We start from the raw sequence: 114,989 nt of genomic DNA, 5'->3' as shown, positions 1-114,989 counted from the left end.
GTGAGGTTTTGCGCACATTGGAAAGCCAAAGCCAGTGGGTGAAGGTGCAGCGCGATGGAGGAACCAAGGGCTGGATCTCTCGTGGGCTGGTTTGGGGCTGGTAGGTCAACCTCGCAGGTTGATTTTCACGCAGCGCATGAGGGCCGCAGGCTCGCGTGGATTAGGTTCTCAAGCAGGCGGCGGTGTAGCAGGCGTATTTGATGCCGTGAATGGCGTCACTATGGCTGCGGGTCAGTTGCCAGGAGATGTGGAAGGGGCAATCCAGGCACCCGCTGCCGTTCAGGGCAAGAGGCTGGTGCACTGATCAGCTTGCTGGAAAACGGGATTCAGTGCGGCGCTACAGGCATGAGTGATTGGCTTGGCGACAAAAAGCAGGAAGACGGCGTAAAGCCGTAGCGCGTTGCTATGCCGCAGCCCAGAACACCGCAAACCACTGCTGTGGATCGGTCCAGTGGCGTACCTGGCTAAATCCGGCCTGCTTCAGCAAGTCAGTCATCGATTCGACCGTGTATTTGTACGAGCTTTCGGTGTGAATCCGCTCGCCCGCAACGAAATGACGCGAATGGCCAGGCCAGGTGACCCTCAGGTCGCTCAGGGCCTCCAGGTGCATTTCAATGCGCGAATGTTCAGCGTTGAACACCGCAACATGCTTCCACTGGCGCACATCGAAGTCTGCAGCCAGCAGTTCGTTCACGTTGCGCAGCAGGTTTTTATTGAAAGCCGCTGTCACCCCAAGCGCATCGTCGTATGCCGCTTCCAGTGTGGCGGTGTCCTTGACCAGGTCGATGCCGAGCAGCAGGCCGCGCGCCTTGCCTTGCGCCTTGTCGGCAATGTTGCGTAAGAATGCCAGTGCCTGTGCCGGCTGAAAGTTTCCCAGGCTGGAGCCGGGGTAAAAATACACACGGTCATGCAGTTGCACTTCATCGGGCAGGCGCAAACCGGCTGAAAAATCCATGCCAACGCCAACAATGTCGAGCGCCGGAAAACTGTTTTGCACCTGGCCAGCCGCATCCCGCAAAAAATCTGCCGAAATATCGACTGGCACATACTGACGCGGCGTGATCACCGGCATCAATGCCAGCGCCTTGGCGCAGTTGCCCGCACCCAAGTCGATCAGGCACGGATCATTCAGGCCGGTTTGTGCCAGTGCGCTTGCGATCTGTGTCGAAGCGGCCTGGAAAATGCCGGCTTCTGTGCGCGTCGGGTAGTACTCGTCCAGGACCGTGATGGCTTCAAACAGTTTGGAGCCCAGGGTGTTGTAAAAAAATTTCGGCGACAGCGCAGCCGATTGCGCGGTCAAGCCTTGCGTCAATTCACTGGCGATGCTGCCGGTTTGAAGCTCGCTGGATTCGCTTTCGCGCAGATTGATGAAGCGGGGCGTTGGCACGGACGATGCCGCAGACGGCAGTTTGAAAAGCAGGTCGTTAATTTTCACGGGGGGCCTTGGCGTGTAATGCAAACAGCGTTTGATTGGAAAACGTTTTCAGCTTGCGCTCTGTAGGACTGTGTCGTTTAGGGGCAGTGGGCGAACAAGCCACCACGTTCAGTCTCTCACCATACCGCTTTTACACGGGCGTGTGGATGGCACAATACCATTCAAACGTTTCAGGAGCGGCCCAAGCCCCGAATCGAAATCGCTCACCACGGGAGCGCTCCATGTTTTGAGCCGTATCTGTCAACAGGCTCACGCTTTGCAGGCGTACAAAATGCATGGGGCGGTATTTCGGTCCCATAGACCCATTGAAACTGGATAAGATAATTCCATGTCGCGTTACAACACCCCTTTTGAAATTCACGTCCACGGCGAAGTGCCCCTGCGCGCCGATGTTACCTTCGAGCAAATTCAGGAAGCACTCAAGCCTTTGTGGAAATATTCCGGTTCCAAGTCGCTGGCTGCAGGCGCTGCCAGCGTTTACGAGGAAGAGCCAGGTATCCGGTTTGACGCTGCCAAGCATTTATTGCAAATGTGCTGGACAGTTCCTGGCGGCGACGATTTCCGCCAGTCCCTCGACGAAATGTGCATGGGGCTGAACGAACTGGCTGAAGTTGGCGCGCCGATTGAAGTCACTTTCTACGATGCCGACTTCGACGAGGAAGAAGAGGGCAGTGAGGAAGAAGAGGCGCGCGATGACTTCGTCATCTTCTTTGTCGGCCCGACACCGGCGGCCATCATGCAGGTCCAGCGAGACCTGCTGGTGCAAGACCTGATCGGCCTGATGGAGCGGCATTTCGACGGCTCCGAACTAGGCGAGGTCGTCGAGGCCGTCGACAAGCTGTTCGGCCGCCGTTTTGACGACCTGGTCAATTCCATGCAGTTGGGACGGCCGCCCCGCGGCTCAGGCGGCTCGCAGGGCGGCTCCGGCCATGGTAACGGTGGGCGCAAACCGCGCCATCTTCACTGAACCGGTTTATCGGCTCAGCACCAGTTGCGCAATGATGCCGGTGGCGATCGCAATCAATACATAGTCGGAGCCGACCTGCACCCATTGCTGGCCACGCGGTGGCGCATTCAGGTGATGGTCACGCCAGTTGGTCACGACATACTGGCGGTTGCGGTATTCCCGTGGGATATAGCCGCCACGATGGTAGTGTGGACCCCGGGCACCGTAGTTCCGCTCGCCGCGCGCATCATGACGCTTGTGGCCGCCGTGGTTGCCGTAATAGTTGGCGTTGCCATGGCGCTGATCATGCCGGTCAATATTCCGGTGACTCGAATCATGCCCTTTCTTCCCCGGGCCGCGCCGGTCGTCGTTGTCTGCTAAAGACAGCGAAGCAAAGCTGAAGGATGCGGCAGCAATGGCGCAAATGATAGTTTTAGATGTCATGGAGTCACTCCAGTGGTTGGTGAAACCTCATCTTGACCTGTCCATATATCGCCCGCGCAAATATTCAGACTCGTTTTGTAAAGATCAGCCCAGCCCCAGCGCCTGGTAAACGCGCAGCGCCGCATAAGCATCGTTGGCCGCATAGATCAGCTGGGATTCCTGCAAATGGACATTGGCCCAGTTCGAGGTGGTGGCCTTGCGAGACTTGATGAAACGCTGGTTGAACATCACGGCCACCGCGCCGCGCACGCCCATGTCCTTGCGATAGCCGCGTTCCCTGAAAACGGTGTTCAGGTCAAGCACGCCCTGTGGGTCGACGCCGAGCTTGTGGATGATGCGGCGGCGGTCGTCGCCCAGCCCGAAGCCGGCCTTGACGACCTCTTGCGCCTCCAGCAGCAAGGCGACGGCTCGCCGGCATTCAGCGTCTTCCAGCTGAAAGATATAGGCCCGGTCCAGTGTGGAAAGCTGGACGATGTGCGGCCCGGTAGAGGCTTCGTTCTTGGCAAACGTCGGTTTCGACTCGGTGTCAAATCCCAGCGCCGTGACGCCGTCAAGTTCTTTCAGCGCACGCGTAGCCTGCTGCGCCGTTGCCACCAGATGAATCTGGCCCAATTCAAGGCGCTCGAAAGGCGCCAGCAGCGCGATCTGGTCCTTGTCCGGGGTGGGGTGCAATTCAGTCATGAAATCCAATGCGTGAAAATAAGGGTAGAGCTTACCGCCCCCGTTTGCAAATCCATCAACTCCAGCATTGACCCAACCATGGCCACAGCCAAAAGCATCACCACCGAACACTACAAGCTTTTCCCGTCGCCGAGAAACCGGCACCGGGCGTTGTTCCAGTACGAGGTGTTCGTGCCTTATCCCTACATGCTCATCGACCTGGAAAGCTATAACTTTCAAGGCAAGTACAGCCTGTTTGCCGCCTACCGGCTGAGCGACCAGAAAATGGGTCAGCTGGTCACTGTTGACCTGCCCGAAGACGAAGCCCGGTTCAACACCCGGTTTGTGCCGGATTGAGTCCGAACATTCAAGCCCAGCTGGTGGCGTTGCTCTAAAAAAAATAGCTGGAAACGCCCGCTGGACGGGCGCTAACCAGCTATTTCTTTGTAGATTTGACAGCGCGTAACGCCGTGCTATCGGTTTACAGCGTGTCGATAAAGCTGCGCAGCTTGTCGCTGCGGCTTGGGTGCTTGAGCTTGCGCAGTGCCTTCGCTTCGATCTGGCGAATGCGCTCGCGTGTCACGTCGAACTGCTTGCCGACCTCTTCCAGCGTATGGTCGGTGGACATTTCGATGCCGAAGCGCATGCGCAACACTTTGGCTTCGCGCGGCGTCAGGCTGTCGAGGATGTCTTTCACCACATCGCGCAAGCCGGCCTGCATCGCCGCTTCAAGCGGCGCGGTGTTGGCGCCGTCCTCGATGAAGTCGCCCAGGTGGCTGTCATCGTCATCGCCAATGGGCGTTTCCATCGAGATCGGCTCTTTGGCGATCTTCATGATCTTGCGGATTTTTTCTTCCGGAATCTCCATCTTCTCGGCCAGGATGCTGGCGTCGGGCTCAAAGCCGAACTCCTGCAAGTGCTGGCGGCTCAGGCGGTTCATCTTGTTGATGGTCTCGATCATGTGCACCGGAATGCGGATGGTGCGCGCCTGGTCGGCAATCGAGCGGGTGATGGCCTGGCGAATCCACCAGGTTGCATAGGTCGAGAACTTGTAGCCCCGGCGGTATTCGAACTTGTCCACCGCCTTCATCAGGCCAATGTTGCCTTCCTGGATCAGGTCGAGGAATTGCAGGCCACGGTTGGTGTATTTTTTGGCAATCGAAATCACCAGCCGCAAATTGGCCTCGATCATTTCCTTCTTGGCATCGCGCGAGTTCGATTCGCCCTCGTTCATGCGCTTGTTGATGTCCTTCAAGTGCAGCAATGGCACCACGACGCGCGCCTGCAATTCGCCAAGCTTGGTCTGCAGTTCCTGAATCGGCGGAATGTTGCGCGCCATCACGGTGGACCAGGGCTTGGCCGAAGCCACCTGTTTTTCAACCCATTTCAGGTTCAACAGGTTGGGCGGAAAATCCTTGATAAAGGTTTCCTGCGGCATGCCGCACTTTTCAACAATGATCTTGCGCAGCTCACGTTCCTTCTTGCGCACATCGAGCACCTGGCCGCGCAGCAGATCGCACAGCTTTTCAATCGTCTTGGCGGTAAACCGCACTGTCATCAACTCGTCGCTGAGGGCTTTTTGCGTTTTCAGGTAAACCGGCGTGCCGTAGCCTTCTTTTTCGTAGGTTTTCTGGACTTTTTCGGCATACGCGCCAACTTTCTCAAAGCGGCTGAGCGCTTCCTTTTTCAGCTCTTCGAGCTTTTTGGTCAGCGCCTTGGAGCCACCCTTGCCGTCGTCGTCGTCGTCTTCGTCGAATTCGTCGAAGTCTTCCTCGGCCACATAGTCGTCGGCCTCGTTGGCCACAGTAAAGCCGTCGACGACCGTCGAAATGACAACCTTGCCTTCGCGGATCTCTTCGGCCAGCCGCATGATTTCGGCAATCGTTGCCGGGCTTTCCGAGATGGCTTCCATCATGCGCATCAGGCCGCCCTCGATGCGCTTGGCAATCTCGATCTCGCCTTCTCGCGTCAGCAGCTCGACTGTGCCCATTTCACGCATGTACATGCGGACCGGGTCGGTGGTGCGGCCAAATTCGCTGTCCACGGTGGACAGGGCGGCTTCGGCTTCTTCCTCAGCCTCTTCTTCGGTCGCCACGGTGGCGCCGGTATTGTTCAGCAACAGCGTTTCGGCGTCCGGCGCCTGCTCGTACACCGCCACGCCCATGTCGTTGAGCATGTTGATGACGACTTCCAGCGTTTCGGCATCGACCAACTTGTCGGGAAGGTGGTCGGAGATTTCACCGTGTGTCAGGTAGCCGCGGGTCTTGCCGAGCTTGATCAGGGTTTTCAGGCGCACGCGGCGTTTGAGGATGTCTTCTTCGGACAGCACGGTTTCGTCCAGGCCGAATTCCTTCATCAAGGCGCGCTCTTTGGCCTTGCTGATCTTCATGCGCAGAGGCTTGACCTTCTCGACTGTGGCCGTTACTTCGACCGCTGCCGGCTCTTCGGCAAATTCGGCTTCGATGTCCGACATGTCTTCGTCACCATCCAGCCCGGATTCATTTATTTTCCGGCCACGCTTCGGTACGGCTGCGGCTGTCGGTGGCACGCCTTCGGTGGCAGCCGCCTTGGGTGGACGACCGGCTTTCTTTTTGGCAGGTGCAGCGCCTTTGAGCAGGGCGTCTGCAGCGGCGAGAAGTTGGGCTTGGGTGGATTTTGGCTGCACGGCAGGAACTTTCTTCAAGGGCGTATCGGTTTTTGCAGAATTCAAGGATTTTTTGGCCAGCAGGGCTGACTAAAAACAGGCTGTAATGGATATGGCGTTTTTTTTGGCTTTTTCAACCTTTAAATCCGCAGGCCATTCACGCACTGTTGCACTGACCACGGTCAGGACGCACGAGGCAAAAAATCAGGATTCAAATCGGATGCAGTAATAAATCAGGACAGCTTGTGCTTTTGCACAAGAACGCTAATAGTTTTAGGCAAGCTGTTTGGGCGAACATTTGGAATGCAGTCCTTGCGATGCGTTGGCCGTCTCCTGTGGAGTTTCCCTTGACTGAAAGGGGGCCGGTGCCGGAGGTGTTGCTGTCGCGCTTACCGGAAAAAATCGGATTATACCATCAATTTCGAATTAATTCAATGTTCATGCGGGTTTGGAGGGGACGCTTCGGTTGCGTGATTGGGCCAGAAGCTCACGCAATCGTTCAAGAACGGCTGGGTCATTCGGCGCGCGCGCGGCTAAATCGGCAATTTCAGTGTCGAGCCTGATTTGCTGAAGTTGCGCCAATATCCGCCGGGTTTCGCCCCAGTCGTAGTCCACGCCTTCGAGCACTTCGGCAAACTGCGCCACGGCATGGTGTTCATGGGCATGGCCGCGCAGGCCTTCGCGCAGCACGGCCCAGGATTGCGGGCCGTGCTCATGCAACTGGCTTTCCAGCCAGGCAAACAGCGCGCCGTGCGGCGCTGGCAGCCCCAACAGCAACTGGTGCTCTTCGGTGCTGAGCCGGTCCCAGCTTTGCGGCTCGGTCAGCAACCGTCTAAGCACCCGATCCTCGCGGCTGGTCGGCAGGATACGGCCTGTCACCCGTCGCGGCGCGCTGCGGGTGGAGAAAGGCTTGCGGCCGAATTTTCCCGGCTTGTCCGAAGGGGCTGCCGGTGACGCCGCATAAGAAGACGGCTGTGAAAAGTAAGGCTCCGACGCGCCGTAATCGGCGTCGTCATGCCGATCCACCGGCAGGTAATCTCCGAACTCGGGCATTCCGTGGTCCAGGTCGGGCACTGCCTTGGCAACGAAGCCCGCGCCGGACGAAGACGACCCGCCGGATTTTTTGTATGGGGCCTTGCGTCCGCCCTGTGCCGGTTGCCAAAGATGCAACAGTTCGCGGCTGTCAATCATCACCTGGTCGGCAATTTCTGCCAGCAACTGCGGCTTGAGCGCGCCTTCAGGCAGCGCGGTCCAAAGCGGCCGGGCATTGCTGGCCATGTGCGCGCGCCCCTCGGCAGTGTCCAGGTCGCAGCCTTCGCCCGCGGCTTCCAGCAGAAAACGGCTCAGCGGCACCGCCTTGCCCACATAGGCGGCAAAGCCTTCCTGGCCGTGTTCGCGGATAAAGCTGTCCGGGTCGTGTTCGGCTGGCAAAAACAGGAACTTGACGGTTCGCACGTCGCTGGCAAAGGGCAGGGCAGCGCCAAGCGCCTTGTGTGCTGCGCGCCGGCCGGCGCTGTCGCCATCAAAGCTGAACACCACAGAATCGGTGAAGCGGAACAGCTTTTGCACATGCTCCGAGGTGCAGGCGGTGCCCAGCGTGGCCACCGCATTGGGAAAGCCCAGCTGCGCCAGCGCCACCACATCCATATAGCCTTCGGTGACCAGCGCGTAGCCGTGCTGGCGCAGGGCGGTGCGTGCCTCGAACAGGCCGTACAGTTCGCGGCCCTTGCTGAACACTGGCGTTTCGGGCGAATTGAGGTATTTGGGCTTGTCGTCGCCCAGCACCCGGCCGCCAAAGCCGATGCATTCACCCTTGACATTGCGGATCGGAAACATGATCCGGTCCCGGAAACGATCGTAGCGCTTGGCTTCGCCAGCGGTGTTTTCTTCACCGGGCTCGCCGGTGATGACCAGTCCGCTTTCAACCAGCAACGGGTCGTTGTAGTCAGGGAACACGCTGGCCAGGCTGCGCCAGCCTTCCGGGGCATAGCCGAGTCCGAAGGTTTTGGCAATTTCGCCCGACACGCCGCGCCGCTTGAAATACTGGATGGCACGGTCGGACGTGCGCAGGCTCCTGATGTAGGCGAGTCCGGCCTTTTCGAGCACGCTGGTCAGCGTCGCCTGCTGCTCGCGCACCTGCGCTGCCCGTGCGCGGTCCTGGGGTGAAACGTCGTCTTCGGGTACCTGCAGGCCGTATTGCTGGGCCAGGTCTTTCACCGCTTCGATAAAGGTCATGCCGGCATGGTCCATCAGGAAACTGATGGCGTTGCCGTTCTTGCCGCAGCCAAAGCAGTGGTAGAACTGCTTGGACGGGCTGACGCTGAAGGAGGGCGATTTTTCGCCGTGGAACGGGCACAGGCCCATGAAGTTGGCGCCGCCTTTTTTGAGCTGCACGTAACGGCCGACGATGTCGACCACGTCGGTGCGTGACAGCAGTTCCTGAATGAATGATTGGGGGATGGCCATGGGGGAAAGAAGTTGAAAGCCAATTTAAGCACAGCTCGCTGCCTACAACCGATTGGGCCGAAGGCGTCGTCCGGCTTGCTGCGTGCCCCACATAATGGATTCTTTTTTTACCTGTGCTCCATCGCAGGACCGCTTCATGAAGCTTGAACCGCAGGCCGCCTACGTGATGCGCCACCCAGGCGCCTTTGCCTGGCAGATCCTCAAGGGCTTTCGCGCCAACCAGGGTCTGCTGCTGGCCGGTGCGGTGGCCTACTACGCCTTGCTCTCCATTGTTCCGCTGCTGATCCTGATTGCGATTGCGCTTTCGCATGTAATTGACCAGTCGGCCTTGCTGGCGTCGCTGAGCCGTTACATCGGCTGGCTGGCACCGGGCGAATCGAGTTTCATCGTCAATGAACTGACCAATTTCCTGGAGCACCGTGACGTCATGGGCTGGGTGCTGCTGTGCACGATGCTGTTTTTCAGTTCGCTCGCCTTTACCGTGCTGGAAAACGCCATGTCGGTGATTTTCTTGCACCGGGTGGCGATCCGGCGACGGCATTTCCTGGTGTCGGCCGTGCTGCCGTATTGCTATATTTTTTGCCTTGGTCTGGGTTTCTTGCTGATGACGATGGTGGCTGGAAGTTTTCAGGCGCTGGGCGACAAGAGTATTGAATTTCTGGGCGCGAGCTGGTCGCTGAGCGGCTTTTCAGGCATTTTGCTTTACCTCTTGGGCCTGACCGGCGAGATCTTTGTGCTGACCTCGGTCTACATGGTGATGCCGGTGGGCCATCTGTCGCTGCGCAAGGCGCTGCTGGGCGGTGTGACGGCCGCGCTGCTGTGGGAAGTCACCCGCCATGTGCTGGTCTGGTACTTCGCCACGCTGTCACAGGTCGGTCTGGTGTACGGCTCACTGACCACTGCCATCGTGGTCTTGCTGAGCCTTGAAATTGCCGCGACGCTGCTGCTGCTGGGCGCGCAGGTGATTTCAGAATATGAACGTATTGGCACCGAAGGGCCGAAAACGCCGCCTCAGTCCCTGCGTACGAACTAGCCGCTTGTATAGCCTGCCCAATGGTTTTGGGCGACCGGCCAATAAGCCCGGCCGGTAAACTCCTGTGGTTCGAATCCGAAAAACGGTTTTGACTGTATGAATCGATAACAGGACTTTGCTATGAATTTAATAGCTACTTGCGATTCACTTACATGCGCAAAAGTCACTTTTCATTGATTTTTAACGCTGCAGCAGCCCCGCACCGTTACTTTTGAATCAAGCGCATTCTTGCCGGTCTGACCGGCTCACCAACACAACGACGAGCCCGCATTGAATCTTACGTATTTCATCAAACTGGAACCCTGGCTGCAGGCCTTTGCGGGGCTGGCAGTCCTGCTGGCACTGGCCGTGGTGGTGCGCTTTGTTGTGGTGCTGGTGTTCATGCCGGTGCTGCGGCGCATCCGCAGCCGGGCTGATTCGCCCCTGACCGATGTGGTTCTGGCCGATGCCGCGATACGCCGCATGGCGCAGGTCTTGCCGCTGGTGGTGATTCTGATGGGCATCGAGGAAGTGCCGCACCTGAGTTTGAAGTTGGCCACGGTGATGGGCAATGTGGCCATGGCCTTCATGGTCATTCAAGTGGTGCGCTCGCTGCTCGCCATGCTCGATGCGCTGCTGCTGGCGCAACACCAGGGCGTGTCAGGTGACGGCCAGACGGTCGCCATGAAAGTGCGATCCATCAAGAGTTATGTGCAACTGGGAAAATTGATTTTGATGGTGGCCGCCGCCATTATTGCGGCGGCCACGCTGTTCAACCGCTCGCCTTTTATCGTTCTGTCCGGGTTGGGTGCCATGTCAGCCGTCCTGATGCTGGTGTTCAAGGACACCATCTTGTCTTTCACCGCCGGCGTGCTGCTCTCGTCAAACGACATGCTGCGACTGGGCGACTGGATCGAAATGCCGCAGGTCGGGGCAGACGGCGATGTCATCGACATTGCGCTGCACACGGTCAAGGTGCAGAACTGGGACAAGACCATCACCACCATTCCCACCTGGCGGCTGATGTCGGAAAGTTATCGCAACTGGCGCGGCATGAGCGAGTCGGGTGGCCGGCGCATCAAGCGCACCTTGCGGCTGGATGCAAGTTCCGTGCGCTTTCTGGAGGAAATCGACCTGGTTTACCTGAGCAACATTGCGTTGTTGCGTCCTTATCTGCAAGGCAAACGCGCATCGCTGACCCAGCGCAACAGCCAGGCCAGGGTTCAGCTTGGTGAAAAAGGAGAGTTTCCGGCCAACCAGTACCGCCTGACCAATATTGGCACTTTTAGAGCCTACGCTGAGGTTTACCTGCGCGGCAACCCAGCTGTTCACCAGGCCATGATGTTGATGGTGCGGACCATGGAGCCCACGCCTGAGGGTGTGCCGATCGAGGTGTATTGTTTTACAGCCAGCACCGACTGGACCGTGTATGAAGGCACGCAGGGCGACATCTTTGACCACCTGCTGGCCATCCTCCCCGAGTTCGGCCTGCGCCTCTACCAAAGCCCCACCGGCAACGACTTGCGGCTTGGCATGGCGCAGCGGACCCAAACCGGACAGGTCTTAGAGAACGCCTGAACTTTCTGCCATGTACAAGGTAGCCGCGCCCGCCAGTGCTGAAATTGTCATCAAGAAAAGCCGCTTCATCGGCATGCTGTTCGCTGCTGGCAGCCGTGCTGAAGCGCAACGGCTGCTGGCCGGGCAACGCCAGCAGCATCCCGGTGCCTGCCATGTGTGCTGGGCGCTGGTCTGCGACGGTGATTCGGGGCTGGACGATGACGGCGAGCCTTCAGGCACAGCAGCCAGGCCCATGTACAACGTGCTGATTCACAAGGACTTGATGAACGTGCTGGCCGTGGTCGTGCGCTACTGGGGCGGCATCAAGCTGGGTGCCGGTGGCCTGTCGCGCGCCTACGGACAGGCTATTTCAGAGGCGGTCAAGAATGCTGAACTGCAGCCGGTCGAGCCCGAGTGCGAGCGGCGCTGCGTGCTGCAGTTTGCCGATGAATCCAGTTTGCGCCGGCTGTGCGAACAGCAGCAGGTCACGGTGCTGGATGCCGCGTATGCCGAAGTCGTCACCCTCGTGCTGCGCATGAAGGCCAGTCAGGCCGAGGCGTTTGAAGAGGCGGCGTGCAACCTGCTGCGAGGCGCGCTGAAGTTCAGCCAGGCCGCCTGAGGCCGCCTGCAACCCAAGGATGTGCAACATGCAAACCGGCCAATTACTTCACGCCCTCCCGGCCAGCCTGCCGGACGAAATCAGCGATTGCCTGCTGCAATCAAGCCACGTCAGGATTGAGCGCATCGTGTCCAATGGCCAGCATTCACCGCCCGGCTTCTGGTACGACCAGAGCGAGGCTGAATGGGTGCTGCTGGTCAAGGGCGAAGCCACGCTGCGTTTCGAGCAAGGCAACAAGACCCTCCACCTGACGCCCGGCAGCTACGTCAACATCGCCGCACATGAAAAGCACCGGGTCGAGTGGACCACGGCCAATGAGGAAACGGTTTGGCTGGCGGTGTTTTATTGAAGGGCAGACTTCTGGTCTCGACCCGTAGTGCACGCAGGCGCTGGAGAGAAGGCAAATCCGACGGGACGGATAGGGGCTGGAATAGCTTTCCCGTACAGCGCTTCAAGTGCATTGACATCGAGCGAGGTCAATTCTCCCGTCGTCTCCAATAAGTGCGATGACGCTGGTGGTGCTGAAAATTCGCCGGCAAGGATACCGAACTGCAGCCGTCGTTTTCCAGGTCTGGAAGGCCAGATGCCAAGGGTCTGACGAATGACCCTCCGCGCCAGGAGCAGGGGGCCGTGTCGAACATGACAAATTGGGTGAGCGCCGTCCTGGTTGACAACCTGACGATCCTCCCTTTGGGAGAGCATTTTGGGCAAGTGACGCAGGCCCTCCAGGGAACTCTACCGAAGCGACCGAGGAAAGGATGGTTTTAGAGACCAATGAAAATGAGCACGCTTGCATAGACTGCCAGCGTGCTCTTTTTTTGGTAGCTATCAGCGCCCGTCCATCAAGCGCTGGGACACTATTTATCTGATATTCCCCTCGCTCCGCTCAATCTCCCATCACCAGGCCTTCGCGCCTAGGATCGGCGCCGCCCAGCCACATCGGCTTGCCGTGGATCACGCTGCGCGTGATGGCTTGCAGGCCGCTGGTCATGGCCAGTTCACGCACTTCGGCGCCGCGTGTGCGCAGCGCTTCGACAGTGGTGGGCGCAAAGCGCTTTTCTTCCAGCAGCGTCGGCCCGTTCAGCGACCCAAAGTTGGGCAGGTCGATAGCCTGCTGGGGCAGCATGCCCCAGTTCAGCACGCCATACAGCGTCTTGGCGGTGAAGTGGATGATCAGCGCGCCGCCGGGGCTGCCGCCGCTCATGACCAGCTGGCCAGTCGCCTTGTCGAACACCAGCGTGGGTGCCATGGACGAGCGTGGACGTTTGTTGGCCTGTACGCGGTTGGCAACCGGCTTGCCTTCGGCGTCGGTGGGCGCAAAGCTGAAGTCGGTCAGTTCGTTGTTCAGCAAAAAGCCGCCCGCCTTGCCGGTGCCGCCGTCGGTCATCAGGCGCGAGCCAAACTGGTCCTCGATCGTGGTAGTCATGGCAAGCGCATTGCCAAAACTGTCCACGATGCTGATGTGCGAGGTGCCGTGCTCAATCTGGTCCGGCATGGGCGCGTAAGCGGTCTTGACCATGCCGGGCACGCCCGGTTTGGCCACTTTCATGCTCGGGCCGCTGGGCTGGATCAGGCTGGCACGCGACTTGAGGTAGGCAGGGTCGAGCAGGCTCATCCAGCTGCCGCCGGGCGGTTGTACGAAATCCGGGTCGCCCAGGTATTGAGCGCGGTCGGCAAAGGCCAGGCGCGAGGCTTCGGTGTACAGGTGCAGCCAGTCGGCTGAAGGCGTGGGACCGGTGGTACCGGGCACGCCGCCCATGCCGGTGACGAGGCCGAGCGTGGACGCTGGCGTGTTGTCCAGCATGCCCAGGATTTGCCCGACGGCAATGGCGCCTGAACTGGGCGGCGGCATGCCGCACAGCACGTAAGCCTTGCCGCGTGCGCTGTAATCGGAGCAAATCGGCTCGCGCTTTTTAGCTTGGTAGCCGGCCAGGTCGCCCATAGACAGCTTGCCGGGGTTGCTGGTGTGGCCTTGCACCTTGGCCACGATCGATTGCGCCACCGCACCGGTCAACAGTGCGCTGGAACCCTTGCTGGCAATTTGCCGAAGCACGTCAGCCAGCGCCGGGTTGCGCAGCGTGGTGCCAATGTCGACCGGCGAGCCGTCAGGCTTGTAAAAGTAGGCGGCCGCGGTGCGGTCGTTCTTCAGGTATTTTTCGTCCTTGAGCAAGGTGCCCAGCCGGGCGCTGACCTTGAAGCCGTTGTCGGCCAGTGCGATGGCCGGCTCGAATAATTTAGCCCACGGCAGCTTGCCGTATTGCTTGTGGGCCATCTCCAGCATGCGCACTGTGCCCGGCGTGCCCACCGAACGTCCGCCGACCACGCCGTCGTAAAACGGCATAGGCTTGCCGTCAGCGCCCATGAACAGGTTTTCATTGGCCGATGCGGGCGCGGTCTCGCGGCCATCAAAGGCTTCAACCTTGGTGCCGCTGGAATGCAACAGAAAAGCGCCGCCACCAATGCCGCTGGACTGGGGCTCGACCAGCGTCAGCACCATTTGCACGGCAATGGCCGCATCAATCGCCGAGCCGCCCGCCTTGAGCACCTGGTAGCCTGCCTCGGTGGCCAGCGGATTAGCCGCTGCAACAGCGAATTTGCTGGTGGCCCAGCCGGGCTTGGGCGTGAAGCCGGTCGCGCTTTCAGGCTGCTGTACGGTCGCGCCTGGGGCTGGGGGGCTGGACGGTGCAGTGGCGGACGGCGGACCGATAGGGGGTGAACTGGCGCAGGCAGCCAGCAGGCTGGCAAAAGCAACGGTACTCAACAGACGTTTCATGCGATCTCCTCCGGGTTGGGTGAGTCTTCATGCTACGGCAACGCGTTGCGTTTGTGTGGTTTGCAGTATCCGTGCTATGGTTTTAGTGTTTTCTTTTGCACTTTTCGCAAGCACAGCGTGCACTTTCAGCTATCAAAAACAGAGCATGCGAAACTGGAGCTGGCCGCGCATGCCAATGGCTTTTTAGCGCGGTGCCAGACGGATCGCGCCATCAAGGCGGATCACTTCGCCGTTGAGCATGTCATTTTCAATGATGTGCTTGGCCAACTTGGCGTAGTCCTGCGGTGTTCCAAGGCGTGAAGGGAAGGGCACAGAGGCAGCCAGCGAATCCTGTACTTCCTGCGGCATGCCGAACATCATCGGCGTACCGAAAATGCCGGGGGCAATCGTCATGTTGCGAATGCCGTTACGCGCCAGGTCACGGGCAATGGGCAGCGTCATGCCGACCACGCCGCCTTTGGAAGCGCTGTAGGCGGCCTGGCCCATCTGGCCGTCATACGCCGCCACTGACGCGGTGGAAATCAGCACGCCGCGCTCGCCGGTGGCATCGGGTTCGTTCTTGGACATGGCTTCGGACGCCAGGCGAATCATGTTGAAGCTGCCGATCAGGTTGACCGTGATGGTCTTGCTGAACACGGCCAGGCTGTGCGCGCCGTTCTTGCCGACGGTCTTTTCTGCCGGTGCAATGCCGGCGCAGTTGACCAGGCCCATCAGCTTTCCCATGGACACGGCCTTGGCCACCACGGCCTGGCCGTCGGCTTCCTGGCTCACGTCGCACTTGACGAATGCAGCAACGCCTTCGCCCAGCTCTTTGGCAATGGCTTCGCCTTTTTCAGCCTGCATGTCGGCAATCACGACCTTGCCGCCGTTGGCGACCAGCATGCGTGCCGTGCCTTCGCCCAGTCCGGATGCGCCACCAGTGACGATAAATACCTTGCCTGCGATGTCCATGGGATGTTCCTTGAAATTGAAAGGTTGAAAAAAGGGGATACGAAAGTCGGTCAAGCGGTTTGAAGCTTACGTTGACGTTAACGTCAATCCAGCCGCCAATTATCGCGCATGAAAAAGCCCGGCGGTCTTTCAACGGCCGGGCTTTTGCTCAGGCATGAACCATTGGTTCGATTATTTGTAACCCACGCGGTCCAGCATCTGCTGCACCTTTACCTGGTTGTAGCCGATGGCGCTGACGGGAATGGTTTCTGACTTGAAACTGCCGCCGGTCATGGCTTGCAGCGCCGGGTTGCTCACCTTCACACTGGGTACGGCGGGCCACTCGTTGTTGCCGTTGGCAAAGTAGTTTTGCGCCTCAGGGGTGGCCAGGTATTCCATGAACTTGATGGCATTCGCCTCATGCTTGGCATTTTTCGCCACGGCTGCCCCGGCAATATTCACATGTGTGCCCCAGGTTTCCTGGTTGGGAAACACCACGCCAATACGCTCGGCCACCAGTTTGTCCTCGGGTGCGCTGGAGCGCATGATGCGCGCCAGGTAATACGAGTTGGTCAGTGCCACGCCGCATTCACCGCTGGCCACAGCCTTGATCTGGTCGGTGTCGCCGCCCTTGGGGTCGCGTGCCATGTTGGCGACCAGACCCTTGAGCCACTGCTCGGTTTTGGCTTCGCCCAGATGCTCGGTGACGGCTGAAAACAATGACAGGTTGTACGGATGCGCACCGGAACGGGTGCACAGCAGGCCTTTGTTCTTCGGGTCGGCCAGTTCTTCGTAGGTGTCGACATCGGCTTTCTTGACCTTCAGCTTGTCATACACCACGATACGGGCGCGTGTGGAAAAACCGAACCAGGTCGTGCCTTCAGTGCTTGCCTTGGCGCGCAGATTGACCGGAATATTCGCTTCAAGCGTGGGAGACTTGATTGGCTTGAACAACCCCTCTTCATCGCCTTTCCACAGGCGGGCGGCATCGACCAGCAGGATCACGTCGGCTGGTGACGCCGTGCCTTCAGCCTTCAGGCGCGCCAGGATGCCGGCATCGTCGGCATCGACCCGATTCACCTTGATGCCGGTTGCCTTTGTGAAATTGCTGTAAAGCGCCTCGTCGGTCTGGTAGTGGCGGGCAGAATACAGGTTGACCACCTGTTCCTGGGCGCTTGCGCTGCCTGCAGCGCCCATCAGGGCAGCGGCCGCAAGGGCAAGACAGGTAAAAATTGGCGCACTTTTGATCATGTTGAAAAATTCCTGAAGGCTTTAAAGTTAATGAGTTTAATGCAAATGCGAATAAGTCGCAATATCTTTTCGGCTGGCAGATCAAATCCGGGCTTTGTTTCGAGTGGACCACTGAAATACAGGTTTTCTGCGGCGTGGCTGGGCAAACTGCTGCTTCCCGCCCTGCTGGTCGCTGGCTGTACCACCGCGCCAGTGGTGCCTGTCAAGCCACCAGACGCAGTCACTTTGCCCGGCGTCAAAAAGCCGCTGAAGATCGGCCTGGCGCTGGGCGGCGGCGCGGCGCGCGGCTTTGCCCATGTCGGCGTGATCGCGGTGCTCGAAGAAGCCGGGCTGCGGCCGCAAATGGTGGTCGGAACTTCGGCCGGCAGCCTGGTTGCGGCAATTTATGCCACTGGCAAGACCAGCGCGCAGTTGCAGCAAACTGCTTTGAGCATGGAAGAAGTCGCCATCACCGACTGGATGCTGCCCATCATCGGCAAGGGCATGTTTCGGGGCGATGCGCTGGGCCGCTATGTCAACCAGCTGGTCGGCGGGCGCCTGATCGAGAACATGGCGATTCCGCTGGGCATCGTGGCCACCGACCTCAACAGCGGCCAGGCGGTGCTGTTTCGCAGCGGCGACACCGGCACGGCGGTGCGGGCGTCAAGCGCGGTGCCGGCGGTGTTCGTGCCGGTCAGGATCAGCGGGCACGAATATGTCGATGGTGGCCTGGTGTCGCCTGTGCCGGTGCGTTTTGCCCGGCAGATGGGCGCCGACATCGTGATTGCGGTCGATATTTCAAATCCGCCCGAAAGCAACCCGGCTGAAGGCACTTTGCAGATCCTGCTGCAGACCTTTGCCATCATGGGCAAAAGCATCAACCACTACGAGTTGAAGGACGCCGATGTGGTGGTGCGGCCTTCGCAGGCAGGGCTTAGGAGTGCCGATTTTTCGGCCCGCAAGCTGGCGATCGAGTCGGGCAGGGCGGCCATGCTGGCAGCGCTTCCGGCACTAAGGACCCGGCTGGCTGAGGGTATTGCCACCAGGCCCTGAGGTTGCATACAGGTTTACCCATCTTTTAATAGCTGCTTATCCTTGCTGCGCCTGCGAATTGAGCTGATTTGATCAAAAAAAAGCCCAGTCGCGAGACTGGGCTTGAACGGAACCGCGAAACCAGACGTTTCTGCAAGGAACCGAGGAGACAACTGGTTGGGACCGGTCGGTTCGGACCTGTCTCACTAAGCAGGCTCCGTGTGCTTCAAAGTGCGCCGGGCACCTTGAACACAGAAAATTAAAATTAACGCTTTTTAGAGGCGTTCTTGGTGGCGCTCAAGGCAGACTCGGACACCGTGTTGAAGTTGGTTTCTGCCATGTCACCGGCTTGTTTGACGGCTTTTTGCACCGACTCGAAAGCCGAGTTGGCAGCGGTCATGGCATTTTTCATCATGGACACTGCGGTTTCAGAACCGGCAGGTGCATTTTGGGTGGCGTTTTCGACCAGGTCGGCAAATTTTTTCTGGGCTTCGGCGGTTTGGCCTTCAAAGGTCTTGCCGAGTTCGGCGCCAGCAGACTGGGCGATTTCGTACAGGTGGCGGCTGTAGGCAGCGGTCTTTTCAGCCAGGGGCTGGACCATGCTGGCTTGCAGCGCGAGCAGTTCCTGTGCGTCCTTGACGCCCATGACGGCTTGTGCGTTGTTGGCGGTTTCGGCCAAGGCAGCCTTGGTGGCTTGAACGTTCAGTTCAACCAGTTTTTCGACGCCTTCAAAGGCTTTTTGGGTCAAACCAAAAAGGGTTTCGATGTTTGCTTTGTGGGAAGCCATGAGTTGTTCAGCGGTCAGCATAGGTAATCTCCAAATGTGTTGTTAAGGTTGATAGTTGCTTTGCGCTGAATTGCTGCACTGCAACATGGAATTAATTATAGGAGAAACCAGCGCTTTTGCAAATTTATTTTGCTGCAATGCAACAATTTAGATGGGTTACTCTGATTTGAATCAGATATTTCAGGATCACGCCTCGTGCAAGCTTTCTACGCCGACCACTTTGTCTTGCCGCTGCCCGCCGGACACCGCTTTCCCATGCCCAAATACCAGCTGCTGCGCGAGCGTCTGGCGGGTGAGTTGCCCGGGGTGCGGCTGGGCCAAGCCCCAGCCGCCAGCGATGGCGAACTGGCATTGGTGCACGCGCCCGCCTATATAGAGGCCATCGCCCACGGCACGCTGCCGGTGTTGGCGCAGCGAGAGATAGGCTTTCCCTGGAGCCCGGCGATGGCCGAGCGCGCCAGGCGTTCGGTCGGCGCCACTGTGATGGCGGCACGGATCGCGTTGGGCTTGGTGCCGGGCGTCCGGCCCGAGGGCCTTGCTGCCAATCTTGCAGGCGGAACCCACCATGCCTATGCAGGCAAGGGCGGCGGATTTTGCGTGTTCAACGACGCGGCGGTGGCCGCTCGGCTGATGCAGGCGGAGTGGGCGCGGCGGCACCGCCAGGCGCGCCAGCCGCTGCAAGTGGCCGTGATTGACCTGGACGTTCACCAAGGCAATGGCACAGCCAGCATTTTTACCAGTGACGCCAGTGTGTTCACGCTGTCGCTGCACGGAGAAAAGAATTTTCCGTTTCGCAAGGAGGCGAGCGACCTGGATGTCGAACTCCCGGATGGTTGTCTGGACGCGCCTTACCTTCAGGCGCTGGAACACGCGCTGGACGAGCTGGACCGGCGCTTTGAGCCTGGCCTTGTCCTGTTTTTGGCGGGCGCCGATCCGTACGAAGGCGACCGTCTGGGGCGGCTGAGCCTGAGCTTCGACGGCCTGGAGGCGCGCGACCGGCGGGTGTTTGACTGGGCTTGGCAACGGCGCATTCCGCTGGCGTTTTCCATGGCTGGCGGCTACGGCAACAACATTGACGAAACCGTGCAGGTGCAGGTCAACACTTACCGCGTAGCGCTTGAATATTGGCGCCGGTGGCAATCGGCCGGCTGATGCGCTGGCAAAATAGCGTTCCCATGAGCCCCACCCCCCGACCCCAGCCTGAATACCGCAGCGACTACCGGGCCTTTCGGGCCATCGGGACACGCTGGTCCGACAACGACCTGTACGGTCATGTCAACAACGTCGTTTATTACAGCTGGTTCGACACCGCCGTCAATGGCCTGCTGATTGAGCGCGGCGCCCTGGACATCCATGCCGGCAGCGTGATTGGCCTGGTGGTCGAGACGCAATGCAATTACTTTTCACCGCTGGCGTTTCCCGAGCCGGTGGTGGCCGGCATCCGCGTGGCGCATGCCGGCGGCTCCAGCGTGCGCTACGAGGTGGCGCTGTTTCCGGCCGATGAGCGCCTGCCATGTGCGGCCCGGGGCCATTTCATCCATGTGTATGTTGACCGGACCACGCGCCGGCCAGCAAGCCAATTGCCGCCTGAATTATTGTCTGTCCTGGAGCTGTTGAAATGAACCCAAACGATTCTTCCGTCCACCCTGTCGTTGCAGGCGATTTCGCATCCGACGATGCGCCAAGCAGCGCCTTCCAGCCGCCGGTCAATGCGGTGGACCACGCCATCGAAAGCCGCCAGTCGATGCGCGAATTTTTGCCGGCGCCCGTGCCGCGCGCACTCATCGTGCATTTGCTCGAACTGGCCAGCCGCGCGCCGTCGGGCACCAACACCCAGCCTTGGAAAGCCTATGTGCTCCAGGGCGCAAGCAAGGACAGCCTGGCTGAAAAAGTCTGCCGCGCGCATGACGCGCTGCGAGAAAACCCGTCGCTCGCGGCCGAGTACAGGGAGGAATACGACTATTACCCTGAAAAATGGGTATCGCCCTACATCGACCGCCGGCGCGAGAATGGCTGGGGGCTGTACGGCCTGCTCGGCATCACCAAGGGGGACAAGGACAAGATGCATGCGCAGCACCAGCGCAACTACCGTTTTTTCGATGCGCCGGTCGGGCTGATGTTCACCCTGGACCGGGTGATGGGCCGGGGCTCGCTGCTGGACTACGGCATGTTCATGCAAAACTTCATGGTCGCCGCGCGCGGCCATGGCCTGCACACCTGCCCGCAGGCGGCCTGGAACGGCTTTGCCAAGATCATCCTGCCGCACATCGGCGCAGGCGACGCTGAAATGCTGGTGTGCGGCATGTCCCTGGGCTATGCCGACGAATCGGCGCTGGTCAACACCTTTCGCACGCCGCGCGTGAGCGCTGCTGAATTCACAACTTGGCTGGAGTGATGGCCCCCACGCTCCCTACTGCGTGTGGCTCGCTGCCCCCCGGGGGGGCGCTGCGCCTGCGGCCCGGCAAAGCCGGTTCCGCGGCCCCTGCTGATGGCGAGGGGGTTTCACCCTGTTCCCCCATTTTGTGTGGCTTGCTGCGCTCGGCCTCGGAGCGGGGTGCCAGGCCGGCTGACCGATGACGTTTTCCGTCGTCCAGCTGCTTGGCGGGCTGTCTTACGCAACCACGCTGTTCCTCATGGCGGCGGGGCTGACGCTGATTTTTGGCGTCACGCGGATTGTCAATTTTGCGCATGGCAGCTTTTTCATGCTGGGGGCGCTGTTCACCGCGCATTGGGTGACCAACTGGTTTCCGGCGTGGGGCGAAAGTCTGCCGCTCTACCTGCTTGCTATTCTTTTGGGAGCTGCTTGCGCAGGACTGGCGGGCGCCATTGCCGAATTCTTCTTGTTGCGGCGAATGTCGGGCGCGCCCGAGCTGTACCAGCTGGTCGCGACCTTTGGGCTGAGCCTGGCCATGCATGACGCGATGCAGTGGGGGTTCGGGCCGGACGAGGTGTTTGCGCCGCGCTTTCCCGGGCTCAAGGGCTCGGTGCAGATTGGCGACGAATTTTTCCCGGTCTACCAGTTGGCGATGATTGCGCTGGGGCCGCTGGTCTGGTGGGGTCTGCATATGTTGCTGCGCCGTTCGCTGTTTGGCCAGCGCCTGCGCGCCGCCACGCAGGACCGCACCATGCTGGCGGCGCTGGGCGTCAACCCCAAGCCGCTGATGCTGGGCGCGGTGGTGCTGGGCTGCGCATTGGCCGGGTTGGGCGGCGCGCTGCAGCTGCCGCGCGAGCCGGCGCACCTGCAGATGGACATGAACGTCATTGTCGAGACCTTCGTGGTCGTTGTCACCGGCGGGCTGGGCAGCATTGGCGGTGCCTTTGTCGCCGCGCTGCTGATTGGCCTGGTACATGCCTTTGGCACCGCCTGGTTTCCGCAGGCGACGCTGGTGGTGGTGTTTTTGACGATGGCAGTGGTGCTGGTGTTCAGGCCGCAGGGGCTCATGGGCAAGCCGGCCATGTCGCTGGAACATGGCGGCAGTCGCGAGGCGGCGCAAAAGTTTCGCGGCCTTCGGCTGGGACGTGGCTGGACATCGGGTGTGGTGCTGGCTTTTGTGTTGCTCGCTGCGCTGGCCTGGTCCGGAGGGCCTTACTGGCAGACACTGGCTGCCGACGGCTTGATCCTGATGATTTTCGGCATCAGCCTGCAGGCCATGATGGCGCTGGGCGGGCTGGTCAGCTTTGGCCATGCGGCATTTTTTGCGCTCGGCGCCTATGGCGCGGCGCTGTCGCACAGCCTGTGGGGCGCATCGCTTCCGGTTGCGCTGGCCGTGGGCTGCGGCGCTGCACTGGCCGTGGCGGCGGTGTTTGGTGCGGCGGTGGTTCGCAGCAGCGGCGTTTATCTGGCGATGCTGTCGCTCGCCCTGGCGCAGGTGGTCTGGGCCGGCGCGACGCAATGGGTCAGCCTGACGGGCGGCGACAACGGATTGATTGGCCTGCAGCTGGTAGGCGATGACGGCCGGCCGGTGTTTTATGCGCTGCTGGTGGCGCTGGCGCTGATGGCTGTGTTTGCGCTGCGTTTCCTGGGTCGCTCGGTGATGGGCGCGGCGCTGCAGGCGATGCGCGATGCGCCACTGCGCGCCGCCGCGTCCGGACTGTCGGTGGGCTGGCTCAAGTACCGGGTGTTTGTCGAAAGTGCGGTGCTGGCAGGCCTGGCGGGCGGTTTGTTTGCGGCGCACAAGGGGGCGGTGTTTCCGTCGCTGGCGGCGGTTTCTACCTCGGTCGATGCGTTGCTGGTGGTGTTGCTCGGCGGCGTGCACCAGCTCTGGGGGGCAGTGGTAGGCAGCGTGGTGCTGACCTATCTGGGCGCCGAACTGGGCCGTGAAGTCACGTACTGGCGCGGCCTGCTGGGCGTGTTCATCATGCTGATCATGGTGGCTTCGCCGTCCGGGCTGCTTGGCTTGCTGCACCGCGCAAACGGCTGGCGCGCCATCGAGGGGACACGCTGATGCTGCAGGTGCAAGGGCTGGTGAAGCATTTTGGCGGCATCCATGCGGTCGATGGTGTGAGCTTCGACGTGGCGGCGGGTGAATGTGTCGCGCTGATCGGCCCCAATGGCGCTGGAAAATCAACCTGCTTTGCGTGCATTGCCGGCCAGTACCCGCTCACGGGTGGCCGCATCCTGTGGAATGGCCAGGCGCTGGAAAAACTGTCGCCGGCCGCGCGGCTGCGGCATGGCGTGGCGCGCACCTTTCAGGTGGCGCAGGTTTTTGAGGCGTTGACCGTGCTACAAAATGTGCAGCTGGCGATACAGGCCAGCATTGGGGAAAAAGCCATTTCAACCTTCAAGCTTCTCGACCGGCAGTCGGTCGAGGCGGCCAAGGCGCTGCTGGACCAGACCGGTCTGCGCGATGCCGCTGGCGAGGATGTGGCGAGCCTGGCCTACGGTGCCAAAAAGCGGCTTGAACTGGCCATTGCCCTTGCCGCCTCGCCCCGGCTGCTGCTGCTCGACGAACCGGCTGCGGGCCTGGCAGAGGCCGAACGCGCCAGCCTGATGCAGCTGGTGAAAAATCTGGCCGCTCAAGGCATGGCCGTGCTGTATACCGAGCACAACATGGACGCGGTGGCCGGTGTCGCCGACCGGGTGCTGGTGCTGATCGAAGGCCGACTGGCCGCGCAGGGTTCGTTTGAAGAGATTTCCCGCGATGCCGAGGTGCGCCGGCTCTATCTGGGCGATGGCCTGGAAGATGCCGGTTATGGCGCGGATCGCGCAAATTCCATTGGAGCAGCCCATGCTTGAGATCGACACGCTCAGCGCTTTCCATGGATCGGCGCAAGCGCTGTTCGAGGTGTCGCTTCGCGTGGCCGCGGGCGAGATGGTCGTGCTGCAGGGGCTGAACGGCGCTGGCAAGTCAACATTGTTAAAAGCAGTGATGGGACTGGAGGTGCGCAGCGAAGGCACGATCCGTTACCAGATGCCGTCTGGCCTGGCGAATGTCGAACGCTGGGAAACCCACCGTCGCGCGCAGGCAGGCCTGGGTTATGTGGCCGAGGACCGACGGCTGTTCTCCGAACTGACGGTGCGCGAAAACCTGCATGTCGCCGCCGGACGCGATGCCAAGGCGCATGAAGCCCGGGTGCTCGATTTGTTTCCGGTCCTTAAAACCCTGCTGAACCGGCCCGCAGCGCAGATGAGCGGTGGCCAGCAGCAGATGCTGGCCATTGCCCGCACCCTGATGACCGGCCCGAAAGTCCTGCTGCTCGACGAACCGTGCGAAGGCATTGCGCCGGTGCTGGTGGCGTCGATCCGCGATGCCCTGCTGGCCCTCAGGTCCGAAGGCCTGGCGTTGCTGGTGGTCGAGCAAAATCGTTTGCTGGCCTCGCGCGCCGACCGCTTGCTGTGGCTGGTTGCGGGTAAAGTCAGAGACTCGTGAAACAGGCGCCATTTCGGGTGCTCATTCATTTTTCAATTTATCGCTACAAAGGACATTGCCATGACGACGACCACCACCGACTCGGGACTGCAGTATGAAGACACCGTGCTGGGCACCGGCGCCATCGCCAAGGCCGGCCAGCGCGTCAAGGTGCATTACACCGGCTGGCTGTACAACGACGGCGTGCAGGGCAAGAAATTCGATTCCAGCAAGGACCGTGGCCAGCCCTTCCAGTTTTCGCTGGGCGCTGGCGAGGTGATTCGCGGCTGGGACGAGGGCGTGCAGGGCATGTCGGTCGGTGGAACCCGCCGTCTGGTCATTCCTTCAGAACTCGGCTATGGCGCTCGCGGCGCAGGCGGCGCAATTCCGCCAAATGCCACCTTGCTGTTCGAAGTGGACTTCCTCGGCACCTGATTGCCCCTGGCAACCATCGTCAAGAAGCGCCAGGTCCGGCGACGGGCCTGGTGCATCGCATTTAGCTCCACAGGGCTCCAGGGTTCACCATGATCATCACCAGCCTGCTCGACACCGACCTGTACAAGTTCACCATGATGCAGGTGGTGCTGCACCAGTTCCCCGCTGCCGAGGTGGAATACAAGTTCAAGTGCCGTAACGCCGGCGCGCCCGGCATTGGCGACCTGTCGTTCTACGTGCACGAGATACGCGAGGAAATTCGCGGACTGTGCAGCCTGCAGTTCCAGGATGCCGAGTTGGGCTACTTGAAGGCCATGCGCTTCATCAAGAGCGACTTTGTCGATTTTCTGGGCATCTTCCAGCTCAACGAAAAGTATGTCAGCGTCAAAGCCCTGCCTTCGGGCGAGATAGAAGTGTTGATCAAGGGCCCGTGGCTGCACACCATCCTGTTCGAGATTCCGGTGCTGGCCATCATCAACGAGGTGTATTTCCGCAACACCCAAAAGCAGCCTGATCTTGACGAAGGCCGCAAGCGGCTGGAAACCAAGATCGGACAGTTGCAGGCCAGCAACCTGACTGAACTCAAGATTGCCGACTACGGCACCCGCCGGCGTTTCAGCAAGGCCTGGCATGAAGAAGTGCTGCGCACCCTGGTGACCGGCCTGGGCAGCGGCGCCGAAGGGCAACTGGCCGGCACCAGCAACGTGCTGTATGCCATGAAGCTCGGCTTGATTCCGCTGGGAACCATGGCGCACGAATACCTGCAGGCCTGCCAGGCGCTGGGGCCACGCCTGCGCGACAGCCAGGTGTTCGGCTTTGAAGTGTGGGCCAAGGAGTACCGGGGTGACCTGGGCATTGCGCTGTCTGACGTGTACGGCATGAGCGCCTTTTTGCGCGACTTTGACCTGTACTTTTGCAAGCTGTTCGATGGCGCCCGCCATGACAGCGGCGACCCGTTCCAGTGGGGCGAACGCATGATTGGCCACTATGTGGAAAACCGGGTCGATCCCAAGACCAAAACCCTGATTTTCAGCGACGGCCTCACGGTACCCCGGACCATCGAGCTGTACCGGCAATTCAGGGGCCGCTGCCAGCTGGCTTTCGGCATCGGCACCAACCTGACCAACGACCTGGGCTACGAGCCGCTGCAGATCGTCATCAAGATGGTGCGCTGCAATGGCCAGCCAGTGGCCAAGCTGTCCGACACACCGTCCAAGAACATGTGTGACGACGAAAAATACCTGGCCTACCTGCGCCAGGTGTTTGATGTGACTTCGCTGTCCTGACCGTTGCGGCCTGCGATTGGCTGCCACGGATCTTTGCGTTTTTCATCGGACTTTTGCATGACATTTTTTCGCTGCATGGCCGCCTTCGCGCTGCTTTGCCTGTTGCCCGGCCTGTCGTTCGCTGCAGCGCTTGATGGCAGTGTGCTGCCGGTGCTGTATGCCGTGCCGTTTGCCGGCCTGCTGCTGTCGATTGCGCTGCTGCCGCTGCTGGCGCCATGCTTCTGGCACCACCATTTCGGCAAGGTGTCGGCCGGCTGGTCGCTGGCTTTCTTGTTGCCCTTTGCCGCCCTGTACGGCCCGGGGCTGGCGGCGTTCAGCTTCTTGCATGCGCTGCTGGAGGAATACATTCCCTTCATTTTGTTGCTGACGGCTCTGTTTACCGTCGCCGGCGGCATCCACATCCGGGGCAACCTGCACGGCAGCCCGGGGTTGAACACCGCCCTACTGGGCATTGGCGCGGTTCTGGCCAGCTTCATGGGCACCACCGGCGCGTCGATGCTGCTGATCCGGCCATTGATCCGGGCCAACGACAACCGCTCGCACAAGGCGCATGTGGTGGTGTTCTTTATCTTCATCGTCTCCAACGCGGGCGGCTCGCTGACGCCGCTGGGCGACCCGCCGCTGTTCCTGGGATTCCTCAAAGGCGTGGATTTTTTCTGGACCGTCCGGCATATTTTTCCCGCAACGCTGTTTCTTGTCGGTTCGCTGCTGGTCATCTTCTTTGCGCTGGATTCGTGGTTTTACCGTCACCCGACAAAAACGCTGCCTCTCGACCCGACCCCCGACACCGGGCGCGTCGGATTTGACGGCGGCGCCAACTTCTGGCTGCTGGGCGCCATTGCCGGCTTGGTGCTGCTCAGCGGCATTTGGAAGTCGCCCGTGGCGTTCGATATTGCCGGCACCCGAGTCGGTCTGCCCGGGCTGGTGCGGGACGCGGGCCTGGTCGCCATCACCTTTATTTCGCTGGGCATCACCTCCAAAAAAGTGCATGCAGACAACCAGTTTGCCTGGGGACCGATGGTGGAAGTCGCCAAGCTGTTCGCCGGCATCTTCCTGACCATCATCCCGGTGATCGCCATGCTTAAGGCGGGCGCCAATGGCCCCTTCGGCGCGGTGGTGGCCAGCGTGACCCGGCCAGACGGCTCGCCCGACCCGGCGATGTACTTTTGGGCCACCGGCGCGCTCAGTTCCTTTTTGGACAACGCGCCGACCTACCTGGTGTTTTTCAACACCGCCAGCGGCGACCCGCAGGCGCTGATGACCACTTTTGCCCCGACGCTGGCCGCCATTTCGGCCGGCGCGGTGTTCATGGGGGCCAACACCTACATTGGCAACGCGCCCAATTTGATGGTCAAGGCCATTGCCGAAGACCGTAATGTGAAAATGCCGAGCTTCTTTGGCTACATGCTGTGGTCAGGCGGTGTCCTGATTCCCCTGTTCATCCTCATGACCTTCCTCTGGTTCAAGTAAAGAAAGCAACCCTTCCCCATGAGCAAACCCAAGATCCTGATCGCCCGCGCCGTTTTTCCTGAAGTCATTGCCCGGCTTGAGCAGCATTTCGATGTCGAGTCCAACCAGGACGACCACACCTGGTCCAAGGCCGAACTGATTGCGCACCTGCAAGGCAAGGCCGGTGCCTTCACCACGGGCGGCGACCGCATCGACAGCGATGTGCTGGCCGCTTGCCCAGAACTGAAAATGTGCGCCAACATGGCGGTCGGTTACAACAATTTTGACCTGGACGCGATGACCGCTGCCGGCGTGCTGGCCACGAATGCGCCCGACGTGCTGACCGAAACCACCGCCGACTTCGGCTTTGCCTTGCTGATGGCCACGGCCCGGCGCATCACCGAAAGCGAGCATTTCCTGCGCGCCGGAAAATGGACGAAATGGCGCTACGACATGTTCGCCGGCGCCGATATCCACGGCGCCACACTGGGCATTCTGGGCATGGGCCGCATCGGGCAGGGCATCGCCAAGCGCGGCGCGCTCGGCTTTGGCATGAAGGTCATTTACCACAACCGCTCAAGGCTCGACGCCGCCCTGGAAGCCGAATGCCAGGCCCGCTATGTCGACAAGGAAGAACTCCTCAAGACCGCCGACCACCTGGTGCTGGTGCTGCCGTATTCGCCGGCATCGCACCACGCCATCGGCGCTAGCGAACTGGCGCTGATGAAGCCGACCGCCACCCTCGTCAACATTGCGCGCGGCGGCATTGTCGATGACGCGGCGTTGGCGGCGGCGCTGCGCAACCGTACGATTGCGGCGGCGGGCCTCGATGTGTTCGAGGGCGAACCGTCGGTGCATCCGGACCTCTTGAGCGTGCCCAACGTGGTGCTGACGCCGCACATCGCCAGCGCCACGATGCCAACGCGGCTGGCCATGGCCAGCCTGGCGGCTGACAACCTGATCGCTTTTTTTACAGGAAATAAGCCTCTTACGCCCTTGAATGCTGCGGTGTTAGCTATTAAATAAAGAGTGACTTATCCACTTGAATTCTGGCTGGCAGCGGCGTTGCTGCTGGTCAATTTGCTGCTGCTGGTCTGGCTGCTGGTGCGCAATCCCGCGCCCGTAGCGGTTGCCGCACCTGGGGAAGGGCATGCCGAACTGCTCAACGGGTTTGCCGAGATCAGCGACCGGCTGGAGCGCGAACTGCGGCGCGAGATCAGCGACAGTGCGCGCAGCAGCCGCCAGGAACTGGCTTCGACGCTGGCCACTTTCCAGCAAACGCTGGTGCAGCAAAGCGCCGAAGCCACGCGCACACAAAACTCCCAAATCGATGCCTTTTCCCGCCAGCTCAGCGTGCTGCAGCAAAGCGTTTCCGACACGCTGACGACCCAGCTGCAGTCGGTCAGCGAATCGAATGCCCGGCGCATGGGCGAGGTGCGTGAAACGCTGGCGCACCAGCTGGCGCAGCTGCAGCAGACCAATTCCGCCAAGCTCGACGAAATGCGCCGCACCGTCGATGAAAAACTGCAGAACACGCTGGAAGCCCGGCTGGGCCAGAGCTTCAAGCAGGTGGCTGACCGGCTCGAGCAGGTGCACAAGGGCCTGGGCGAAATGCAGACGCTGGCGCAGGGCGTGGGCGACCTCAAGCATTTGCTGACGAATGTGAAAACGCGCGGCATTTTTGGCGAAGCCCAGCTGGCCGCACTGCTGGAGCAGGTGTTCACCGTGGAGCAGTATGCCGCCCAGGTTGTGACCCGGCGCGGCGGCAAGAACCCGGTCGATTTCGCCATCAAGCTGCCGGGCCGGTCCGATTCAGGCGAGCCACTGTGGCTGCCCATCGATGCCAAGTTTCCGAACGAAGACTACGAACGCCTGCTCGATGCGCAGCAGCGCGCCGACGGTCCGGGCGCTGAGGTGGCCGGCAAGGCGCTGGAAATGCGCATCCGGCTGGAAGCCAAGTCGATCTCCGAAAAATACATCGAGCCGCCGTACACCACCGACTTTGCCATCCTGTTTTTGCCAACCGAGGGCCTGTATGCCGAGGTGCTGCGCCGCCCGGGCCTGATTGAATGCCTGCAGCGCGAGCACCGCATCACGCTGGCCGGCCCGACCACGCTGCTGGCCATGCTCAACTCCCTGCAGATGGGCTTTCGCACGCTGGCGCTGGAAAAGCGCTCCAGCGAAGTCTGGCAGGTGCTGGGCGCGGTCAAGACCGAGTTCGGCAAGTTCGGCGACGTGCTGGCCAAGGCCAAGTCGCAAACCGAAACCGTGCTCAACACACTCAGCAGCGCCGAGCAGCGCAGCCGGGTCATGGGCAAGGCCTTGCGCAACGTCGAAGCGCTGCCTGACTCGGAAGCGGTCCGGATGATTCCCCTGGACAAAGACCTGGAGCCGGAATGAGCACAGCCGCCGCATGACGCCCGAGTTGGCCCGGCTGATTCTGGCGCAGATCTGCCTGCACGCCTGCATGGCCGGCACCCGCTTGTCAGCGCCCCTGCTGGCGCTGCGCGAAGGCTACAGCCCGGCGGCCGTGGGGGTGCTGCTGGCGCTGTTTGCCCTGACGCAGGTGTTCCTGGCGCTGCCGGCGGGCCGTTTTGCCGACCGGCATGGCCTGCGGCGTCCGGTCAGCTACGGCGTACTGGCCGCTGTGGCCGGGGCGGGCACTGCCGTTGCTTTTCCGGTGTTTCCGGTGCTTTGCCTGGCCGCGCTGCTGACGGGCGGCGCCACCGGCGTGGCCACCATTGCTTTGCAGCGCCATGTCGGGCGGGCTGCCGGCGGCGTCTTGCAGTTGCGCAAGGTGTTCAGCTGGCTGGCGATCGGCCCGGCCATTTCCAATTTTGTCGGCCCGTTTTCCGCCGGCCTGCTGATTGACCATGCTGGCTCGTCACCGGGCAGCCTGACGGGCTACCGGGCAGCATTTTTCCTGATGGCGCTGCTGCCCCTCGTCACCTGGTTTTTGGTGCGCCAAACCCGCGAACTGCCAGCGCTGCTGGCGGCCAACGATGGCACACGGCCCAAGGCCTGGGACTTGCTGCGCGAGCCTATGTTTCGCCGCCTGATGGGCGTGAACTGGTTGTTGTCGTCGTGCTGGGATGTGCACACTTTTGTCGTGCCGGTGCTGGGGTTCGAGCGAGGCATCAGCGCCTCGGTGATCGGTACGATCCTGGGCGCTTTTGCGCTGGCCGCCGCCGCCATTCGCCTGCTGATGCCGTGGCTGGCCGCACACCTGAAGGAATGGAAGGTGCTGGCCGCTTCGATGCTGGCAACGGCCTTGCTGTTTGCGGCCTATCCCCTGACGCGCTCGGCGCTCGGCATGGGCATTTGTTCAGTGCTGCTGGGGTTTTCGCTGGGCATGGTGCAGCCGATGATCATGAGCATGCTGCACCAGATCACGCCCGAGGCACGCCACGGCGAGGCCTTGGGCCTGCGGCTGATGGCCATCAATGCTTCCAGCGTGGTGATGCCGATGCTGTTCGGATCGGCCGGTGCCTTGGTCGGCATTGCCGGCGTGTTCTGGGCAACCGGCGCCCTGGTGGGCATGGGCTCTCGCCTGGCCTGGCGGCTCCGGGACGGCATTGCCGCTGCGCCGCATGGCGACACGCCGCGCTGATCAATGACCGGCATGTCGCCGCATCTTTCAGCGGGGCAGAAAACTCAAAGTTCGTAAAAGCTCTTGATCGCGTCCCAGGCGGCTTGGGGCTCATCGACATACTGGATCAGGTCCAGGTCTTGCGGTGAAATCGTGCCTTCCTCGATCATCACGTCGAAGTTGAACAGCCGTTTCCAGTATTCAGTACCAAAAAGAATGATCGGCACGGGTTTGGCCTTCTTGGTTTGCACCAGCGTGATGACCTCGAACAACTCGTCGAGCGTTCCGAAGCCGCCCGGGAAGGCCACCAAGGCCTTGGCACGCATCATGAAATGCATTTTGCGCAAGGCAAAGTAATGGAACTTGAAGTTCAGCGACGGTGATACATAGGGGTTCGAGCCTTGCTCGTGCGGCAGCACAATGTTCAGGCCGACGGTCAGCGCGCCCATTTCCTGCGCGCCGCGGTTGGCCGCTTCCATGATGCCCGGGCCGCCGCCGGTGCAGATGAACAACTGCTCGGCCGACGGACGCGGGTTGCTGTAGCCCGCCACGATGCGGGCGAAGAGGCGCGCCTGGTCGTAATACCTGGCATTGCGCATATGACGCTGGGCCAGCGTCAGTGCGGCTTCGTCATCGCCTTGCTCGGCCAGGACGAGCGCTGCCTGGGCCTGCTCGGGCGCCGGAAAGCGGGCGCTGCCAAACACCACGATGGTGTTTTCAATGCCTTGGGCCTGTTGGTCAATTTCGGGCTTGAGCATTTCAAGCTGGATGCGGATGGCGCGGGTTTCGCGCCGCAGCAGGAATTCCGGATCGGCAAAAGCCAGCCGGTTGGCATCGGGCCGCAGTGGCGTGCTGTCACTGGACAGGGCATGCAGCTCAGACCAGGCATGGGCCAGCCGGTCTTCGGATAAGTCTTGTGTTTGTTTCATGGGCTGGGGCTTGGGCTTATGTTTGGGTGAGGCATGAAACCGGTGTTTGACCACTCGCTCTCGCGCAAGGCAAGCAACCGGTAACGGAATCATCATAAAGACGGTTTGTGTCCGGCTTGCTGCGGGAAAATAAAAAAGGCTCCCAACGGGAGCCTTTTGACGGGGCAGGGCAGTGCCGGATCAGACACGCTTGCGGTATTCGCCAGTACGCGTGTCGATTTCGACCACGTCGCCCTGCGCCACGAAGATTGGCACGCCGATTTCAAAACCGGTGGCCAGCTTGGCTGGCTTGAGCACCTTGCCGGACGTGTCGCCCTTGACGGCGGGCTCGGTCCAGGTGATCTCGCGCTGCACACTGGTCGGCACCTCGACCGAAATGGCCTTGCCGTCATAGAAGACGACTTCAAGTTCCATGCCGTCCTGGAGGTAGTTCAGCGAGTCGCCCATGTTTTCGGCTTCGACTTCATACTGGTTGAAGTCGGCGTCCATGCAGACGTACATCGGGTCGGCAAAGTAGGAGTAGGTGCATTCCTTCTTGTCCAGGAAAACCTGGTCAAGCTTGTCGTCGGCCTTGAAGACCTGCTCGGTGTTGAACGTGGCAATCAGGCTTTTGAGCTTCATGCGCACGGTGGCAGAGTTGCGCCCGCCCCGGCTGTATTCGGTTTTCAGCACGACCATCGGGTCCTTGCCGTGCATGATGACGTTACCGACGCGGATTTCTTGAGCGATTTTCATAGCAATTTCAGTGTGGTGAACCGCTGACCCTTTGCAGTTGTGGTGCAGGTTCTGCGGCGGGTTATAGGGCCAGACCAGGACCGGTCACGGGGCCAGTGATGGCGCCAGTGACAGGGCCGGTTTCCAGGCCATTCATGCGTCTTGCCTCAACAGGCTGGATCGCAAAGCCCACGATTTTAGCGGTTTTTTGCCACAAAGCTAAGCAGGCTGGTGCACAGGTCGTTCTGGCGCATCAAGCGCTCTCGGGCATTGCCCAAGCAGGTTTGCCAGTCTTGCAGGTCGCGCTGCAGTACCAAAGGTGCTTCATGGCCTGTGCCCGCGCGGTTCCACGCCTGGTGAAAGTGGCGCAGCGAAGCCGGGGCTTCGAGCATGTCGAGAAAGGCGGCCAGCTTGTCCAGGTGCGCCGCATCATCCTGCGGGTAGATTTGCCAGACCAATGGTTTGCCGGCCCATAGCGCACGCACCAGCGAGTCCTCGCCGCGCACGAAATTCAGATCGCAGGCCCAGAGCAGCTGGTCAAACCCATTCTGGGTCAACAGCGGTAAATATGATATTGATAGCTGACTTCGCCCGCTGGTATTGCGCAAAAGGCATTTTTCATCATTAAAAACGGCTTTAACGGCATGGCTGGCCCGGCCCGCTGCCACAAACAGGCGCACCGCCTCGCCGTCAAGTCCATGCTGCGCCAGTTGTTTCAGCAGGCCTGGCAGCGCGCCGGGTTCGTAGCAAAACAGTGACACCCGCTTTTCCCTGCTGAATGTGATGCCCTGCGCGGCCAGCCAGGCTGGAGCGTCAAAGCGAGACTGCCGGTCGGCCAGCCCGGGTTCGCGCAACAAGCCGCCGGTGGCTGCCGTGAAGCCGGGGTAGAAAAACCATTTTTCCCAGCCCGCCGCCGGGCCCCGCTGGACCCGTGAGGGCAGGGCATGGCAACGCTCGACATACGCCTCGGCAGACAGGTATTCGAGGTTGATCCATACGGGTTTCAGGCCGTTTGCGCTTTGCTGGTCTGCACAAGCAGCTATGAATTCAGGCGCTGCATCACAGCCGAAGGCTTCGACCAGTACATCGCACGGTTGCAAGGCAAAGTCGGCTGCCTGCAGGGCGAGCGGCGGTGTCCAGGCGATGACCCGGACATTGTCGCAACCCCCAGGCGCCATCCACTGCAGCGCGCAAGCGTCATCCACCCACAGGCGCACGCGATGACCGCGCGTCGCCAGGTCGGCGGCCAGGCGCCAGCACACGCCAATGTCCCCGTAGTTGTCGATGACTTTGCAAAAAATGTCCCATTGCAGGCGGTGATTCATGAAAGGATTGTCCACAATACGGCCATTGCGCAACCTTGACACCATGACACCAACCCACGAATTCGATCCCCAACTGCTCAGCGAAGTGGCGGCATTGCCGCCCTTGCCCGGTGTTTACCGCTACTACGACGAACAGGGCGGCGTGCTCTATGTCGGCAAGGCGCGCAACCTGAAAAAGCGCGTCACCAGCTATTTCCAGAAAAACCATGGCGGCACCCGGATCGGCCACATGATCACCAAGATCGTGCGTTTGGAAACCACGGTGGTGCGCTCCGAGGCCGAGGCGCTGCTGCTGGAAAACAACCTGATCAAGACGCTCCATCCGAAGTACAACATCCTGTTCCGGGACGACAAGAGCTACCCTTATCTCAAGCTGACCGCCGCCCAGTCCCGGCCCGAGGGCGACGCGCTGGCGGCCATCGCCTTTCCACGCATTGCCTATTACCGGGGCGCGGTCGAGAAAAAGCACCGTTATTTCGGCCCGTACCCCAGCGCCTGGGCAGTGAAGGACACTATTCTTTTGCTGCAAAAGGTGTTCAGGCTGCGCACCTGCGAAGACACGGTCTTCAACAACCGCACGCGGCCCTGCTTGCTGTACCAGATCAAGCGCTGCTCCGCGCCGTGCGTGGGCCATGTGTCGCCCGAGCAATATGCGCTGGACACGGCGAACGCCGAGCGCTTCCTGCAAGGCCAGACACAGGAAATTCTGGGTGAGCTGGAAAAGAAAATGCTCGCGCATTCAGAGCGGCTGGAGTTTGAGCAGGCGGCCGAGTTGCGCAACCAGATGTCGGCGCTGTCGAAAATCCTGCACCAGCAGTCGATGGAAATTGGCGGCAAGAACGGCGATGTGGACGTGGATATCCTGGCGGTGAAAGTGCAGGGCGGCAAGGCCTGCGTCAACCTGGCCATGGTGCGGGGCGGCCGGCACCTGGGCGACCGGCCGTACTTTCCAACGCATGTGGAGCATGCCGCCGACGTGGCCGCGCTGGACGCCGAGCTCGAGTCGCCAGCCGTTGCGCTGAAGGAAAAGTCGCTGGAGGCGCTGGTGCTTGAAGCCTTTATTGCCCAGCATTACATCGACGTGCCGGTGCCGCCCACGCTGGTGGTCAGCGAGCCGGTCGACAAGGATCTGATGTCTGCGCTGGCAGAGCAAACCGGCAGCCGCGTCACTGCCGTCCACCAGCCGCGCGAGCAGCGCCGCGTCTGGCTGGAAATGGCGCAGAAAAATGCCGGTCTGCAACTGGCGCGCCTGCTGGCCGAGCAGGGCTCGCAACAGGCGCGCACGCGGGCACTGGCCGAAGCGCTGGAACTGCCGATGGACAACCTGGACACGCTGCGCATCGAGTGCTTCGACATTTCGCACACCGCGGGCGAGGCGACCCAGGCGTCGTGCGTGGTGTTCAAGGAACACAAGATGCAGAACAGCGAATACCGCCGCTACAACATCGAAGGCATCACCCCGGGCGACGACTATGCCGCCATGCGCCAGGTGCTGACGCGGCGCTACAGCAAGCTGGCCGAGGCCGCGCGCAATGGCGAGGCCACATTGCCCGACCTGGTGCTGGTCGATGGCGGCAAGGGCCAGGTGTCGATGGCGCGCGAGGTGTTTGTCGAACTCGGGCTGGACCTGGGGCTGATTGCCGGCGTTGAAAAAGGCGAGGGCCGCAAGGTGGGGCTGGAAGAACTGGTGTTTGCGGACGGCCGGGACAAGGTCTACCTGGGCCGCGATTCGGCTGCGTTGATGCTGATTGCCCAGATTCGCGATGAGGCGCACCGCTTCGCCATCACCGGCATGCGCGCCAAGCGGGCCAAGGTGCGTGTGGGCGGTAGCCGGCTCGAAGACATTGCCGGCATTGGCCCGAAAAAGCGTGCCAGCCTGCTGCAGCGCTTTGGCGGCGTGCGCGGCATTGCGTCGGCCAGCGTCGAGGACATCGCCATGGTCGATGGCATTTCAACCGAACTGGCCGAGGAAATTTACCGGGCGCTGCATTGACGGCGCATCGCAGCGCAGCTTGCAGCGCACAGGACGGCTGCATGGCTTACGCAGATTGCTTGCCGCTCATGCCAAAATCGGTGCCATGTTCCTGACGATACCCACCCTAATGACCTGGACTCGCATCATCGCGATTCCGCTGATCGTGGGAGTCTTCTACCTGGACATTCCTGCGGTTGAACGCAACCTGATCGCCACGGTGATGTTCGTCGTGTTTGCCGCGACCGACTGGCTTGACGGTTATCTGGCACGCAAGCTGAACCAGACATCGTCCTTTGGCGCTTTTCTTGACCCGGTGGCCGACAAGTTCCTGGTTTGCGCCTCGCTGCTGGTACTGGTGCATCTGCAACGGGCCGATGTGTTCGTAGCCCTCATCATCATTGGCCGCGAGATTGCCATTTCGGCATTGCGCGAATGGATGGCGCAAATTGGCGCCTCGCGCAGTGTGGCGGTTCACATGCTCGGTAAGGTCAAAACGACGGTACAAATGATCGCCATTCCTTTCCTGCTGTATGACGGCCGCCTGTTTGGCATCATCAACACCCCGGTCTGGGGAACCTGGCTGATCTGGATTTCGGCCATTTTGACGGTCTGGTCAATGGTCTATTACCTGCAAAAAGCGATTCCCGAAATCCGCGCTCGGGCCAAATGAATGTTTCCTGACGCAAGCCGGTCGTGAGCCTTTCGCAGCCCTCCAGCCCTCTGATCCGGGCCATGCCCGCCGTGTTTGTGCTGATCTGGAGCACCGGCTTTATCGTGGCCAAGTTCGGCCTGCCCTACGCGCCGCCGCTGACCTTTCTGGTGCTGCGCTATGTGTTTTCCATTGCCTGCTTTTTGATCTGGATCGGTTTCAGCCGCGCCCGCTGGCCGCGCGTGCGCCAGCAGTGGCTGCACCTGGCCCTGACCGGGGTGCTGATGCATGCCGGTTACCTTGGCGGCGTCTGGGTCGCGGTGAAAAGCGGTATGGGCTCTGGCTTGACAGCATTGATCGTTGGGCTGCAGCCAGTGCTGACTGCCCTGTGGCTTTCATGGGCCGGCGCATCTGGTTCTTCCACCGCGACAAAAACGCAGGTCACGCCCCGCCAGTGGGCCGGGCTGGCCCTGGGACTGGGCGGCCTGCTGCTGGTGGTGGCGCGCAAATTCGGCAGCGGCAGCGAAGTGACCGCGCTCACCCTGGGTTGCACCGTCTTTGCCTTGGGTTGCATCACCGTGGGCACCCTGTACCAGAAACACTTTGTCCAGCCAACCGACGTGCGCACGGCCAATGCTATACAGCTGGCCGCTGCCTTGCTGGTGACGCTGCCTTTTTCCTTCCTGGAAACCGAGGCGATTGTCTGGAACACTGATTTTATCGGCGCCATGGCCTGGTCAGTGCTGGCGTTGACGCTGGGCGGCAGTTCGCTGCTGTACCTGCTGATACAGCGCGGCGCGGCCACGGCAGTCACCAGCCTCCTTTACCTGGTGCCGCCCACCACGGCCGTGATGGCCTGGCTGCTGTTTGGAGAAGCCATCACGCTGGCGACTGTCGCCGGTACGGCACTCACAGCGCTGGGCGTCAGCCTGGTGGTGCGGCCCGCGAAGCCGCAGGCCGTGTAGTTTTCCAGGGCTCGTCTTGGAACTGCGCGACCAGAAAATCGATCAGCAGCCGAATGCGGCGCGGCGAATCCGTGCGGTAAGGCGCCAGCCAGTGAATGTCGGCATCCGGCATGGCATAGTCCCGGAGCACCTGGACCAACTGGCCAGAAGCCAGCCAGGGCTCAATATCCCACAGGCTGCGGAGCATGATGCCGCGGCTATCCAGGCACCAGTCACGCACGAGTTCACCGGAGTTGCTCGACAGCGGACCCCGCACCCTGACTTGCTCGGGTGTCTTGCTGTCGCTTTTGTGCAGCGTCCAGGTATCGAAGCTCTGACTCTGTGCGGGAGCGTTTTCGCGCACGATCAGGCAGTCATGGTCGCGCAGGGCGCTCAACGTCAACGGTTCACCGTGCAGCCGCAGGTAGTCGGGCGACGCTGCCAGCACGCGCCGGTTGGGCCCCAGCCGGCGTGACACCCATTGGGCAGCCTGCCTGCCGCGCACTTGCCACAGCCAGATGGCGCCGTCAAAGCCTTCGCTGCCAAGGTCCGGCAATTGCTCGGTGAGCTGCAGCTGAATGTCAATTCGTGGATAGCGTTCCTGAAACAGCGCCAGCGCCGGTCCCAGCCACAGGCGTCCAAAGCCAAAAGTCGCGGCCAGCCGTATCAGACCGCAAGGCTCGGCCTTGCGCTCTTGAAGCTCGGCCTCAAGCGCGTCGAAGCCCTGCAGCAATACCAACGCCCGTTCATAAACGGTTTCGCCCTCCGCTGTGGTGCTGATACGCCGGGTGGTCCGCTGGAACAATCGCTGCCCCAACCGTGCTTCAAGTGCCGCGAGTCGTTTGGTGACGACAGGCGCCGCCAGATCCAGACTGCGCGCGGCTGCTGCCATGCTGCCTTGGTTTCGTACCGCCACCACCAGTTCAAGATCGCTGCGCTCCATTGTTGCCTTGGTAGAAATAATTGATTGCCAAATTATTGCTTGAATCATCTCTTTGATTGCGACAAAATTCATTCTGGTTGTTGCATATGCAGACGGTTAAAACTTGAGGTCGATCGATGTTTGAAGATTTCGTTGCCAGTGACATAGTTGGGCCAGCCGGAATCCTGCACACGTTGCGGGGTGGGTCCGGTGCTCCGCTACTGCTGATGCACGGGCATCCGCAAACGCATGTGATGTGGCATGCCGTGGCCGATGCGCTGGCAAAGAAATTCACCGTGGTGTTGATGGATTTGCGCGGCTACGGCGATTCGGTTCGCGCGCCTGCCGATGCGGAACACAAGGCGTATTCCAAGCGCGCTATGGCGCTTGATGCCATGGCTGTGATGCATCACCACGGATTTATGCAATTCCAGGTGCTGGCCCATGACCGGGGCGCCCGGGTGGCGCACCGACTGGCGGCAGACCATCCTGAGGCGGTTCTACGGTTGATGTTACTCGATGTTGCGCCCACCTTGGGAATGTATGACAACACTTCAGACGCTTTTGCCCGCGCTTACTGGCACTGGTTTTTCCTGATCCAGCCGTCGCCATTGCCCGAGGCGCTGATCGATTCGGATCCTGTTCGCTATCTCCGCAGCGTGATGGGCCAGCGGCATGCGGGACTCGCAGCTTTTGCGCCTGGCGCATGGGCTGAATACGAGCGCTGCGCGAAGATTCCGGGCACAGGCCTGAGCATTTGCGAAGACTACCGCGCTGCGGCGACGATTGACCTCGTGCATGACCGTGCCGACGTGGCTGCAGGCCTGAAATTGAGGCAGCCGCTTCGCGTTCTCTGGGCCGAGCATGGCGCGGTTGGCCGGTATTTTGACGTCATGCATCTGTGGCGGGAACGTGCCAGTGATGTATCCGGAGCAAGCATTGCGAGCGGGCACTACATCGCGGAAGAGGCGCCTGAACAAGTGCTGGCGCAGGCGCTTGAGTTTTTCGAAAACTGAATCAAAGGAAATCACCATGGGTAAAAAAAGAATCGCCGTCATCGCAGGGGACGGCATCGGCAAGGAAGTGATGCCTGAAGGCATTCGCGTGTTGGAAGCCGCAGCGGTCAAGTACGGCATTGACCTGCAGTTCGACCACTTCGATTTTTCCAGCTGGGACTATTTTGAAAAGCACGGAAAAATGCTGCCCGACGACTGGAAAGACCAGATTGGCGGACACGATGCCGTTTATTTTGGCGCGGTGGGCTGGCCCGACAAGATTGCCGACCATGTGTCGCTCTGGGGTTCGCTGCTGATGTTTCGGCGCGAATTTGACCAGTACATCAACCTGCGGCCTGCACGTCTGATGCCCGGCATCATTGCGCCGGTCGTGCGGCGCGATGGCAGCCCGCGTCAGCCCGGAGAGATTGATTTCTACATCGTCCGCGAAAACACCGAAGGCGAATATTCCAGCATCGGCGGCAGGGCATTTCCCGGAACCGAACGGGAGTTTGTGCTGCAAGAGTCGGTATTTACACGCATCGGCGTTGATCGGGTACTGAAGTTTGCCTTTGAGTTGGCTCAAACCCGACCCAAAAAACACCTGACGAGCGCAACCAAATCCAACGGTATTTCAATTTCGATGCCTTATTGGGATGAACGTGTCGCTGAAATGGCCAAAAACTATCCGGCAATTCAGCTCGACAAGTTTCACATCGACATCCTGACGGCGCATTTTGTACAACGACCAGACTTTTTCGACGTGGTCGTGGCCAGCAATCTGTTTGGAGACATCCTGAGCGATCTGGGCCCTGCTTGCACAGGCACCATTGGCATTGCGCCCAGTGCCAACCTCAATCCGGAGCGCAAATTTCCGTCGTTGTTCGAGCCGGTCCATGGCTCGGCGCCAGACATTGCCGGGCGCGGTATCGCCAATCCGATCGGTCAGATCTGGTGCGGCGCCATGATGCTGGAATTCCTGGGACACAAGGACGCGCATGACGGCATTCTTTCCGCCATTGAACAGGTTCTTGGTACCCAGAGCGGGGCACCACGTACACCCGATCTGGGGGGACAGGCCAGTACGACGGATGTCGGCAAAGCCATCGCGCAAGTTTTAGCCAAAGGCTAAATCGGATTTTGTCAAGCGTGGAAATTAAAGCGCTTGCTTCGCAAGACAATCAGAAGTTATCAAAACAAAGCTAGAATTCCGCTCCAGAGCTTAAATACTTGCCTCAAGTTGACAGCTTGGATGTCCATGGTTTTAATGGACTAATAAACCAAATTGTCCTGTTGTCCCCAACACCGCATTACCGCGGGTTGCGAAAACAGGTATCAAGCCAACCAGACCAACCGATCAAATAATGAGGTGCTTTTTGTGAACAAGACTGAATTGATTGAGCACATTGCGCAGAATGCCGACATTTCCAAGGCTGCGGCCACCCGTGCTTTGGAGTCAACTATTAGTGCGGTAAAGGCAACCCTTAAAAAAGGAGGCTCGGTGTCTCTGGTGGGTTTTGGTACTTTTGCCGTCGGCAAACGCGCAGCCCGGACGGGTCGCAATCCCCGGACTGGCGATGCGATTAAAATCAAGGCAGCCAAGGTTCCAAAATTCCGTCCAGGCAAAGCGCTCAAAGATGCGTTGAACTGATGTAATATTTTCAAAGTGGGGTGCTTAGCTCAGTTGGTAGAGCAGCGCCTTTACACGGCGTAGGTCGGCGGTTCGAGTCCGTCAGCACCCACCACCCACTAAAAAAAGGCGAACCAGAGTTCGCCTTTTTTTTTGTTGAGCCCGTTTGGGCCATCACACAGGAAATTCGAAGATGTTTGATTTCATTCGCAAGCACACCAAATGGACAATGGCATTGCTGTTTTTATTGATCGTGCCTTCGTTCATATTGGTTGGCATGAACAGCAACCATTCTGCTGAAAAAGGACGTGTGGTGGCCAAGGTAGATGGAACCGAGATTACCCAGCCTGAATGGGATCGGGCGCATCTCAGCGAAGTTGACCGTTTGCGTGCTTCAATGCCGACACTTGATGCCAAGCTGCTGGATACACCTGAAGCACGCTATGCCACGCTAGAACGAATGGTTCGTGACCGTGTTGTTGCCGTAGCAGCTGAAAAGCTCAAACTTTCCACCAGCAACCAGCATCTTGCACGGGAATTGCAAAGCAGTCCAGAGATCGCTGCCTTGCGTCGTGCCGACGGCTCGCTTGACATGGAGCGTTATCGTCAGTTGCTCGGCGCCCAGGGTTTAAGCCCTGAGATGTTTGAAGCCAACGTCAGGTCCGACTTGTCCCGGCGACAGGTACTGGCCGGTGTATCGGGCAGCGGCCTGACTTCCAGCGTGGCGGCTGACCTTGCATTGAACGCCTTTTTCGAAAAGCGAGAGATCCAGCTTGCCCGATTCAACGCAGCTGATTACGCTTCAAAGCTCAGCCCTTCAGACGCGGATATCGAGCAGTTCTACAAAGCCAATGAAAAACTTTTTCAAGCGCCCGAACAAGCCAGTATTGAGTATGTTGTGCTTGACTTGGACACGGTGACCAAGGGAATAGCCGTCAATGACGCTGACCTCAAGACATATTACGAGCAGAACGCCAAGCAGTTGAGTAGTACAGAAGAACGCCGTGCCAGCCACATCTTGATTACCGCTCCCGTTACCGCGTCAGCAGCTCAGCGCGAAGAAGCAAAAGCAAAAGCTGAGGCTTTGCTCGCAGCTATTCGAAAAGCCCCTGATACCTTTGCCGAAGTGGCTCGAAAAAACTCGCAGGATCCAGGCTCTGCGGCTGGCGGTGGCGATCTCGACTTCTTTGGCAAGGGCGCCATGGTCAAGCCATTTGAAGACGCTGCTTTTTCGATGCAAAAGGGTGACATCAGCGATGTGGTTGCATCTGATTTTGGGTACCACATCATCAAGCTGACCGATATCAAAGTCCCCAAGCAACGCAGTTTCGAAGAAATGAAGCCGATGCTTGAAGCCGACCTGAAAAAGCAGCAGGCACAAAAGAAGTTTTCCGAAACCGCTGAAGCTTTCTCAAACGCCGTGTATGAGCAGTCAGACAGCTTGAAACCGGTAGCTGATCGTTTAAAACTCGAGATCAAAACTGCGGCAACTGTATTGCGCCAACCCGCTTCAGGCGTAAGCGGTCCGTTGGGCAATGCGAAGTTTCTCAATGCGCTTTTCTCACCTGATGCAATCGAGAAAAAACGCAATACTGAAGCTGTTGAGGTGGGCTCCAACCAGTTGGTGTCAGGACGCATCGTCCAGTACACCCCGGCACGAACCTTGCCCTTGGCAGAAGTAAAAGGCAGTGTGCGTCAGCGCTGGCTTGCACAGCATGGGGCAGAAGAAGCGCGCAAAGATGGGATTGCCAAGCTTGCGGCCTGGAAGGCGTCACCCGCTGCCGCCACACTGGCCTCGCCGATATTTGTGTCGCGTGAGCAGAGCCAGCAGTTGCCTGCACCGCTTGTTGATGCGGCGATGCGTGCGGATACGAGCGTTTTACCCTCTTTTGTAGGCGTTGACTCGGGAGTTCAGGGCTATGCAATCGTCAAAATCAACAAGGTCGTGCCGCGTGACCGACCGGCTGAAACTGCAGCCTTGCAGGAACGCAATCAGTATGGCCAGCAATGGGCTTCTGCTGAAACGCTGGCTTACTACAACGGTCTGAAAGATCGATTCAAAGCAGAAATATTGGTTACCAAGCCCGCACTTGGACTACAAAATCCGGAAGCTGCTGCAAGCAGGTAATTCAAGCTGTCTTTGCCGCTATAATCTGTTTCTCCGGTGGCTGTAGCTCAGTTGGTAGAGTCCAGGATTGTGATTCCTGTTGTCGTGGGTTCGAGCCCCATCAGCCACCCCAGTATTTATAATGAAACCATGCTATTGAAAATATAGCATGGTTTTTTCTTGCTTATACGATGTAAGAGCGGACGTAAAACGATTGTTGGAATCAAGTTCAAGTGCCAGTTATTTAAGCTATGGAGCCATTCCATGGCGCCAGCCAATTAGACGATGATGACAAAGCGGTTATCCAGCTTTTCATAGCGCGTTGCTACTTTTCATTAGACGGCGCTCTCAAGTCCAAGTGCAACACGGCGACAGTTTATTGGAAAATCGGTTCGCAGTTCTCAAAACTGGCCAGCCAGGCGCTGTTAGCCCCATGCGGCGCGCACCAGTCGAGCGTTTTTCAGGGACGCCCATTCATTAGCTCGGCAATCCCATCGAACTGCTCCTGGCTGTAGCTTGACAAGTCCATTGCTTTGGGCAGGAACTGGCGACCTAAACATCGATGGTCTCGTTGCTGCGTCTTTGCCAAGAACTGTGTGGGTCATAAAAACCCACGGAAATGCCTGTATTGCCGCTGATCTGGGCATGCTAAGCCATCCCCCTGCCTATGTCATAGGTCTTCGTCTTGCGCATGGATTGCGCGAGCGTCCTGTTCAAACGGCTGTCTTGAATCTGGGGTCCACTTTAGAGGCTGCAGCATATGAAACGGATTGTTGAACTAGTAGACAGTCAACCTGATTCGTTAATTAAAGTCTAAATTTTTCTGCTGGGTTACTTTTGCCAGTTTTGTGGGCGATATTCTCCGAAACCACTTGGAGACGGCCATGCCACGAATCACATCGCCTAACAGAATCGAACTCAGCGATGACGAGCAAGAGCATCTTTTCGCCATCATCCACAAGGGCGTCAACAGCGCTCGCGTGATCACCCGCGCGCGTATCTTGACCAAACTTGCCAAAGGCCACTTCAATCAAGATATCTGCCTAGCCTTGGATGTCTCGTTACCTACCGTTTTAAAAATCCGAAAGCGTCTCGCTGAAGGCGGCTTGGAGGCCGCGTTGGGTGAGTTGCCCCGCCCGGGCTCCAAACCCAAGCTTGACGCCAAGCAAGCGGCGATGATTACGGCGATCGCCTGCTCAAAAGCACCCGATGGGCACGACCACTGGACCTTACGCCTGCTGGGCTCGAAAATCGTGGAACTCGGCTTTGCCCAGTCATACAGCCATGAAGGCGTGCGCCAGCTTTTAAAAAAGCGAACTCAAGCCGTGGCAAAAGCAGGAGTGGTGCATCGCAAAAGTCGATGAAGAGTTCGTCGCTTGCATGGAGGACGTCATTGAAATTTACGGACTCCCGCTCCACGAGAAAAATCCAGTGGTGTGTTTCGATGAAAGCCCGTTTCAGCTACTGCGGGAGGTACGCGAGGCGATGCCGGGGGCACCAGGACGGCCCCGGCGCGAGGATTGCGAATACGAGCGCTGCGGCGTGGCAGAAGTGATGATGATCTGCCAGCCAGCGGCTGGGCTGCGCAAATGCCTGGTGATGGAGCATCGCAAAAAGACTGATTTCGCCGCCGTGTGCAAGGAGCTTGACGGGATGTTTCCCAAAGCCCAGAAGATCACGCTGGTCTGCGACAACTTGAACACGCACACCAAGGGTGCGCTCTACACCACATTTGCGCCAGAAGAGGCACGCCGACTGGCCAAGAAAATCGAGATCAGGCACACGCCCAAGCATGGCTCATGGCTCAACATCGCCGAGCTGGAGTTTGCAGTCCTGGGCCGCACGGTCTTCAAGAAGAGGATCTCCGATAAAGAGCAATTGCAACGCGAACTTGATGCGATCTGTGCGCACAGAAATGCTGAGGCCAAACCAATACGCTGGCAATTCAACTTAAGCAAGGCACGCCAAAAAATGGCTTGGGTCTATCCGCACGCAGACAACGAATCAGGTTGACTGTCTACTAGTGGGTTGTAAAAGCTACGTTAATCTGTATTTTTTATCCTCGATTAATATCCACATGCGTTGTCAGCTATCGTGATTGACATAAAAAAGACAAAGGTATTACATGATCGTTCGTTTTCATATCGATCCGATGGAACAAGACCTGTATGAATACAGTGTTAGCTACGAAGGGGAAATGCTGTACTCAGATGTGGGCCTCGGTTCTGTGGAGGACTGTATCGTCGCTGCGACAGAAGGTCTTGACCAAGAGGCAGTGGCTGCCGAAATAGCCTACAAGGGAATCATCAGTGGAACTTATGCGCTAGCGTCATTGGCGTTGATGTCCGAGCAGATTGCCAGCCATGCGCTGCAGACAACGCTTGCGATCGAAGAGGTCAGTGAGTAAGGCTATTGCGGCCGTTGCGCGAACTGTCGATACAGTGTGTATGGCTTGCTTTTAAAAGCAATGCGCCGAAGAAATTAGGTGACGGACCTTGACCCCGGCACTGGCTCCGCAGTTAGGGCTGCTTGGTTCCCCATCTGACCCGGTTGGCCGCTTTACCATGCGGGAAGGCCCGTCGTCTTTGATTATAGGGGCGAGGGCTTGGCCCTTTGGCACACGCGGAGAATTTTCAGAAAAAACGTACCTGCAGCTTCGTCTATTCCTCATGCATTAGTCCCGGGAAAAGCTGCAGAATGCCTTTTTGCATTTGGCAGACCTTCGACTTGAATTGCTGCCTGTGCAAGCACCACTCCTTCAAGCCCAAGGCATCGCAGGCACAATCGATCATTCACTATTGCCGCACAAGGAAGCCTTCATGCCACGCGTCGTTTTCAATCAAAAAGGGGGTGTTGGCAAGTCCACCATCACCTGCAATCTGGCCGCCATCAGCGCGAGCCAGGGTTTACGCACGCTTGTTGTCGATCTGGACCCGCAGGGCAACTCCAGTGCTTATCTGATGGGTAAAACGGCCACTGGTGATCTACCGGACGTGGGCGGATTTTTTGAAAATACCCTGAGCTTCAGTTTGCGTACCGTTTCGCCGGCCGAATTCATAGTTGCCACTCCGCATGAAAGGCTGGACTTGATGCCCTCCAGCCCAAAGCTTGACGAATTGCAAGCTAAGCTGGAGTCCCGGCACAAAATCTTCAAGCTGCGTGAGGCACTGCAGCAACTGTCCGGCAACTACGACCGGATTTACATTGACACACCGCCAGCGCTCAATTTTTACACCCGTTCGGCGCTCATCGCGGCTCGCACCTGCCTGATTCCCTTTGACTGCGACGACTTCTCACGCAAGGCCTTGTATACCTTGCTTGAAAATGTCCAGGAAATCCAGGCGGATCACAACGCCGGGCTGGTGGTGGAAGGCATTGTGGTCAACCAGTTCCAGCCTCGCGCCAATTTGCCGCAACGAATTGTCAATGAACTGATAGAGGAGGGATTGCCTGTGTTGCATCCTTACCTGCCGGCTTCCATCAGAATTCGCGAGTCGCACGAACAATCGCTGCCGATGATCTACATGGACCCCAGCCATAAGCTGACCCAGGCGCTGGTGGAGCTGCATGCCGCGCTTGAACCCTGAGCTTTCAGTCTTCCAGAAAACAGGGGTCGCCCACCTAATCCCCCGCAAGCAAGCTGCGGTTCAGGCACTGCCTAGCCAATTTAGAATGAGTTCATGTCCTATCTAGTGCTCGCCCGCAAATACCGGCCCAAGAATTTTTCTGAAATGGTGGGTCAGTCGCACGTCGTGCAGGCTCTTGGCAATGCGCTGGGCACCGGGCGTTTACACCATGCCTATATGTTTACAGGCACACGGGGCGTCGGCAAGACCACGGTGTCGCGCATCCTGGCCAAGTCGCTGAATTGCACCGGTGTTGACGGGCAAGGCGGCATTACTGCCGAACCCTGTGGTGTGTGCAATGCCTGCCTTGACATCGACAGTGGACGCTTCGTCGACTACACCGAACTCGACGCCGCGTCCAATCGCGGTGTCGATGAAATTGCACAACTGCTTGAACAGGCAGTGTACAAACCGGTGGTCGGCCGTTTCAAGGTCTTCATGATCGACGAGGTCCACATGCTGACAAACACGGCCTTCAATGCCATGCTCAAGACGCTGGAAGAGCCGCCCGACTACCTCAAGTTCGTACTGGCCACGACCGATCCACAAAAAGTACCTGCTACGGTGCTGTCGCGCTGCCTGCAGTTTAATTTGCGGCCAATGGCGCCTGAGACGGTACTCGAGCATCTGGTGCATGTGCTGGCCATTGAAAATGTTCCTGCCGAGCCGCAAGCTCTGCGCCTGTTGTCGCGCGCCGCGCGCGGCTCGATGCGCGATGCACTGTCGCTGACCGACCAGGCGATTGCATTTGGCTCGGGTCGGCTTGACGAGGCCAGCGTGCGTGTCATGCTGGGCAGCGTCGACCGTAGCTATGTGTTTCGCCTGCTCGATGCGCTGGCGCGTAACGATGGACGCACGGTGGTTGAAACTTCCGAAGTACTGCGCCTGAATGGCCTGAGCGCGGCCTCGACGCTTGAAGAAATGGCCACTGTGCTGCAGCGCATGGCGGTGCTGCAGTCTGTTCCCGGCATCGGTGCTGGCGATGACGACACCGATCCTGAGATTGTTGAAACCGCCCGGCTGGCCCATGCCATGCCTGCCGACGAAACCCAGCTGCTCTACAGCCTGTGCCTGCATGGACGCGGTGAACTGGGTCTGGCGCCTGATGAATATGCGGGGCTGACGATGGTGCTGCTTCGCCTGTTGGCTTTTAAACCGTCAGGCTCTGTTGTTCAGGCGACTGCCGGGGCGCAGTCTGCCGCCATCAGGATTGCACCGGGGAGTGCCGTCGAGCCGGTAAAAAAGTCGCTGCCTGATCAAGTCGCGGCGCCTGCTGTCAGCGACTTTCATGCGGTACAAGTCGAGGCGGAGCCCGTAGTGCAACTGGCAGACCCGTATCAGGCCTTGCCCACCCGAGAGGCACCAGCACTGGCGCTGACGTCGGCTTATGAGCAAAATATAGCGTCTGCGCATATAGACAGTGCGCCGAGCGCTATGAATAGTAAACCGTTCGCTGAGGCTGCGCCAACACCCAAGCAGCCACCGGAAAATATTGCAACAGAAGGCGCTTCCCTTGACGATGTATGGGAACAGATCGTCAATCAGTTGGTGTCAGCGGAATCTATTGCAGCCCTGACGCGTGAACTGGCGTTGCAGTCGCAGTTGTGCAGCCGCCGGGAAAGCCTCTGGACGCTGCGCGTCGAACGCGAGTCATTGAACCAGGCGGCGGCGCGTGAAAAGCTGAAGGTTGCGCTTCAGACGATATTGGCCGATCCTGCGCTCCAGTTGGCCGTCGAATTGGGCGAAGTGAACGACACGCCGGCGCGCCGGAACAGTGCAGCGTTGGCCGGGCGTCAGCGTACTGCAGAGCTGTTGATTCAAAACGACCCCTTTGTGCAGGACATGATCCGCGAATGGGGCGCCCGGATTGTTCCTGGCAGTATCAAGAGCGTTTTGTCCTGAGCCGGTCTGCGCTTTGACACCTTCAGCCGATATGATCAACGACAGTTTCAGCAACCCTATCCAAAGGAAAAAACATGTTCAACAAAGGACAACTCGCAGGCCTCATGAAGCAGGCACAGGCCATGCAGGACAACCTGAAAAAAGCCCAGGACGACCTGGCGTTTGTCGAAGTCACGGCCGACGCCGGCGCCGGACTGGTGAAAGTCACCATGACGTGCAAGCATGACGTCAAGCGTATCGAGATCGATCCCAGCCTGCTGGCAGAAGACAAGGACATGCTTGAAGACCTGGTGGCCGCCGCCTTCAATGCTGCCGTTCGCAAGGCCGAGGAAGTCAGCCAGGAAAAAATGGGCAAGCTCACGGCGGGCATGCCAGCGCTGCCAGGCGGCATGAAGTTTCCTTTTTAATTTATTGGAGGGCAGTCCGACGCAGGCGCATGTCTTTTTGTCTCTCTATCCCCTGCTGATTTATACCCGTATTGACGAATGCAGTAAATGAACATAAACGCCCTTGACGGCCTGTCCCAGGCATTGCGCAAACTTCCAGGCGTAGGTGCCAAGTCGGCAGCACGCATGGCCTTTCACCTGCTGCAGCACGACAAGTCTGGCGCTTTGCAGATTGCGCGCGCACTGGACCACGCAGTTCAAAGCATTGGGCACTGCGCGTTGTGCAACACCCTGACCGAGCAGGAGGTTTGTGTGACCTGCGCTGATACGCAGCGCGACCGCTCCAAGCTTTGCGTTGTGGAAACACCGGCCGATCAAGCGGCGCTTGAGCGAACGCTTGCCTATCGGGGCCTGTATTTTGTGCTGATGGGCAAGCTTAGCCCGCTGGACGGCATAGGCCCGAACGACATCGGCCTGCAAAAATTATTTGATCGTGTGGCGCCCCGAAATGACAACGGAGAACTTTTGCCGACTGCTGACCGTGAAGTTCAGGAAGTTATTTTGGCGACCAATTTCACTGCCGAAGGGGAAGCCACAGCGCATGTAATTGGCCAGGCGCTTAAAAGCCGCGGCATGCAAGTCACACGTTTGGCGCGCGGCGTACCGGTGGGCAGCGAACTGGAATATGTAGACTTGGGAACAATTGCCCACGCATTGACCGATCGGCGATGAGCTTGCGGACAGCCTGAACCGTTGTCAGGAAGAAAAAATAAGGTTTTTCATGACGCTCGAATATTTCACGATCGCTTACTGGTGCATTCTGGTGGCGTCCTTGCTGCCTATCATCTGCGCCGGCATTGCCAAATATGGATTGATGCGAACCGCTCCTGAAAAAGGCGGCTACGACAACAACAATCCCCGGTCCTGGCTGGCAAGTCAGACGGACTGGCGGGCACGGGCCAATGCAGCACAGGCCAACACCTTTGAGGCTAACCCTTTCTTTTTTGCCGCAGTCATCATTGCCCAACAGCTGCAGGCCAGCCAGGTTCTGCTCAACAGTCTTGCCGTACTGTATGTTGCACTGCGTGTCGTCTACATCGCGCTTTATGTCGGCAACAAGGCCAATGCGCGCTCCATCATTTGGGCGCTGTCCTTTTTCATTAACATAGGCATTCTTTTTTCTGGTTTTCGCTGACTCGTTTGAACTTTCTGATTCACTTTTTACAACATAAATAGTTTTTTGTTACATTCATACACGGGATGATCCTGATGCGGAATTCTTTCGGGCTCGATATGCTGAAACGCATGGTTACAGAGCAGAAAGAAATTTGGAATGGAACGTTTCCCTCGCATCTCCCGTCGGCTATTTACTGGCACCAGCGTGCTGGCGGCGGCAACACTTTGTTGGCCTGCACTACATGCACAAGGTCAGCCTGAAATTAGAAAAATCACAATCTCGGTGGACAACAAGGCCGCTTTGTCCAGCCTGCCCCTGACCATTTCCGAGCATCTTGGTTACTTTCGGGTTGAAGGCCTTGTCGTTGAAATTAACAACTATGAAAGCGGAGCCCAAGCAGTGCATGCGCTGACAGGAAAATCGGCTGATATCTGTTTGGCAGGTTTCGAGCACATTATTCACCTGCAGGCAGCTCAGCAGATGGTTCAGTCGATTGTGCTGCTCGGCAGGGCATCTCAGATTGCCTTTGGGATTTCGACACGAAGTCTTTCGCGTTACAAATCAATTGCGGAATTGAAGGGCAGGAAAATAGGCGTTATCGCATTGAAAAGCGCAAGTACCCTGATGGCTTCCATGGTGTTAGCCCAAGGCGGTTTGAGCGCCAGTGATGTCAGCTTTTTGGAAGTTGGCGAGTTGGAAGGCGCATTGGCTGCGCTGCGCTCTGGTCAAGTGGATGCCATTAGCCACACTGACCCGCTCATGACCATTCTGGAGCAAAAAGGGGAGGTCCGGATCATCAGCGACGCCCGCACCCTCAAGGGTACAGCTGAATTGTTTGGCGGCCCCATGCCAGCGGCCTGCCTGTTTGCGCAACATGACTTCATCCGGAAAAATCCCAATACATGCCAGGCACTGGCCAATGGCATGGTGCATGGCCTGAAGTGGCTTCAGACGGCTGGACCGGGAGATATCATCAAAACCGTTCCCGAAAACTACTTGCTGGGTGACCGTGGGCTGTACATCGCCTCTTTCAACAAGGTACGAGAATCCATTTCCCTGGATGGCATCCTTGCCGACGAAGCACCGCGCACTGCATTAAAGGCGATTGCCGGTTTTGACGCGAGCATTAGAGCCAGCAAAGTTGACTTGTCGAAGACGTACACCAACTCATTTGCACAGCGGGCCAAAGAGCGTTTCAAGGCTTGAATCCAAACCCTGTGAGAATAATGGATCGTGTACAAACGGTTTGCCAGCACGCTTGCAATCAATACATGTCGTCCTGCAACTTGCATCAACTTGATTGTCTAGCGTAGCGATTGAGTTGTTCGTACATTCCCGCTTCAGGCCGATACGGAACCTTCAATCCATAAATATCAAGAGAGTATCCATGAATCTTCACATGAACATTGGTCCGATCGTGGCGCTGATAGCAGGTATTTTGATCCTGCTGATCCCACGTCTTCTGAACTATATCGTCGCCGTCTACCTGATTGTCATTGGTCTGATTGGCCTGTTTGGAACCGGCTCGTTGCGGATTTGACATGGCCAGACTGGCTGCCCCTCAATCATCGGTGATTTACTTTCTTTTTGACTTGACCACTGCCTTGCCAGTGTCGCGCCTGACGGCCTGAACCGCAGTTTTTGACCTTGATCCGCTAGGCTTGCCAACCGCATTTTTGGCCAGTCCGCGTGCGGTGATGGGCAGATGCAGAACTATTTGCTGGCCCCGCTTGAAGGCTGTCTGAATATTGACATTGTTCCAGCTGGCAACGCTGGATTCAGCCACGTTATACCGACTGGCAATGCTCGTAACAGACTCGCCTTTGCGAGCCCTGACCGTCGTACGGCGCGTGGTGATTTCAGGCGCCAGCGAAACTTGGGCATTGTCCGCCACCTGGCTGCTGACGTCGTTGTCCATCCGGGCAGGGCGCGGCACGAGCAGCGTCGAGCCTGCCTTGATAAGCATGCGAGGCGGAATATTGTTCATGCTGCGCAGATCGGATTCGTTCATTCCGGTGTGCCGTGCCGCTTCCGTAACGTTCATGGTGCTGGGCGCTGTCCAAGCGGTCCAGCTGGCATATTGGCCTTGGGTGTAGGCGTCGAAGTTGCGCTGAAATACCAATGCGTTGTCCCAAGGCAGCAAGATTTGCGGCGTTCCCGATGCCAGGATGACAGGGCGGCGGGCAGAAGGGTTGAGCGCTTTGAAAACATCGATTTCAACATCGGCCAGCCGTGCCGCCAGGGCGACGTCAATATCTCGCGTGATCTGCACCTGCTGAAAATACGGGTGGTTCTCAATCAGCGGCAGTTCTGTATTGAACGCCTGTGGATTGGCAACAATATTTTTTACCGCTTGAAGCTTGGGTACATAAAGGCGTGTTTCTGCCGGCATGTTGAGCTCGTCGTAAGTTGTTCCCAGCCCTGCTTTCTGATTTTTTGCAATGGCCCGGCCGACGCTTCCTTCGCCCCAGTTGTAAGCGGCCAATGCCAAGTGCCAGTCGCCAAACATGCCATGGAGTTTTTGCAGATAGTCGAGCGCTGCGCGCGTCGATGCCAGCACGTCGCGACGGTCATCTCTGAAATTATTTTGTTTGAGGTCGAAATATTTTCCGGTAGCGGGCATGAATTGCCACATGCCAGCTGCCTTGGCGCTGGATACCGCCTGCGGATTAAAGGCGCTTTCAATGAAGGGAAGCAGGGCCAACTCGGTCGGCATTTGCCGGCGCTCCAGTTCTTCGACGATGTGAAACAGGTATTTGCTGGAGCGCTCGGTCATGCGCTGGATGTAATCAGGGCGGCTGGCGTACCACTGCTCGCGGTCTGTCACCAGTTCGTTTTGCAAGTCGGGCATTGCAAATCCTTTGCGAATCCGGTCCCATAGTTCCTTGGGCGGCTCGGTGGAGGCAATAGGGAAGGAATTTACCTGGCCGGGTGTGATGGCGCGCAATGGGCCGGTTGGAATCCTCTGGCCCGGGATGGTTCCGGGCCCGGTAGACAGCACCGGGTCGTCCGGCAGGCCTGGCGGCTGCGTGGCGCAACCTGCCAGAACAACCAATGCCATCAGGAACGCAAGTGAAACCAGCCGAAAGCGCTGGAAGGAAAAACAGGATGAAGCAAAAAAGGAAAGCTGGGCGGTTCGAGGGACAGATGTCATTTGAATTGGTTTTTCCATTGCCGCAGGGCAGAAAATACAGTGCTGTCGTCATGGGTTGACGCATCAAGGTGGTGAACGGCGGTCATGGTGTCGGTTTCGCGCGTTCGTAAAAAAGTATTGATCAGGACTTCCAGTCTGATGGTACAGGGCAGGCTTGCTCTGTTTGCGCAACTGGCGGCAATGCTTTTCACAAGTATCCAATTCCGCATTATCAGGCTCAAAGGCAAGCTCAAAACGCAAGTTGGCTACCATGTACTTGTGTGCGCAGCAGACACGTGTTTCGCCGGCAATGCACCAAGCTTGTCATCGATGCCAGCATATGCGCTGGAGCTGCTTTAAACAGATAGACGTAACTCACTGAAAAAATTGTCGACAAATGCGGAAACAGGAATCAAAAACATGCAGCGGTTTCGATGAATTCAGAAATTACAGGATTGACAGAGTGGCTTGATACCCCGCCGGGGGCCTATTTGCTCGCTTGGGAACGTTCCCTCTTTGATCTGGCTGTGAGTGATATTTTTGGCTACCATGCTCTGCAACTGGGGTTTCCTGAGCTTGATGCGTTGCAAGCCAACCGCATGCCGCACAAATGGGTGGCCCTAGATGCCTTCGAAAAACAGACCTTACCCCTTCCTTCAAAAAGCAGACCGAATAATCGGACAGGGCCTGAGTCGATTAGTTCCCCACGCGCTGCCTTGTATGCCGATTCGGCAGCGCTGCCGTTTCCCGAAAGCAGCCTGGATTTGGTGGTTCTGCCGCACACACTGGAGCTTGGCATTGACCCGCATTCCACCTTGCGCGAGGTGGCGCGCGTTCTCGTACCTGATGGGCGGGTGGTCATAAGCGGCTTCAATCCGGCCAGTCTCTGGGGGTTGCGCCAGCAACGTGGTCACTTTTACCAGCGTTTTGGATACGAGGGACTTTTTTTGCCGGATGCTGGCGAATACATTGGCTATTGGCGGCTTCGCGATTGGCTCAGGCTGCTCGACTTCGAGGTGGAATCGGCTCAGTTTGGTTGCTATCGCCCTGCGCTGAAAAGTCAGCATTGGCTGGACCGGTTTAACTGGATGGACCGCGCCGGAAAACGCTGGTGGCCGATCTTTGGGGCGGTCTATTTTCTGGTGGCCGTCAAGCGTGTGCGCGGCATGCGCTTGTTGGAGCCTGACTGGAAAACACGCAAATCACCAGTGTCTGCTCCTGCCATCGTGGCCAGCAGGAAGCCCGCCGGCTGGGTCAAAATAAGCGACTGAGATTTTCCCAATTTTTAAACCCACCAGGCATTCCTGGCACCACAAGTAGTCCATGACCGATTTAGCAGCAGAGCCACACGTTCCCAGTCAACACATCGTGATTTACACCGACGGTGCCTGCAAGGGCAACCCCGGGCCTGGTGGCTGGGGTGCCTTGCTGTCAGGAAGCGGTACCGAGAAAGAAATTTTCGGTGGCGAGATGGAAACGACCAACAACCGCATGGAGATGACCGCTGTCATCGAGGCCCTTGCGGCCCTGAAAAGACCTTGCAATGTGACCCTTTACCTTGACAGCCAGTATGTACTCAAGGGCATCACCGAGTGGATTCATGGCTGGAAAGCCCGGGGCTGGCGCACGGCGGCAAAGGCACCCGTCAAGAATGTCGATTTGTGGCAGCGGCTGGATGCGCTGATGGTGTCCAGTGGGCACACCATTGATTGGCGTTGGGTCAGGGGTCACAACGGCGATCCGGGCAACGAACGCGCTGATGCGCTGGCCAACAAGGGCGTGGAACGCGCACTAGGACGCATTTGATGCAGCCCGGCGCCAGAGCCCTGACGCGTCTGGCTTTGCAAAAAATTCGCCTTTGGGCCAGAGCGTTGGTGAGCGGCGGTTTCAAGCTCGGTTAATTCCAGCGTGTACCCTGCGTTTTTCCATCCTTCCTGCTACATACATTTGCGATTTCTTTTCTGTCAGGTTAACTTTCTACTCCCTCCCACCATGGCATCAAAAGCAATTTATACCGTGATTGCCGTTGCAGGCAGCATCATGCCGACTTCAGGCATATCTCCTGCCGTGCATAAACCAGCCACCACTGCCATCCGCAATCCGGGCTGAGTCCTGGCTTTTGCCCGAGTTTTCGTGACCAACGCCGGACTGCCGCATGTAACTCGCTGAAATATCCATCCGCCGCCCGGTGTTCGCCACCGTGCTGTCGCTGCTCATTGTGCTGGTCGGTGCGGTCAGCTTCAACCGGCTGACGGTGCGTAAATATCCCAAGATCGACGAGCCGGTCGTCACCGTGAGTGTTCGCTATGCCGGCGCCTCGGCCGAAGTCATCGAGTCGCAAGTGACCAAGCCGCTGGAAGACTCGATTGCCGGCATCGACGGCGTGGATGTCATCACCTCGTTCCGCCGCGCTGACCAAGGGCAGATCAGTGAGCGCTTCCGGTTGGAGAAAGACGCCGATTCGGCTGCCGCCGAGGTGCGCGACCGCACCTCCGGGGTGCGCAACAAGCTCCCGCAGGCGATTGAAGAGCCAGTAATCGCCAAGGTCGAAGCCGACGCGTTTCCGGTCATCCAGCTGGCGTTTTCCAGCGAATCCCTGACGCCGCTGCAAATCAACGACCTGGTCAACCGCATCGTCAAGCCGCGCCTGCAAACCGTCACTGGCGTGGCCGACGTGCGTATTTTCGGCGAACGCAAGTACGCCATGCGCATCTGGCTGGACACCGACAAGCTGGCCTCCTACCGACTGACGACGCAGGATGTCGAGTACGCGATTCGCCGCAGCAACCTGGAACTGCCCGCAGGCCGCATTGAGTCGCAACAGCGTGAATTCAGCGTGACATCGCAAACCAGCCTGCTCAAGCCGGTGCAGTTTGGCGCGATCGTGATCAAGACCGTGAACGGGTTTTCAGTCAGGGTTCGCGATGTGGCGCGGGTCGAGGAAGGCGCGGCTGACGAACGCACCGTCGTCCGGCTGAATGGCCGCCCGGCCGTCGGCGTGGGCGTGATCCGCCAGGCCACGGCCAATCCGCTTGATTCGTCCAAAGGCGTGAAGGCCGCCATTCCCCAGCTCAAGGCAGTCCTGCCGCCCGATGTGCTGATCGACATTGCCAACGACAACTCGGTGTTCATCGATCGCTCGGTCAAGAACGTGTACCAGACCATCTTCGAGGCCGTCCTGCTGGTCGCGCTGGCGCTGGCCATCGGCCTGGTGGTCAATGACGCCATTGTGATGCTGGAAAACATCTTTCGCCATATCGAGGAGGGCATGGACCCGTTTTCCGCCGGCTTGCCAAAAACCCCGGCATCGTCTCGCCCGACGTGGACCTGCGGCTGAACAAGCCTGAACTGCGCATCGATGTGGAGCGCGACAAGGCAGCCGACCTGGGGGTGAGTGTTGAAGTCGTGGCCAAGGCTATTGAAACGCTGCTTGGCGGTCGCAACATGACCCGCTACAAGCGCGGTGCCGAGCAATACGACGTGGTGGTGCAAACAGCCGCCAGCGGCCGCACCACACCCGAAGACATTGACCGTATTTACGTGCGCGGCCGCAATGACGCCATGATCCCGCTTTCCAGCCTGGTCAAGGTAACCGAAAGCGTGTCGCCGCGCGAGCTGAACCATTTTGACCAACGCCGTTCAGTGTCCATCACTGCCAGTTTGGCGGCTGATTCTTCGCCGGGTGAAGCGCTTGTATTCATGGACCAGACGGCCGCCAAAGTTTTGAAGTCCGGATACAGCACCGACCTGAACGGCACGTCAAGGGAATTCAGGAATTCGCAAGGGGCCCTGGTGATTGTGTTCGTGCTGGCGCTAGTATTCATTTTCCTGTTGCTGGCCGCACAGTTCGAGAGCTTAGTCGATCCGCTGGTGATCATGCTGTCGGTGCCACTGTCGATGATTGGCGCATTGCTGGCGCTCAAGTGGAGCGGCGGCTCGCTCAATGTCTATTCGCCGATCGGGTTGATCACGCTGGTTGGCCTCATCACGAAGCACGGCATCTTGATTGTCGAGTTCACAAACCTGCTGCGCATGCAGGGCATGGAGATGATCGATGCGCTGGTGAAAGCATCTTCGCAGCGGTTGCGCCCCATCTTGATGACCACCGGCGCCATGGTGCTGGGCGCATTGCCGCTGGCGCTGGCTTCAGGCGCCGGGGCTGAAAGCCGTACCCAGATTGGCTGGGTCATCGTGGGGGGCATGTCGCTGGGCACGCTGCTGACCGTGTTTGTGGTGCCAACGATGTATGCGCTGTTTGCCCGTTCTTCGGTGCCCGGCGCGAAAACTGCCGAGGTGCGGGAGGCGCCTGCCGGGCAATAGCCGCTGGCTGGCAAATAAAGATGTCAAAAGTAATGATTTCCCGTCATTCGTTCCCGCATTGGCGGGAAGCCAGCCACACGGACTGAAGCGCTCAAGTGTTTGCCAATATCACCCGAGGCACTCAAACGGTTGACCCCGATTTTCTTCTGGACTTTTGGGCCTGCGTACAGTGGTGAAGCACTGCTTTTGCTCAAATACATCCACGGCGCAATCTTGCGCTGGCTTGGCGTTAAAACAAGAGGGTGAAAATAATGAAACTGCTGATCTGGGGCGTGACCGGTTTTTTTGCGTTGTTGTGGACCGGTGCCGCTTCCATGCTGGCGGCTGCTCTCAACTGGCTGGCCGCCTCGTCCGCTGATCCGGCAATTCGCGGCGCTCAGGCCATGGCGCAGTGGCCCTTGCCCGACTGGCTGGCCGCGTGGATGCCGCCCGGCGTCATTGAGCCGCTGAAGGCCAGTATCAGCGAACTGATGGATTCCGTGGTCACGGCCACCAGCTGGATCGTGCCAATGCTGGGCTGGCTGTCGCCGCTGGTCTGGGTCATCTGGGGAGTGGTGCTGGTGCTAATGCTGGTGTTGGCCGGCGGCTTTCATATTCTGTCGGCGCGCAATTCCCGCCCGGCGGCCTGAAGCAATACCGGTTTCAAATGGCGCCAGCTGCCATTGATTTGAAAGGACAGGTAGCGATGCGCCGGAACGCCGCGTTGCCAGGCTACTTCATAATCGCCTTGGTGTAGTTTGCCGCGCACCATGCCCATGTCGATCAACTGGCTCTTATGTAGAGGCCGGCTGATTTTCACCAACAAGAATCAATTTTTTCAGAGTCGAAATTTCAAACGACAAGGGTTTGAAAAATTGACTTGATGCAGTTATTTTTTTCAAATCAGTGCAATCATTCGCAAAGTTGTAAAACAAACTTCGCTGCTGCAAGGTCAAGCAAGGGCCTGCCTGTTTGCTTCGGAAATGGAATTACACTGCCTCACCGCCATCTCCAATGCCATGCATCCCCTTGTTCGCCACGCCTGCCCATCAGGCCCTATGACCTCAAACCGTCGCAACCGTTTTGCCACGGTAGTGTTTGCGTTGGCGAGTCTGTTGTTCATGCATTTCGCCGTGGCCGCCTATTCTTGCCCTGGCGGTCTGGCGATGGGCATCAAGGCGGCGGAGATCACCATCACGACGCAGGTTGACATGCCTTGCGCCGAATCCATGGCGTTCACCATGGATGACGAGCAACCCAGCCTGTGCCATGCGCATTGCCAGGCCAGCCAGCAGAGTACCGACAAATACCAGGTGCCTGGAATCGCAACTCTGGCTGATCTGGGAACCGACTTCCCGCTGCCCCGCGTTGTCCCCACACCCATGGGTGCGGCGCTGCAAGCACCGCTTCTCAGGCGCACCACCGTGCCGCCTTTGACCGTGCGCAACTGCTGCTTTCGTATTTAAATCCTCCAGCTCCTAGCCACTGCCTGAGCACGCCATGCGTGCCGGCAGCTTGTTTTGTTGTCTGGAGGTTTTATGTTTTCTCTTTGTTCCATGGGTCTCATTCGACGGGTCGCAGCGGCTGCGCTGCTGGCTAACGCCACAATGCCGCTTTGGGCGGCCGAACCCTTGTCTTTGCCGCAAGCACAGCAGCTGGCTGCCGCCCGGTCCCAGCAATTGCTGGCCCAGGATGCCAGCGCGAAAGCGGCGCGGGAAATGGCGGTGTCGGCCGGCCAGTTGCCCGATCCGGTCCTCAAACTCGGCGTGACCAACCTGCCGGCCGATGGCCCGGACCAATTCAGCCTGACGCGCGACTTCATGACGATGCGCTCTGTGGGCGTCATGCAGGAAATTACCCGCAGTGACAAGCGACAGGCGCGGTCTGCCCGTCTTGAGCGAGAAGCCGAAACGGCCGAAGCGGGGCGCCGGGTGGCGCTTGCCAGCTTGCAGCGCGAGACAGCCATTGCCTGGCTCGACCGTTTTTACCAGGAACGAATGCGCGGGTTACTGCGCACCCAGCGGGACGAAGCCAAGCTGCAGATCGAAGCGGCAGATGCCCTCTACCGGGGTGGTCGCGGATCGCAGGCTGACCTCTTTGCGGCGCGCTCTGCGGTGGCGCAACTTGACGACCGACTGGCGTTGGCCGATCGGCAAATTGAAACCGCAACCACCCAACTGGCCCGCTGGGTAGGTGCCGAAGCCGCAAAGCCACTGGGTGCGCCGCCTGCCCTTGATAGGGTCAGCCTGCATTCGGGAAATCTCGAATCTCAGCTTGCAAACCAGCCAGAAATTGATGTTTTGATGCGCAAGGAGGCCACGGCACAAGCCGATGTCGAGTTGGCGCTGGCAAACAAAAAATCCGATGTCAGCGTCGAGCTGATGTATTCCCAGCGTGGACCGGCTTTCTCCAACATGGTTTCGATAAATATGTCGATTCCGCTGCAATGGAATCAAAAAAACCGCCAAGACCGGGAGCTTGGGGCCAGGCTGGCTTTGCTGGAGCAGGTGCGCGCCGAACGCGAAGAAGGCACGCGCATGCAAGTCGCGCAGACGCTGGCAATGTTGCAGGAGTGGCGCAGCAACCGTGAACGCCTGGGCCGCTATGACGCCTCGCTGTTGCCGCTGACCTCAGAACGAACGCGCGCTGCCATCGCGGCCTATCGCGGTGCGGCGGGGTCGCTCACTGCCGTGCTGGAGGCGCGGCGTGGGGAAGTCGATATGCAAATGGAAAGACTCCGCCTGGAGATGGACACTGCGCGCCTGTGGGCCCAGATCAACTATCTGATTCCTGCGGCGAAAGACATGGCTTTCAACGCACACCCATGAACCTACAACCAAAAAAAAGAACATGAAACTCAAACCCCTCATCATTGGCTTGGTCATGGCCAGCCTTCTCAGTGTCGCCGGCTACGGCGTGTACATGGTCGGCATGCAGCGCGGCATGGGCATGGCCCCAGCTGCCGTTTCCATCCCTCAAGGCCCCAATGCCGCGACCGGTACGGTTCCGCAAAGCATCGCCGAAGGCGAAGATGCCACCCGCCGGCATATCAGCTCTGGCATCAAGGCGGGCGATATGGACCCTGTCGCTGGCAAGAAGGTCCTGTATTACCAGGACCCGATGGTGCCTGGCAACAAGTTCGACAACCCGGCCAAATCTCCCTTCATGGACATGATGCTGGTGCCCGTCTATGCCGGCGGCGATGGTGACCAGGGAAAGGTGACCGTGAGTGCCCGCGTCCAGCAAAACCTGGGGGTGCGCACCGCACAGGTAACCGAAGGCACACTGTCGCCAAAAATGTCTGCTGTCGGCAGCATAGCCTTCAACGAGCGCGACCAGGCCATCGTCCAGGCACGTGCAACCGGTTATGTGGAACGCCTGTATGTGCGTGCCACGCTGGATCGGGTCGCCAAGGGCCAGCCACTGGCCGAACTCTATGTGCCGGACTGGGTGGCCGCTCAGGAGGAATTTCTTTCGGTGCGTCGCATGCAAGGCACCGATCTGGCCGTGCTGGTCGACGGTGCCCGCCAGCGCATGCGCCAGGCCGGCATGAGCGACGCGCAGATTCGGGGGGTGGAAACCTCTGAAAAAATCCAGGCGCGCATCACCGTCGTGGCCCCCATCGCCGGGGTGCTGGTGGAATTGATGGCCCGCGAGGGCATGACCGTGATGCCAGGGGCCACCTTGTTCCGCATCAACGGCTTGTCCACGGTCTGGGCCAATGCCGAGGTGCCCGAGGGCCAGGCCGCGTTGGTACGCGTGGGGGCCAAGGTGCAGGCCAGCAGTCCGGCCGTGCCGGGAATGACGTTTGAGGGCAAGGTGCAGGCTATCTTGCCGGAGGTGAACGCGGCCACCCGGACACTGAAAGCCCGGCTTGAACTGGCCAATCCTGGCGATCGCCTGGTTCCCGGCATGTTCGTTGAGATGCAGTTCACGGACACGCGTAACGAAAAAGCCCTGCTGATTCCGACCGAAGCAGTGATCCAGACCGGCAAGCGCATGGTGGTGATACTGGCCGAGGACAATGGCAGGTTTCGCCCGGTCAATGTGCAGGCCGGGATCGAAAGCGGCGGACAGACCGAGATCAAGCGCGGCCTGTTGGCCGGTCAACGCGTGGTGGTGTCTTCGCAATTCCTGATCGATTCCGAGGCCAGCCTTAAAGGGGTCGAGGCACGTCTCAATGAGGCGCCCAAGCCAGCGGTTGCCAGCGCAGCGCTGCGGTATGAAAGTGAAGCGAAGCTCGATGCCATGGGTCCTGATGCACTCACCCTGTCCCATGGCCCCATCCCGGCGCTGAAGTGGGGCGCGATGACCATGGATTTCAAGCGTCCGCCCGCTGAGAAGCTGCCGCCCAATCTGCAAGCTGGCGACCGGGTGAGTTTTGAGTTTTACATGGATGCCGAGGGATTGCCGCAACTCACCCGCGTATCCCCGCTGGCACCTATGCCTCAAGCCGCCGGAGGCGCCAAGTGATTGCCCAACTCATTCGCTGGTCAATCGTCAACCGCTTTCTGGTGCTGCTGGCGACCGTGATGCTGGGCGCCTGGGGCGTGTATTCGGTGCTTAAAACCCCCCTTGATGCCTTGCCGGACCTGTCCGATGTCCAGGTGATCATCCGGACCACCTACCCGGGCCAGGCGCCGCGCATTGTCGAGAACCAGATCACCTACCCGATGACGACGACGATGCTCTCGGTGCCCGGCGCCAAGACGGTGCGGGGCTACTCGTTCTTCGGCGATTCCTACGTTTATGTGCTGTTCGAGGATGGCACCGACCTTTACTGGGCGCGCTCGCGGGTGCTGGAGTACCTGAACCAGGTGCAGTCGCGCTTGCCCGCAGGCGCCAAGGCCACGCTTGGGCCGGATGCAACGGGTGTCGGCTGGATTTACCAGTATGCGCTGGTCGACCGCAGCGGGACGCAGGATGCCGGCCAGCTCAGGGCCTTGCAGGACTGGTTTTTGAAGTATGAATTGAAAACCATCCCCAATGTGGCCGAGGTCGCCTCGGTGGGCGGCATGGTGCGCCAGTACCAGATCGTGCTCGACCCTGACAAGCTGGCCGCTTACGGCATCCCGCACACCAAGGTGGTAGAAGCCGTACAAAACGCCAATCAGGAAGCCGGCGGTTCGGTGCTCGAAATGGGTGAAGCTGAATACATGGTCCGGGCATCAGGCTATCTGCAAGGCCTGGACGACTTCCGGAAAATACCGCTCATGACGACCGACGCCGGTGTATCTGTACGCCTGGGCGACGTGGCACGTATCCAGATAGGGCCTGAAATGCGGCGCGGCATCGGCGAGCTTGACGGTGAAGGCGAAGCCACCGGCGGCGTCATCGTGATGCGTTCCGGAAAAAATGCGCTGGAGACCATTGCAGCGGTCAAGAAAAAACTCAAGACCCTGCAGGCCAGCCTGCCCCAGGGCGTGGAAATCGTGCCGGTGTACGACCGTTCGGGCCTGATCGAGCGTGCGGTGGAGAACCTGACGTACAAGCTGCTGGAAGAGTTTTTGGTGGTCGCGGTGGTGTGTTTTATTTTCCTGTTTCACATGCGCTCGGCCCTGGTTGCGATCATCTCGCTGCCACTGGGCATCCTGACGGCATTCATCGTGATGCGCTACCAGGGCGTCAACGCCAACATCATGTCGCTGGGCGGCATTGCGATTGCCATTGGCGCCATGGTCGATGCGGCAGTGGTGATGATCGAGAACGCGCACAAACACCTGGAAAACTGGAACCACAAGCACCCGGACGAAAAACTCGAAGGGCCTGCCCGCTGGCACGTCATTGGCGAGGCGGCTGCCGAGGTGGGCCCGGCGCTGTTTTTCTCGCTGTTGATCATCACGCTGTCGTTCATTCCGGTGTTCACACTGGAGGGCCAGGAGGGGCGCTTGTTCTCGCCGCTGGCCTTCACCAAGACCTATGCCATGGCCGCCGCCGCCGGCTTGTCGATCACCTTGATTCCGGTGCTGATGGGCTACCTGATCCGGGGCCGTATTCCCGATGAAAAGAGCAATCCGCTGAATCGCTTGCTCATCGCTGTCTATCGCCCCTTGCTGGAAGTGGTCCTGCGTGCGCCCAAGATGACGCTGGTGGTAGCTGGCGTGGCTTTGGTGCTCAGCCTTTGGCCCTTGCAGCACATCGGCAGCGAATTCATGCCCCGACTTGACGAAGGCGATCTGCTTTACATGCCCACGGCCTTGCCGGGTCTCTCGGCGGGCAAGGCGGCCGAACTGCTGCAGCAGACCGATCGCCTGATCAAAACCGTTCCCGAGGTGGCCAGCGTCTATGGCAAGGCGGGCCGCGCTGAAACCGCCACGGACCCGGCACCGATGGAAATGTTTGAAACCACCATCCAGTTCAAGCCCAAGGACCAGTGGCGCGCCGGCATGACCGCCGACAAGCTGGTCGAGGAACTGGACCGCATCGTCAAGGTGCCGGGCCTGTCCAACATCTGGGTGCCGCCGATCCGCAACCGCATTGACATGCTGGCCACCGGCATCAAGAGCCCGGTGGGGGTGAAAGTGGCGGGTGCCGACCTTGCCACGATTGACCGGATTACCGGCGAGATCGAGCTGGCGCTCAAAGATGTCCCGGGTGTGAGCAGCGCGCTTGCCGAACGCCTGACGGGCGGGCGTTACGTGGACATCGACATCCGGCGCGACGACGCCGCGCGCTACGGGCTGAATATCTCAGACGTGCAGTCGGTCATCTCGTCTGCTATCGGGGGTGAAAATATCGGGGAAACCGTCGAGGGACTGCAGCGTTTCCCGATCAATATGCGCTACCCCCGAGAGATGCGGGATTCTTTGGAGAAACTTCGAAATCTGCCCATCATCACCAAGCGTGGCCAGCGTCTGGTGCTGTCCGACGTGTCGGATGTAAAAGTCACAGACGGCCCCCCCATGCTTCGCAGCGAAAACGCCCGGCTGACAGGCTACGTTTACGTGGATATTCGTGACCGGGACTTGCGCTCTGCCGTGAAGGACATGCAGCAGGCTGTGGCCAAACAGGTTAATTTGCCGCCAGGCTATTCGATTTCCTGGTCAGGCCAGTTCGAGTTTCTGGAGCGTGCCACGGCCAAGCTCAAGGTGGTGGTGCCGTTCACGCTGCTCATTATCTTTGTGCTGCTCTACCTGTGCTTTGGCTCCTTCGGAGAAGCGTTGCTGATCATGGCGACACTGCCTTTCGCCATGGTGGGGGGGATCTGGCTGCTGTATTTGCTCAACTACAACTTCTCGGTGGCGGGCGCTGTCGGGTTCATTGCGCTGGCAGGGGTGTCTGCGGAATTCGGCGTGATCATGCTTTTGTACTTGAAAAGTGCGTGGAACGACCGCATCGAGGGCGGCAAGGCCACTGCCGACGATCTGCTGGATGCCATTCGGGACGGTGCCGTGCTGCGAGTCCGGCCCAAGGCCATGACGGTGGCGGTGATCCTGGGCGGCCTGGTTCCGATCATGTGGGGTGCGGGCACTGGCTCGGAGGTAATGCAGCGCATCGCCGCGCCCATGGTGGGCGGCATGATCACCGCGCCGCTGCTGTCAATGTTCGTGATTCCGGCTGTTTACCTGCTGATGCGCAGACCACGGCTGAAAACGTCGTCTCGTTGGCAGTTCTGGAAAGGCCGCCAGGCGCCCGCCTGACCTCCTGACCTGTCATGGCGCTATATGGCGCCGTCGAACATCATCACATCGACCTCATCGCCTACGGCGATGTTGCCCTGGTGGTGGTGCAGCACGATGAGCCCGTTGGCCTCGGCCATCGAGCGCAGCACGCCCGAGCCCTGACTGCCGGTGGTCTTGACCTGCAGCGAACCATCCGGCGCGGTTGAAACCCAGCCGCGCTGGTACTCGGTGCGGCCCGGTTTCTTGCGAAGGGCTTCGCGGCTGTGGGCCTTGAGCAGCAGCAGCGGCTCGGGTGTTGCGCCCATCATTTGCAGCAGGGCAGGGCGCACAAACGCCAGGAAGGTCACCATCACCGCCACCGGGTTGCCGGGCAGGCCAAACAACACCGCGCCTTTGCTTTCATTTTGATAGCTGTTAGTGCCCGTTCCACTTGCGCCAGGTGCCAATTTGATGTTTGAGATACGTCCCACCGCCATGGGCCGGCCCGGCCGCATGGCGATGCGCCAAAACGCCACGTCACCGAGCTTTTTCATCATCGCCTTGGTGTAGTCCGCCTCGCCGACGCTGACGCCGCCGGAAGTGATGATGGCGTCCGCCTGCCGGGCGGCGTTGGTGAACGCAGCTTCGAGCAGTGCGGGTTCGTCGCGCACCACGCCCAGGTCGATAACCTGGCAACCCAGTCGGCTGAGCAGGCCGAAGACGGTGTAGCGGTTGCTGTCGTACACGGCGCCTTCGCGCGGCGCTTCGCCCAGCGACAGGATTTCGTCGCCGGTGGAAAAGTAGGCCACGCGCAGGGGCCGCCAGGTTAACAGTGTTTTAAGACCCAAAGAGGCTGCCAGCCCAAGCCGGGCGGGCGTGAGAAGCTCGCCTTTTTGCAGCGCTGGCTGGCCCTGCGCCAGGTCTTCCCCGCGCAGGCGGCGGTTGTCCCCCAGACACAGCAGGCCCGCCGGAATCGTGACGGTTTCCTGCTCACCGGTTCGGCGCAACTGGACGAATTCCTGCGGAACCACCGTGTCCAGACCGGCCGGCATGATGGCCCCGGTCATGATCTTCACGCACTGGCCGGGATGGACGCTGCCCTGCCAGGCCTTGCCGGCCAGCGCCGTGCCAGCAACGTGCAACTCCAGCGCAGCATTTGACGCCAGTTCAGCACCTGAAAATGCAAAACCGTCCATGGCCGAGTTGTCATGCGGCGGCACGTCGAAGGGCGAAACCACATCGGCTGCGAGAACCCGGCCAAGCGCTTCAAACAAGGGCGTCTCGACCGTGTCCTGAACCGGCGTCACCAGCCGGGCCAGAAAATCGCGCACGCCGTCGGCCGTCATGGCCTGCGGGTCATAGCCCTGCAACTGGGCGGCAATGGCGTCGATGGCGTTCACGGCTGCCTGGCTTCGAGCTGATGCAGTTCGGCCAGCGTGTTGGCGTTGAAAAAGGCATGCGGCGCATCGCCGGGCTGGTCAAACGGCACGATGACGGTGTGGTGCTGCGCCGTCCAGGCGTCGATCTTGCGGCCGCCGGCCTGGGTGAAACGCGCCAGGCTTTCAAGCATGTCCACGCCCATCAGGCAAAACACCGGCTGCGGCCGCAACTGGCCAACTTCTTCACGCGCGGCGGCCACGGCAAAGTCAGCGCCTTCCCGCGCCATCGCGTCGGCCATGCGCGCGACCAGATCGGTGGGAAACAGCGGCGTGTCGCACGGCACGGTGAGCAGATAAGGTGTTTCGCACCGTTCCAGGCCTGTAATGAAACCGGCCAGCGGCCCCGCATAGTCGCCCAGCGAAGTGGTGTCAGGCCAGATCGGAACGCCAAAGGATTCGTAGGCAGACAGGTTGCGGTTGGCATTGATCATGATTTCGCCCACCTGCGGCGACAGCCGCATCAAGGTGTGCAATGCCAGCGGCACGCCGTTGAAGTTTTGCAGCCCCTTGTCCGCGCCCCCCATGCGCGAGCCGCGTCCGCCCGCCAGGATCACGCCCGTGATGGCTTCGGCATGCAAAGGTGTCTTCATGTTCATGGTCATCCAGTGTTCCTAAAAATGTGCATTATGCGAAGCGACAAGCGCAGTGGCGTCACCTCTTCCCCAGCAGGGGCCGCGGAACTGGCTTCGCCAGGCCGCAGGCGCAGCGGCCCCCTCGGGGGGCAGCGAACCACACGCAGTGGGGAGCGTGGGGGCCACACTCACCCGCCGATGTAACTCATTTCAATGCGCTTGGCATCGCCTGCCGGACTGGCATCGGGCGGCAACCCGGCGCGCAATTCCGAATAGCGGTCCGAACGCGCCTGCCAGATCGGCCCAATGGCAGCGGCGATCTGCTCGTCGGCCAGATTTCCGCGCAGCAAGGCGCGCAGGTCGTGGCCCTGGCTGGCGAACAGGCATAAAAACAGCTTGCCTTCTGTGGACAGCCGCGCGCGGTTGCATTCGCCGCAAAACGCCTGGGTCACACTGCTGATCACGCCAATTTCCCCCGCGCCGTCAAGATAGCGCCAGCGTTCGGCGGTTTCGCCGCTGTAGTTGGGGTCGATGGCCGTCAAGGGGAATTCGGCGTGCAAGCGATCAATCACTTGGCGGGAGGGCAACACCTCGTCCATGCGCCAGCCGTTGGTCGCGCCCACGTCCATGAATTCGATAAACCGCAGCACCGCGCCGGAATGCCGGAAATGCCGAGCCAGCGGCAGAATCTGGTGGTCGTTGGTACCGCGCTTGACGACCATGTTGACCTTGACCGGCGCCAGGCCGACCTGGTGCGCCACCTCGATACCCCGGAGCACGTCGGCGACCGGAAAGTCAACGTCGTTCATGCCGCGAAAAATCGCGTCGTCCAGCGCATCGAGACTGACGGTGACGCGCTGCAGACCGGCGTCCTTCAGCGACTGGGCTTTTCGGGCCAGCAGTGATCCATTGGTCGTCAGCGTGATGTCCAGCGGCTTGCCCCCAGGGGTTTGCAGCTTTGCCAGCATGCCGACCAGCACTTCCAGGTTCTTGCGCAGCAAGGGTTCACCGCCAGTAAGCCTGATTTTTTCGACGCCGTGGGCGACGAAAATCGTCGCCAGACGGGTGATTTCCTCAAAGCTCAGCAGCGAGCTTTGTGGCAAAAACGCATAGTCCTTGTCGAAAATCTCGCTCGGCATGCAGTAGTTGCAGCGAAAGTTGCAGCGGTCCGTCACGCTGATGCGCAAATCGCGCAGCGGCCGGCCCAGTGTATCGCTGAGCAGGCCGCTTGGCGCTGTCAGGTGGGCCGGGACGGCGGGAATGCGGCTGGCATAACGCAGGTCTGCCAGGGGAATGATCTTGCGTGGTGTGTCTGTCATGGTGATGGGCCTTAGGGGAGAATTTACCCCATCGGTCTGTCCCGCCCCCGCGCCGCCTGCTTTACCCACGGAAGATATGCGTGATCGGTGCGGCCCAGGTCAAGGGCTCGCGTCTTTTTTCCTCAGACACAACGGGCGCCATCCACCTCCAGGCACACGCCACTGATGAAGTCGGCCTCGTCGCTGGCCAAATAGAGCACCGCATTGGCCACGTCCAGCGCGGTCGAAAACCGCCCCAGCGGAATGCTCGCCCGAAAGCGTGCCTTGCGCGTTTCATCGAGCGGGCCGCCGGCAAAGTCGGCTGACAGGCCGGTGTCGGGGTTGAACACCGGGTTCACGCAATTGACCCGGATGTTGTCCGGCCCCAGTTCGGCCGCCAGCGACTTTGAGGTGGTGATGACTGCGCCCTTGGAGCCGTTGTACCAGGTCAGGCCGGGGCGGGGCCGCACGCCGGCGGTGGAGGCAATGTTGATGAAGCTGCCGCCGCCCTGGCTTCTGAACACCGGCGTCGCATGGATGGTCGCCAAATAGATGCTCTTGACGTTGATGGCGTAGCACTTGTCAAAATCGTCCTCGCTCACATCCAGCGCCGGCTGGTTGCGGTGCGTCCAGCCGGCATTGTTGACCATCACGTCAAGCCGGCCGTAACGCTGGACGGCAGCGTTGACCAGTGCCTTGACTTCATCCGATTTGGTGACATCGGCGGCAAAGAATGACGCGGTGCCGCCAGCCTTGACGATGGCGGCGACCACCTTTTCGCCCAGTTCGGCATGGATGTCGTTGACGATGACCTGGGCGCCTTGGGCCGCCAGCCGCCGGGCGATGCCTTCGCCGATGCCGCCACCGGAACCGGTGACGATGATGGATTTGTTCTTGACGCGCATGGGTGTTGTCTCCGGGTTGGTTACTATTTATTTGATAGCTGTCAGCGCTTGCCAGCTGTGGGCTGGAAGCCTTTTTTAATCGTTATTTGTCTTTTGTGAAGCCTGTTGTCAAGTCTCGGCCACTCCATGGCTTATGCGCCATTCGGTGCCATCAGTGGTGCGCAAGTCGGGCCCGCACAGTCTGCAATTCATCGCAGGACGGTGGGGCTGGGCAAGCCTGAACCCGACAACAGGCTGCGGCGCAAGTCGCGCGGCTGTCTAGCCATGCCGCACGGCTACCGTCTTCAGCGTGGTGAACCCATACAGCGCCTCGAAGCCCTTTTCCCGGCCATAGCCTGACGACTTCACGCCGCCGAAGGGCAGCTCGACACCGCCGCCAGCACCGTAGTTGTTGATGAACACCTGGCCGCTCCTGATGCGTCTGGACATGCGGAACTGGCGCGCGCCGTCGGCGGTCCAGATGCCGGCGGCCAGCCCGAAGCGGGTGGCGTTGGCCAGTTCGACGGCCTCGTCCTCATCCTTAAACTGCAGCGCGCACAGCACGGGCCCAAAGACTTCTTCCTGCATCAGGCGGTGGTCGGCCGGCACGTCGCACAGCAGCGTAGGCGCCTGGTAAAAGCCGCTGTCCGGCGCTTCATCGACGATCTGGCCCTGCGCCACCATCGGAATGCCGGCGACATGGGCATCGCTCAAAAAGTCCCACACGCGCTGCTGCTGGCTCTGGCGAATCAATGGGCCGACGTCCAGGTCCATGGCGGCCGGGCCGACGCGCAGAGCTTCAAACGCCTGCCCCAGTCGCGCCAGCAAGGGATCGTAGATGGCCTGTGCAATCAGCAGGCGCGAGCCCGCCGAGCAGGTCTGCCCGGCGTTTTGCACGATGCCGTTGATGATGGCGGGGATGGCCGCGTCCAGGTCGGCGTCGGCGAACACGATCTGCGGGCTTTTGCCGCCCAGTTCCAGCGTGACCGGGCAGTGCCGCTCGGCCGCCACCTGCTGAATCAGCGTTCCTATGTTGGGGCTGCCGGTGAAGCTGATGTGGTCGATGCCGGCGTGGCGGGCCAGCGCGTCGCCCACTTCATGCCCATAGCCTGTGACGATATTCAGGGCGCCGGCCGGAAAGCCCACCTCGGCGGCCAGTTCGGCCACGCGCAGCAACGACAGGCAGGCGTCTTCGCTGGGTTTGACGACGCAGACATTGCCCGCCGCCAGCGCGCCGCCAACGCTGCGGCCAAAAATCTGCATCGGGTAGTTCCACGGAATGATGTGGCCGGTCACACCGTGCGGCTCGCGCCAGGTCATCACGCTGTAGCCCTCCAGGTAGGGGATCGTGTCGCCATGCAGCTTGTCGCAGGCGCCGGCATAAAACTCGAAGTAGCGGGCCAGCGCCAGGGCGTCGGCCTTGGCCTGCCGGGTCGGTTTGCCGCAGTCGCGCTGCTCGATGAGGGCCAGTTCATCGGCATGTTCGGCCACCTTGACCGACAGGCGCATCAAAAGCCGTCCGCGCTCGGTGCCGCTGAGCCGGCACCAGACCAGTTCCAGGCAGTCTCTGGCGCTGCGCACCGCCACGTCGATGTCATGCGCCGTGCTGCGCTGGATGTTGTCGAAAACCTGACCATCGGAAGGATCAATGACCGCAATGGTCTTTCCGGAGAGGGACGGGACGCGGGTGTTGGCAATGTAGTTGAGTTGCATGGACATGATTTTGCGTGAATGTGGCGTACAAGGCTACCTCTTCGCCGAAAGCTTCAGCACGACAGCCCCGCCCCGCCGCTTGAAGCGACGCAAGCCCGACTGCTGCCAGCAACAGTTATGGAACGGACCGCGCCGTAGCCCTTGACCGGTTCAGGGCGTCTTGATGCCTGCAGTCTTGATGACCCGTGTCCAGCGCGCTTCTTCGCTCTTGACGAACCCGGCGTAGTGTTTGGCGCCTTGCACCGGCACGACAAAACCCTGCGATTCCAGGCGCTGCTTGACGGCAGGCGACTCCATGGCCTGCACCAGTGCCGCTTCGAGCTTGTCGACGATCGGCTGGGGTGTGCCCCTGGGTGCGGAAATGCCCGACCATGACAGCGCTTCAAACCCCTTGTAGCCGGACTCGGCCACAGTTGGCACATCGGGGTACAGCGCATTGCGCTGGGCGCTCGATACCGCCAGCGGGCGCAATTTGCCGGCCTTGACGTGCTGCAGCGCCACGTCCTGGTTGATGAACATCATCTTGATCGTGCCACCCAGGATGTCGGTCATCATCGGGCCGCCACCACGGTAGGGAATGCCCAGCATGAAGATGCCGGCGGTCTGCTTGAACTGCTCCATCGCCATATGGCCGGAGGCGGCTGGCGTGTAGCCGTAGTCCAGCTTGCCGGGGTTGGCCTTGGCGTAGTCGACCAGTTCCTTCACCGTCTTGAATGGGGTGCTGGGATGCACCACCAGCACATTCGGGCCGGAATGCACCTGCGAGATGTGCATGAAATCGGTGTTGGAGTCGTATTTCGGGAAAGGCTCCAGGCCGTGGGCCACGGCGTTTTGACCGACGCCAGTCTGGATCAGGGTGTACCCGTCGGGCGTGGCCTTGGCACCGCGCTCGGTGCCGATCACGCCGCCGGCACCGCCGATGTTCTCGACGATGAAGGGTTGCTTGAGGATCTTGCCCAGTTCCTCGGCAACCAGCCGGCCCATCACGTCGCTGGTGCCACCGGCGGGGAAGGGAACGATGATCTTCACCGGTTTGTTGGGGTAGTCGGACTGGGCCAGGGCTGCGCCCGTTGATGCTATGAAAACAATAGCTGAAAATGCAATGGTGATAAGCGCAAGACGTCTTTTTGACATAAATTTATCTCCTGATGAAGTAGGTTGGCGTGTGGCAGGGCGCAGCGCGCCAATGGACGGCGATTCAGCGCCCCTTGGCTTGACGCCAGACTGCAAAATCGTCCTTGGATTGCTGCTGCGTGGGCGGGTACAGGCCGATGATGGCGCGGCCCTTGAGCACTTCTTCGGTCACGAAATCCTCGAAGGCCGTCATTTCCACCGCCTCGTCGGCAACCTCGTCGGCCAGGTGCGCCGGAATCACGAACACGCCTTCCTGGTCGCCGACGATCACGTCGCCCGGAAACACCGCCACGTCGCCGCAGCCAATCGGCACGTTGATGTCCAGCGCCTGGTGCAATGTCAGGTTGGTCGGGGCCGACGGGCGCTGGTGGTAGGTGGGGAAGGGCAGCACGGCGAGCTCGGGCGAATCGCGAAAGCCGCCGTCGGTGACGATGCCGGCGGCGCCGCGCACCATCAGCCGCGTGATCAAAATCGAGCCGGCCGAGGCGGCGCGGGCGTCCTTGCGGCTGTCGATCACCAGGACCGCGCCTTCGGGGCACTGCTCGACGGCGACGCGCTGCGGGTGCTTGGGGTCCTGGAACACGCTGATCGGGTTCAGGTCTTCGCGCGCTGGAATATAGCGCAGCGTGAAGGCTTCGCCCACCATGGTCGGCAGGCTGGGGTTGATGGGACGCACCTCCTGGATGAACTGGTTGCGCAGGCCGCGCTTGAACAGGGCAGTGCACAGCGTGGCGGTGCTGACGGTCTTGAGCTTGTCACGCGTCGCGGGATTGAGTGCCATTGGAGGGTCTTTCGCTTTCAGTAAATGTCGGGCTCGCCGATGGGCGCGCCGAACGAGGTTTCAAGAAAATCAAAATCGCAGCCGGTGTCGGCCTGCTGGATGTGCCGGGCGCTCATCCAGCCGTAGCCGCGCTCGAAGCGCTTGGGCGGCGGCGTCCAGGCGGCGCGGCGCCGGGCCAGTTCGTCGTCGCTGACTTCAAGGTGAATGCGCCGGGCCGGCACATCGACGCTGATCAGGTCGCCGGTCTTGACCAGTGCCAGCGGGCCGCCGATATAGGCCTCGGGCGCGACGTGAAGGATGCAGGCGCCGTAGCTGGTGCCGCTCATGCGCGCGTCCGAGATGCGCAGCATGTCCTTGACGCCCTGCTTGACCAGCTTGAGCGGGATCGGCAGCATGCCCCACTCGGGCATGCCGGGGCCACCCTGCGGTCCGGCGTTGCGCAAAATCATGATGTGGTCGGCCGTCACGTCGAGGTTTTCGTCGTCGACGGCGGCTTTCATCGACGGGTAGTCGTCGAACACCAGCGCCGGGCCGGTGTGCTGAAAATAGCGCGGCGCGCAGGCGCTGGGCTTGATGACGCAACCATCCGGCGCCAGGTTGCCGCGCAGCACGGCCAGCGCGCCTTCGGCATAGATCGGGTTGTCCAGCGGCCGGATCACGTCGTGGTTGTAAACCTCGGCGCCGACCAGGTTGTCGCCCAGCGGCTTGCCGGTGACGGTCAGCGCATCGAGCTTGAGGTGGTCTTTCAGCACGCTCATCATGCCGAGCATGCCGCCGGCGTAGTAAAAATCTTCCATCAGGTAGGTGTCGCCGCTCGGCCGGATGTTGGCGATCACCGGCACCTTGCGGCTGGCGGCGTCAAAGTCGTCCAGTCCGACGGCGCAATGCTCGCCGGCACGGCGTGACATGGCGACGAGGTGAATGATGGCGTTGGTCGAGCAGCCCATCGCCATGGCGACGGTGATGGCGTTCTCGAACGAGGCGCGCGACAGCAGTTTGGCCGGTGTCAGGTCTTCCCAGACCATGCTGACAATGCGGCGGCCGCATTCGGTGGCCATGCGGATGTGGTTCGAATCCACGGCCGGAATCGACGACGCGCCGGGGAGCGTCAGGCCCATCGCCTCGGCAATGCCGGTCATGGTGCTGGCCGTTCCCATCGTCATGCAGTGGCCATGGCTGCGCGCAATGCCGCCTTCGACTTCCAGCCACTGCGCCTTGTTGATCTTGCCCGCGCGGCGTTCGTCCCAGTATTTCCACGTGTCCGAACCCGAACCCAGCACCTTGCCCTTGACGTTGCCGCGCAGCATCGGGCCGGCCGGCATGAAGATGAAGGGCATGCCGGCGCTGAGCGCCCCTAGCACCAGGCCGGGCGTGGTCTTGTCGCAGCCGCCCATCAGCACCGCGCCGTCAATCGGGTGGCTGCGCAGCAGTTCCTCGACGTCCATCGCCAGCAGGTTGCGGTACAGCATGGTGGTCGGCTTGACCAGCGATTCGGACAGCGACAGCGCAGGCAGCTCCAGCGGAAAGCCGCCGGCCTGCAGTACGCCGCGTTTCACGTCTTCGACGCGCTGCTTGAAGTGGCCGTGGCAGGTACCGATGTCGCTCCAGGTGTTCAGGATGGCGATGACCGGCTTGCCTTCCCAGTCCTCGGGGCCGTAGCCCAGCTGCATCACCCGCGAGCGGTGGCCGAAAGACCGCACATCGTCCGGCGCAAACCAGCGCGCGCTGCGCAATTCTTCATAGGTCTTGTGTTTCATCAGAAGGGCTTGTGGTTCAAAATAGTGGGAAAATTAAAGCACTAATATATTAGTGTGTCAATGCTATGATTTACCCTGACCGCCACCCTTACCAACCGTAAAGACCGCATGACTGCTCTCGCGAATATTGCGCCGCTCAAACTGGACCGTACCCGCCAGTCGGCGCCGCAAGTGTTTGAAGTTTTGCGGGAACTGATCGTTTCGGTGCAGCTGGAGCCCGGAACGGTGTTGCAGCGCGCCGAATTGGCGGATCACTTCGGCATCAGCCAGACGCCAATTCGCGATGCCCTGTTGCGTCTGGGCGAAGAGCAACTGGTCGATATTTTTCCGCAACACGCCACGGTGGTCAGCCGCATCGATTTGTCGGCGGCGCTGCAGTCGCATTTCCTGCGTCGGGCGATTGAACTGGAAATTTTGACTGTCCTGTGTGTATTGCCGCAAGCGGAACACGGCGATTTGGTGCGGCGGTTGAACGCGAGCTTGGCCGTGCAGGAGGCTGCGCTCAACCCGCTGGACATTCCAAAACTGGCCCTGGCCGATCTTGCATTCCATCAGGAACTGTACGCAGCGGCCAGTGTGGGGCCACTGTGGACGCTGGTGCGCAGACAAAGCGGTCATGTGGACCGGCTGCGCCGCCTGAACATGCCCGAAGAAGGCAAGCCCCAGTCGATCGTGCGGGACCATCGGGTCGTCGTCGAAGCTCTCGCGCGCAAGGACGCGCCAGGGGCACAACAGGCCTTGCGCCAGCACCTGGCCGGAACACTGGCTTTTGTGGACAGCATCAAGCAGCGATTTCCGGACTGGATTGTTTAGCCTGCGAACGGACGCGCAGGGTGCTTCAACGCAGTGTTTCTGTGTGTTGTCGTGATCAACGCAATCGCTGCCAAAGCCGTGGATAGCGGTAAGCGACAAGAAAGAACCAAGCCACCACCCGCCCAAGCAAGTGGTGGCAAGGCCGATTCGCACCCTATCGAGAAGCGGCCGGTGCCGGCATGCCTGGCGCCATCGGCGTCATCACCGGTGCGGCCGGGCCGCTGAACGCCGTTGGCGCCTGCAGTGGAGCAACTGGCGCGGCTTGCACCTCGCCGCCATGGAACTTCATCATCAGCGGCACGATCAGCAGCGCCACGATGTTGATGATCTTGATCAGCGGGTTGATGGCCGGGCCGGCGGTGTCCTTGTACGGGTCGCCCACGGTGTCTCCGGTGACGGCCGCCTTGTGCGCTTCGCTTCCCTTGCCGCCGTGGTGGCCGTCTTCAATGTATTTCTTGGCGTTGTCCCAGGCGCCGCCGCCGGTGCACATCGAAATCGCCACGAACAGGCCGGTGACGATCGTGCCCATCAGCAGGCCGCCCAGCGCCTTGGGGCCGAGCAGCAGGCCGACCACGATCGGCACGATGACAGGCAGCAGTGAAGGAATGATCATTTCCTTGATCGCCGCCGTCGTCAGCATGTCAACGGCGCGGCCGTATTCAGGCTTGGCCGTGCCTTCCATGATGCCGGGAATTTCCTTGAACTGGCGGCGCACTTCCACCACCACGGCACCCGCAGCACGGCCCACGGCTTCCATCGCCATGGCGCCGAACAGGTAGGGAATCAGGCCGCCGATGAACAGCCCGACGATGACCATCGGGTCACTCAAGTCAAAGCTGATGGCGCGGCCATAGCTCTCCAGCTTGTGGGTGTAGTCGGCAAACAGCACCAGCGCGGCCAGCCCTGCCGAGCCAATCGCGTAGCCCTTGGTGACGGCTTTGGTGGTGTTGCCCACGGCGTCCAGCGGGTCGGTCACGGCGCGCACTTCGGGCGGCATGTCGGCCATTTCGGCAATGCCGCCGGCGTTGTCGGTGATCGGGCCGTAGGCGTCAAGCGCCACCACGATGCCAGCCATGCTGAGCATGGACGTTGCCGCAATGGCAATGCCGTACAGCCCGGCCAGGTTGTAGGACACCAAAATGGCAATGCAGACAAAAATCACTGGCCAGGCGGTCGAACGCATCGACACGCCCAGGCCGGCAATGATGTTGGTACCGTGGCCGGTGGTTGACGCCTGCGCAATGTGCTTGACCGGTGCGTACTGCGTGCCGGTGTAGTACTCGGTCACCCAGACCAGGCAGGCGGTCAGCACCAGGCCGACGGCACAGGCGCCGAACAGCTTCATCTGGCTGCCCGTGACGTAAATGGCGTCGTCAGGCATGAGCCAGATCGTGACGAAGTAAAACGCGGCCAGCGAAAGCAAACCCGCCACGGCCAGGCCCTTGTACAGCGCCGGCATGACATTGGTCATGCCGGGCGAGGCCTTGACAAAAAAGCAGCCAATGATCGACGCGATGATCGAAACGGCGCCCAGCGCCAGCGGGTACAGCACGGCGTTGACCGGCGCGGCGGCCACCAGCAGCGCGCCCAGCACCATGGTGGCAATCAGCGTCACTGCATAAGTCTCGAACAAATCGGCCGCCATGCCGGCGCAGTCGCCCACGTTGTCGCCCACGTTGTCGGCAATCACGGCCGGGTTTCGCGGGTCGTCTTCGGGAATCCCGACCTCGACCTTGCCGACCAGGTCAGCGCCCACATCGGCGCCCTTGGTGAAGATGCCGCCGCCGAGTCGGGCAAAGATCGAAATCAGCGACGAGCCAAAGGCAAAGCCGATCAGCGGATTAAGCAGGTCGGCCAGTTTGCTGGTGGGCAAATAGTTGCCATTGCCAACCAGGAACCAGAAAAATCCGGTCACACCCAGCAGCCCCAGGCCCACCACCAGCATGCCGGTGATGGCGCCGCCGCGAAAGGCCACGTCAAGCGCCGGGCCAATGCCGCGCGTGGCCGCCTGCGCGGTCCGCACATTGGCGCGCACCGACACATTCATGCCGATGAAGCCGCAGGCCCCTGACAACAGCGCCCCGACCACGAAGCCAATGGCGGTCTTGCTGTCCAGAAACACCCCGATCAGCACCGCCAGAATGACGCCAACGATGGCAATGGTGGTGTACTGCCGGGCCAGATAAGCGGCAGCGCCGGTCTGGATGGCGGCCGATATTTCCTGCATTCGGGCGTTGCCCGCGTCCTGGGAAAGAATCCAGTGGCGTGCCCAAAAACCGTATCCCACGGCAATGAGCCCGCAAACCAGCGCAAGAATGAGCGCGGCTGAGTGACCTGTCATAAATACCTCCGACGTTTTTTTGCTTTGATGGGTGCCACGCAAGCGGACCCCCGCTGCGTTGCTTCCTCGTGGCTCGCTCGGTGGGCGACAGGACGATTGGCCAACTCAGGGAAATTAAACGCGAAAACACCTGCCGTTGGCAACCCGTAAGGTCGGCATCAGTAAAATGCGGGCAATTAATCTTCTGTCGGCCTGCAAATCCCGACCCGCAACCAGCGACTGTCGGGCAACCTGAACGCAGCGGCCCGGCAGGCCGTTTTTTCATCAACGTGTTTTCATCAACTTCAAAGCGACCATGTCCCTAGATAAAGTTACTCCCGGCAAAAATGCTCCCGACGCCTTCAACGTGATCATCGAAATCCCGATGAACTCCGATCCGGTGAAGTACGAGGTCGACAAGGAGTCCGGCGCCATCTTCGTGGACCGCTTCATGAGCACCGCGATGCACTACCCGTGCAACTATGGCTATGTTCCCCAGACCCTGAGCGGTGACGGCGACCCGGTCGATGTGCTGGTGATCACACCGGTGCCCTTGATTTCCGGCGTGGTGGTGACCTGCCGCGTCATCGGCATCCTGAAGATGACCGACGAAGCCGGTGAAGACGGCAAGATTCTGGCTGTGCCCGTTGACAAGAAATGCTCGCTGTACAGCCACTGGCAAAAGCCCGAGGACATGAATCCGCTGCGCCTGAAAACCATCGCCCATTTCTTTGAGCATTACAAAGACCTGGAAGAAGGCAAATGGGTCAAGATATCAGGCTGGGAAGGTCCGGAAGCCGCCAAAAAGGAAATCACCGACGGCATCGCCAATTACGCCAAGGAACAGCAGGAGGCGTGATTTCTTCCATAAGTTTGAAGCTTTTTATCGGCTTTGCGCATATCCCATATGCATAGTCAGCTATAAAAATAGTAGCAAAAACAAAATCGGTATTTTCTGCAAAAAAGCGCTTCCAGTTCAGTCAGGCAGCGCTTTTTGCCTATTTGGAGTGCGCGATGCAATGTGATGATTCTCCGCAGCGGCTGTGAGGAGCTGCTGGAAGCCAAGCCCTTCGAGCAATACCCGCCTTATATCGGACGCAAGCGTTAAACAATGTAAATTCAGGTTTTTTGTCAATTTCCCTGAAAACAGGTTCCGGAATCTGATTATTTAAGCTGCTCCGGATGAATAATGTCATATGCGATGCGGCGTCAGCCTGGAAGGCTTTTGTGTCAGCATGCAAAGGTAATATCAGATTCCATTTACCCCGACTGGTTCATCAGCATGGCAGATCCGCGCGACGCTTCCCTGAACCCTGAAAACAGCGACGACTTGATTAAAAGTCCGCTCAAATTTCCTGTAGTCGGCATTGGTGCATCGGCGGGTGGACTGCAGGCCCTGCTGCGGTTCTTCGAGCGCATGCCCGCTGCCAACGGCATGGCCTTTGTCGTCATTCTTCATCTGTCGCCAGACCATGAAAGCAATGTGGCCGAGATACTGCAGCGTATTGCCCGCATGCCGGTCATGCAGGTGACGGAACTGACCGCCATTGAAGCCAACCATGTGTATGTGATACCGCCCACGCACGACCTGGAAATGAACGACGGGCACCTGCAGTTGGCAAGCCATTCGCGTATTCGGGGTGCCCACCTGGCCATCGACCTGTTTTTTCGCACTTTGGCCGAGGTTCACCAGGAAAGGGCCGTTGCCGTCGTGATGTCGGGAACCGGCCACGACGGCGCCTCCGGCCTGGCGCGGGTCAAGGAAGAGGGCGGCGTCACCTTGGTGCAGCAACCCGAGGATGCCGAATATGACGACATGCCCAAAGCCGCCATTGCCACCGGCATGGTTGATTTCGTCGCGACGGCGTCAGATATGCCAAGGCGGCTGCAGGAACTCTGGGCCAATGCCTCCCGCATCAGTCTGCCCCGTAAGGATGGCTTGTCGCTCCGGGCTGACATTGCGGACAGCGACGAGTCCGCCCGGCTTGCCGAAGAGGCGCTGCGCGACATCATGTCTGCGCTGCGCATTTATTCAAAAAATGATTTTCGCCAATACAAGCGCGCCACTGTCTTGCGCCGCATTGCACGCCGGTTGCAGGTCAATGGCGTTCATGACCTGCCGGCCTATCGCGACTTTTTGCGTGTGCACCCTCAAGAGCTCAAGCTGCTGCTTCAGGACATGCTGATCAGCGTCACAAATTTCTTTCGCGATCCGGCAGCCTTTGAGGCACTTGAAAACGATGTGCTTCCAGCGCTACTGGCCAACCGCTCGCCAGACGAGTCGGTTCGCGTCTGGGTGGCGGGATGCGCCACCGGAGAGGAAGTTTATTCAGTCGCCATCTTGCTCAAGGAGCAGATGGAGTTGCACCACTGCACGTCCGAACTGCAGATTTTTGCCACGGACATTGATGAAAGGGCCGTCAACTTTGGCCGCAATGGTTTGTATCCGGCATCGATCGCAACCGATGTGTCGCCCGCCCGGCTTAAAAGTTTTTTTACTTTCGAAAAAGAGCAGTTCAGGGTGCTCAAGCAAATGCGTGAAAAAGTGCTTTTTGCCAACCACAATGTCCTGCGCGATCCGCCTTTTTCGCGCATCGACCTGATTTGCTGCCGCAACCTGCTGATTTATCTGGACAAGGCGGCCCAGGCCGGTGTGCTGTCAACCTTTCGCTTTGCGCTCAAGCCTGAAGGGTTTTTGTTCCTGGGCAGTTCGGAAGCTGTGGAGGCCGCGCACAAGCTCTACACCGTGGTGGACAAAAAAAACCGGTTTTTCAAGGTCAATCCGAGTGGCACTTCCACCCGCCATTTGCTGCTCGCCAAGGAGCCGCCCAGTGACAGCCCGGTTTTCAATCGCCGTGGGCCCGACCGGCGCGCGCCCAAGCCGGCTTCGTCTGCAGAGCTGCATCGCTCGCTGATCGAGCAGGTCGTCCTGCCCAGTGTGCTGATTGACAGCCAGCACAACATCCTGCATCTGTCGGAGAATGTTGGCAAATTCCTGTTGCCGGGTAGCGGCGCGCCGTCGGTCAATCTTCTGGACAACACACAGGCCGAGTTGCGCACCGAATTGCGCACGGCACTTTACCAGGCCATGCACACCGGCAAGCAGGTCAAGACACATGCTGTCCCGCTTAGGCGCGGAAGCAGCACGATTCTTGTGCAAATGAGCGTGCACTTCTTCGGAGAAGTCAGCACTGAATCAGCGTTGGCGCTGGTGATGTTCGAAGAGGTGCCGGAAAAGCCGCTCCTGGAGTCCAGCAGTACCGGGCAGGCGCACCAAGTGGTGGTCGAACAACTGGAAGCCGAGATCAGGCAGCTCAAGGAAAATCTGCAGCAAATCATCGAGCAGACTGAAGTCTCGACCGAAGAACTCAAGTCTTCCAATGAGGATCAGCAAGCCGTCAATGAAGAACTTCGCTCGGCCACCGAGGAACTGGAAACCAGCAAGGAGGAACTTCAGTCGATCAATGAGGAACTGACCACCGTCAACTTTGAATTAAAAGTCAAGGTCGATGAAACCAGCATGATGAACGACGACCTGCAAAACCTGATCACATCGTCGGACATCGCCACGGTATTCGTTGATCGCAGCTTGAAGATCAAACGCTTCACTCCGCAGGCAACCCGCATCTTCAACCTGATTGAGTCCGACATCAATCGCCCCTTGATGGATATCACCCACAAGCTTGACTATGAGTCGCTGGGTAAAGATGCCGCTGGCATGCTCAAAACCTTGAACCCGATCAAGCGGCCGGTCAGCAGCAGCGACGGCAGGCATTATCTGGCCCGCATTGGTCCCTACCGCACGATGGATGACCACATCGACGGCGTCGTCCTGACGTTTGTGGACGTCACCGAATTGCGCAAGGCCGAGGAAAGGCTTCGCGCTGGCGAGGAACGGCTTCGCATTGCGGCTGAAACCACCAAAGATTACGCAATCTTGACCATCGATGAGGAAGGCATCATCACCAGCTGGAACGTGGGTGCCCAGCGCAATTTTGGCTATACGCCGCAAGAGATTGTGGGCCAGCCGTTTTCCATCATTTTCACCCCCGAAGACCGTGCCGCCGGGGCACCGGAAGGCGAGTTGCGCGGCGCACACGAAGACGGCCGCAGCGTGGACGAGCGCTGGCACCTGCGCAAGGACGGCAGCACTTTTTTTTGCAGCGGCGTGGTCACCCGGCTCGAAGGCAAGGCCGGCGGTTATGCCAAGATTGCCAAGGACATGACCGAAAGCCGGTCGCAGCAGGTGAGCCGCGACGAGTTGCTGGCCATGGAAAAACACGCTAACGAACTCAAGGACCAGTTTCTGGCTGTGATGTCGCATGAACTCAAGCACCCGCTGAACCTGATTCAGGTCAACACCGAATTGCTGCTGAGTCACCCCGAGGTGCGCGCGCTTCCCGAAGTGGCCCGGGCCGGCGAAACCATTCGCAGCGCCGTGGTCAGCCAGACGAAGATCATTGATGACTTGCTGGACCTGTCGCGTGCCCGTACCGGTAAACTGACGCTGCGGCTGGCACCGGTCGACCTGGCTGAAATGGCGACCTCGATTGCCGGTGCTGCGCGCGATGATGCGAGCAAGAAAGGCCTGACGCTGTCTTACGAATACACCGAAAAAGAACTGGTGGCCCTGTGCGACCGCGTCCGCACAGAGCAGATTCTGTGGAACCTCATCAACAACGCCATCAAGTTCACGCCTGCGGGCGGAACTGTCACCGTGCGACTCGGCCGCGACAGCACATTTGCCACCATGAGCGTGACCGACACTGGGCAGGGTATTGATCCGGCATTCCTGCCCCATATCTTTGGCATGTTTGTCCAGGCGCCTGAACAAATAATCTACAACACCAACACCGGTTTGGGCGTGGGCCTGACGCTGGTGCGCGACCTGACCGTGGCGCAGGGTGGCAGGGTGCTGGCCGATTCGGAAGGCCTGGGCAAGGGCACCTGCTTCACCATCTGGCTGCCACTGGCGCAAACCAGGATGCAGGACAAAAAAGCCAGCCAATCCAGTGCAAACCTCAAAGGGCTCAGGATTCTGGCGGTCGATGACATGATTGACTTGCTGGAGCCTTTCTCGGCACTGCTTCGTCTGGAGGGTGCTGATGTGGACATGGCCTGCAGCGGCCAGCAGGCGCTGGAAATGCTGGAGAAAAACAGCTACGACCTGCTGATTTCAGACCTTGGCATGCCCTACATGGATGGTTACGAGCTGATCCGCAAGATTCGCAAGCGCCCTGACTGGCGAAATCTCAAGGCAATTGCGCTCAGCGGCTATGGCCGACAGGTGGACACGGTAAGAGCTTTGCAAAGCGGCTTCAATGCTCACCTTTCTAAACCCGCTACGGTGGCGCACATCTGCCAGAGCATCGCCCAGCTGGTTCCAAACGACCCGCTTTGATTCATGCCGCTAGAGATGGTCGTACGCTGGTGGATGGTTTGCGACTTGAACCGATGTGAGCAAAACACCGGATCAGCAGCCGCTCGTTACAAATTCAGATTTTTGAAGGTACTTAAGCGTATTTTTTTTGGTACAAACAGTTCAGCTGATTTTTCAGAAAACTTGCCTCTTGCAGCCCCTGCTTTTAACGCGATGCCTTGGGTTGGCTTAAAAAGCCCCACACAAGAAAGCCAACTCATTTTTCCTGGAGAGCAGCACCAATGACCATTCAGAAACCGCCTCAGGCCTCAATTGCTTCAGGCTTGCCCGCTGAAGTGACAGCCCAGCAGGTCGAGTCCGCCCGCTATGCGGTCCTCAGGCGTCTGGCGCCTTGCTTGCGCCACCATATGGTTCGGCCGCTGCAGCCCATTGGTCTGATTTACGGGGTCATGCACCACAAGCTCTCGGCAGCCCAGCCCGATTTGCAGTCGGTTCGTGAAGAGGCCGAAAAGATCAATGCTTTTGCCAAGGCGGCGCTAGATGAGTGCATGGACATGGGCACCTGGCTGGCACCTGAGCCGGGCGTCGTGACCGATGTCGAATCGGGCGTGCTTGAATGCGTCGGTCTGATGGCCACCATGCTGCATTTTTGTGGTTTCCGGCTTGTCAATGAGGTTGAAGACCTGCCATATAAAGTCATGCGCGATTCCTTGCGCATGGTGCTGAGCGCTGCTTTGTTTGAATTGACCGACACCATTGACGATCCTGCCACCGTGACGATCCATGCCCAGGCCAGTGGGTCAGAAGTCACGGTCATTTTGCAAGCCGATTTAATTGAAGACGGTCATCTGGATCGTTATGACGATGGTTACCGAAAACTGGTGTGGGCCGATGTTCAGGCGTTAGCGCTGGCAGAGCATGTCGGTTTGTACCGTCAGGGTCGACAAGTTACCCTTCGCTTTGCCATCGCGCAGACGTCAGTTCTTTAAAAGCCTAAAACCAAGCAAGCCCAATGTTGAACCGCCCCGGGTTTTGTAGAAGCCTGTTGATTTAAATCAGGCTTCAGCTATGGAAGCCTGACTGGCGAGTTGCCGACAGTATTTCGCCTAAGTTTCTGCAGGCGGGCATACCCGACAGGCCCAAGCGATCGGTGATGGTTGAAACAGGCCACCCATTCCAGGGTTGCCAGCCCCACCGATTCTGCGATTTCCCCAGGTGCACGGCGATGAATCAGCTCGGACTAGTACGGGCTGTTGATCGTCTCGGCCAGGGCGTTGTCGTAGCTGTCGCCCTTGCTGCCCACCGAGAGGGTAATCCCGGCCTCGGCCGGTCTCTGGCTGTAGCCGATGTCCGTGTATGGCGACTCCCTTTCCGAGTGGTGATTCAGTGTGCCATCACGCTCGGGCTGTCTTGTGTACAGCGCCTGCTCCAGCGCATCCGGTAGCCTTCACGCTTTCGCGTTCGGCTTTGTGGTGCCGGCCCTGGCCCCAGTATCGACTTCGTCGCGCTTGAACCATTCGTTCAGTGTCTGCGGCACGCAGCCGATCTTCGGGGCGATGGAATCAATGGCTCACCACCGCGAAGGGAACTCGCCCAGGTGTTCATGCACCATGCGTACTGAGGGTTCGCTCAACGCAGGAAAAAACTTGTTTGACTTCTTCATGGCTCAATCCTGTCAGAGATACAAGCCTCCTGAAAACCCGCGGCGGCGCACAGGAATTTTGGATAAACATGATCAAAGTACTTCACTGGCGAAATCGGCTAGACGCGACCGCTCTCCACGTGCAAGCGTAATGTGCCCGCCATGGGGCCAGCCCTTGAAACGGTCAACGGCAAATGTCATGCCAGAAGATCCTTCCGTCAGATAAGGCGTGTCGATTTGCGCCAGATTGCCCATGCAGACGATCTTGGTGCCAGGCCCGGCGCGGGTTATGAGTGTTTTCATCTGCTTGGGCGTCAGATTCTGCGCTTCGTCAATGATGACGTATTTGTTCATAAAGGTCCGGCCGCGCATGAAGTTCATGCTCTTGACCTTGATGCGCGAGCGGATCAGCTCGTTTGTAGCAGCGCGGCCCCATTCACCTGCGCCACCGTCGGTCTTGCCAAGAACTTCCAGGTTGTCGTCCAGCGCGCCCATCCAGGGCCCCATTTTTTCTTCTTCGGTACCGGGAAGGAAGCCGATGTCTTCGCCAACCGATACTGTCGCGCGGGTCATGATGATTTCGGTATAACGCCTGTCATCAAGCACTTGCGTCAACCCGCTGGCCAAAGCCATCAGCGTCTTGCCGGTGCCTGCTGTACCTGCCAAAGTGACAAAGTCCACTTCTGGGTCCATTAGCAGGTTCATGGCAAAATTTTGTTCGCGGTTGCGCATGGTGACGCCCCAGACCGAATTTTTCAGGTGAGTGAAATCCTTCAGGGTTTTCAGTACCGCTGTTTTTCCCTGGATTTCAGTGACCCTGGCATACAGCGGTGGTTCGCCAGGAGATTCGAAAAACACGAACTGGTTGATCATCAGACTCGGCACGATCGGACCGCCGATGCGGTAGAACGTGTGAATGCCTTGCTGCCAGCTTTCGATGGTTTTGCTCTGTCGCGTCCAGAAGTCGGGCGGCAGCGCCAGCGAACCTGCATACAGCAAGTCGCCGTCTTCAAGAACCTTGTCGTTCTGATAGTCGTCGGTATTGAGACCCAAGGCACGCGCCTTGACGCGCATGTTGATGTCCTTGGAGACAAGCACAACTTCGCGCGGTGCATACTCCTTGCGCAGAGCCTCAACCACGCCCAGGATCTGATTGTCTGCCTTGCCCTGAGGCAGGCTCATCGGTAAAGTGTAGTCAAGCACTTTGGTCTGGAAAAACAGGCAGCCATTGGCTTCAGAATGGCCGGTGGTGTTCAGCTTCAGACCCTTGCCGATGTCAGCTCCTTTCGCTCCGGCCAAACCATCGAGCGTACGGCTGGTTTGACGCGCATTGCGGGCCACTTCTGTCATGCCTTTTTTGTGCCCGTCAAGTTCTTCCAGCACGATCATCGGCAGGAAAATATCGTGTTCTTCGAAACGGAACAGACACATTGGGTCGTGCATCAGGACATTCGTATCAAGTACGAAGAGCTTCGGCTGGGCCGACGGTTGGGTCTTTTTAGGCCTGAAAGCGGCCAGGACACGTGGCACGCTCTCTTTTTTAGAGCTGATCACCCGCACATCCATTGCAGGAGCAGTCTTTTTTTCTGCATACACAATGGGTTGTTCGCGTTCTGTGACATCAAGGCTGTCCATCAACCGCATGGCTGCAGGCTGACTCGTTAACTCAACTGGCTTGGAAGATTTTCTCGGTACTTTAGCCAACGCGCGCGCCGGCGCATTGAGCACATCTGGTGAAAGCAAGGCAGCACGTTTGGTAGGAGCGGGTGGCATGGGCATGGTGCTTAAAACTCTTTACATGAAGTTTCAGAAATAAAAAAAGCCGCCTCGGGGCCGGGGCGGCTTTTTTTGAATGCGGTTGCTGGGGTCAATTGCATGAAGTCATTATGCACAACTCAAATGACCGCCATCGCAACACGCGCTAAACATGTTTCAGGCCTCTTTCTTGAGGCCTTTGACAGCCTTGAGCACTTCTTCGACATGGCCAGGAACTTTCAGGCCGCGCCACTCTTCTTTCAACAGTCCGTCCGCGCCCACCAGAAAAGTGCTGCGCTCGATACCCTTGACCTTTTTGCCGTACATGATCTTGTTTTTGACCACGCCAAACATATGGCACATTTTTTCTTCAGTGTCGGCGATCAGTTCAAACGGAAGTTCCAGCTTGGACTTGAACTCATCATGGGATTTCATGTTGTCGCGCGAGACGCCAAAAACAGTGGCGCCGGCCTTGAGGAAATCCTTGTGATGGTCACGAAACTGCATCGCTTCGGTGGTGCAGCCCGGCGTGTTATCTTTCGGGTAGAAAAACAGCACGACCACTTTGCCCAGGTGCGTTTGGTTTGAAACTTTGAGGCCGCCGGTGGCGAGTGCTTCAAATTCGGGAAGAAGTTTATTGACGACGACTGCCATACTAAGGGTACCCTGACGAAAGTAGTTGTAATTAGCCGCGGCTTTTGCCAGTGAAGACAGATATCCTTCACTGGGTGCGGTGCCAAGTGCAACCCTATATTTTACTCTGATTGGGGCTTCGTCTGTCCCTCAGACTGTATCGGGATCTATCAAAAGGGCTGCAACCACATGACGCCCTTCACCTGCCAGGATGTTGTAGGTGCGGCAGGCTGCCAGCGTGTCCATGGTTTCCAGGCCGATCCGGTGCTCCATCAGGCCACGCAAAAAGGCCGGGGGTGGAAACCGCAGTCTTGAACCGCTGCCAAAAATCACCAGTTCCGGCTTCATGTCTGCGAGCATCGCAAAGTGCTCTGCAGTCAGTTGCTCAAAGCTTTGGCATTTCCACGGCAGTTTTTCTCCACGTGAGCCGATCACGATGCTGTAATCGATTTTTTCAGCAACGCCGTTGTTGCCCAGGCCGACCCATCCGGCGCCATAGGCAAGAATGGACTGGACATCAAGACGATCTGGTTGAAGTTTCATACGGTATTGAAGGTTGTGGCATTTGCCTGAACGGCTGGGTCGGCCACTGCCGCCAAGCGGCTGAGTGGAAGGTAAAAATCAGCGTTTTATGTGGTCAAATTATAGATTCCGTCCAAAACTCAGGTGGCTGCACCGGTTTTCTCTTTCGGCGCATCGCATGGGCGAAGCGGCCTTGCCCAACCTTTCATCAGAAGCGACATGAAACCGATCACCAAGTCTGCAAAACTGGCCAACGTGCTTTACGACATCCGTGGACCGATCATGGACGCGGCCAAGCAGATGGAAGAAGAGGGCCAAAAGCTGATCAAGCTCAACATCGGCAATCTCGCAGTGTTCGGTTTCGATGCGCCAGAAGAAGTTCAGCAGGACATGATCCGCAACCTGCCCGCGTCAGCGGGCTACTCTGACAGCAAGGGCATTTTTGCAGCGCGCAAGGCGGTGATGCATGAGACGCAAAAGCAGGGCATCAAGGGCGTGACGCTGGAGGACATTTACCTTGGCAACGGTGCCAGCGAATTGATCTCGATGGCCACCAACGCCTTGCTCGACAACGGCGACGAGTTGCTGCTGCCTTCGCCCGACTATCCGCTGTGGACCGCTTCCGTGAGCCTGGCCGGTGGTACGCCGGTGCATTACATGTGCGACGAAAGCAATGGCTGGATGCCCAGCCTCGAAGACATCCGTGCCAAGATCACGCCCCGGACCAAGGGCATTGTCGTCATCAACCCCAACAACCCCACCGGCGCGCTGTATTCGGACGCATTGCTTAAAAGTATTGTCGAGATCGCTCGCGAACACGACCTGGTGATTCTGGCCGACGAGGTGTATGACAAAGTGCTGTACGACGACGTCCGGCACACCGCGCTGGCCAGCCTGTCATCCGACGTGTTGACGCTGACCTTCAATTCCTTGTCCAAGAGTTACCGCTCCTGCGGCTACCGCGCAGGCTGGCTGGTCGTGTCCGGCGCCAAGAAAAGGGCACTCGATTACATCGAGGGCCTGAACATGCTGGCCAACATGAAACTGTGCTCCAACGTGCCGGGCCAGTGGGCGATCCAGACGGCGCTGGGCGGCTACCAGAGCATCAATGACCTGACCTGCCCGGGCGGCCGGCTGCGGCGCCAGCGCGACCTGGCGTACGAGCTGATCACCGCCATTCCGGGCGTGAGTTGCGTCAAGCCCAGCGCCGCGTTGTACATGTTTCCCAAGCTTGATCCAGAGGTCTATCCGATTACCGACGATCGGCAGTTTTTCCTTGAGCTGCTCAAGGAAACCAAGGTCATGCTGGTGCAGGGCACCGGTTTCAACTGGGCCGCGCCCGACCACTTCCGAATTGTTTTTCTGCCGCACGAGGAAGATCTGCGCGAAGCAATCAAACGCATTGCCCAGTTTCTTGAAAAATACCGCAACAAGCTGATCTGAGTTTCCTTTTCCCCCTTTTTCCTATTTCCCGCTGCGCCCTTTCAACGGCCAGTTTGCCCAACCAAGACATGCAGGACACCAGGTGAACCTAAAAACGACGACGAATCTGAGCCCCATCCGGGTAGGCCTTCTGGGTATTGGAACCGTGGGCAGCGGAACTTTCAATGTGCTTCAGCGCAACCAGGAAGAAATTCGCCGCCGTGCCGGACGAGGCATCCAGATCACCATGGTCGCCGACCTGGACGTGGCGCGTGCCCAAGCATTGGTCGGCGACGGCGTGCTGGTGGTGAACGATGCACGCAAGGTGGTGGCCAGCCCTGACATCGACATCGTGATCGAACTCATTGGTGGCTACGGCATTGCCAAGGCGCTGGTGCTTGAAGCCATTGAGTCGGGCAAGCACGTCGTGACTGCCAATAAGGCGCTGCTGGCCGTGCATGGCACCGAGATTTTTGCCGCAGCACACCGCAAGGGTGTGATGGTGGCTTTCGAGGCGGCAGTCGCCGGCGGTATCCCGATCATCAAGGCGCTGCGCGAAGGCCTGACGGCCAACTCGATCCAGTGGATTGCCGGCATCATCAACGGCACGACCAACTTCATCCTGTCAGAAATGCGCGACAAGGGCCTGGACTTCGGTGTGGTGCTCAAGGAAGCGCAGCGCCTGGGTTATGCCGAAGCCGACCCGACCTTTGACATCGAAGGCGTGGACGCCGCGCACAAGGCGACGTTGATGAGCGCCATTGCCTTTGGCATTCCGGTGCAGTTTGACAAAGCCTATGTCGAGGGCATCACGAGCCTGGCGCCGCAGGACATCCGCTACGCCGAGCAGCTCGGCTACCGCATCAAGCTGCTGGGCATCACCAAGCGCGTATCGGGTGGCATCGAGTTGCGTGTTCACCCGAGCCTGATTCCGGCCAAACGCCTGCTGGCCAATGTTGAAGGCGCGATGAACGCCGTTGTGGTGAATGGCGATGCCGTCGGCACTACGCTGTACTACGGCAAGGGCGCTGGCAGCGAGCCGACCGCCAGCGCGGTGATTGCTGACCTGGTTGACATTGCGCGGCTGCACACCGCCGACCCTGAGCACCGCGTGCCGCACCTGGCGTTCCAGCCCGACGAAATGAGTGATCTGGCTATCGTGCCGATGTCCGAAATCGTCACCAGCTACTACCTGCGCCTGAACGTGGCCGACGAAGCCGGCGTGCTGGCCAATGTCACCGGCATCCTGGCCTCATTCGGCATCAGCATCGACGCGGTATTGCAGCGCGAAGCCGACGAAGTGGGTGGCGAAGGTTCGACCCAGACCGACCTGATCATCCTGACGCACGACTGCGTTGAAGCCAAAATGAACAAAGCCATGGTGCAAATGCAGGCGCTGCCCACCGTGCTGGCGTCCATTGTCCGCATCCGCAAGGAGGAACTGGCCTGATGCATTACATCTCCACGCGCGCCTCATCTAGCAACCCCCTCGAACGCAAGCGCTTTTGCGAAATCCTGCTCGAAGGCCTGGCGCCCGACGGCGGGCTCTATTTGCCCGAATACTATCCTCAGGTCGATGGCGCCACGCTTGCCAAGTGGCGCGGCCTGAGCTACGCCGAACTGGCGTTCGAGGTGCTGTCGCTGTACATCGACGACATTCCCGCCGCTGACCTGAAGGCGATTTGCATCAAGACCTACACAGAAAAAGTCTTTGGCAGCAAGGAAATCGTGCCGCTTCGTCCCCTGGGTGCCGGCCTGTACCTCGAAGCGCTGTCCAACGGCCCGACGCTGGCCTTCAAGGACATGGCCATGCAACTGCTGGGCAACCTGTTCGAATATGAACTGGCCCGGCGCGGCGAAGAACTGAACATTCTGGGCGCCACCAGCGGCGACACCGGCAGCGCGGCCGAATACGCCATGCGCGGCAAGAAGGGCGTTCGCGTCTTCATGACGTCGCCCAACGGCCGCATGAGCCCGTTCCAGCAAGCGCAAATGTTCAGTCTGCAGGACGAGAATATCCACAACATTGCCATCGACGGCGTGTTCGACGATTGCCAGGACATCGTTAAAGCCGTGTCAAACGACCTGGCGTTCAAGCGACAGTACAAGATTGGTACGGTCAACTCGATCAACTGGGCACGGCTGATGGCGCAGGTGGTGTATTACTTCGCCGGTTACTTCCAAGCCACCAAATCGAACGCTGAAAAAGTCAGCTTCGCCGTGCCGTCCGGCAATTTCGGCAATGTCTGCGCCGGCCATGTGGCGCGCAGCATGGGCCTGCCAATTGACAAACTGGTGGTCGCCACCAATGAGAACGATGTGCTCGACGAGTTTTTTCGCACCGGCATCTACCGCGTTCGGACCAGTGCCGACACGCATGAAACCTCCAGCCCGTCGATGGACATTTCCAAGGCGTCGAACTTCGAGCGCTTTGTGTTCGACCTGCTTGGCCGTGACGGTGGCCGGGTGCGTTCCCTGTTTCATGACCAGATTGCCAGCCAGGGCAGTTTCGAGCTGGGCGCCGACCCGGCGTTTGCCATGGCGGCCGGACGTTACGGTTTTGTCAGTGGCAAAAGCACGCATGCTGACCGGCTGGCAACGATTCGGGACACATGGAAGCGCTTTGACACCATGATCGACACCCACACCGCCGACGGCGTGAAGGTGGCGCGTGAGCATCTGCAGCCCGGCATTCCGATGATCGTGCTGGAAACCGCCTTGCCAATCAAGTTTGCCGCCACGATTGAAGAGGCGCTGGGCCAGCCGCCGGTGCGGCCTGCGGGCTTCGAAGGGATTGAAGCGCTGCCCAAGCGGGTCAAGCTGCTGCCGGCCGACGCAACGGCGATCAAGCAGTACATTGCTGAAAATGTGCATTAAATCGGCAGTTTGCGCATATTCAGCGGGCGCAAGCAGCTATTTTTTTAATAGCAATCTAAATTGTAGGGAGCTTGCCTGATGAAAGTTGTCGGATTTGCCGGCTACTCGGGTTCTGGCAAGACCACCCTGGTTGAAAAGCTGATTCCCGTGCTCAAGCTGCGCGGCCTGCGGGTGTCTGTCGTCAAGCATGCGCACCACAAGTTTGACATCGACCACCCCGGCAAGGACACCTTTCGCCACCGGCAGGCAGGTGCCTTTGAGGTGGTCGTGGCTTCGCAAAACCGGTTGGCGCTGATCCGCGAGTTCGAGCAGCCCGCCGAACTCACCGTGCACCAGCTGATTGCCGAGTTGTACGAAGGCGTGGACTGGGTGCTGGTCGAAGGCTTCAAGCACAGCGATTTGACCAAGATCGAGGTGTGGCGGGCTTCGTCCGGCAAGCCGACGCGCTACGCCGATGACGATTACGTGGTGGCCATTGCCACCGATTCCCCCGGCCAGTTACCCACGGCAACCTTGCGTCCGGTGCTGGATTTGAACGATGCCGAAGCCGTGGCTGATTTTCTGGTCAACAATCAAAACCGCTTTGACTATTCGTTTGAAGACCGGCCAGCCTGAGCAGCTCTTTCATCTGTTTCCATCGTTTTCACCGTTCCGGATACCCGCCATGCCTTCAGTTCCCTCATCCCCGCAGGCGCCTGCACGGCCCGAGCGTCCGCCCATGAAGCCGCTCGATTTGGCGCTGGATGAACTGGTGGGCTTCGCCGCGCCGCTGGCGCCCGCCGAAAGCGTCTCGACCTTCGAGGCTGATGGCCGCGTTCTGGCGCAAGACCTGGTGTCCGCCCTGGATGTGCCGGCACACGACAACAGCTCGATGGACGGCTACGCAGTGCGCTGCGCTGACTGGCTGGGTGCTGAAACGCCGCTGCCCGTCAGCCAGCGTATACCGGCTGGCAGCAACGGGCATGCGCTGGCGCTGGCAAGCGTTGCGCGAATCTTTACCGGCGCGCCGGTGCCGCCGGGTGCCGATGCGGTGGTGATGCAGGAAGACTGCCATGCTGTGGAGGGCGTCATCCGCATCGCCGCGCAGCCCCGGCCCGGCCAGTGGATTCGGCGCCGTGGCGAAGATGTGGCTGCCGGTGCTGTTGTGCTGGGGCATGGAACACGCCTTTCACCGGCGTCGCTCGGACTGGCGGCCAGCATTGGCTTTGACCGGTTGCAGGTCGCACCGCGTGTGCGGGTGGCGCTGTTTTCCACCGGTGACGAACTGGTCATGCCCGGCGATGTGGCACCTGCCGACATGAAGCCCGGCGCAATCTACAACTCCAACCGCTTTTTCCTGAAAGCCTTGCTGCTGCGGCTGGGCTGCACCGTGACCGACCTGGGCATCGTGCCCGACCGGCTCGACGCGACCATTGGCGCGTTGCAAGGCGCCAGCTTGAAGCATGACCTGATCCTGACGAGTGGCGGCGTGTCGGTTGGCGAGGAAGACCACATCAAGCCTGCCGTGCAGGCGCTGGGAACCCTCAACCTGTGGCAGATCGCCATTAAGCCCGGCAAGCCGTTTGCCTACGGAAAGATTGACGCCGCCCATTTCATCGGATTGCCGGGCAACCCGGTGTCGAGCTTTGTGACCTTTTTGTTGCTGGTGCGGCCCTTTATCCTGAAGCTGCAGGGAGCGACTGAAATTACGCCTGAATCCATCGCGATACACGCCCATTTCGATTGGCCAAAAGCCGATAAACGGCGTGAATTCCTGCGTGTCAGGCTGAATCCGGCAGGCGGGCTGGACCTGTTCGACAACCAGAGTTCTGGCGTCTTGACCTCGGCGGTCTGGGGCGACGGGCTGGTGGACAACCCCGCCGGCCAGACCATTGCGCACGGCGACACGGTGCGCTTCATCCCGTTTTCAGCATTGCTGTCTTGAAGGACTGTTGACCCATGAACGTTACCATCAGGTACTTTGCATCGATCCGCGAAGCCATCGGGCAGGGCAGCGAGACACGCCAGACGTCCGCCCTGACGCTGGCCGGCCTGCGCGACGAACTGCTGGCCGCCAGCCCGGCGCATGCCGCGAGCCTGGCGCGCGGCACAGCGGTTCGCATGGCCCTGAACCAGGTCATGGCGGGCGAAGCTGCGCTGCTGACCGACGGCTGCGAAATTGCTTTTTTCCCACCGGTCACTGGAGGCTGAGCAGCATGGCAGCCCGCGTCACAGTCCAAACCGACGACTTCAATCTGACCGACGAGGTCGACGCGCTGCGTAAAAATGACACGCGCGTTGGCGCCGTCTGCACTTTTACCGGCACGGTGCGCGACCGCAACGACGGCCTGAATGTCAGTTCCATGGAGTTGGAGCACTACCCCGGCATGACCGAAAAAGCCATTGAGGCGATGATTGACGAAGCCGTCAGCCGTTTCGATATTTTTTCCGCCCGCATCATTCACCGGATCGGCCTGTTGCAGCCGCTTGATCAGGTGGTGATGGTTGCCGTCACGTCGGCGCACCGGGGCGAGAGTTTCAAGGCCTGCGAGTTTTTGATGGATTACCTGAAAACCCAGGCGCCGTTCTGGAAAAAAGAGCAGACGCCCGAAGGCGCGCGTTGGGTCGATGCCCGTGTCAGCGACGATGCGGCACTGGCCAAGTGGGGCATCGGCGCGACCAACGCCTGAGCCTGCAGCGCCCAAGCTTGACCTTTGTCAAACTTCCCGTCATGCCGATAGCCTGACGGCACCACGGCGGCTTGCAAAGCTGCGCAAAAGCCCCAAGATTCGCCGGGTCAGACCTTTTAAAGTTCTATCGGAGATTTCATGCGACAAGACAAACTCACCACCAAGTTCCAGGAAGCGCTCAGCGAAGCCCAGACCCTGGCCTTGACCAACGACAACAACTACATCGAGCCCGCCCACCTGCTGGCTGCCATGCTGCGCCAGGACGACGGGCCGCGCGCTTTGCTGGAGCGGGCCGGCGTCAATGTCAAAGGCCTGATGCAGGCTGCCGACGCTGCCGTCAAGAAGCTGCCGCAGGTGCAGGGTCAGGATCAGGTCCAGGTTGGCCAGGAACTGGCCCGGCTCCTGCAGGCGACCGAAAAGGAGTCCATCAAGCGCAACGACCAGTTCATTGCCGGAGAGCTCTTTTTGCTGGCCCTGACCGACAGCAAGGCCGACGCAGGAAAGATCGCCCGCGAAAACGGCCTGACCCGCAAGGCGCTTGAAGCGGCGATTGACGCGGTGCGCGGCGGGCAGAACGTCAACAGCGCGGACGCCGAAGGCCAGCGCGAAGCCCTGAAGAAATACTGCATGGACCTGACCGAGCGCGCCCGGATGGGCAAGCTCGACCCGGTGATTGGCCGCGATGACGAGATTCGCCGCGCCATTCAGGTGCTGCAGCGCCGCACCAAGAACAACCCGGTGCTGATCGGTGAGCCCGGCGTCGGCAAGACCGCCATTGTCGAAGGCCTGGCACAGCGCATCGTGGCGGGCGAGGTGCCCGATTCGCTCAAGGGCAAGCGCGTGCTGTCGCTCGACATGGCTGCGTTGCTGGCGGGTGCCAAGTTTCGCGGCGAGTTTGAGGAGCGACTGAAAACCGTGCTCAGCGAGCTGGCCAAGGACGAAGGTCAGACCATTGTTTTCATTGATGAGTTGCATACCATGGTCGGCGCCGGCAAGGGCGAGGGCGCGATGGACGCGGGCAATATGCTCAAACCCGCGCTGGCGCGCGGCGAGTTGCACTGCGTCGGCGCCACCACGCTCGATGAATACCGCAAGTACATTGAAAAAGACGCTGCGCTGGAACGCCGTTTCCAGAAAATCCTGGTGGGCGAGCCGACCGTGGAAGCCACCATTGCCATCCTGCGCGGCCTGCAGGAAAAGTACGAAACCCACCACGGGGTGCAGATCACCGATCCGGCCATCGTTGCGGCGGCCGAGCTGAGCCACCGCTACATCACCGACCGGTTCTTGCCCGACAAGGCGATTGACCTGATTGACGAGGCTGCCGCCAAGGTCAAGATCGAGATTGATTCCAAGCCCGAAGTCATGGACCGGCTGGACCGCCGGCTGATCCAGCTGCAGATCGAGCGCGAAGCGGTTCGCCGCGAAAAGGATGAAGCCTCGCAAAAGCGCTTTGGCCTGATCGAGGAGGAAATTGAAAAGCTGCAAAAAGAAATTTCCGACATGGACGAAATCTGGCAGGCCGAGAAAGCCCAGGCACTCGGCTCCAAGGACGTGATGGAGGAAATCGACAGCATCAACACCCAGATTGATGAATTCACCCGCAAGGGCGACTTCAACAAGGTGGCCGAACTGCAATACGGCAAGCTGCCCGAATTGAAAAAACGCCTGAAACAGGCGCAGGATACCGAAGAAAACAAGAGTGTCGACAACAAGCCCCGGCTCTTGCGCACCCAGGTGGGCGCCGAGGAAATTGCCGAGGTCGTCAGCCGCGCCACCGGGATTCCGGTCGCCAAGATGATGCAGGGCGAAAAAGACAAGCTGCTGCAGATGGAAGACAAGCTGCATGAGCGCGTCGTCGGTCAGGAAGAAGCCATCGGTGCCGTCGCCAACGCCATTCGCCGCTCGCGCTCGGGCCTGTCGGACCCGAACCGCCCCACCGGCAGTTTTCTATTCCTCGGCCCCACGGGCGTCGGCAAGACCGAATTGTGCAAGGCGCTGGCCGGCTTTTTGTTCGACAGCGAAGACCACCTGATCCGGGTCGACATGAGCGAGTTCATGGAAAAGCATTCGGTCGCCCGCCTGATCGGCGCGCCGCCGGGCTATGTCGGTTACGAGGAAGGAGGCCACCTGACCGAGGCGGTGCGCCGCAAGCCCTACAGTGTGCTGCTGCTCGACGAGGTGGAAAAAGCGCATCCGGACGTGTTCAACGTTTTGCTGCAGGTGCTGGACGATGGCCGGCTGACCGATGGCCAAGGGCGCACGGTGGACTTCAAGAACACGGTGATCGTCATGACCAGCAACATCGGTTCGCCCATCATCCAGTCGATGGTCGGCCAGCCGTATGAAGAGATCAAGGACGCGGTGACGGACGAGTTGAAAAACTATTTTCGGCCCGAGTTCCTGAACCGGATTGACGAGACGGTGGTGTTCCACGCGCTCGACGCCAGCAACATCGAATCGATTGCCCGCATCCAGCTCAAGGTGCTGATGGCGCGGCTTGAAAAGATGGACCTGACGCTGGAGGTGTCGGAAGCGGCGATTGCCGAACTGGCCAAGGTGGGGTTTGACCCGGTGTTTGGCGCCCGGCCGCTCAAGCGTGCGATTCAGCAGCGGATTGAAAACCCGCTGTCCAAACTGCTGCTTGAAGGCCGCTTTCCACCCAAAAGCACGATTCCTGTGGATGTGGACCCGATCCACGAGCCGGGTGTCTTCAAGTTCGCGGCGGCGGCAGAACTATGAACAAGCGCGAGCTGCTATTTAATAAATAGCAGCTCGCGCTTTTCCTGCAGGCGTCAGAGGCAGTTTTTAATAAGATTTAGCAGCTGCCAGGCTCTTTTCGAGCCTTGACTTTCAGGGCGCGACGGCACCTTCCTGATACTGTGGATGCGACGATTCAAACTCGGGCAACTTAAACAGCGATGTTCCTACAGCCGCCACGCGGGGAAACGCCGACACATCGACTCCAAAGCGTTCCGCACCGATCAGGTGGCTGGCCAGCGCCAGGTCGGCCAGGCTGAGCGTTTCGTTGTGGCAGCGTGTGGCGCCGTCGTGCAGCAGCCCTTCGTAAGCGCTCAAACCTTCGCGATACCAGTGCGCAGCCCATTCGCGGCCTGCTGCGGCGTCAGCGCCAAACTGCGCGGCCAGGCGCTTTTGCACGCGTGGTACTGCCAGAGGATGGGTGTCGGCTGCAGCCAATAAAAACATTGACCGGACACGCGCCCGCCCGGCTGCATCGGGCGGCAGCAGCGGTGTGGCGGGGTAGGTTTCTTCCAGCCACTCCAGGATCGCCAGGCTTTGCGTCAGCGGCTCGGGCGTGCCCCCTTCGAGCGCAGGCACTGCGCCGGCCGGATTCAGGGCGCGAAACGCTGGCAGGTTGTGGTGGCTCGCTGACAGGTCGTGCATGCGTTCTTCAAAGGCCACGCCCTTGAGCTTGAGGGCTGCGCGCACGCGGTAGGCGGCCAGTGACAGCCAGTAACCATGAAGAATGAGCATGAAGGCTCCTGTGAAATGAAGGTGTGGTTTGAGGCGAAAGCGCCATGTCCGGCGCAGCGCTGGCCGGATTATGTTGCAGCCTTGGCTTTGCGCCAGCCACGACTCGTCATTCAAATGCATGCCTTCTACAAAAAGGGCAATGCCTGCAGCCGGTGATTTGGTGTGCCTAACTGTCCACAAACCCTTCCAGTTGCGCCACCGAGCGCGGGTCGGGCGACCACACTTCCAACAAAAAGTCGGCTTCCTCGTGCCGCGCCAGACGGAGCCAGCCCAGTTGCGCTGCCAAGGCGCGGTGCACGTCGTCACCGTTCAGCGCGTAGCCTTCAACGGGATGACGCCAGTGACAGGCCAGCAAGGTGCCGTCAGGCTCCAGTGCCGCTTTCATCTGGTCAATCAGTTTGGCCAGTTGTCCATGGTCGAGGTAAAAGCCGATCTCGCTGAACACGATCAGGTCAAAACTGCCCGTTGGCCAGTTGTCAGGCACCCAGCCCTGCAAAAAACGGATATTCGCCGAGCCTTCCAGCCGCTGGCGTGCGCGTTCGAGCGCGGCCGGCACGCCATCGGATACCAGCAATTCAGCACAGCGCGGTGCCAGCGCAGCGGCCAGTTCGCCGTTGGCGCAACCGGGTTCGTAAGCGCGCCGGTAGCGCTGACGCGGCAAGCTCGCCACTGTCAGGTCGCGCTTGCGAGCCTCATACCAGCGGGTCTTGAAGCCCCACGGATCGTCTGCGCGCTCAAACAGCTGGGTGAATTCTTTTCTGTCCGGGTTCACAACGTGGCCTCGACTGGCATGAAGTATTCAAAGCCACGCTGCATTCGCGCCAAGGCAAAGCCGGGCAGCACAGCAGGCGCGCCGGTGTCTTGCGGCACCAATTGGGTTCGGTGGGCGGCTAGAGCCAAGGCTTTGTTGCGCAAGCTGTTGGCAGGCAATGCCAACCGGCGCAGGTGTGGCCACGGCACACGCGTATCGCCAGGCCGTGCCCAATGCCACATCCACACCGGGGCCTGCCAATGGCGGCAGCCCCTTTGGCTGCAAACCCGCGCGGCAACCTGGCCAGCGGCTTCATGGTCGGGATGGCCGTCCAGTTGCCACGTGGAAAACACCACATCGCGGGGCTGGAGCAATTCGGCGAGTCGCTGCGCCAGAAAATCCTCCGAAACGGCCAGCTTGCCATCCGGCAATGCCAGGCGGTTTTGGCTGCATGGTGGCAGCCCCAGCTGGCGCAGACCCGCCAGGCTTTCGCTGATGCGGGCCTCGGCCAGCTTCGCAGGCGGCCACTGCCGTGAGCCCGGATGGCTGGCTTCGCCGTCGGTCAGCGCAATCACCAGAACGGGGCTGCCGCGCGCAGCCAGCATCGACAGCAGGCCGCCAAAGCCAATCACTTCATCGTCCGGATGCGGCGCAAGCACCATGGCGCGGCAAGCCGGGGGCACCAGGTCGTCCAGTGTCACCAAGGGCAGCTGGCCCAGGCCGGACCACGCCTGCCATTGGATTTCAGGCGTGCCTTCGCCTGCGATCTGGCGGTCGAACACTACAGCGCCCATGACTGTAGTTCTGCCGCGGCAGCGCGTTCGCCCAGGGCCGCAAAATCGCGTTCAGCATGACTTTGGCGCAGATACACCGGCAAGTCGCAGGCCATGCGTGCAAAGCGGGCATCCTTGCAAAAAGGGGAGGCGCCCAGCGCCCGGCCGGTTTGCGTCAGCACTAGTTCGGCGCTGGCTTCAGCACTCAGTCGCACCCGCAACGCCAGCGCGCTGGCGTCGGCCGCAGGATGCGCGTCAATCCAGGCCGCTGCCTCGCGCAGCAATGCAGCGGTGTGCTGGAGCGCCAGGTCAACTTTGCCCAGGGCGATATGGCGCAGCAGGTGTTTGTCACTTTGGCCGACTTGCGACGTGGCTTGCCACAGCGCATGCGCCAGTGAATGCGCGCCGCCCAGCCAGCAGGCTGCAATGCCTGCGCCGCCGTGCCAGAAACCGGGGCGCTCCAGGTAAGCGCCAGCCTGGCCAATCAGTTGCGCGCGGGCGGAGGAAAAAACCACGTCGACGCTTGCGCTGGCCGCCATGCCAATGGCTGGCCAGACTTCTTTGGACACCTCCACGCCGGGCTGGCGCATGGCTACGCTGGCCAGAAACGGCCCGCTGCCGTCGCTGCGCCACACGGTGAGCAGGCCATGCGAGACCGATCTGGCGCCGGAGCACCAGGCCTTGCGGCCCTCAAGCCAGATGCCGTGCGCGCCGTCATCAGCGTCTGACTTTTCAGCGTCGTTGCCAATCGGCAGGAAAACCACCTTGGCATCGGGCGGCTCGGCGGCCCACATGCCCCAGCTTGAACCGGGCGGAACTGGTGGTGCCCCCAGTTCGCGCATGATGGCCAGCGCATCGGTATGGCCCTCGAACAACTTGGCCAGCGACAAGTCCTGCGAACCCACCCGTGCCAGCGCCTGCCAACGCTCCAGCGTGCGACCGCTGCCTGGAGCAGGCAAGTCGGCCAGGCCGGTAGCCACAAGTTCTTGCAGACTTTGGGCAACCTCGAGTTCATGCGACGGAACTGGCACAGCCGCACTGATGGAAAGAGCGTGCTCAGGGCTGTCGCTTAGAGGCATGCAGCCGCCTCGCCGCCCAAGCCGGATTCAGGAAAAACGTTGAGCAAAGTGGCGCCAAATCCGCCAACTGCGCGAAAATCTTTGCGGGCGCTGGTCACGACGCGTGGCGCGGCCGACCAGGCAATCAGGGCGCCGCAGGCTTGCAGCGCATGCACCAGTGCCACGTCTTCGCTGCAGGCCAGTGGCGGAAAGCCGCCTGCATCGCGGTAAGCCTGGGCGCTGACGCCCAGATTGGCCCCGTGGATATGCCGGTGACCATGCGCATCGTTGTAAGTGGTCTTGAAATGCATCGCCAGTTGCGGCGAATGCCCGCTCCAGTCGTTGACGGCTACCGTGCCGCAAACTGCATCGCTGCACTGCTCAAGTTGATCCGCCAGCCAATCGGGCGAAACCAGTGTGTCCGCGTCGGTGAATGCCAGCCAGCGCGCGCCCATGTCCAGGCAGCGTTGTGCGCCAGTTGCGCGGGCAATGCCAACGTTGCGCGCCTGCACGTGGAGTGTTTGAACACCATGGGCGGCGGCAATATTTGCGCTGCCATCGGTGCAACTGTCGAGCACGACCAGGGTATGCACGATTTCGCTGTGAAGTTTGGGCGACGCCGCCGCAGCAGCGACAGCCTGCAAGCAACTGGTCAGCCACGCCTCTTCGTTGTGAACGGGTATGACTATGCCCAGCATGACCGGCATGCACGATCAAGCGTGGCGTTGCAATGGAACATTAAATCGTTATGAATCGGATGAATGCGGGCTGCCGGGTGCAGCCGCTTTCCATCCAGGCCAGAGGCAAGAAGGTGAATCATCAAGTTGTCCGGGTAGAAAAACTTATAAAAACTAAAGCAGGGAACGTTGAAAATTGCCTTCAAGACTAATGTGCCGGTTTGTGTGGGCAGGTAAGAATCCACCATTTCTGGCGGTAAGCGCCTGCAACGAAGCTGCTGAGGGTTTGGGCTAGCCGGAGTAGGTCTTGCCGCCAGGGTGAGGACGGTTCTACTGAATAACTGTCAATGGCTTGGCCAATGAAGAATTACATTCAAGTGCGGTTTTGGAGCTAGAAAATCAGCAAACACGGGTGTGCCTGACAGTGCGTCATGCTGCCAAGTGAAATCTTAAAAGCGGTGGCTGTGCTCGCCCGTGTGTCAACCAGCAGCAGATTGAAAACCCGGGCTTTTCAGTCTGTTGCCTGGAGGCCGCTGTGCACCCGGTATTTCGTCCGTTTGAATAGGGACCAGACCCGAAATTCAGGCGCAGTCAAATTTGGACAGCCTCCAGCCCAAGCCTGTATTCCCTGAAAAGTCGTTTTTATGGCAATGCCTGCCATGGCAATGCAGGCCAGGGGCTTCAGCCGCCACTGCCGGTTGAAAAGGTGAAATTTCGACTGAAAGACGTGCCATTGTTGGTGCCACTGAGCATCACGGTATAACCCGTTTCCGATAGCAAGGGCGCGTCCGGTACGACATAGGCCTGGTGTGGCCCGAAGCAGCCAGTCAAGCATGGCCCGTACGGGTCGTTGGCTGAAGTGATTGGAGCCCTCAATGCCACGGCCTCGCCAGTGGCCGCCCGGAACATGGCTGCGCTGGTAATGGCCAGTCGATTTCCTTCCCGCACCGCGATGTACACGGTAGAGCCCAGCGGTTTCGTGCGCAGGTCGCGGCCTGGTACCGGATTGGGGGTTTCATTGCTCAGCTGCGGGTTCACGCTGCCCGTGCCTTCGCAGGGATAGGTTTGCACGTCATTGCTGCCCAGTCTTTGCTGGCCGGCGCTGGCGGTGTAGGCAGCGTTGATCTGCACAAAAACACCGGGTTGGCCCTTGCCGGTGTCGTCCCTGGAACGCACCGCCACGCCGACATCGCGGTAGCCGCTCATCAGCCCGTTGAGGTGGTAGGGCGCATTCAACAGCGCGCGAATTCCCAGCACGCCGATGCCGCGCTTGGGCAACGATGCGTTGCTGGAAGTGAAAAAAGCGAATTCGTCGGTCACGCCACCCAGGTCGGTGTAGCCCTGCGCCCGCACGCGGGCGGCCGGGTCGGTGCCGGTGAAGCCTTCCGGAAACCGGTTGGCGTCTTCCAGGTGCGAATTCAGGCTGTTGATGATCAGGTAGTCGGCATGCGCGCGCGCTGCCCTGTCGAGCGATATGTTGGACGCCAGCAGCCCGAAACCGCAGCGCTCCCGCTCGGCATTAAGCAACTGATAGGCCGACAACTCCTCGCTGTTTGGCGGATAGTTGGTCGGCGTGGCCACCGTGGACACGATGGAGGGATTGGGCGACGCAGGTTGCGCGGCGGGTGGCGGCAATGTTGTATTGCCGTCGCTGCCACCCCCACAGGCCGATAGCAATGCCGCCAGTGCGAGCACAGGCGCCAGCCGGGCAGAGGTGGCGATGCATGGCGATCCGAAATTGAAAAAGTGTGTATTCATAAATTCCGGATAAGTAACAAACAACGACGAAGAAAAAAAGCATCATCGGCAGTGATTCGACACGATAAGCGTGAATTGGTCCACGCGCTGTAAGCGTTTGTCTCTTTCTGCTATAAATTTAATAGCTAAAACTGCTTTTCCAATAAGCGCGAATGGACTTTTTTACATAAAAAGTGTCATGCCATATCGGGCTGGTTCGATTGATTCCGGGTGTCCGGGCTGAGAGCGACAGGCATTTATCTGGTGAATCCCGCGCTGCCGGTCAGCGGCCGCTGGCTTCGAGCCGCAGCACGCGGGCGCGCAGCGTGTCCAGTTCTTCCAGCAGTTCCAGCGCCAGCGCCGCACCGGCCAGGTTCACGCCCAGGTCGCTTTCAAGCCGCAGCGCCACGCGGGCGCGCTGCACGTGCACGCCGGTGAAGCGCCATTCGCCGGGCGCGTTGTGGGCCGGCGTCAGCAAACCTTCGTCCACCAGTTCGACAATGCGCTCGGTCTGCGCGGCGCAGGCGCGGCACAGCTCATTCAGGCTCAATTCGGTCTGGTCTTCGAGGATCAGTCCGGTGACGTGTACAAGTTGGAAGTCGGTGGTCATGGCTGGCCTTGCAGTTTGGCTCTGGGTTTGAAGGTGTTGAACTGCCTGGCCATGCTTTCGTAAAAGGCCTTGCTGCTGTCGCTGTCTGCGGCCGGCACGGAAATTTGCAGTACGAAGTAAAAATCGCCCGGCGTGCTGCCCGGCAGGCCGCGTCCCTTGACGCGCAGTTTGCGTCCGGCCGCCGAGCCGGGCGGCACCGTGACCTCGACGCGCCCGGTGGGCGTGGGCGCTTGCACATCGGCACCCAGTGCGGCTTCCCATGGCGCCACGGGCAGGTCCAGGTAAACATCGCGCAGTTCCACGCGGAACAGCGGGTGTGGGTTGAATTCCACGTCAAGGTACAGGTCGCCCGCACTGCCGCCGCCAACGCCGGGCGCGCCCTGGCCGCTCAGGCGGATATGCTGCCCGGCGCGAATGCCCTTGGGCACGCTGAAGCTGATCTGGTGCTCACGCGGAACGACATGGCCCTGATCGTCCATCTCGGGCACGCGCAGGCTGATGGTTCGGGTGGCGCCGCTGTAGGCGTCTTCCAGGTCAATGAGGATCTTGGCATGGCGGTCTTCGCCAGCGGCGCTGTAGCGGGCGCGCTGGCCGCCGGCGCCCGCGCGTGAACTTCCGGGGTTGCCGTCGGTGGCAAACCCCTGGCGGAACAGCGACTCGAAAAAGTCGCTGTAGTCGCCGTTGCCCTCCGGAAAATCCCGCGGCGCACTGCGGCCGGCATGTTCGGCGCCGGCGTTCCAGCCGGGCGGTGGACGAAAGTCCTGGCCTTCTTTCCAGTGTTGGCCCAGCTGGTCGTAGGCGGTACGTTTTTCCGGGTCTTTCAGCACCTCGTAGGCTTCGCCCAGCTGCTTGAAGCGTGCGTCGGCGTCTTTTTCCTTGCTGACATCGGGATGGTATTTGCGTGACAGCTTGCGGTAGGCGCGTTTGATCTCGTCAGGCGCGGCATCACGGGCCAGGCCCATGACGGTGTAGTAATCCTTGAATTCCATGAAGGCCTTCTTAGTGCAGATGCGACCCATGGCGGGCCATCAGCCACCTTAGCGCAAAAACGCGCCGGTTTCACTGTCCTGTATCAGGCCGCTGTGTAAGCCATGGGCTCGTCCGGCTATTTCACCGGAATCGGTGTCGTGACCGGCACCGAAACAGCGGTCACGCTGTTTTGCGGCGAGCCTTCGATCAACCTGTCGGAATAGGTCAGGTAAACCAGCGTGTTGCGCTTGGCGTCCACCATGCGCACCACGCGCAGCCGCTTGAAGACCAGTGAAATACGTTCGCTGAACATTTCCTCCTGCTTGTCGAACGGCTTGCCGGTAGGAAAGCTGATGACGCCGGTCTGGCGGCAGGCAATCGACGCATCGGACTTGTCCTCGGCCAGGCCGAAGGCGCCTTTGATGCCACCCGTCTTGGCGCGCGACAAGTAGCAGGTCACGCCGCTGACCTTGGGGTCGTCGTAGGCATCGACGACGATCTTGTGGTCGGGGCCGATGAACTTGAAAACGGTGTCGACGGCGCCGACTTCCTCGGCGCTGGACAGGCCGCAGCCGCTCAGGACCAGGGCCGCGGCCAGGGCAGCGCGCCGCCAATGGCGCGAAATGGAGAAGGGCAGGCAAGCGATGGGAGCGGTAGAAGCTGTAGAAAAGTTGGAAGTGCGCATTGGGGGAAACTCCTTGAAGGAAGGCCGAACAGCATCGTGAACCATAAGTTGTCCGTGGAAACGGGTCAACTCCAACGCCTTTTCGGCGCTATATGCGATAGGCAAGCGCATCCTATCCGTGGAAATCGGGCCAACCAGTTTTAAGCTTGAACCATGAGACGGTGCAGCGATGATTATGGGTCGGCGCAACTGCCGCTCCTTAATGCAAGGTATCAGCAATCATGGCCAGCAATGTATCAACCGCGTCAAGCGCTGCCGGCTTGGTGAGGTGATGGTCAAAGCCTGCTTTTGCCGATCGCGCCCGATCCAACTGGGAGCCCCAGCCAGTTAGCGCGATCAACCGCATGGACTCGAGCCCTGCGATCTTGCGCATTGCTCGCGCCGTCTCAAAGCCATCCATTCCTGGCATGCCGATGTCAAGAAAAGCAACGTCGGGCCTGAACTCAACAGCCATGCCCAGGGCGCTCAAGCCGCTGTGGGCCATTTCGGTCACATGGCCCTTGAACGCTAGAACGGTGGCCAAGGCATTTGCCGCATCAACATGGTCATCGACCACCAGGATGCGCAGCTGTTTGATGCTGGCAGGCGGCTTGCTGCCCAACCGTTTGTGGTCCAGCGCCGGAAGTGCTGTGCGACTCGCCAGGGGCAGCCTGACGGTGAAAGTGCTTCCCTGGCCCAGCCCTGCACTGGCTGCTGTCACAGCTCCGCCATGCATCTGAACCAGCTGGCGCACCAGTGACAATCCAATGCCCAAGCCGCCATGCGTGCGGTCCGCTCTCAAATCGCCCTGACTGAACATCTCGAAGATCGTGTCCAGACTTTTTTGCGCAAGCCCTATGCCATTGTCCGAGACTGAAATGACAGCGTCTGCGTTCTCACCGTCTTGGCCATTGTCACGGTGCACCGACAGTTCGATTCGGCCTCCGCCAGGGGTGTACTTAGCGGCATTGTTCAACAAATTGGCGATGACCTGTGCAATGCGCGTCGGGTCTGCCTCAAGCACCAGCGTTTCTTCTGGCATCTGGACTCGCAGCGCATGGTCCTTATCCTGAATATGCGGCTGGCTGGTCTCAATAGCCACGGACACAATTGCCTTGAGTTCCACCAGCTCCTTTTTGAGCTCGAGCTTGCCGCCACCGATCCGTGCAATGTCAAGCAGGTCATCGACCAAAATGACCATCTGGCTGACTTGGCGCTCCACCATGTCCAGCGTCTGGCGGGCCTGCGCCGGATCGGTCTGCAAGCGCACAATGGTCAGGCCGGCCGTGATGGGCGCCAGCGGGTTTCTCAACTCGTGCGCCAGCGTGGCCAGGAACTCGGTCTTGCGCCGGTCTGCCACGAGTAGGCTAGAGGCGAGTTGCTGCAGTGCTTCTTCTGACTGCTTTCGCGCTGTGATGTCGCTGAACAGCAGCGCTACTTTATTGTTGTCGGGTTCGTCGACAGGATGCACGAATACCTCAAGCCAGCGATTCAAGACCTTGCTGAAGTCCTCAAAATGCACCGACTGCCCCGTGAACGCCACCTGGGCAATGCGCTCGAGCCAGCGGCTTTCGCCATCGGGTGCGAGCTCACGCAGAGTTTTGCCTACCGCCCCAGACAGACCGGTATGCTGGTACGCCATGGCGTTGACCTCCAGGATCCGAAAGTCGGTAGGCGCGCCTTCCGCGCCGTCCAACATCTGAACCATGCTGAAACCCTGGCCCATGGATTCGAACAGCATGCGGTAACGCGCTTCGCTCGCGCGCAACGCCGCCTCGGCTTGCTTGCGCTGCGTCTGGTCCACACCATGCACGAGCACAGCGCTTATGGCGCCATTGGTATCGCGCAGCGCCGTATAGACAAAATCGACCGATCGTGTTTCGGTCGGTCCATTAACGTGGGGTTGCAGCACTATCGCCAGATCGACTCCGACAAACGGCTCGCCGGTTGCAAACACCCGGTCCATCCGCTCGTAAAAACCTTGGCCAGCCAGATCGGGCAGCGCCTGCCGGACTGGCAGGCCGATCAGCGTGCGGTTGCCCACCAACGCGAGGAAGCAATTGTTGATCATCTCAAACACATGCTCGGGTCCGCGCAGGACGGCCATGAATGCAGGGGCTTGCCTGAAGACGTCGGCCAGCCGTTGGTTGGCCGCCTGCACATCTTTGAGCAGGTGCTCGCGCTCGATCTCAAGGTGCTTATGCACCATGAGGCGATACAGTTCGATAAACACCGCCACCTTGGCGCGCAAGATGATGGGATTGACCGGTTTGATCAGGTAGTCCACGGCTCCAAGCGCATAGGCTTGCTCGATCGGAAACGCACGGGGATCCGCGCCGGTCACGAAAATGATGGGTGTGGATTTGGAGCGCTCGCAGTTGCGAATGCGCTGGGCCAGCTCGAACCCGCTGATTCCATGCATATGCAGGTCAAGCACGATGACGGCAAAATCAAGAGTTTCAATGTTGTCCAATGCCTGCAACCCTGAACTGGCCAGTGTGAAGTCGACCCCGGGTGCAGCCAGAAACGCCTGAAGCAACTCCAGGCTGTCGGGCTCATTGTCGACAAGCAAGAGGTTAACGGGAGTGGCAGTGATCAAAAAAATTCCCTCCCGTACTATTGTGCTGTGGTCGTATTGGCTTCTTTGCAGGGCTCAGGGCTTTTCGACTCCGAAGTCGCTTTTTGAGCACATTGAAGCTCTAGCGGCAGTTTGTCAAAGCCTATGGTCACTACGCTGCGTCGGCCTAATTCCGAAATCCCAAGCGCTGTCATTTGCACCGCTGCCGGGAGAAGCGGCGCCTGTACCGGCAGCGCCCTGGCAACGCCCTGAGCATTCTGGTGCGAGGGGGCGGCCCAGCCCTCCAGCTGGCCCGGCAGCAGGACGCAAGCGGCCAGCCACAGGATCAAGGGGCTACTGGTTTGGAGCATGGCCCGGGTCCTCGTGAATTTTCGAAGCCTTGCGCTTTTGGCTGGTGGCGTTGGTCTTTCCAGCTCCATTGACCATCGTGCCATTCATCGGCAATTCCCTGGTCACGTGCAAGGCGGCCTTGCGCAGGAACGGTCTTGAGACACCAGCGCCAAGTTGCGCCGGCACGCAACAGGCCGAACGCCGTGCCATTCCCGTCAAAATTCCCGGTCAGGGAGAAAACAGTATTTCCGTTAACGACGGCTGATGCTGCGACCCTGACCCATAGCTGGCAGGCGTTCACCCAAGCACGCGGCCAAGCCCCTCGAAAATCGCATTGAACCGGTTTGTGTCGGAGGCTGCGCACTTGGATGAAGGCGTATGAATGGAGCAAGCTACGCATGACTTGTTGTTTCTTAAAAAAGCTAAATTTGTATTAATGTTACTTAGTATTGCTGAGCAAATGATCAGATTTTTTCAAATTTCTCAAATTTATGGGTGTCGGTGTTGCTGGGTGGATAAACAAGTTCGTTCAGCCGACTTGAGCATCAAAAATAAACCAATCCAAGGCCAGGCAGTACCTTCCGACGGTGCGCTTTTTGAGCGTCAGCCTGTGGAACCGGGACATAGCCGCTGGCACGACGTTTTTTTGTCTGCGTTAAGGCGAAGCAGGGCTGCAGCCATGCGAAGTTTGTGCGGCTTGGCGTCGCTAGGGGAAACAGTGAAGTGCAATCACACGGTGCTAACGGCGATCCTTAACCTGTCCATCTCCCTAAAAAGCGCTCCTGAAGGGCTTGCCGCTCAACGGTGCAAACAGCCCTTCAGGTGAGCTGACGACTCGCCTGATTGCCCCATGCGCTTGTCATTGTTTGCTGAATAAAAGCAGAACAATTGCCTGCCCGCATCAGCCGCCGTTTCCTGCGTCGCACACCTGCCCGGCACGCGAAGATAGCGCTATTGACAGATAGAGCCCAGCAGCGGCTTACCCGCAAGAAACGGCACCCATGTCATCAAAGCCGCTCGGTGGCTGGCTTACCGAACTCTTTACCGTCAAGTTTGTGCTGAAAGTGACACCAGAGGAAACCGGATCTGCACTTTGAAAGATAAATCGCCGAGGAATTGGCATGAGAGCCGCAATAGCATGCAAAAAATCCATTACGAAGCGGTGAACGGAACGCTAACGCTGGCCTGCGAGGTGGACATTTACCCGCACAAGCAGCGCGCCCGCTATGCCGCGCAGCGTGTGGCGGGCATCAAGCCTCTGGTCATGCACATCCATGTCGGGCCCAGAAACGTCTGCGCGAGCAGGCCGCTTTTGACAACTTTTTCCCATCAACTTGTGGCCTTGCCCAATGCCTGGAAGACGGCAGGGCGATTTTCTTCGTCATGGTGCAGACCGGGTAGGCAACCTTAACCTTTCATACAAATAATCCAGCTCACCAAACTGCAAATTGCTGATGCAGCAATCCCGCACGCTGGCGTTGAACGACTGCGTTAAAAAACGCCGTGGGCTGCTGCAAAGCTCACCGCCTGCGCGCGATTGCGCACGTTGAACTTGCGGTAGATGTTTTTTATATGCGTGTTGACGGTCTGTCCGCTGATATTCAGGCGCGTGCCAATGACCGTGCTCGTATGGCCTAACGCCACCAACTGCAGGACGCCTTTTTCACGCTCGGAGAGTTTTTCCCTGACTTTTTCACTGTCCGGCGTGCCAGCGCCTCTCGTATTTTGAGGTTCGAATTTGCCCAAAAGCATGCGCGCCAGCCCGGGCGTGATGGAGGCTCCCCCATTAACTACCTGCAGCACGGCTTGGGCAAAGTTGCCGAACCAGGAGTTCTTCACCAGGTAGCCCGTGGCGCCGAGTTTGAACGCATGCATCGCGTGCTGCGCATCTTCCATAGCCGAAATGACAATGGCCTCGGCTGTGGGGCGCACCGACTTCATGTGTTCGATCAGCTCAAAGCCCGTGCCGTCGCCCAGGTTCAGGTCAACCAGCATGACGTCAAATTCACGCTGGCTGATCAGCCGGCGCCCTTCGCGTGCACTGGCGCCCTGTTCCACCAGGTCGATGCGCAGGTCGGCCAGCAATTCGTGCGCAATCACGCGGCGCATGTTCGCATCGTCATCGACCAGCAGCACCCGCACTGGTTGCTCGGCCTGGCCGGTGAGGAAGCCCGGCCACATCGAAGGTAGGCCAGGGTGCTCAACCCGAGAAAGTTCGGCTGACGGGAAAGCGCTTTTTGTCAAAAACTCTGGTTCCATTGTGGAGTTGTTTAAAAGCTGCAATTCGTGGATTGCAAATGGACTAACTGACACAGGACAGGCTCCTTATAAGTTCGATGTAGTGAGTTGCCCTGCCATGTGCCTCTTCTGTGTGCTTTTGCGAGCATTAAGCGCCATTCCAGTGCGATGGACGGTGTGACTGCCGATGCGCGCTTGCATCAGACCGACACCAGACCGGGCCATGCGTCGGCATGGAGCTTGGCGTACTTACTGCCACGCAGAACCAACATGTCAGCTTTGCGCGAAAGCTGGCTGGTGCAGCTTTGAAAAAAATGAGGCAATTTGTGAAGCAGGGAAAACGAATGTGAAGGACAGTTCCATTTGTAACCTTGCAGGTTACTTACGCTTGTAGTCCTGCGCCTCAGTTTATTGTTGAGATTGCCGCGACCTGCCCAAAATGATCTCTAGTGCAGCTCCGCGCAGATTAGAAAAGAGGCCAGACAAACCCGATGATGATGAACACGACAGTGGCGCAGCTGCGCGAGATGAGGCTCGATGGCCTGGCCACGGGCCTGCAGGATCAACTCAGCCAGGAGGGCATCAACACCATGAGTTTTGGAGGAGTGCCTGGCATGCTGACCCCTCGTGTCATGAGATAACCGAAGCCGAAGGCCGTATTGCGCAGCTTCGGGAGCATAGGGAACGGATGGCGCCAGGGATTTGCGTGAAGGCATTCCAGGCGTCGCAGCAGGCATCCACAATCTGCTCCTACCCGTCGTAGCAGCGGTTGGCCGGGTGTCTCTCGCGCCATTGTTGCCGCATCTGCTCGGCCGGGTCGAGCTCGGCCTCGCTCAGGGCCTTTTTGAATTTGGCTTGTTCCACCGAATCGACGCAGGGACTGACGGCACGGGCCGAAATCCAAACCATGTCCAAACGCAATCGGGCGCAGTCTGCGGCGTCCAACGGGTTCCTTGCGGGCCAACCGGTCGAAATCGTACGGCTGGGGCCGGGCAATGATTTGCTGAGACAACATTTCCAAACCTCCACCGAAAGCCAATGCCGCTCTCACTCAGATCGCTGGCTTTGGTTTTTTGTCTCTCGGGATTGGTATGGGACTTAAAGCGCAAACCAGGCCAAGTTTTTACGCCGCACCCGCGTGTCATGGAACTGGCTAGGTGGCTGGCCCATGGTGGCCTTGAACATCGCTGAAAAAGCGCTTTCGCTGGCGTAGCCGCTGGCAGTGGCGGCATTGCCTACCGACTCGCCACGCGCCAGCATCGGCAGCGCATGCGCCAGGATGGCCTGCTGGCGCCATTGCTGTTAGCCAAGTCCTGGCTGCTCGCGAAACAGCCGCGTCACCGAGCGTTCGCTGGCGCCCACATCTGCCGCCCAGCGGGGCGTGAACAGGCCGCTGTCGCCGACGGGAAAGGGCAGAAGGCCGGTGTTGCTACGCATGTGAATGGAAACAACGGCGGGGCAGGTTTGTCCGGTATTCGATGAAACATGACGATTTGTCGCATTTCAGAATTCTGGAGCCAGTATTACGATGCAGCCATGAGCACTTCAAGCACCCTTCAGCCGCCCGCTGGCGCTTCTTCCTTGCGCACCGACGCCGGCGTGATTGGACTGGTCGGGCTGGGCCACATGACCAGTCACTTCAGCCAGTTGCTGCTGGCGCCGCTGTTTCCCTGGTTAAAGGATGCGTTTGACGTCAGTTATGCGCAGCTCGGGTTTTTGATGACGATTTTCTTCGTCGTGTCGTGCGCGGTGCAGGCGCTGTCTGGCTTTGTCGTGGACCGCTTCGGCCCGCGTCCCATTTTGTTCGGCGGCCTGGCGCTGCTGGGTCTAGCGGCGCTGGGTTACGCCATCAGCACCAGCTACGGCATGCTGGCTTGCTTTGCGGTGGTCGGCGGCATTGGCAACGGCGTGTTCCACCCGGCTGACTACACATTGCTGAACCGCAAGGTCAGCGCGTCCCGGCTGGGCCATGCCTACAGCGTGCACGGCATCACCGGCAGCCTGGGCTGGGCGCTGGCGCCGGCGCTGGTGGTGTCCCTGACGTTTGCCTTTTCCTGGCGCATCGCGCTGACGACTGCCGGAGTGCTGGTGTTTGGCGTGCTGCTGGTCCTGCTGCTTCAGCGTGACAAGCTGGCGCTCCAGCCGGCCGAGCCGACCGCCAATGCCACAGCGGCCGGTGGCAATCTGGATTTTTTGAAGATTCCTGCCGTCTGGATGTGCTTTTCCTTTTTCTTCTGGAATGCGGTCGTGCTCAGCGTGGTGCAGGCCTTTGCGCCCGAGGCGGCGCGCCAGCTGCACGGCATGCCGCTGACATTGGTGGCTGTGTGCCTGACGGTGTACATGGTGTGCGCTGCTGGCGGCATGGTGCTGGGCGGGTTTCTGGCAGCCGATCCGACGTGGTGCGAGCGCATCGTCGGCATTGGCTATGGCATGGCAGCGGCCGTGGCGCTGGTGCTGGCCCTGGGCAGCTTGCCTCCGGGTGTGGTGCCGGTGCTGTTCGGCATGATGGGTTTTGCCTCGGGCATGGCGGGGCCGTCGCGTGATTTGCTGGTCAAGCGTTCGACACCTGAAAACGCGACCGGCCGCGTCTATGGCGTGGTCTATGCGGGGCTGGACATCGGCCAGGCGGTAGCGCCGCTGATCTTTGGCGTCATGATGGACCATGGCCAGTACCGTGGCGTGCTGCTGGGGCTGGCGCTCACCCAGGGTGTGCTGATTGCCAGCGCCTTCAATGTGCGGCGGGTGCGTCGCACCGTGCTGGTCGCCGCCTGAAGCAGCGCCGGTCGGACCAGTGCCGCCAGCCCCTCTATGATGGCGGTCTTCTTGACTCCTGCCTGCCACGTGCCCGCGTTGCAGCCTTGTGATGCGCCTAGTTTTGTCGCCCCATTCCGACTTTCCTTCTCACCGGGCCGGTGCCTGGACCGGACTCCGCTGGCTGCGTCTGCTGGCCGTTGGCATGCTGGTGCTGGCGGCGTTGAGCGCGCAGGCGCAGCCGGACAACATCGACCCATCGCTGGACGCTGCGCGCGCGCAGATTGACCAGGCGCGCAAAGTCCTCGACAGTCCGCCGAAAGAAGCTGCCGACCTGCTGCCGTTGCGCGCTGGCGTGCTGGCCGCTGGCACCCAGGCTGACGCGGCGGCCGCATTGCTGGAGCCGCAGCTGGCGAGCGTCCAGGCGCGACTGGCTGAACTCGGCCCGCTCACGCCGGGGCAGCCCGAGGCGCCCGACGTGGCGGTGCTGCGTACCCAGCTGAACAAGGTGCGCGCCGAACTTGACGCCCAGTTCAAGCGGGCCAAGCTGCTGTCGGTGGAAAGCGAGCAGACGGCCGGTGAAATCTCGGCGCTGCGGCGCTCCGAATTCCAGGCCCGGCTGGGCGAGCGCACCTCGTCGATCCTGAGCAGCCTGTTCTGGGCCGAACTGCGAATGGAAATTCCTGGCGACCTGCTGCGTGCACGCCGCCAAGCCGACGCGCTGGCCTTTGCCGCGCGCGCCAGTGGCACGGCGGTTTGGGTCAGTGTGGGCGTGGCGCTGCTGGTGCTGCTGGGCTTGTATGTCTGGGTGGGGCGTGCGTTGCTGAGGCTGACCACCACGCGCGTGCCACCCGGCCGTCTGCGCCGGTCGCTGTATGCCTGGACAGGGGTGCTGTTGCCTGCCATTACGGCCGGTCTGATGGCCGAGGCGGTTTACCTGGGGCTGGTCTGGGTCGCGCCGCTGCCCGAGTCGCTGGCGCCGCTGATGGGCCGGCTGGCCGGTGTGATCTGTTTTGGCGGCTACGTCGTCGGCCTGGGCCACGCGCTGCTGCTGCCGGTCCGGTCGTCATGGCGGCTGCTGCCATTGCCCGATGTGGTGGCCCTCAGATTGCGGTGGCTGCCGGCGGTCCTGGCGCTGCTGATGGTGTTGACCTGGGCGCTCATGCAACTGACCGCGCAGATCAATGCCAGCCTGGTGACCACAGTGGCGGCCGACTGCATTGTCGCGCTGGCAATGGGCCTGGCGATGGGTCTGGGCTTGCTGTTGACTGACCTGGCGCGCCGCCGCGC

102 protein-coding genes, 2 tRNA genes, 1 other RNA gene and 3 pseudogenes (2 of these 108 cut by a window edge) are annotated in these 114,989 nt (G+C 59.8%); 65 read left to right on the top strand and 43 right to left on the bottom strand.

Annotated features, from left to right (window positions below):
• Window positions 1-104 carry the 3' end of an SH3 domain-containing protein gene (locus H4V98_RS13200; protein ID WP_196863774.1) on the top strand. The gene continues 349 nt to the left of window position 1, outside the view, so only the last 104 of its 453 coding nucleotides appear in the window; its start codon lies off the left edge, out of view; its stop codon occupies window positions 102-104.
• A gap of 299 nt (window positions 105-403) precedes the next feature.
• Here H4V98_RS13200 and egtD read toward each other — a convergent pair whose 3' ends face one another.
• The gene (egtD, locus tag H4V98_RS13195) at window positions 404-1,435 is read right to left on the bottom strand and encodes an L-histidine N(alpha)-methyltransferase (RefSeq protein WP_280757533.1); all 1,032 of its coding nucleotides are present in this window, start codon (window positions 1,433-1,435) and stop codon (window positions 404-406) included.
• A 328-nt stretch (window positions 1,436-1,763) separates the two neighbouring features.
• On the opposite strand from egtD, the gene H4V98_RS13190 reads away from it, so the two are divergent.
• On the top strand, window positions 1,764-2,402 hold the full coding sequence (locus H4V98_RS13190) for a DUF6806 family protein (RefSeq protein WP_196863773.1): 639 nt from the start codon (window positions 1,764-1,766) through the stop codon (window positions 2,400-2,402).
• 6 nt (window positions 2,403-2,408) lie between these two features.
• Here the strand turns inward: H4V98_RS13190 and H4V98_RS13185 are convergent, their stop codons facing one another.
• Window positions 2,409-2,825 carry an RcnB family protein gene (locus H4V98_RS13185; protein ID WP_196863772.1) on the bottom strand — a complete coding sequence of 139 codons (417 nt, stop codon included), beginning with the start codon at window positions 2,823-2,825 and terminating at the stop codon, window positions 2,409-2,411.
• 84 nt (window positions 2,826-2,909) lie between these two features.
• Window positions 2,910-3,506, bottom strand: coding sequence for a 3'-5' exonuclease (locus H4V98_RS13180; RefSeq protein WP_196863771.1), 597 nt, complete (start codon window positions 3,504-3,506; stop codon window positions 2,910-2,912).
• Window positions 3,507-3,584: 78 nt separating this feature from the next.
• On the opposite strand from H4V98_RS13180, the gene H4V98_RS13175 reads away from it, so the two are divergent.
• Entirely contained in the window at window positions 3,585-3,842 is a 258-nt protein-coding gene (locus tag H4V98_RS13175) for a hypothetical protein (RefSeq protein ID WP_196863770.1), read from the top strand.
• A gap of 124 nt (window positions 3,843-3,966) precedes the next feature.
• Here H4V98_RS13175 and rpoD read toward each other — a convergent pair whose 3' ends face one another.
• Window positions 3,967-6,150, bottom strand: a complete 2,184-nt coding sequence (gene rpoD, locus H4V98_RS13170) for an RNA polymerase sigma factor RpoD (RefSeq protein ID WP_280757532.1) — start codon at window positions 6,148-6,150, stop codon at window positions 3,967-3,969.
• 417 nt (window positions 6,151-6,567) lie between these two features.
• Entirely contained in the window at window positions 6,568-8,595 is a 2,028-nt protein-coding gene (dnaG, locus tag H4V98_RS13165) for a DNA primase (protein WP_196863769.1), read from the bottom strand.
• A gap of 136 nt (window positions 8,596-8,731) precedes the next feature.
• Between dnaG and H4V98_RS13160 the strand changes: the two genes are divergently transcribed.
• The 4 genes from H4V98_RS13160 (at window position 8,732) to H4V98_RS13145 (ending at window position 12,132) form a co-directional block, all read left to right on the top strand.
• Window positions 8,732-9,628 carry a YihY/virulence factor BrkB family protein gene (locus H4V98_RS13160; protein WP_196863768.1) on the top strand — a complete coding sequence of 299 codons (897 nt, stop codon included), beginning with the start codon at window positions 8,732-8,734 and terminating at the stop codon, window positions 9,626-9,628.
• Window positions 9,629-9,898: 270 nt separating this feature from the next.
• Window positions 9,899-11,185, top strand: coding sequence for a mechanosensitive ion channel family protein (locus H4V98_RS13155; protein ID WP_231374755.1), 1,287 nt, complete (start codon window positions 9,899-9,901; stop codon window positions 11,183-11,185).
• A gap of 10 nt (window positions 11,186-11,195) precedes the next feature.
• A complete protein-coding gene (locus H4V98_RS13150; protein WP_196863767.1) occupies window positions 11,196-11,783 on the top strand; it encodes a YigZ family protein in 588 nt (195 codons plus the stop codon).
• A 28-nt stretch (window positions 11,784-11,811) separates the two neighbouring features.
• A complete protein-coding gene (locus H4V98_RS13145) occupies window positions 11,812-12,132 on the top strand; it encodes a cupin domain-containing protein (RefSeq protein WP_196863766.1) in 321 nt (106 codons plus the stop codon).
• A gap of 537 nt (window positions 12,133-12,669) precedes the next feature.
• Here the strand turns inward: H4V98_RS13145 and H4V98_RS13140 are convergent.
• The 3 genes from H4V98_RS13140 to H4V98_RS13130 all read right to left on the bottom strand — a co-directional run bounded on the left by H4V98_RS13140 (window position 12,670) and on the right by H4V98_RS13130 (window position 16,737).
• Window positions 12,670-14,556: a gamma-glutamyltransferase family protein gene (locus H4V98_RS13140; RefSeq protein ID WP_196863765.1), complete on the bottom strand. Its 1,887-nt coding sequence runs from the start codon at window positions 14,554-14,556 to the stop codon at window positions 12,670-12,672.
• A gap of 183 nt (window positions 14,557-14,739) precedes the next feature.
• Window positions 14,740-15,507: a 3-hydroxyacyl-CoA dehydrogenase gene (locus H4V98_RS13135; RefSeq protein ID WP_196863764.1), complete on the bottom strand. Its 768-nt coding sequence runs from the start codon at window positions 15,505-15,507 to the stop codon at window positions 14,740-14,742.
• 171 nt (window positions 15,508-15,678) lie between these two features.
• Window positions 15,679-16,737 (bottom strand): extracellular solute-binding protein, encoded by a 1,059-nt coding sequence (locus H4V98_RS13130; protein WP_196863763.1) that lies wholly within the window; start codon window positions 16,735-16,737, stop codon window positions 15,679-15,681.
• 30 nt (window positions 16,738-16,767) lie between these two features.
• Here H4V98_RS13130 and H4V98_RS13125 point away from each other — a divergent pair, with 30 nt between their 5' ends.
• The gene (locus H4V98_RS13125; protein ID WP_196863762.1) at window positions 16,768-17,769 is read left to right on the top strand and encodes a patatin-like phospholipase family protein; all 1,002 of its coding nucleotides are present in this window, start codon (window positions 16,768-16,770) and stop codon (window positions 17,767-17,769) included.
• A gap of 244 nt (window positions 17,770-18,013) precedes the next feature.
• Here H4V98_RS13125 and H4V98_RS13120 read toward each other — a convergent pair whose 3' ends face one another.
• Complete coding sequence (locus H4V98_RS13120) at window positions 18,014-18,556, bottom strand: phasin family protein (RefSeq protein ID WP_196863761.1); 543 nt, start codon at window positions 18,554-18,556, stop codon at window positions 18,014-18,016.
• 174 nt (window positions 18,557-18,730) lie between these two features.
• Here H4V98_RS13120 and H4V98_RS13115 point away from each other — a divergent pair, with 174 nt between their 5' ends.
• From H4V98_RS13115 to H4V98_RS13060, 12 genes are all read left to right on the top strand, one after another.
• Window positions 18,731-19,687, top strand: coding sequence for a histone deacetylase (locus H4V98_RS13115; protein WP_196863760.1), 957 nt, complete (start codon window positions 18,731-18,733; stop codon window positions 19,685-19,687).
• Window positions 19,688-19,710: 23 nt separating this feature from the next.
• Complete coding sequence (locus tag H4V98_RS13110; protein WP_196863759.1) at window positions 19,711-20,157, top strand: thioesterase family protein; 447 nt, start codon at window positions 19,711-19,713, stop codon at window positions 20,155-20,157.
• Window positions 20,154-20,930, top strand: a complete 777-nt coding sequence (locus tag H4V98_RS13105) for a nitroreductase (protein WP_196863758.1) — start codon at window positions 20,154-20,156, stop codon at window positions 20,928-20,930. The genes H4V98_RS13110 and H4V98_RS13105 overlap by 4 nt, the downstream gene beginning before the upstream one ends.
• A 178-nt stretch (window positions 20,931-21,108) precedes the next feature.
• Entirely contained in the window at window positions 21,109-22,980 is a 1,872-nt protein-coding gene (locus H4V98_RS13100) for an ABC transporter permease (protein ID WP_196863757.1), read from the top strand.
• Window positions 22,980-23,771, top strand: coding sequence for an ABC transporter ATP-binding protein (locus H4V98_RS13095; RefSeq protein ID WP_196863756.1), 792 nt, complete (start codon window positions 22,980-22,982; stop codon window positions 23,769-23,771). Before H4V98_RS13100 ends, H4V98_RS13095 begins: the two co-directional genes overlap by 1 nt.
• A complete protein-coding gene (locus H4V98_RS13090; RefSeq protein WP_196863755.1) occupies window positions 23,764-24,405 on the top strand; it encodes an ABC transporter ATP-binding protein in 642 nt (213 codons plus the stop codon). The genes H4V98_RS13095 and H4V98_RS13090 overlap by 8 nt, the downstream gene beginning before the upstream one ends.
• Window positions 24,406-24,465: 60 nt before the next feature.
• Window positions 24,466-24,819 (top strand): FKBP-type peptidyl-prolyl cis-trans isomerase, encoded by a 354-nt coding sequence (locus H4V98_RS13085; protein WP_196863754.1) that lies wholly within the window; start codon window positions 24,466-24,468, stop codon window positions 24,817-24,819.
• Window positions 24,820-24,908: 89 nt separating this feature from the next.
• Window positions 24,909-26,105 carry a nicotinate phosphoribosyltransferase gene (gene pncB / locus H4V98_RS13080; RefSeq protein ID WP_196863753.1) on the top strand — a complete coding sequence of 399 codons (1,197 nt, stop codon included), beginning with the start codon at window positions 24,909-24,911 and terminating at the stop codon, window positions 26,103-26,105.
• A 57-nt stretch (window positions 26,106-26,162) separates the two neighbouring features.
• On the top strand, window positions 26,163-27,575 hold the full coding sequence (locus H4V98_RS13075; protein WP_196863752.1) for a sodium:proton antiporter: 1,413 nt from the start codon (window positions 26,163-26,165) through the stop codon (window positions 27,573-27,575).
• Between the two features lie 18 nt (window positions 27,576-27,593).
• Window positions 27,594-28,580, top strand: coding sequence for a D-glycerate dehydrogenase (locus H4V98_RS13070; protein ID WP_196863751.1), 987 nt, complete (start codon window positions 27,594-27,596; stop codon window positions 28,578-28,580).
• 3 nt (window positions 28,581-28,583) lie between these two features.
• On the top strand, window positions 28,584-29,954 hold the full coding sequence (rmuC, locus tag H4V98_RS13065; RefSeq protein WP_196863750.1) for a DNA recombination protein RmuC: 1,371 nt from the start codon (window positions 28,584-28,586) through the stop codon (window positions 29,952-29,954).
• A gap of 13 nt (window positions 29,955-29,967) precedes the next feature.
• Complete coding sequence (locus H4V98_RS13060) at window positions 29,968-31,164, top strand: MFS transporter (RefSeq protein WP_196863749.1); 1,197 nt, start codon at window positions 29,968-29,970, stop codon at window positions 31,162-31,164.
• Between the two features lie 44 nt (window positions 31,165-31,208).
• Here H4V98_RS13060 and H4V98_RS13055 read toward each other — a convergent pair whose 3' ends face one another.
• From H4V98_RS13055 to earP, 3 genes are all read right to left on the bottom strand, one after another.
• Window positions 31,209-32,072 (bottom strand): TIGR00730 family Rossman fold protein, encoded by an 864-nt coding sequence (locus H4V98_RS13055; RefSeq protein ID WP_196863748.1) that lies wholly within the window; start codon window positions 32,070-32,072, stop codon window positions 31,209-31,211.
• Between the two features lie 180 nt (window positions 32,073-32,252).
• The gene (efp, locus tag H4V98_RS13050) at window positions 32,253-32,807 is read right to left on the bottom strand and encodes an elongation factor P (protein ID WP_196863747.1); all 555 of its coding nucleotides are present in this window, start codon (window positions 32,805-32,807) and stop codon (window positions 32,253-32,255) included.
• 176 nt (window positions 32,808-32,983) lie between these two features.
• Window positions 32,984-34,111 (bottom strand): elongation factor P maturation arginine rhamnosyltransferase EarP, encoded by a 1,128-nt coding sequence (gene earP, locus H4V98_RS13045; protein WP_196863746.1) that lies wholly within the window; start codon window positions 34,109-34,111, stop codon window positions 32,984-32,986.
• Window positions 34,112-34,154: 43 nt separating this feature from the next.
• Here earP and uvrC point away from each other — a divergent pair, with 43 nt between their 5' ends.
• The 3 genes from uvrC to H4V98_RS13030 all read left to right on the top strand — a co-directional run bounded on the left by uvrC (window position 34,155) and on the right by H4V98_RS13030 (window position 37,700).
• Entirely contained in the window at window positions 34,155-36,104 is a 1,950-nt protein-coding gene (gene uvrC, locus H4V98_RS13040; RefSeq protein WP_196863745.1) for an excinuclease ABC subunit UvrC, read from the top strand.
• An 85-nt stretch (window positions 36,105-36,189) separates the two neighbouring features.
• Complete coding sequence (gene pgsA / locus H4V98_RS13035) at window positions 36,190-36,756, top strand: CDP-diacylglycerol--glycerol-3-phosphate 3-phosphatidyltransferase (RefSeq protein WP_196863744.1); 567 nt, start codon at window positions 36,190-36,192, stop codon at window positions 36,754-36,756.
• Window positions 36,757-36,818: 62 nt separating this feature from the next.
• Window positions 36,819-37,700 (top strand): DMT family transporter, encoded by an 882-nt coding sequence (locus H4V98_RS13030; protein WP_196863794.1) that lies wholly within the window; start codon window positions 36,819-36,821, stop codon window positions 37,698-37,700.
• On the opposite strand, the gene H4V98_RS13025 is transcribed toward H4V98_RS13030, so the two are convergent.
• Entirely contained in the window at window positions 37,660-38,622 is a 963-nt protein-coding gene (locus tag H4V98_RS13025) for a LysR family transcriptional regulator (protein ID WP_196863743.1), read from the bottom strand. The two genes, H4V98_RS13030 and H4V98_RS13025, sit on opposite strands and share 41 nt — an antisense overlap.
• A gap of 116 nt (window positions 38,623-38,738) precedes the next feature.
• On the opposite strand from H4V98_RS13025, the gene H4V98_RS13020 reads away from it, so the two are divergent.
• The 9 genes from H4V98_RS13020 to H4V98_RS12980 all read left to right on the top strand — a co-directional run bounded on the left by H4V98_RS13020 (window position 38,739) and on the right by H4V98_RS12980 (window position 45,740).
• Window positions 38,739-39,617, top strand: a complete 879-nt coding sequence (locus H4V98_RS13020; protein WP_196863742.1) for an alpha/beta hydrolase — start codon at window positions 38,739-38,741, stop codon at window positions 39,615-39,617.
• Window positions 39,618-39,633: 16 nt separating this feature from the next.
• Window positions 39,634-40,728: a tartrate dehydrogenase gene (locus H4V98_RS13015; protein ID WP_196863741.1), complete on the top strand. Its 1,095-nt coding sequence runs from the start codon at window positions 39,634-39,636 to the stop codon at window positions 40,726-40,728.
• 246 nt (window positions 40,729-40,974) lie between these two features.
• Window positions 40,975-41,247, top strand: coding sequence for an HU family DNA-binding protein (locus tag H4V98_RS13010; RefSeq protein ID WP_011801034.1), 273 nt, complete (start codon window positions 40,975-40,977; stop codon window positions 41,245-41,247).
• Between the two features lie 18 nt (window positions 41,248-41,265).
• Window positions 41,266-41,341, top strand: a tRNA-Val gene (locus tag H4V98_RS13005).
• A 78-nt stretch (window positions 41,342-41,419) separates the two neighbouring features.
• On the top strand, window positions 41,420-43,354 hold the full coding sequence (locus H4V98_RS13000; protein WP_196863740.1) for a SurA N-terminal domain-containing protein: 1,935 nt from the start codon (window positions 41,420-41,422) through the stop codon (window positions 43,352-43,354).
• A 36-nt stretch (window positions 43,355-43,390) separates the two neighbouring features.
• Window positions 43,391-43,466 (top strand) — tRNA-His (locus H4V98_RS12995).
• Window positions 43,467-44,217: 751 nt separating this feature from the next.
• A complete protein-coding gene (locus tag H4V98_RS12990; RefSeq protein ID WP_196865144.1) occupies window positions 44,218-44,697 on the top strand; it encodes a helix-turn-helix domain-containing protein in 480 nt (159 codons plus the stop codon).
• Window positions 44,681-45,346 carry an IS630 family transposase gene (locus H4V98_RS12985; RefSeq protein WP_196865145.1) on the top strand — a complete coding sequence of 222 codons (666 nt, stop codon included), beginning with the start codon at window positions 44,681-44,683 and terminating at the stop codon, window positions 45,344-45,346. Before H4V98_RS12990 ends, H4V98_RS12985 begins: the two co-directional genes overlap by 17 nt.
• A gap of 112 nt (window positions 45,347-45,458) precedes the next feature.
• Window positions 45,459-45,740, top strand: coding sequence for a hypothetical protein (locus H4V98_RS12980; protein ID WP_196863739.1), 282 nt, complete (start codon window positions 45,459-45,461; stop codon window positions 45,738-45,740).
• Window positions 45,741-45,817: 77 nt separating this feature from the next.
• Here the strand turns inward: H4V98_RS12980 and ffs are convergent.
• An RNA gene (ffs, locus tag H4V98_RS12975) (signal recognition particle sRNA small type) lies at window positions 45,818-45,914 on the bottom strand.
• A gap of 238 nt (window positions 45,915-46,152) precedes the next feature.
• On the opposite strand from ffs, the gene H4V98_RS12970 reads away from it, so the two are divergent.
• From H4V98_RS12970 to H4V98_RS12940, 7 genes are all read left to right on the top strand, one after another.
• Window positions 46,153-46,920, top strand: a complete 768-nt coding sequence (locus H4V98_RS12970) for a ParA family protein (RefSeq protein WP_196863738.1) — start codon at window positions 46,153-46,155, stop codon at window positions 46,918-46,920.
• Between the two features lie 93 nt (window positions 46,921-47,013).
• Entirely contained in the window at window positions 47,014-48,861 is a 1,848-nt protein-coding gene (gene dnaX / locus H4V98_RS12965) for a DNA polymerase III subunit gamma/tau (protein ID WP_196863737.1), read from the top strand.
• 74 nt (window positions 48,862-48,935) lie between these two features.
• Window positions 48,936-49,268, top strand: coding sequence for a YbaB/EbfC family nucleoid-associated protein (locus H4V98_RS12960; RefSeq protein WP_196863736.1), 333 nt, complete (start codon window positions 48,936-48,938; stop codon window positions 49,266-49,268).
• A gap of 87 nt (window positions 49,269-49,355) precedes the next feature.
• Window positions 49,356-49,979: a recombination mediator RecR gene (recR, locus tag H4V98_RS12955; RefSeq protein ID WP_196863735.1), complete on the top strand. Its 624-nt coding sequence runs from the start codon at window positions 49,356-49,358 to the stop codon at window positions 49,977-49,979.
• A gap of 49 nt (window positions 49,980-50,028) precedes the next feature.
• Window positions 50,029-50,442: an MAPEG family protein gene (locus tag H4V98_RS12950; protein ID WP_196863734.1), complete on the top strand. Its 414-nt coding sequence runs from the start codon at window positions 50,029-50,031 to the stop codon at window positions 50,440-50,442.
• A gap of 138 nt (window positions 50,443-50,580) precedes the next feature.
• Window positions 50,581-51,630, top strand: coding sequence for an ABC transporter substrate-binding protein (locus H4V98_RS12945; protein ID WP_196863733.1), 1,050 nt, complete (start codon window positions 50,581-50,583; stop codon window positions 51,628-51,630).
• Window positions 51,631-51,811: 181 nt separating this feature from the next.
• Complete coding sequence (locus H4V98_RS12940) at window positions 51,812-51,964, top strand: DUF3096 domain-containing protein (RefSeq protein ID WP_196863732.1); 153 nt, start codon at window positions 51,812-51,814, stop codon at window positions 51,962-51,964.
• A gap of 36 nt (window positions 51,965-52,000) precedes the next feature.
• Here the strand turns inward: H4V98_RS12940 and H4V98_RS12935 are convergent, their stop codons facing one another.
• Window positions 52,001-53,485 (bottom strand): transglycosylase SLT domain-containing protein, encoded by a 1,485-nt coding sequence (locus H4V98_RS12935; protein WP_196863731.1) that lies wholly within the window; start codon window positions 53,483-53,485, stop codon window positions 52,001-52,003.
• An 89-nt stretch (window positions 53,486-53,574) separates the two neighbouring features.
• The gene (locus H4V98_RS12930; RefSeq protein WP_196868285.1) at window positions 53,575-53,769 is read right to left on the bottom strand and encodes a hydroxyacylglutathione hydrolase C-terminal domain-containing protein; all 195 of its coding nucleotides are present in this window, start codon (window positions 53,767-53,769) and stop codon (window positions 53,575-53,577) included.
• 222 nt (window positions 53,770-53,991) lie between these two features.
• Here H4V98_RS12930 and H4V98_RS12925 point away from each other — a divergent pair, with 222 nt between their 5' ends.
• From H4V98_RS12925 to H4V98_RS12910, 4 genes and pseudogenes are all read left to right on the top strand, one after another.
• Complete coding sequence (locus H4V98_RS12925) at window positions 53,992-54,828, top strand: class I SAM-dependent methyltransferase (protein ID WP_196863728.1); 837 nt, start codon at window positions 53,992-53,994, stop codon at window positions 54,826-54,828.
• Window positions 54,829-54,880: 52 nt separating this feature from the next.
• Entirely contained in the window at window positions 54,881-55,363 is a 483-nt protein-coding gene (gene rnhA / locus H4V98_RS12920; RefSeq protein ID WP_196863727.1) for a ribonuclease HI, read from the top strand.
• Window positions 55,364-55,727: 364 nt separating this feature from the next.
• Window positions 55,728-57,877 (top strand): annotated as a pseudogene (locus H4V98_RS12915) (efflux RND transporter permease subunit).
• A 251-nt stretch (window positions 57,878-58,128) separates the two neighbouring features.
• Entirely contained in the window at window positions 58,129-58,506 is a 378-nt protein-coding gene (locus H4V98_RS12910) for a hypothetical protein (RefSeq protein WP_196863726.1), read from the top strand.
• On the opposite strand, the gene H4V98_RS12905 is transcribed toward H4V98_RS12910, so the two are convergent.
• The gene (locus H4V98_RS12905) at window positions 58,467-58,682 is read right to left on the bottom strand and encodes a hypothetical protein (RefSeq protein WP_196863725.1); all 216 of its coding nucleotides are present in this window, start codon (window positions 58,680-58,682) and stop codon (window positions 58,467-58,469) included. The two genes, H4V98_RS12910 and H4V98_RS12905, sit on opposite strands and share 40 nt — an antisense overlap.
• Window positions 58,683-58,914: 232 nt before the next feature.
• On the opposite strand from H4V98_RS12905, the gene H4V98_RS12900 reads away from it, so the two are divergent.
• The 4 genes from H4V98_RS12900 (at window position 58,915) to H4V98_RS12885 (ending at window position 65,496) form a co-directional block, all read left to right on the top strand.
• Complete coding sequence (locus H4V98_RS12900; protein ID WP_196863724.1) at window positions 58,915-59,322, top strand: hypothetical protein; 408 nt, start codon at window positions 58,915-58,917, stop codon at window positions 59,320-59,322.
• Window positions 59,323-59,412: 90 nt separating this feature from the next.
• A complete protein-coding gene (locus tag H4V98_RS12895) occupies window positions 59,413-60,684 on the top strand; it encodes a TolC family protein (RefSeq protein WP_231374756.1) in 1,272 nt (423 codons plus the stop codon).
• Between the two features lie 22 nt (window positions 60,685-60,706).
• A complete protein-coding gene (locus H4V98_RS12890) occupies window positions 60,707-62,329 on the top strand; it encodes an efflux RND transporter periplasmic adaptor subunit (RefSeq protein WP_196863722.1) in 1,623 nt (540 codons plus the stop codon).
• Window positions 62,326-65,496, top strand: coding sequence for an efflux RND transporter permease subunit (locus H4V98_RS12885; protein ID WP_196863721.1), 3,171 nt, complete (start codon window positions 62,326-62,328; stop codon window positions 65,494-65,496). The genes H4V98_RS12890 and H4V98_RS12885 overlap by 4 nt, the downstream gene beginning before the upstream one ends.
• 20 nt (window positions 65,497-65,516) lie before the next feature.
• On the opposite strand, the gene glp (H4V98_RS12880) is transcribed toward H4V98_RS12885, so the two are convergent.
• The 8 genes from glp (H4V98_RS12880) to araD form a co-directional block, all read right to left on the bottom strand.
• Window positions 65,517-66,857, bottom strand: coding sequence for a gephyrin-like molybdotransferase Glp (gene glp, locus H4V98_RS12880; protein ID WP_196863720.1), 1,341 nt, complete (start codon window positions 66,855-66,857; stop codon window positions 65,517-65,519).
• Entirely contained in the window at window positions 66,854-67,498 is a 645-nt protein-coding gene (gene mobA / locus H4V98_RS12875) for a molybdenum cofactor guanylyltransferase MobA (protein WP_196863719.1), read from the bottom strand. The genes glp (H4V98_RS12880) and mobA overlap by 4 nt, the downstream gene beginning before the upstream one ends.
• Before the next feature lie 158 nt (window positions 67,499-67,656).
• A complete protein-coding gene (gene moaA / locus H4V98_RS12870) occupies window positions 67,657-68,787 on the bottom strand; it encodes a GTP 3',8-cyclase MoaA (RefSeq protein WP_280757531.1) in 1,131 nt (376 codons plus the stop codon).
• Between the two features lie 122 nt (window positions 68,788-68,909).
• Window positions 68,910-69,671, bottom strand: coding sequence for an SDR family oxidoreductase (locus H4V98_RS12865; protein WP_196863717.1), 762 nt, complete (start codon window positions 69,669-69,671; stop codon window positions 68,910-68,912).
• 258 nt (window positions 69,672-69,929) lie between these two features.
• Window positions 69,930-71,363, bottom strand: coding sequence for an aldehyde dehydrogenase family protein (locus H4V98_RS12860; RefSeq protein WP_196863716.1), 1,434 nt, complete (start codon window positions 71,361-71,363; stop codon window positions 69,930-69,932).
• A 150-nt stretch (window positions 71,364-71,513) separates the two neighbouring features.
• Window positions 71,514-72,497, bottom strand: a complete 984-nt coding sequence (locus H4V98_RS12855; protein WP_196863715.1) for a tripartite tricarboxylate transporter substrate binding protein — start codon at window positions 72,495-72,497, stop codon at window positions 71,514-71,516.
• Window positions 72,498-72,561: 64 nt separating this feature from the next.
• The gene (locus H4V98_RS12850) at window positions 72,562-73,278 is read right to left on the bottom strand and encodes a ribonuclease activity regulator RraA (protein ID WP_196863714.1); all 717 of its coding nucleotides are present in this window, start codon (window positions 73,276-73,278) and stop codon (window positions 72,562-72,564) included.
• Between the two features lie 17 nt (window positions 73,279-73,295).
• Entirely contained in the window at window positions 73,296-75,035 is a 1,740-nt protein-coding gene (araD, locus tag H4V98_RS12845) for an L-arabinonate dehydratase (protein WP_196863713.1), read from the bottom strand.
• A gap of 108 nt (window positions 75,036-75,143) precedes the next feature.
• Here araD and H4V98_RS12840 point away from each other — a divergent pair, with 108 nt between their 5' ends.
• Window positions 75,144-75,848: a GntR family transcriptional regulator gene (locus H4V98_RS12840; protein ID WP_196863712.1), complete on the top strand. Its 705-nt coding sequence runs from the start codon at window positions 75,144-75,146 to the stop codon at window positions 75,846-75,848.
• 154 nt (window positions 75,849-76,002) lie between these two features.
• Here the strand turns inward: H4V98_RS12840 and H4V98_RS12835 are convergent, their stop codons facing one another.
• Window positions 76,003-78,189 carry a sodium-translocating pyrophosphatase gene (locus tag H4V98_RS12835; RefSeq protein WP_196863711.1) on the bottom strand — a complete coding sequence of 729 codons (2,187 nt, stop codon included), beginning with the start codon at window positions 78,187-78,189 and terminating at the stop codon, window positions 76,003-76,005.
• A 295-nt stretch (window positions 78,190-78,484) separates the two neighbouring features.
• Here H4V98_RS12835 and ppa point away from each other — a divergent pair, with 295 nt between their 5' ends.
• The 3 genes from ppa to H4V98_RS12820 all read left to right on the top strand — a co-directional run bounded on the left by ppa (window position 78,485) and on the right by H4V98_RS12820 (window position 84,537).
• A complete protein-coding gene (gene ppa, locus H4V98_RS12830) occupies window positions 78,485-79,027 on the top strand; it encodes an inorganic diphosphatase (protein ID WP_196863710.1) in 543 nt (180 codons plus the stop codon).
• A gap of 423 nt (window positions 79,028-79,450) precedes the next feature.
• Entirely contained in the window at window positions 79,451-83,569 is a 4,119-nt protein-coding gene (locus H4V98_RS12825; RefSeq protein WP_196863709.1) for a chemotaxis protein CheB, read from the top strand.
• A 197-nt stretch (window positions 83,570-83,766) separates the two neighbouring features.
• Entirely contained in the window at window positions 83,767-84,537 is a 771-nt protein-coding gene (locus tag H4V98_RS12820; RefSeq protein ID WP_196863708.1) for a hypothetical protein, read from the top strand.
• 117 nt (window positions 84,538-84,654) lie between these two features.
• Here the strand turns inward: H4V98_RS12820 and H4V98_RS12815 are convergent.
• The 4 genes and pseudogenes from H4V98_RS12815 to H4V98_RS12800 form a co-directional block, all read right to left on the bottom strand.
• Window positions 84,655-85,211: pseudogene (locus H4V98_RS12815) on the bottom strand (hypothetical protein).
• A 72-nt stretch (window positions 85,212-85,283) separates the two neighbouring features.
• Window positions 85,284-86,969 (bottom strand): PhoH family protein, encoded by a 1,686-nt coding sequence (locus tag H4V98_RS12810; RefSeq protein WP_196863707.1) that lies wholly within the window; start codon window positions 86,967-86,969, stop codon window positions 85,284-85,286.
• A gap of 153 nt (window positions 86,970-87,122) precedes the next feature.
• Window positions 87,123-87,599 carry a peroxiredoxin gene (locus H4V98_RS12805; protein WP_196863706.1) on the bottom strand — a complete coding sequence of 159 codons (477 nt, stop codon included), beginning with the start codon at window positions 87,597-87,599 and terminating at the stop codon, window positions 87,123-87,125.
• 129 nt (window positions 87,600-87,728) lie between these two features.
• Window positions 87,729-88,121, bottom strand: a complete 393-nt coding sequence (locus H4V98_RS12800) for an Mth938-like domain-containing protein (protein ID WP_196863705.1) — start codon at window positions 88,119-88,121, stop codon at window positions 87,729-87,731.
• 198 nt (window positions 88,122-88,319) lie between these two features.
• Between H4V98_RS12800 and H4V98_RS12795 the strand changes: the two genes are divergently transcribed.
• The 8 genes from H4V98_RS12795 (at window position 88,320) to clpB (ending at window position 97,810) form a co-directional block, all read left to right on the top strand.
• Window positions 88,320-89,543 (top strand): pyridoxal phosphate-dependent aminotransferase, encoded by a 1,224-nt coding sequence (locus tag H4V98_RS12795; protein WP_196863704.1) that lies wholly within the window; start codon window positions 88,320-88,322, stop codon window positions 89,541-89,543.
• 106 nt (window positions 89,544-89,649) lie between these two features.
• On the top strand, window positions 89,650-90,972 hold the full coding sequence (locus H4V98_RS12790) for a homoserine dehydrogenase (RefSeq protein WP_196863793.1): 1,323 nt from the start codon (window positions 89,650-89,652) through the stop codon (window positions 90,970-90,972).
• Window positions 90,972-92,399 (top strand): threonine synthase, encoded by a 1,428-nt coding sequence (thrC, locus tag H4V98_RS12785; protein ID WP_196863703.1) that lies wholly within the window; start codon window positions 90,972-90,974, stop codon window positions 92,397-92,399. The genes H4V98_RS12790 and thrC overlap by 1 nt, the downstream gene beginning before the upstream one ends.
• Before the next feature lie 78 nt (window positions 92,400-92,477).
• Entirely contained in the window at window positions 92,478-93,014 is a 537-nt protein-coding gene (gene mobB, locus H4V98_RS12780) for a molybdopterin-guanine dinucleotide biosynthesis protein B (protein ID WP_196863702.1), read from the top strand.
• 49 nt (window positions 93,015-93,063) lie between these two features.
• Window positions 93,064-94,323, top strand: coding sequence for a gephyrin-like molybdotransferase Glp (gene glp, locus H4V98_RS12775; RefSeq protein ID WP_196863701.1), 1,260 nt, complete (start codon window positions 93,064-93,066; stop codon window positions 94,321-94,323).
• Window positions 94,324-94,337: 14 nt separating this feature from the next.
• Entirely contained in the window at window positions 94,338-94,589 is a 252-nt protein-coding gene (locus H4V98_RS12770; protein WP_196863700.1) for a MoaD/ThiS family protein, read from the top strand.
• 5 nt (window positions 94,590-94,594) lie between these two features.
• The gene (gene moaE / locus H4V98_RS12765) at window positions 94,595-95,068 is read left to right on the top strand and encodes a molybdopterin synthase catalytic subunit MoaE (RefSeq protein ID WP_196863699.1); all 474 of its coding nucleotides are present in this window, start codon (window positions 94,595-94,597) and stop codon (window positions 95,066-95,068) included.
• 138 nt (window positions 95,069-95,206) lie between these two features.
• Window positions 95,207-97,810 (top strand): ATP-dependent chaperone ClpB, encoded by a 2,604-nt coding sequence (gene clpB, locus H4V98_RS12760; RefSeq protein WP_196863698.1) that lies wholly within the window; start codon window positions 95,207-95,209, stop codon window positions 97,808-97,810.
• Window positions 97,811-97,921: 111 nt separating this feature from the next.
• On the opposite strand, the gene maiA is transcribed toward clpB, so the two are convergent.
• Complete coding sequence (gene maiA / locus H4V98_RS12755; protein WP_196863697.1) at window positions 97,922-98,563, bottom strand: maleylacetoacetate isomerase; 642 nt, start codon at window positions 98,561-98,563, stop codon at window positions 97,922-97,924.
• Here maiA and H4V98_RS12750 point away from each other — a divergent pair.
• Window positions 98,549-98,719: a hypothetical protein gene (locus H4V98_RS12750; RefSeq protein ID WP_196863696.1), complete on the top strand. Its 171-nt coding sequence runs from the start codon at window positions 98,549-98,551 to the stop codon at window positions 98,717-98,719. The two genes, maiA and H4V98_RS12750, sit on opposite strands and share 15 nt — an antisense overlap.
• A 10-nt stretch (window positions 98,720-98,729) precedes the next feature.
• Here H4V98_RS12750 and H4V98_RS12745 read toward each other — a convergent pair whose 3' ends face one another.
• From H4V98_RS12745 to H4V98_RS12705, 9 genes are all read right to left on the bottom strand, one after another.
• Window positions 98,730-99,335, bottom strand: a complete 606-nt coding sequence (locus H4V98_RS12745; protein ID WP_196863695.1) for an SAM-dependent methyltransferase — start codon at window positions 99,333-99,335, stop codon at window positions 98,730-98,732.
• A complete protein-coding gene (locus H4V98_RS12740; RefSeq protein ID WP_196863694.1) occupies window positions 99,332-100,108 on the bottom strand; it encodes a PIG-L family deacetylase in 777 nt (258 codons plus the stop codon). Before H4V98_RS12740 ends, H4V98_RS12745 begins: the two co-directional genes overlap by 4 nt.
• Window positions 100,096-101,166 carry an acyl-CoA dehydrogenase family protein gene (locus tag H4V98_RS12735; protein ID WP_196863693.1) on the bottom strand — a complete coding sequence of 357 codons (1,071 nt, stop codon included), beginning with the start codon at window positions 101,164-101,166 and terminating at the stop codon, window positions 100,096-100,098. Before H4V98_RS12735 ends, H4V98_RS12740 begins: the two co-directional genes overlap by 13 nt.
• Complete coding sequence (locus tag H4V98_RS12730) at window positions 101,157-101,843, bottom strand: glycosyltransferase (protein ID WP_196863792.1); 687 nt, start codon at window positions 101,841-101,843, stop codon at window positions 101,157-101,159. The genes H4V98_RS12735 and H4V98_RS12730 overlap by 10 nt, the downstream gene beginning before the upstream one ends.
• Before the next feature lie 660 nt (window positions 101,844-102,503).
• Complete coding sequence (locus H4V98_RS12725) at window positions 102,504-103,580, bottom strand: CAP domain-containing protein (RefSeq protein ID WP_196863692.1); 1,077 nt, start codon at window positions 103,578-103,580, stop codon at window positions 102,504-102,506.
• A gap of 262 nt (window positions 103,581-103,842) precedes the next feature.
• Window positions 103,843-104,169, bottom strand: coding sequence for a chaperone modulator CbpM (locus H4V98_RS12720; protein WP_196863691.1), 327 nt, complete (start codon window positions 104,167-104,169; stop codon window positions 103,843-103,845).
• The gene (locus H4V98_RS12715) at window positions 104,166-105,158 is read right to left on the bottom strand and encodes a DnaJ C-terminal domain-containing protein (RefSeq protein ID WP_196863690.1); all 993 of its coding nucleotides are present in this window, start codon (window positions 105,156-105,158) and stop codon (window positions 104,166-104,168) included. The genes H4V98_RS12720 and H4V98_RS12715 overlap by 4 nt, the downstream gene beginning before the upstream one ends.
• Before the next feature lie 116 nt (window positions 105,159-105,274).
• The gene (locus H4V98_RS12710; protein ID WP_231374757.1) at window positions 105,275-105,823 is read right to left on the bottom strand and encodes a CreA family protein; all 549 of its coding nucleotides are present in this window, start codon (window positions 105,821-105,823) and stop codon (window positions 105,275-105,277) included.
• Window positions 105,824-106,022: 199 nt separating this feature from the next.
• Window positions 106,023-108,401 (bottom strand): response regulator, encoded by a 2,379-nt coding sequence (locus H4V98_RS12705; RefSeq protein WP_196863689.1) that lies wholly within the window; start codon window positions 108,399-108,401, stop codon window positions 106,023-106,025.
• Between the two features lie 691 nt (window positions 108,402-109,092).
• Here H4V98_RS12705 and H4V98_RS12700 point away from each other — a divergent pair.
• The gene (locus tag H4V98_RS12700; protein ID WP_196863688.1) at window positions 109,093-109,536 is read left to right on the top strand and encodes a hypothetical protein; all 444 of its coding nucleotides are present in this window, start codon (window positions 109,093-109,095) and stop codon (window positions 109,534-109,536) included.
• 312 nt (window positions 109,537-109,848) lie between these two features.
• Window positions 109,849-110,121 carry a hypothetical protein gene (locus H4V98_RS12695; protein ID WP_280757530.1) on the top strand — a complete coding sequence of 91 codons (273 nt, stop codon included), beginning with the start codon at window positions 109,849-109,851 and terminating at the stop codon, window positions 110,119-110,121.
• Window positions 110,122-110,201: 80 nt separating this feature from the next.
• On the opposite strand, the gene H4V98_RS12690 is transcribed toward H4V98_RS12695, so the two are convergent.
• Window positions 110,202-110,891 carry a response regulator transcription factor gene (locus tag H4V98_RS12690; protein ID WP_231374758.1) on the bottom strand — a complete coding sequence of 230 codons (690 nt, stop codon included), beginning with the start codon at window positions 110,889-110,891 and terminating at the stop codon, window positions 110,202-110,204.
• 548 nt (window positions 110,892-111,439) lie between these two features.
• Here H4V98_RS12690 and H4V98_RS12685 point away from each other — a divergent pair.
• Complete coding sequence (locus H4V98_RS12685) at window positions 111,440-111,589, top strand: hypothetical protein (RefSeq protein WP_280757529.1); 150 nt, start codon at window positions 111,440-111,442, stop codon at window positions 111,587-111,589.
• A gap of 109 nt (window positions 111,590-111,698) precedes the next feature.
• On the opposite strand, the gene H4V98_RS12680 is transcribed toward H4V98_RS12685, so the two are convergent.
• Window positions 111,699-111,857, bottom strand: a complete 159-nt coding sequence (locus H4V98_RS12680; protein WP_196863685.1) for a hypothetical protein — start codon at window positions 111,855-111,857, stop codon at window positions 111,699-111,701.
• A gap of 189 nt (window positions 111,858-112,046) precedes the next feature.
• Window positions 112,047-112,322: pseudogene (locus H4V98_RS12675) on the bottom strand (helix-turn-helix domain-containing protein); the annotation flags it as partial.
• 162 nt (window positions 112,323-112,484) lie between these two features.
• On the opposite strand from H4V98_RS12675, the gene H4V98_RS12670 reads away from it, so the two are divergent.
• Window positions 112,485-113,720, top strand: a complete 1,236-nt coding sequence (locus H4V98_RS12670; protein ID WP_196863684.1) for an MFS transporter — start codon at window positions 112,485-112,487, stop codon at window positions 113,718-113,720.
• Between the two features lie 91 nt (window positions 113,721-113,811).
• On the top strand, window positions 113,812-114,989 hold the 5' portion of the coding sequence (locus H4V98_RS12665) for a DUF3772 domain-containing protein (RefSeq protein ID WP_196863683.1). 1,297 nt of this gene lie beyond the right edge of the window; 1,178 of the gene's 2,475 nt are visible here — the first part of the coding sequence; the start codon lies at window positions 113,812-113,814; its stop codon lies beyond the right edge, outside the window.

Source organism: Polaromonas sp. CG_23.6 (assembly GCF_029892315.1).
Taxonomy (GTDB): domain Bacteria; phylum Pseudomonadota; class Gammaproteobacteria; order Burkholderiales; family Burkholderiaceae_C; genus Polaromonas.
Note: the sequence above shows the minus strand (reverse complement) of the source record. Positions and strands in the feature narration are given on the sequence as shown.

Bases quoted from the DNA above. Each gene is read 5' to 3' on its own strand.
- H4V98_RS13190 (WP_196863773.1), top strand. From the start codon at position 1,764: ATGTCGCGTTACAACACCCCTTTTGAAATTCACGTCCACGGCGAAGTG.
- H4V98_RS13185 (WP_196863772.1), bottom strand. From the start codon at position 2,825: ATGACATCTAAAACTATCATTTGCGCCATTGCTGCCGCATCCTTCAGC.
- H4V98_RS13180 (WP_196863771.1), bottom strand. From the start codon at position 3,506: ATGACTGAATTGCACCCCACCCCGGACAAGGACCAGATCGCGCTGCTG.
- H4V98_RS13175 (WP_196863770.1), top strand. From the start codon at position 3,585: ATGGCCACAGCCAAAAGCATCACCACCGAACACTACAAGCTTTTCCCG.
- dnaG (WP_196863769.1), bottom strand. From the start codon at position 8,595: ATGGCCATCCCCCAATCATTCATTCAGGAACTGCTGTCACGCACCGAC.
- H4V98_RS13160 (WP_196863768.1), top strand. From the start codon at position 8,732: ATGAAGCTTGAACCGCAGGCCGCCTACGTGATGCGCCACCCAGGCGCC.
- H4V98_RS13150 (WP_196863767.1), top strand. From the start codon at position 11,196: ATGTACAAGGTAGCCGCGCCCGCCAGTGCTGAAATTGTCATCAAGAAA.
- H4V98_RS13145 (WP_196863766.1), top strand. From the start codon at position 11,812: ATGCAAACCGGCCAATTACTTCACGCCCTCCCGGCCAGCCTGCCGGAC.
- H4V98_RS13140 (WP_196863765.1), bottom strand. From the start codon at position 14,556: ATGAAACGTCTGTTGAGTACCGTTGCTTTTGCCAGCCTGCTGGCTGCC.
- H4V98_RS13135 (WP_196863764.1), bottom strand. From the start codon at position 15,507: ATGGACATCGCAGGCAAGGTATTTATCGTCACTGGTGGCGCATCCGGA.
- H4V98_RS13130 (WP_196863763.1), bottom strand. From the start codon at position 16,737: ATGATCAAAAGTGCGCCAATTTTTACCTGTCTTGCCCTTGCGGCCGCT.
- H4V98_RS13125 (WP_196863762.1), top strand. From the start codon at position 16,768: ATGAGTTTAATGCAAATGCGAATAAGTCGCAATATCTTTTCGGCTGGC.
- H4V98_RS13120 (WP_196863761.1), bottom strand. From the start codon at position 18,556: ATGCTGACCGCTGAACAACTCATGGCTTCCCACAAAGCAAACATCGAA.
- H4V98_RS13110 (WP_196863759.1), top strand. From the start codon at position 19,711: ATGAGCCCCACCCCCCGACCCCAGCCTGAATACCGCAGCGACTACCGG.
- H4V98_RS13105 (WP_196863758.1), top strand. From the start codon at position 20,154: ATGAACCCAAACGATTCTTCCGTCCACCCTGTCGTTGCAGGCGATTTC.
- H4V98_RS13100 (WP_196863757.1), top strand. From the start codon at position 21,109: ATGACGTTTTCCGTCGTCCAGCTGCTTGGCGGGCTGTCTTACGCAACC.
- H4V98_RS13095 (WP_196863756.1), top strand. From the start codon at position 22,980: ATGCTGCAGGTGCAAGGGCTGGTGAAGCATTTTGGCGGCATCCATGCG.
- H4V98_RS13090 (WP_196863755.1), top strand. From the start codon at position 23,764: ATGCTTGAGATCGACACGCTCAGCGCTTTCCATGGATCGGCGCAAGCG.
- H4V98_RS13085 (WP_196863754.1), top strand. From the start codon at position 24,466: ATGACGACGACCACCACCGACTCGGGACTGCAGTATGAAGACACCGTG.
- pncB (WP_196863753.1), top strand. From the start codon at position 24,909: ATGATCATCACCAGCCTGCTCGACACCGACCTGTACAAGTTCACCATG.
- H4V98_RS13075 (WP_196863752.1), top strand. From the start codon at position 26,163: ATGACATTTTTTCGCTGCATGGCCGCCTTCGCGCTGCTTTGCCTGTTG.
- H4V98_RS13070 (WP_196863751.1), top strand. From the start codon at position 27,594: ATGAGCAAACCCAAGATCCTGATCGCCCGCGCCGTTTTTCCTGAAGTC.
- H4V98_RS13060 (WP_196863749.1), top strand. From the start codon at position 29,968: ATGACGCCCGAGTTGGCCCGGCTGATTCTGGCGCAGATCTGCCTGCAC.
- H4V98_RS13055 (WP_196863748.1), bottom strand. From the start codon at position 32,072: ATGAAACAAACACAAGACTTATCCGAAGACCGGCTGGCCCATGCCTGG.
- efp (WP_196863747.1), bottom strand. From the start codon at position 32,807: ATGAAAATCGCTCAAGAAATCCGCGTCGGTAACGTCATCATGCACGGC.
- earP (WP_196863746.1), bottom strand. From the start codon at position 34,111: ATGAATCACCGCCTGCAATGGGACATTTTTTGCAAAGTCATCGACAAC.
- uvrC (WP_196863745.1), top strand. From the start codon at position 34,155: ATGACACCAACCCACGAATTCGATCCCCAACTGCTCAGCGAAGTGGCG.
- pgsA (WP_196863744.1), top strand. From the start codon at position 36,190: ATGTTCCTGACGATACCCACCCTAATGACCTGGACTCGCATCATCGCG.
- H4V98_RS13030 (WP_196863794.1), top strand. From the start codon at position 36,819: ATGCCCGCCGTGTTTGTGCTGATCTGGAGCACCGGCTTTATCGTGGCC.
- H4V98_RS13025 (WP_196863743.1), bottom strand. From the start codon at position 38,622: ATGGAGCGCAGCGATCTTGAACTGGTGGTGGCGGTACGAAACCAAGGC.
- H4V98_RS13020 (WP_196863742.1), top strand. From the start codon at position 38,739: ATGTTTGAAGATTTCGTTGCCAGTGACATAGTTGGGCCAGCCGGAATC.
- H4V98_RS13015 (WP_196863741.1), top strand. From the start codon at position 39,634: ATGGGTAAAAAAAGAATCGCCGTCATCGCAGGGGACGGCATCGGCAAG.
- H4V98_RS13000 (WP_196863740.1), top strand. From the start codon at position 41,420: ATGTTTGATTTCATTCGCAAGCACACCAAATGGACAATGGCATTGCTG.
- H4V98_RS12990 (WP_196865144.1), top strand. From the start codon at position 44,218: ATGCCACGAATCACATCGCCTAACAGAATCGAACTCAGCGATGACGAG.
- H4V98_RS12980 (WP_196863739.1), top strand. From the start codon at position 45,459: ATGATCGTTCGTTTTCATATCGATCCGATGGAACAAGACCTGTATGAA.
- H4V98_RS12970 (WP_196863738.1), top strand. From the start codon at position 46,153: ATGCCACGCGTCGTTTTCAATCAAAAAGGGGGTGTTGGCAAGTCCACC.
- dnaX (WP_196863737.1), top strand. From the start codon at position 47,014: ATGTCCTATCTAGTGCTCGCCCGCAAATACCGGCCCAAGAATTTTTCT.
- H4V98_RS12960 (WP_196863736.1), top strand. From the start codon at position 48,936: ATGTTCAACAAAGGACAACTCGCAGGCCTCATGAAGCAGGCACAGGCC.
- recR (WP_196863735.1), top strand. From the start codon at position 49,356: ATGAACATAAACGCCCTTGACGGCCTGTCCCAGGCATTGCGCAAACTT.
- H4V98_RS12950 (WP_196863734.1), top strand. From the start codon at position 50,029: ATGACGCTCGAATATTTCACGATCGCTTACTGGTGCATTCTGGTGGCG.
- H4V98_RS12945 (WP_196863733.1), top strand. From the start codon at position 50,581: ATGGAACGTTTCCCTCGCATCTCCCGTCGGCTATTTACTGGCACCAGC.
- H4V98_RS12940 (WP_196863732.1), top strand. From the start codon at position 51,812: ATGAATCTTCACATGAACATTGGTCCGATCGTGGCGCTGATAGCAGGT.
- H4V98_RS12935 (WP_196863731.1), bottom strand. From the start codon at position 53,485: ATGGCATTGGTTGTTCTGGCAGGTTGCGCCACGCAGCCGCCAGGCCTG.
- H4V98_RS12925 (WP_196863728.1), top strand. From the start codon at position 53,992: ATGAATTCAGAAATTACAGGATTGACAGAGTGGCTTGATACCCCGCCG.
- rnhA (WP_196863727.1), top strand. From the start codon at position 54,881: ATGACCGATTTAGCAGCAGAGCCACACGTTCCCAGTCAACACATCGTG.
- H4V98_RS12910 (WP_196863726.1), top strand. From the start codon at position 58,129: ATGAAACTGCTGATCTGGGGCGTGACCGGTTTTTTTGCGTTGTTGTGG.
- H4V98_RS12900 (WP_196863724.1), top strand. From the start codon at position 58,915: ATGACCTCAAACCGTCGCAACCGTTTTGCCACGGTAGTGTTTGCGTTG.
- H4V98_RS12895 (WP_231374756.1), top strand. From the start codon at position 59,413: ATGGGTCTCATTCGACGGGTCGCAGCGGCTGCGCTGCTGGCTAACGCC.
- H4V98_RS12890 (WP_196863722.1), top strand. From the start codon at position 60,707: ATGAAACTCAAACCCCTCATCATTGGCTTGGTCATGGCCAGCCTTCTC.
- mobA (WP_196863719.1), bottom strand. From the start codon at position 67,498: ATGACCATGAACATGAAGACACCTTTGCATGCCGAAGCCATCACGGGC.
- moaA (WP_280757531.1), bottom strand. From the start codon at position 68,787: ATGACAGACACACCACGCAAGATCATTCCCCTGGCAGACCTGCGTTAT.
- H4V98_RS12865 (WP_196863717.1), bottom strand. From the start codon at position 69,671: ATGCGCGTCAAGAACAAATCCATCATCGTCACCGGTTCCGGTGGCGGC.
- H4V98_RS12860 (WP_196863716.1), bottom strand. From the start codon at position 71,363: ATGCAACTCAACTACATTGCCAACACCCGCGTCCCGTCCCTCTCCGGA.
- H4V98_RS12855 (WP_196863715.1), bottom strand. From the start codon at position 72,497: ATGTCAAAAAGACGTCTTGCGCTTATCACCATTGCATTTTCAGCTATT.
- H4V98_RS12850 (WP_196863714.1), bottom strand. From the start codon at position 73,278: ATGGCACTCAATCCCGCGACGCGTGACAAGCTCAAGACCGTCAGCACC.
- araD (WP_196863713.1), bottom strand. From the start codon at position 75,035: ATGAAACACAAGACCTATGAAGAATTGCGCAGCGCGCGCTGGTTTGCG.
- H4V98_RS12840 (WP_196863712.1), top strand. From the start codon at position 75,144: ATGACTGCTCTCGCGAATATTGCGCCGCTCAAACTGGACCGTACCCGC.
- H4V98_RS12835 (WP_196863711.1), bottom strand. From the start codon at position 78,189: ATGACAGGTCACTCAGCCGCGCTCATTCTTGCGCTGGTTTGCGGGCTC.
- ppa (WP_196863710.1), top strand. From the start codon at position 78,485: ATGTCCCTAGATAAAGTTACTCCCGGCAAAAATGCTCCCGACGCCTTC.
- H4V98_RS12825 (WP_196863709.1), top strand. From the start codon at position 79,451: ATGGCAGATCCGCGCGACGCTTCCCTGAACCCTGAAAACAGCGACGAC.
- H4V98_RS12810 (WP_196863707.1), bottom strand. From the start codon at position 86,969: ATGCCCATGCCACCCGCTCCTACCAAACGTGCTGCCTTGCTTTCACCA.
- H4V98_RS12805 (WP_196863706.1), bottom strand. From the start codon at position 87,599: ATGGCAGTCGTCGTCAATAAACTTCTTCCCGAATTTGAAGCACTCGCC.
- H4V98_RS12800 (WP_196863705.1), bottom strand. From the start codon at position 88,121: ATGAAACTTCAACCAGATCGTCTTGATGTCCAGTCCATTCTTGCCTAT.
- H4V98_RS12795 (WP_196863704.1), top strand. From the start codon at position 88,320: ATGAAACCGATCACCAAGTCTGCAAAACTGGCCAACGTGCTTTACGAC.
- thrC (WP_196863703.1), top strand. From the start codon at position 90,972: ATGCATTACATCTCCACGCGCGCCTCATCTAGCAACCCCCTCGAACGC.
- mobB (WP_196863702.1), top strand. From the start codon at position 92,478: ATGAAAGTTGTCGGATTTGCCGGCTACTCGGGTTCTGGCAAGACCACC.
- glp (WP_196863701.1), top strand. From the start codon at position 93,064: ATGCCTTCAGTTCCCTCATCCCCGCAGGCGCCTGCACGGCCCGAGCGT.
- H4V98_RS12770 (WP_196863700.1), top strand. From the start codon at position 94,338: ATGAACGTTACCATCAGGTACTTTGCATCGATCCGCGAAGCCATCGGG.
- moaE (WP_196863699.1), top strand. From the start codon at position 94,595: ATGGCAGCCCGCGTCACAGTCCAAACCGACGACTTCAATCTGACCGAC.
- clpB (WP_196863698.1), top strand. From the start codon at position 95,207: ATGCGACAAGACAAACTCACCACCAAGTTCCAGGAAGCGCTCAGCGAA.
- H4V98_RS12750 (WP_196863696.1), top strand. From the start codon at position 98,549: ATGAAGAATGAGCATGAAGGCTCCTGTGAAATGAAGGTGTGGTTTGAG.
- maiA (WP_196863697.1), bottom strand. From the start codon at position 98,563: ATGCTCATTCTTCATGGTTACTGGCTGTCACTGGCCGCCTACCGCGTG.
- H4V98_RS12740 (WP_196863694.1), bottom strand. From the start codon at position 100,108: ATGGGCGCTGTAGTGTTCGACCGCCAGATCGCAGGCGAAGGCACGCCT.
- H4V98_RS12735 (WP_196863693.1), bottom strand. From the start codon at position 101,166: ATGCCTCTAAGCGACAGCCCTGAGCACGCTCTTTCCATCAGTGCGGCT.
- H4V98_RS12730 (WP_196863792.1), bottom strand. From the start codon at position 101,843: ATGCTGGGCATAGTCATACCCGTTCACAACGAAGAGGCGTGGCTGACC.
- H4V98_RS12725 (WP_196863692.1), bottom strand. From the start codon at position 103,580: ATGAATACACACTTTTTCAATTTCGGATCGCCATGCATCGCCACCTCT.
- H4V98_RS12720 (WP_196863691.1), bottom strand. From the start codon at position 104,169: ATGACCACCGACTTCCAACTTGTACACGTCACCGGACTGATCCTCGAA.
- H4V98_RS12715 (WP_196863690.1), bottom strand. From the start codon at position 105,158: ATGGAATTCAAGGATTACTACACCGTCATGGGCCTGGCCCGTGATGCC.
- H4V98_RS12710 (WP_231374757.1), bottom strand. From the start codon at position 105,823: ATGCGCACTTCCAACTTTTCTACAGCTTCTACCGCTCCCATCGCTTGC.
- H4V98_RS12700 (WP_196863688.1), top strand. From the start codon at position 109,093: ATGGAGCAAGCTACGCATGACTTGTTGTTTCTTAAAAAAGCTAAATTT.
- H4V98_RS12695 (WP_280757530.1), top strand. From the start codon at position 109,849: ATGCAAAAAATCCATTACGAAGCGGTGAACGGAACGCTAACGCTGGCC.
- H4V98_RS12690 (WP_231374758.1), bottom strand. From the start codon at position 110,891: ATGTGGCCGGGCTTCCTCACCGGCCAGGCCGAGCAACCAGTGCGGGTG.
- H4V98_RS12685 (WP_280757529.1), top strand. From the start codon at position 111,440: ATGATGATGAACACGACAGTGGCGCAGCTGCGCGAGATGAGGCTCGAT.
- H4V98_RS12680 (WP_196863685.1), bottom strand. From the start codon at position 111,857: ATGGTTTGGATTTCGGCCCGTGCCGTCAGTCCCTGCGTCGATTCGGTG.
- H4V98_RS12670 (WP_196863684.1), top strand. From the start codon at position 112,485: ATGAGCACTTCAAGCACCCTTCAGCCGCCCGCTGGCGCTTCTTCCTTG.